110 protein-coding genes (2 of these 110 cut by a window edge) are annotated in these 111,909 nt (G+C 65.5%); 72 read left to right on the top strand and 38 right to left on the bottom strand.

Going from position 1 to position 111,909, the window contains the following annotated elements:
- The 3 genes from LG047_RS10355 to LG047_RS10345 form a co-directional block, all read right to left on the bottom strand.
- Window positions 1–890, bottom strand: partial view of a heme biosynthesis protein HemY gene (locus LG047_RS10355; protein ID WP_227966556.1) — the 5' portion only. 505 nt of this gene lie to the left of the window's left edge; 890 of the gene's 1,395 nt are visible here — the first part of the coding sequence; it begins with the start codon at window positions 888–890; its stop codon lies beyond the left edge, outside the window.
- Between the two features lie 15 nt (window positions 891–905).
- Window positions 906–2,261 carry a hypothetical protein gene (locus LG047_RS10350; protein ID WP_227966555.1) on the bottom strand — a complete coding sequence of 452 codons (1,356 nt, stop codon included), beginning with the start codon at window positions 2,259–2,261 and terminating at the stop codon, window positions 906–908.
- An 86-nt stretch (window positions 2,262–2,347) separates the two neighbouring features.
- Window positions 2,348–3,217: a CoA ester lyase gene (locus LG047_RS10345; RefSeq protein WP_227966554.1), complete on the bottom strand. Its 870-nt coding sequence runs from the start codon at window positions 3,215–3,217 to the stop codon at window positions 2,348–2,350.
- A gap of 139 nt (window positions 3,218–3,356) precedes the next feature.
- Here LG047_RS10345 and LG047_RS10340 point away from each other — a divergent pair, with 139 nt between their 5' ends.
- The 12 genes from LG047_RS10340 to LG047_RS10285 all read left to right on the top strand — a co-directional run bounded on the left by LG047_RS10340 (window position 3,357) and on the right by LG047_RS10285 (window position 16,942).
- A complete protein-coding gene (locus tag LG047_RS10340) occupies window positions 3,357–4,067 on the top strand; it encodes a carbonic anhydrase (protein WP_227966553.1) in 711 nt (236 codons plus the stop codon).
- On the top strand, window positions 4,064–4,969 hold the full coding sequence (locus LG047_RS10335) for a TIGR01459 family HAD-type hydrolase (protein WP_227966552.1): 906 nt from the start codon (window positions 4,064–4,066) through the stop codon (window positions 4,967–4,969). The genes LG047_RS10340 and LG047_RS10335 overlap by 4 nt, the downstream gene beginning before the upstream one ends.
- A 50-nt stretch (window positions 4,970–5,019) precedes the next feature.
- Window positions 5,020–5,505: a MaoC family dehydratase gene (locus LG047_RS10330; protein ID WP_227966551.1), complete on the top strand. Its 486-nt coding sequence runs from the start codon at window positions 5,020–5,022 to the stop codon at window positions 5,503–5,505.
- Window positions 5,506–5,523: 18 nt separating this feature from the next.
- The gene (locus LG047_RS10325) at window positions 5,524–6,477 is read left to right on the top strand and encodes a bifunctional riboflavin kinase/FAD synthetase (RefSeq protein ID WP_036284467.1); all 954 of its coding nucleotides are present in this window, start codon (window positions 5,524–5,526) and stop codon (window positions 6,475–6,477) included.
- 54 nt (window positions 6,478–6,531) lie between these two features.
- Window positions 6,532–6,819, top strand: coding sequence for a hypothetical protein (locus tag LG047_RS10320; RefSeq protein WP_036284465.1), 288 nt, complete (start codon window positions 6,532–6,534; stop codon window positions 6,817–6,819).
- Window positions 6,820–7,025: 206 nt separating this feature from the next.
- Window positions 7,026–10,049 carry an isoleucine--tRNA ligase gene (ileS, locus tag LG047_RS10315; protein WP_227966550.1) on the top strand — a complete coding sequence of 1,008 codons (3,024 nt, stop codon included), beginning with the start codon at window positions 7,026–7,028 and terminating at the stop codon, window positions 10,047–10,049.
- A 169-nt stretch (window positions 10,050–10,218) separates the two neighbouring features.
- Window positions 10,219–11,646 carry a lipopolysaccharide biosynthesis protein gene (locus LG047_RS10310; RefSeq protein WP_227966549.1) on the top strand — a complete coding sequence of 476 codons (1,428 nt, stop codon included), beginning with the start codon at window positions 10,219–10,221 and terminating at the stop codon, window positions 11,644–11,646.
- Between the two features lie 54 nt (window positions 11,647–11,700).
- Window positions 11,701–12,543 (top strand): rhomboid family intramembrane serine protease, encoded by an 843-nt coding sequence (locus tag LG047_RS10305; protein ID WP_227966548.1) that lies wholly within the window; start codon window positions 11,701–11,703, stop codon window positions 12,541–12,543.
- A 159-nt stretch (window positions 12,544–12,702) separates the two neighbouring features.
- Window positions 12,703–13,449 carry an electron transfer flavoprotein subunit beta/FixA family protein gene (locus LG047_RS10300; protein ID WP_036284457.1) on the top strand — a complete coding sequence of 249 codons (747 nt, stop codon included), beginning with the start codon at window positions 12,703–12,705 and terminating at the stop codon, window positions 13,447–13,449.
- Between the two features lies 1 nt (window position 13,450).
- Window positions 13,451–14,395 carry an electron transfer flavoprotein subunit alpha/FixB family protein gene (locus LG047_RS10295; RefSeq protein WP_227966547.1) on the top strand — a complete coding sequence of 315 codons (945 nt, stop codon included), beginning with the start codon at window positions 13,451–13,453 and terminating at the stop codon, window positions 14,393–14,395.
- Between the two features lie 189 nt (window positions 14,396–14,584).
- Entirely contained in the window at window positions 14,585–15,466 is an 882-nt protein-coding gene (locus tag LG047_RS10290) for a 3-hydroxybutyryl-CoA dehydrogenase (protein ID WP_227966546.1), read from the top strand.
- A gap of 90 nt (window positions 15,467–15,556) precedes the next feature.
- The gene (locus LG047_RS10285) at window positions 15,557–16,942 is read left to right on the top strand and encodes a M20/M25/M40 family metallo-hydrolase (protein WP_227966545.1); all 1,386 of its coding nucleotides are present in this window, start codon (window positions 15,557–15,559) and stop codon (window positions 16,940–16,942) included.
- A 1-nt stretch (window position 16,943) separates the two neighbouring features.
- On the opposite strand, the gene LG047_RS10280 is transcribed toward LG047_RS10285, so the two are convergent.
- Window positions 16,944–17,390 (bottom strand): pentapeptide repeat-containing protein, encoded by a 447-nt coding sequence (locus tag LG047_RS10280; protein ID WP_227966544.1) that lies wholly within the window; start codon window positions 17,388–17,390, stop codon window positions 16,944–16,946.
- Between the two features lie 212 nt (window positions 17,391–17,602).
- On the opposite strand from LG047_RS10280, the gene hemA reads away from it, so the two are divergent.
- From hemA to LG047_RS10265, 3 genes are all read left to right on the top strand, one after another.
- The gene (gene hemA, locus LG047_RS10275; RefSeq protein WP_036284446.1) at window positions 17,603–18,886 is read left to right on the top strand and encodes a 5-aminolevulinate synthase; all 1,284 of its coding nucleotides are present in this window, start codon (window positions 17,603–17,605) and stop codon (window positions 18,884–18,886) included.
- A 16-nt stretch (window positions 18,887–18,902) separates the two neighbouring features.
- On the top strand, window positions 18,903–19,145 hold the full coding sequence (locus tag LG047_RS10270) for a hypothetical protein (RefSeq protein WP_227966543.1): 243 nt from the start codon (window positions 18,903–18,905) through the stop codon (window positions 19,143–19,145).
- A gap of 91 nt (window positions 19,146–19,236) precedes the next feature.
- Window positions 19,237–19,479 carry a hypothetical protein gene (locus tag LG047_RS10265; RefSeq protein WP_036284443.1) on the top strand — a complete coding sequence of 81 codons (243 nt, stop codon included), beginning with the start codon at window positions 19,237–19,239 and terminating at the stop codon, window positions 19,477–19,479.
- Window positions 19,480–19,550: 71 nt separating this feature from the next.
- Here the strand turns inward: LG047_RS10265 and LG047_RS10260 are convergent, their stop codons facing one another.
- Together LG047_RS10260 and LG047_RS10255 are read right to left on the bottom strand one after the other, a co-directional pair.
- A complete protein-coding gene (locus LG047_RS10260) occupies window positions 19,551–20,855 on the bottom strand; it encodes a UDP-glucose/GDP-mannose dehydrogenase family protein (RefSeq protein ID WP_227966542.1) in 1,305 nt (434 codons plus the stop codon).
- Between the two features lie 197 nt (window positions 20,856–21,052).
- Entirely contained in the window at window positions 21,053–23,335 is a 2,283-nt protein-coding gene (locus LG047_RS10255) for an NADP-dependent malic enzyme (protein ID WP_227966541.1), read from the bottom strand.
- Window positions 23,336–23,528: 193 nt separating this feature from the next.
- Here LG047_RS10255 and mutS point away from each other — a divergent pair, with 193 nt between their 5' ends.
- A complete protein-coding gene (gene mutS, locus LG047_RS10250; RefSeq protein ID WP_227966540.1) occupies window positions 23,529–26,201 on the top strand; it encodes a DNA mismatch repair protein MutS in 2,673 nt (890 codons plus the stop codon).
- A 3-nt stretch (window positions 26,202–26,204) separates the two neighbouring features.
- Here mutS and rsmD read toward each other — a convergent pair whose 3' ends face one another.
- Both rsmD and LG047_RS10240 read right to left on the bottom strand, forming a co-directional pair.
- A complete protein-coding gene (rsmD, locus tag LG047_RS10245) occupies window positions 26,205–26,762 on the bottom strand; it encodes a 16S rRNA (guanine(966)-N(2))-methyltransferase RsmD (protein WP_227966539.1) in 558 nt (185 codons plus the stop codon).
- Between the two features lie 3 nt (window positions 26,763–26,765).
- Window positions 26,766–28,688: a pseudouridine synthase gene (locus LG047_RS10240; RefSeq protein ID WP_227966538.1), complete on the bottom strand. Its 1,923-nt coding sequence runs from the start codon at window positions 28,686–28,688 to the stop codon at window positions 26,766–26,768.
- 70 nt (window positions 28,689–28,758) lie between these two features.
- Here LG047_RS10240 and LG047_RS10235 point away from each other — a divergent pair, with 70 nt between their 5' ends.
- Window positions 28,759–29,205 carry a nucleoside deaminase gene (locus tag LG047_RS10235; protein ID WP_036284431.1) on the top strand — a complete coding sequence of 149 codons (447 nt, stop codon included), beginning with the start codon at window positions 28,759–28,761 and terminating at the stop codon, window positions 29,203–29,205.
- Window positions 29,206–29,208: 3 nt separating this feature from the next.
- Here LG047_RS10235 and LG047_RS10230 read toward each other — a convergent pair whose 3' ends face one another.
- Window positions 29,209–30,093, bottom strand: coding sequence for an alpha/beta fold hydrolase (locus LG047_RS10230; RefSeq protein ID WP_227966537.1), 885 nt, complete (start codon window positions 30,091–30,093; stop codon window positions 29,209–29,211).
- Window positions 30,094–30,315: 222 nt separating this feature from the next.
- Between LG047_RS10230 and LG047_RS10225 the strand changes: the two genes are divergently transcribed.
- Window positions 30,316–30,906, top strand: coding sequence for a carbonic anhydrase (locus LG047_RS10225; RefSeq protein ID WP_227966536.1), 591 nt, complete (start codon window positions 30,316–30,318; stop codon window positions 30,904–30,906).
- Between the two features lie 330 nt (window positions 30,907–31,236).
- Here the strand turns inward: LG047_RS10225 and LG047_RS10220 are convergent, their stop codons facing one another.
- From LG047_RS10220 to LG047_RS10205, 4 genes are read right to left on the bottom strand one after another with little or no spacing between them, the layout of a single operon-like run.
- Window positions 31,237–31,584: a rhodanese-like domain-containing protein gene (locus LG047_RS10220; protein ID WP_036284422.1), complete on the bottom strand. Its 348-nt coding sequence runs from the start codon at window positions 31,582–31,584 to the stop codon at window positions 31,237–31,239.
- A gap of 14 nt (window positions 31,585–31,598) precedes the next feature.
- The gene (locus tag LG047_RS10215; RefSeq protein ID WP_036284420.1) at window positions 31,599–31,958 is read right to left on the bottom strand and encodes a carboxymuconolactone decarboxylase family protein; all 360 of its coding nucleotides are present in this window, start codon (window positions 31,956–31,958) and stop codon (window positions 31,599–31,601) included.
- On the bottom strand, window positions 31,955–35,227 hold the full coding sequence (locus tag LG047_RS10210; RefSeq protein WP_227966535.1) for an efflux RND transporter permease subunit: 3,273 nt from the start codon (window positions 35,225–35,227) through the stop codon (window positions 31,955–31,957). The genes LG047_RS10215 and LG047_RS10210 overlap by 4 nt, the downstream gene beginning before the upstream one ends.
- Window positions 35,224–36,201 (bottom strand): efflux RND transporter periplasmic adaptor subunit, encoded by a 978-nt coding sequence (locus LG047_RS10205; protein WP_227966534.1) that lies wholly within the window; start codon window positions 36,199–36,201, stop codon window positions 35,224–35,226. Before LG047_RS10205 ends, LG047_RS10210 begins: the two co-directional genes overlap by 4 nt.
- A gap of 191 nt (window positions 36,202–36,392) precedes the next feature.
- On the opposite strand from LG047_RS10205, the gene LG047_RS10200 reads away from it, so the two are divergent.
- A complete protein-coding gene (locus LG047_RS10200; RefSeq protein WP_227966533.1) occupies window positions 36,393–36,683 on the top strand; it encodes a hypothetical protein in 291 nt (96 codons plus the stop codon).
- 241 nt (window positions 36,684–36,924) lie between these two features.
- Here LG047_RS10200 and LG047_RS10195 read toward each other — a convergent pair whose 3' ends face one another.
- Window positions 36,925–37,221: a twin-arginine translocation signal domain-containing protein gene (locus tag LG047_RS10195; RefSeq protein WP_227966532.1), complete on the bottom strand. Its 297-nt coding sequence runs from the start codon at window positions 37,219–37,221 to the stop codon at window positions 36,925–36,927.
- A 138-nt stretch (window positions 37,222–37,359) separates the two neighbouring features.
- Between LG047_RS10195 and LG047_RS10190 the strand changes: the two genes are divergently transcribed.
- From LG047_RS10190 to xth, 13 genes are all read left to right on the top strand, one after another.
- Entirely contained in the window at window positions 37,360–37,740 is a 381-nt protein-coding gene (locus tag LG047_RS10190; RefSeq protein WP_036284408.1) for a helix-turn-helix transcriptional regulator, read from the top strand.
- On the top strand, window positions 37,737–37,937 hold the full coding sequence (locus tag LG047_RS10185) for a DUF2892 domain-containing protein (RefSeq protein ID WP_036284405.1): 201 nt from the start codon (window positions 37,737–37,739) through the stop codon (window positions 37,935–37,937). Before LG047_RS10190 ends, LG047_RS10185 begins: the two co-directional genes overlap by 4 nt.
- 15 nt (window positions 37,938–37,952) lie before the next feature.
- Complete coding sequence (locus LG047_RS10180; RefSeq protein ID WP_227966531.1) at window positions 37,953–39,383, top strand: TolC family outer membrane protein; 1,431 nt, start codon at window positions 37,953–37,955, stop codon at window positions 39,381–39,383.
- A 66-nt stretch (window positions 39,384–39,449) separates the two neighbouring features.
- Window positions 39,450–40,118 carry a Crp/Fnr family transcriptional regulator gene (locus LG047_RS10175; RefSeq protein ID WP_036284399.1) on the top strand — a complete coding sequence of 223 codons (669 nt, stop codon included), beginning with the start codon at window positions 39,450–39,452 and terminating at the stop codon, window positions 40,116–40,118.
- A gap of 81 nt (window positions 40,119–40,199) precedes the next feature.
- A complete protein-coding gene (locus LG047_RS10170; RefSeq protein ID WP_036284395.1) occupies window positions 40,200–41,480 on the top strand; it encodes an NAD(P)/FAD-dependent oxidoreductase in 1,281 nt (426 codons plus the stop codon).
- Between the two features lie 43 nt (window positions 41,481–41,523).
- Window positions 41,524–41,688 (top strand): cytochrome oxidase putative small subunit CydP, encoded by a 165-nt coding sequence (gene cydP / locus LG047_RS10165; RefSeq protein WP_036284393.1) that lies wholly within the window; start codon window positions 41,524–41,526, stop codon window positions 41,686–41,688.
- 15 nt (window positions 41,689–41,703) lie between these two features.
- Window positions 41,704–43,281, top strand: a complete 1,578-nt coding sequence (locus LG047_RS10160) for a cytochrome ubiquinol oxidase subunit I (RefSeq protein WP_227966530.1) — start codon at window positions 41,704–41,706, stop codon at window positions 43,279–43,281.
- A gap of 15 nt (window positions 43,282–43,296) precedes the next feature.
- Window positions 43,297–44,436 (top strand): cytochrome d ubiquinol oxidase subunit II, encoded by a 1,140-nt coding sequence (gene cydB, locus LG047_RS10155; protein WP_227966529.1) that lies wholly within the window; start codon window positions 43,297–43,299, stop codon window positions 44,434–44,436.
- A gap of 18 nt (window positions 44,437–44,454) precedes the next feature.
- Window positions 44,455–44,568 carry a cytochrome bd-I oxidase subunit CydX gene (gene cydX, locus LG047_RS10150; RefSeq protein ID WP_036284386.1) on the top strand — a complete coding sequence of 38 codons (114 nt, stop codon included), beginning with the start codon at window positions 44,455–44,457 and terminating at the stop codon, window positions 44,566–44,568.
- A gap of 97 nt (window positions 44,569–44,665) precedes the next feature.
- Window positions 44,666–44,851: a DUF2892 domain-containing protein gene (locus LG047_RS10145; RefSeq protein WP_036284383.1), complete on the top strand. Its 186-nt coding sequence runs from the start codon at window positions 44,666–44,668 to the stop codon at window positions 44,849–44,851.
- Between the two features lie 41 nt (window positions 44,852–44,892).
- Window positions 44,893–46,518, top strand: coding sequence for a sulfite exporter TauE/SafE family protein (locus tag LG047_RS10140; protein WP_227966528.1), 1,626 nt, complete (start codon window positions 44,893–44,895; stop codon window positions 46,516–46,518).
- Between the two features lie 65 nt (window positions 46,519–46,583).
- Complete coding sequence (locus LG047_RS10135; protein ID WP_227966527.1) at window positions 46,584–47,108, top strand: hypothetical protein; 525 nt, start codon at window positions 46,584–46,586, stop codon at window positions 47,106–47,108.
- Window positions 47,109–47,140: 32 nt separating this feature from the next.
- Window positions 47,141–47,926, top strand: coding sequence for an exodeoxyribonuclease III (gene xth, locus LG047_RS10130; RefSeq protein ID WP_036288438.1), 786 nt, complete (start codon window positions 47,141–47,143; stop codon window positions 47,924–47,926).
- Here the strand turns inward: xth and LG047_RS10125 are convergent.
- Window positions 47,904–48,746: a sulfite exporter TauE/SafE family protein gene (locus LG047_RS10125; protein ID WP_051134265.1), complete on the bottom strand. Its 843-nt coding sequence runs from the start codon at window positions 48,744–48,746 to the stop codon at window positions 47,904–47,906. The two genes, xth and LG047_RS10125, sit on opposite strands and share 23 nt — an antisense overlap.
- Before the next feature lie 91 nt (window positions 48,747–48,837).
- Between LG047_RS10125 and LG047_RS10120 the strand changes: the two genes are divergently transcribed.
- The gene (locus LG047_RS10120) at window positions 48,838–49,722 is read left to right on the top strand and encodes an MBL fold metallo-hydrolase (RefSeq protein ID WP_227966526.1); all 885 of its coding nucleotides are present in this window, start codon (window positions 48,838–48,840) and stop codon (window positions 49,720–49,722) included.
- A 33-nt stretch (window positions 49,723–49,755) separates the two neighbouring features.
- Here LG047_RS10120 and LG047_RS10115 read toward each other — a convergent pair whose 3' ends face one another.
- On the bottom strand, window positions 49,756–50,646 hold the full coding sequence (locus LG047_RS10115) for a tetratricopeptide repeat protein (RefSeq protein ID WP_227966525.1): 891 nt from the start codon (window positions 50,644–50,646) through the stop codon (window positions 49,756–49,758).
- A 460-nt stretch (window positions 50,647–51,106) separates the two neighbouring features.
- On the opposite strand from LG047_RS10115, the gene LG047_RS10110 reads away from it, so the two are divergent.
- The 4 genes from LG047_RS10110 (at window position 51,107) to LG047_RS10095 (ending at window position 54,770) form a co-directional block, all read left to right on the top strand.
- Complete coding sequence (locus tag LG047_RS10110) at window positions 51,107–51,484, top strand: cytochrome c (protein ID WP_227966524.1); 378 nt, start codon at window positions 51,107–51,109, stop codon at window positions 51,482–51,484.
- A 56-nt stretch (window positions 51,485–51,540) separates the two neighbouring features.
- Entirely contained in the window at window positions 51,541–52,173 is a 633-nt protein-coding gene (gene queE, locus LG047_RS10105) for a 7-carboxy-7-deazaguanine synthase (RefSeq protein WP_227966523.1), read from the top strand.
- Window positions 52,174–52,287: 114 nt separating this feature from the next.
- Entirely contained in the window at window positions 52,288–52,662 is a 375-nt protein-coding gene (locus tag LG047_RS10100) for a 6-carboxytetrahydropterin synthase (RefSeq protein WP_036284375.1), read from the top strand.
- Between the two features lie 146 nt (window positions 52,663–52,808).
- Window positions 52,809–54,770: an acyl CoA:acetate/3-ketoacid CoA transferase gene (locus LG047_RS10095; RefSeq protein WP_227966522.1), complete on the top strand. Its 1,962-nt coding sequence runs from the start codon at window positions 52,809–52,811 to the stop codon at window positions 54,768–54,770.
- Window positions 54,771–55,136: 366 nt separating this feature from the next.
- Here the strand turns inward: LG047_RS10095 and LG047_RS10090 are convergent, their stop codons facing one another.
- On the bottom strand, window positions 55,137–57,203 hold the full coding sequence (locus tag LG047_RS10090) for an alkaline phosphatase family protein (protein ID WP_227966521.1): 2,067 nt from the start codon (window positions 57,201–57,203) through the stop codon (window positions 55,137–55,139).
- A 164-nt stretch (window positions 57,204–57,367) separates the two neighbouring features.
- On the opposite strand from LG047_RS10090, the gene LG047_RS10085 reads away from it, so the two are divergent.
- From LG047_RS10085 to LG047_RS10045, 9 genes are all read left to right on the top strand, one after another.
- Window positions 57,368–57,781, top strand: coding sequence for a hypothetical protein (locus LG047_RS10085; protein WP_227966520.1), 414 nt, complete (start codon window positions 57,368–57,370; stop codon window positions 57,779–57,781).
- 343 nt (window positions 57,782–58,124) lie between these two features.
- Window positions 58,125–59,138 (top strand): metalloregulator ArsR/SmtB family transcription factor, encoded by a 1,014-nt coding sequence (locus tag LG047_RS10080; RefSeq protein ID WP_227966519.1) that lies wholly within the window; start codon window positions 58,125–58,127, stop codon window positions 59,136–59,138.
- A complete protein-coding gene (gene metF, locus LG047_RS10075; RefSeq protein WP_227966518.1) occupies window positions 59,138–60,037 on the top strand; it encodes a methylenetetrahydrofolate reductase [NAD(P)H] in 900 nt (299 codons plus the stop codon). Before LG047_RS10080 ends, metF begins: the two co-directional genes overlap by 1 nt.
- Complete coding sequence (gene metH / locus LG047_RS10070; RefSeq protein WP_227966517.1) at window positions 60,034–63,756, top strand: methionine synthase; 3,723 nt, start codon at window positions 60,034–60,036, stop codon at window positions 63,754–63,756. Before metF ends, metH begins: the two co-directional genes overlap by 4 nt.
- 382 nt (window positions 63,757–64,138) lie before the next feature.
- Window positions 64,139–65,905: a pilus assembly protein gene (locus LG047_RS10065; RefSeq protein WP_227966516.1), complete on the top strand. Its 1,767-nt coding sequence runs from the start codon at window positions 64,139–64,141 to the stop codon at window positions 65,903–65,905.
- A gap of 23 nt (window positions 65,906–65,928) precedes the next feature.
- A complete protein-coding gene (locus LG047_RS10060) occupies window positions 65,929–66,093 on the top strand; it encodes a hypothetical protein (protein WP_227966515.1) in 165 nt (54 codons plus the stop codon).
- Between the two features lie 274 nt (window positions 66,094–66,367).
- A complete protein-coding gene (locus tag LG047_RS10055; RefSeq protein ID WP_036288423.1) occupies window positions 66,368–68,455 on the top strand; it encodes a carbon starvation CstA family protein in 2,088 nt (695 codons plus the stop codon).
- Entirely contained in the window at window positions 68,427–68,648 is a 222-nt protein-coding gene (locus LG047_RS10050) for a YbdD/YjiX family protein (protein WP_227966514.1), read from the top strand. The genes LG047_RS10055 and LG047_RS10050 overlap by 29 nt, the downstream gene beginning before the upstream one ends.
- Before the next feature lie 63 nt (window positions 68,649–68,711).
- The gene (locus LG047_RS10045) at window positions 68,712–69,557 is read left to right on the top strand and encodes a uracil-DNA glycosylase (protein WP_227966513.1); all 846 of its coding nucleotides are present in this window, start codon (window positions 68,712–68,714) and stop codon (window positions 69,555–69,557) included.
- Window positions 69,558–69,601: 44 nt separating this feature from the next.
- Here the strand turns inward: LG047_RS10045 and ispG are convergent, their stop codons facing one another.
- From ispG to LG047_RS10020, 5 genes are all read right to left on the bottom strand, one after another.
- Window positions 69,602–70,912 carry a flavodoxin-dependent (E)-4-hydroxy-3-methylbut-2-enyl-diphosphate synthase gene (gene ispG, locus LG047_RS10040; protein ID WP_227966512.1) on the bottom strand — a complete coding sequence of 437 codons (1,311 nt, stop codon included), beginning with the start codon at window positions 70,910–70,912 and terminating at the stop codon, window positions 69,602–69,604.
- Window positions 70,913–71,002: 90 nt separating this feature from the next.
- Complete coding sequence (locus tag LG047_RS10035; protein ID WP_227968474.1) at window positions 71,003–71,962, bottom strand: DnaJ C-terminal domain-containing protein; 960 nt, start codon at window positions 71,960–71,962, stop codon at window positions 71,003–71,005.
- Window positions 71,963–72,080: 118 nt separating this feature from the next.
- Window positions 72,081–72,377: a hypothetical protein gene (locus LG047_RS10030; protein WP_227966511.1), complete on the bottom strand. Its 297-nt coding sequence runs from the start codon at window positions 72,375–72,377 to the stop codon at window positions 72,081–72,083.
- 78 nt (window positions 72,378–72,455) lie between these two features.
- Complete coding sequence (locus tag LG047_RS10025) at window positions 72,456–72,734, bottom strand: hypothetical protein (RefSeq protein WP_227966510.1); 279 nt, start codon at window positions 72,732–72,734, stop codon at window positions 72,456–72,458.
- Window positions 72,735–72,736: 2 nt separating this feature from the next.
- Window positions 72,737–73,219 (bottom strand): RT0821/Lpp0805 family surface protein, encoded by a 483-nt coding sequence (locus tag LG047_RS10020; protein ID WP_227966509.1) that lies wholly within the window; start codon window positions 73,217–73,219, stop codon window positions 72,737–72,739.
- A gap of 65 nt (window positions 73,220–73,284) precedes the next feature.
- On the opposite strand from LG047_RS10020, the gene pdxH reads away from it, so the two are divergent.
- From pdxH to LG047_RS10000, 4 genes are all read left to right on the top strand, one after another.
- Window positions 73,285–73,899, top strand: coding sequence for a pyridoxamine 5'-phosphate oxidase (pdxH, locus tag LG047_RS10015; protein ID WP_227966508.1), 615 nt, complete (start codon window positions 73,285–73,287; stop codon window positions 73,897–73,899).
- Window positions 73,896–74,462, top strand: coding sequence for a TIGR02301 family protein (locus tag LG047_RS10010; protein ID WP_227966507.1), 567 nt, complete (start codon window positions 73,896–73,898; stop codon window positions 74,460–74,462). Before pdxH ends, LG047_RS10010 begins: the two co-directional genes overlap by 4 nt.
- 78 nt (window positions 74,463–74,540) lie before the next feature.
- Window positions 74,541–74,795, top strand: coding sequence for a hypothetical protein (locus LG047_RS10005; RefSeq protein WP_036284335.1), 255 nt, complete (start codon window positions 74,541–74,543; stop codon window positions 74,793–74,795).
- A 152-nt stretch (window positions 74,796–74,947) separates the two neighbouring features.
- Window positions 74,948–76,045: a histidine phosphatase family protein gene (locus LG047_RS10000; protein ID WP_227966506.1), complete on the top strand. Its 1,098-nt coding sequence runs from the start codon at window positions 74,948–74,950 to the stop codon at window positions 76,043–76,045.
- Here the strand turns inward: LG047_RS10000 and LG047_RS09995 are convergent, their stop codons facing one another.
- Complete coding sequence (locus LG047_RS09995) at window positions 76,046–76,405, bottom strand: DUF983 domain-containing protein (RefSeq protein ID WP_227966505.1); 360 nt, start codon at window positions 76,403–76,405, stop codon at window positions 76,046–76,048. It lies immediately after the preceding gene.
- Between the two features lie 536 nt (window positions 76,406–76,941).
- Here LG047_RS09995 and LG047_RS09990 point away from each other — a divergent pair.
- Both LG047_RS09990 and LG047_RS09985 read left to right on the top strand, forming a co-directional pair.
- On the top strand, window positions 76,942–78,513 hold the full coding sequence (locus LG047_RS09990; RefSeq protein ID WP_227966504.1) for a radical SAM protein: 1,572 nt from the start codon (window positions 76,942–76,944) through the stop codon (window positions 78,511–78,513).
- Window positions 78,514–78,690: 177 nt separating this feature from the next.
- On the top strand, window positions 78,691–79,731 hold the full coding sequence (locus LG047_RS09985; RefSeq protein ID WP_036284323.1) for a CoA ester lyase: 1,041 nt from the start codon (window positions 78,691–78,693) through the stop codon (window positions 79,729–79,731).
- Between the two features lie 53 nt (window positions 79,732–79,784).
- On the opposite strand, the gene LG047_RS09980 is transcribed toward LG047_RS09985, so the two are convergent.
- Complete coding sequence (locus tag LG047_RS09980) at window positions 79,785–80,270, bottom strand: peroxiredoxin (protein ID WP_227966503.1); 486 nt, start codon at window positions 80,268–80,270, stop codon at window positions 79,785–79,787.
- Between the two features lie 213 nt (window positions 80,271–80,483).
- Here LG047_RS09980 and LG047_RS09975 point away from each other — a divergent pair, with 213 nt between their 5' ends.
- On the top strand, window positions 80,484–80,951 hold the full coding sequence (locus tag LG047_RS09975; protein WP_227966502.1) for a hypothetical protein: 468 nt from the start codon (window positions 80,484–80,486) through the stop codon (window positions 80,949–80,951).
- Window positions 80,952–80,991: 40 nt separating this feature from the next.
- Here the strand turns inward: LG047_RS09975 and LG047_RS09970 are convergent, their stop codons facing one another.
- Together LG047_RS09970 and LG047_RS09965 are read right to left on the bottom strand one after the other, a co-directional pair.
- Window positions 80,992–81,426, bottom strand: a complete 435-nt coding sequence (locus tag LG047_RS09970; RefSeq protein ID WP_036284317.1) for a heme-binding protein — start codon at window positions 81,424–81,426, stop codon at window positions 80,992–80,994.
- A 71-nt stretch (window positions 81,427–81,497) separates the two neighbouring features.
- Window positions 81,498–82,142 (bottom strand): TlpA disulfide reductase family protein, encoded by a 645-nt coding sequence (locus LG047_RS09965; protein WP_227966501.1) that lies wholly within the window; start codon window positions 82,140–82,142, stop codon window positions 81,498–81,500.
- 23 nt (window positions 82,143–82,165) lie between these two features.
- On the opposite strand from LG047_RS09965, the gene argH reads away from it, so the two are divergent.
- The 4 genes from argH to LG047_RS09945 are packed head-to-tail and all read left to right on the top strand — an operon-like array spanning window position 82,166 to window position 85,954.
- A complete protein-coding gene (argH, locus tag LG047_RS09960) occupies window positions 82,166–83,554 on the top strand; it encodes an argininosuccinate lyase (protein ID WP_227966500.1) in 1,389 nt (462 codons plus the stop codon).
- Complete coding sequence (locus tag LG047_RS09955) at window positions 83,551–84,162, top strand: thiamine phosphate synthase (RefSeq protein ID WP_227966499.1); 612 nt, start codon at window positions 83,551–83,553, stop codon at window positions 84,160–84,162. The genes argH and LG047_RS09955 overlap by 4 nt, the downstream gene beginning before the upstream one ends.
- Window positions 84,159–85,073, top strand: a complete 915-nt coding sequence (locus LG047_RS09950) for a tetratricopeptide repeat protein (protein WP_227966498.1) — start codon at window positions 84,159–84,161, stop codon at window positions 85,071–85,073. Before LG047_RS09955 ends, LG047_RS09950 begins: the two co-directional genes overlap by 4 nt.
- On the top strand, window positions 85,070–85,954 hold the full coding sequence (locus LG047_RS09945) for an alpha/beta hydrolase (RefSeq protein WP_227966497.1): 885 nt from the start codon (window positions 85,070–85,072) through the stop codon (window positions 85,952–85,954). The genes LG047_RS09950 and LG047_RS09945 overlap by 4 nt, the downstream gene beginning before the upstream one ends.
- Here the strand turns inward: LG047_RS09945 and LG047_RS09940 are convergent.
- Window positions 85,951–87,060 (bottom strand): M48 family metallopeptidase, encoded by a 1,110-nt coding sequence (locus LG047_RS09940; protein ID WP_227966496.1) that lies wholly within the window; start codon window positions 87,058–87,060, stop codon window positions 85,951–85,953. The genes LG047_RS09945 and LG047_RS09940 overlap by 4 nt on opposite strands.
- Window positions 87,061–87,158: 98 nt before the next feature.
- The gene (locus LG047_RS09935; protein WP_227966495.1) at window positions 87,159–87,719 is read right to left on the bottom strand and encodes a LemA family protein; all 561 of its coding nucleotides are present in this window, start codon (window positions 87,717–87,719) and stop codon (window positions 87,159–87,161) included.
- A 183-nt stretch (window positions 87,720–87,902) separates the two neighbouring features.
- Between LG047_RS09935 and def the strand changes: the two genes are divergently transcribed.
- Genes def through truA form a run of 3 tightly spaced genes read left to right on the top strand, consistent with a single transcriptional unit; the run spans window position 87,903 to window position 90,136 of the window.
- The gene (gene def / locus LG047_RS09930; protein WP_227966494.1) at window positions 87,903–88,469 is read left to right on the top strand and encodes a peptide deformylase; all 567 of its coding nucleotides are present in this window, start codon (window positions 87,903–87,905) and stop codon (window positions 88,467–88,469) included.
- Between the two features lie 18 nt (window positions 88,470–88,487).
- Window positions 88,488–89,399 (top strand): methionyl-tRNA formyltransferase, encoded by a 912-nt coding sequence (gene fmt / locus LG047_RS09925; protein ID WP_227968473.1) that lies wholly within the window; start codon window positions 88,488–88,490, stop codon window positions 89,397–89,399.
- Entirely contained in the window at window positions 89,399–90,136 is a 738-nt protein-coding gene (gene truA, locus LG047_RS09920; RefSeq protein ID WP_227966493.1) for a tRNA pseudouridine(38-40) synthase TruA, read from the top strand. The genes fmt and truA overlap by 1 nt, the downstream gene beginning before the upstream one ends.
- Here truA and LG047_RS09915 read toward each other — a convergent pair.
- The 3 genes from LG047_RS09915 to LG047_RS09905 form a co-directional block, all read right to left on the bottom strand.
- On the bottom strand, window positions 90,130–90,348 hold the full coding sequence (locus tag LG047_RS09915; protein ID WP_227966492.1) for a hypothetical protein: 219 nt from the start codon (window positions 90,346–90,348) through the stop codon (window positions 90,130–90,132). The two genes, truA and LG047_RS09915, sit on opposite strands and share 7 nt — an antisense overlap.
- Before the next feature lie 144 nt (window positions 90,349–90,492).
- Complete coding sequence (locus LG047_RS09910; protein WP_227966491.1) at window positions 90,493–91,242, bottom strand: molybdopterin-dependent oxidoreductase; 750 nt, start codon at window positions 91,240–91,242, stop codon at window positions 90,493–90,495.
- Window positions 91,239–91,868 (bottom strand): cytochrome b/b6 domain-containing protein, encoded by a 630-nt coding sequence (locus LG047_RS09905; RefSeq protein WP_255679710.1) that lies wholly within the window; start codon window positions 91,866–91,868, stop codon window positions 91,239–91,241. The genes LG047_RS09910 and LG047_RS09905 overlap by 4 nt, the downstream gene beginning before the upstream one ends.
- Window positions 91,869–92,012: 144 nt before the next feature.
- Here LG047_RS09905 and LG047_RS09900 point away from each other — a divergent pair, with 144 nt between their 5' ends.
- On the top strand, window positions 92,013–93,023 hold the full coding sequence (locus LG047_RS09900) for an NAD-dependent epimerase (RefSeq protein ID WP_227966489.1): 1,011 nt from the start codon (window positions 92,013–92,015) through the stop codon (window positions 93,021–93,023).
- 38 nt (window positions 93,024–93,061) lie between these two features.
- Window positions 93,062–93,946, top strand: a complete 885-nt coding sequence (locus LG047_RS09895; protein ID WP_227966488.1) for an alpha/beta hydrolase — start codon at window positions 93,062–93,064, stop codon at window positions 93,944–93,946.
- Here LG047_RS09895 and lysA read toward each other — a convergent pair.
- The 3 genes from lysA to LG047_RS09880 form a co-directional block, all read right to left on the bottom strand.
- Window positions 93,912–95,177: a diaminopimelate decarboxylase gene (gene lysA, locus LG047_RS09890; protein WP_227966487.1), complete on the bottom strand. Its 1,266-nt coding sequence runs from the start codon at window positions 95,175–95,177 to the stop codon at window positions 93,912–93,914. The genes LG047_RS09895 and lysA overlap by 35 nt on opposite strands.
- Before the next feature lie 5 nt (window positions 95,178–95,182).
- A complete protein-coding gene (locus LG047_RS09885; RefSeq protein ID WP_036288403.1) occupies window positions 95,183–95,464 on the bottom strand; it encodes a lipoprotein in 282 nt (93 codons plus the stop codon).
- A 68-nt stretch (window positions 95,465–95,532) separates the two neighbouring features.
- Entirely contained in the window at window positions 95,533–96,813 is a 1,281-nt protein-coding gene (locus LG047_RS09880; protein ID WP_227966486.1) for a GNAT family N-acetyltransferase, read from the bottom strand.
- Between the two features lie 172 nt (window positions 96,814–96,985).
- Here LG047_RS09880 and LG047_RS09875 point away from each other — a divergent pair, with 172 nt between their 5' ends.
- The 3 genes from LG047_RS09875 to LG047_RS09865 all read left to right on the top strand — a co-directional run bounded on the left by LG047_RS09875 (window position 96,986) and on the right by LG047_RS09865 (window position 102,009).
- Window positions 96,986–97,516, top strand: coding sequence for a L,D-transpeptidase (locus LG047_RS09875; RefSeq protein ID WP_227966485.1), 531 nt, complete (start codon window positions 96,986–96,988; stop codon window positions 97,514–97,516).
- Window positions 97,517–97,689: 173 nt separating this feature from the next.
- Window positions 97,690–99,618: a 1-deoxy-D-xylulose-5-phosphate synthase gene (gene dxs / locus LG047_RS09870; RefSeq protein WP_036284294.1), complete on the top strand. Its 1,929-nt coding sequence runs from the start codon at window positions 97,690–97,692 to the stop codon at window positions 99,616–99,618.
- Between the two features lie 153 nt (window positions 99,619–99,771).
- On the top strand, window positions 99,772–102,009 hold the full coding sequence (locus tag LG047_RS09865; protein ID WP_227966484.1) for an alpha/beta fold hydrolase: 2,238 nt from the start codon (window positions 99,772–99,774) through the stop codon (window positions 102,007–102,009).
- Here the strand turns inward: LG047_RS09865 and LG047_RS09860 are convergent, their stop codons facing one another.
- Window positions 102,010–103,281, bottom strand: a complete 1,272-nt coding sequence (locus tag LG047_RS09860) for a TIGR03808 family TAT-translocated repetitive protein (RefSeq protein ID WP_227966483.1) — start codon at window positions 103,279–103,281, stop codon at window positions 102,010–102,012. It abuts the gene before it with no gap.
- A gap of 151 nt (window positions 103,282–103,432) precedes the next feature.
- Between LG047_RS09860 and LG047_RS09855 the strand changes: the two genes are divergently transcribed.
- The 3 genes from LG047_RS09855 (at window position 103,433) to LG047_RS09845 (ending at window position 106,351) form a co-directional block, all read left to right on the top strand.
- On the top strand, window positions 103,433–103,909 hold the full coding sequence (locus tag LG047_RS09855) for a DUF123 domain-containing protein (RefSeq protein WP_227966482.1): 477 nt from the start codon (window positions 103,433–103,435) through the stop codon (window positions 103,907–103,909).
- A gap of 41 nt (window positions 103,910–103,950) precedes the next feature.
- Window positions 103,951–105,453: a histidine--tRNA ligase gene (gene hisS / locus LG047_RS09850; protein WP_227966481.1), complete on the top strand. Its 1,503-nt coding sequence runs from the start codon at window positions 103,951–103,953 to the stop codon at window positions 105,451–105,453.
- Window positions 105,454–105,532: 79 nt separating this feature from the next.
- Window positions 105,533–106,351, top strand: coding sequence for a universal stress protein (locus tag LG047_RS09845; protein ID WP_227966480.1), 819 nt, complete (start codon window positions 105,533–105,535; stop codon window positions 106,349–106,351).
- A 43-nt stretch (window positions 106,352–106,394) separates the two neighbouring features.
- Here the strand turns inward: LG047_RS09845 and LG047_RS09840 are convergent, their stop codons facing one another.
- The gene (locus tag LG047_RS09840; protein WP_036288395.1) at window positions 106,395–106,880 is read right to left on the bottom strand and encodes an META domain-containing protein; all 486 of its coding nucleotides are present in this window, start codon (window positions 106,878–106,880) and stop codon (window positions 106,395–106,397) included.
- Between the two features lie 85 nt (window positions 106,881–106,965).
- Entirely contained in the window at window positions 106,966–107,961 is a 996-nt protein-coding gene (locus tag LG047_RS09835; RefSeq protein ID WP_227966479.1) for a D-glycerate dehydrogenase, read from the bottom strand.
- Window positions 107,962–108,210: 249 nt separating this feature from the next.
- Here LG047_RS09835 and LG047_RS09830 point away from each other — a divergent pair, with 249 nt between their 5' ends.
- A complete protein-coding gene (locus tag LG047_RS09830) occupies window positions 108,211–108,741 on the top strand; it encodes an SH3 domain-containing protein (protein WP_036284280.1) in 531 nt (176 codons plus the stop codon).
- A gap of 12 nt (window positions 108,742–108,753) precedes the next feature.
- On the opposite strand, the gene irrA is transcribed toward LG047_RS09830, so the two are convergent.
- Window positions 108,754–109,227, bottom strand: coding sequence for an iron response transcriptional regulator IrrA (irrA, locus tag LG047_RS09825; protein WP_084679151.1), 474 nt, complete (start codon window positions 109,225–109,227; stop codon window positions 108,754–108,756).
- Between the two features lie 290 nt (window positions 109,228–109,517).
- Between irrA and fabA the strand changes: the two genes are divergently transcribed.
- The 3 genes from fabA to LG047_RS09810 all read left to right on the top strand — a co-directional run.
- Complete coding sequence (gene fabA, locus LG047_RS09820) at window positions 109,518–110,039, top strand: 3-hydroxyacyl-[acyl-carrier-protein] dehydratase FabA (RefSeq protein ID WP_036284278.1); 522 nt, start codon at window positions 109,518–109,520, stop codon at window positions 110,037–110,039.
- 56 nt (window positions 110,040–110,095) lie between these two features.
- Window positions 110,096–111,319: a beta-ketoacyl-ACP synthase I gene (fabB, locus tag LG047_RS09815; protein ID WP_227966478.1), complete on the top strand. Its 1,224-nt coding sequence runs from the start codon at window positions 110,096–110,098 to the stop codon at window positions 111,317–111,319.
- Between the two features lie 212 nt (window positions 111,320–111,531).
- Window positions 111,532–111,909: the 5' portion of a hypothetical protein gene (locus LG047_RS09810; protein WP_227966477.1), read on the top strand. Its footprint extends 27 nt past the window's final position; the window shows 378 of its 405 coding nt (coding positions 1–378); the start codon lies at window positions 111,532–111,534; the stop codon falls past the right edge of the window.

Genomic DNA, 111,909 nt, shown 5'->3' with positions numbered 1-111,909 from the left:
TCCGCGAGATCGGGATGGGGCTTCGTCGCCCATACGGTCTCGATGAGCTTGAGCGCCTGTTTGCGGTCGCCATGGTGGATCAGCACGCGCGCGGCGGTTGCGGCCGCGGGCGGGAATCCGGGGCGGCGCTTCAGCGCCTGGCGGGCGAGGCGCAGCGCGTCGTGGGGATGCTCCCGCTCCTTCTCCATCGCCATTGCCGTCTCTATCACCGCCCGCAAATTCTGCGCGGTCGCGGCGTCGATCGCCTTGGCGGCGAGATTGGCCTCGACCGCCGCGCGGGCCTTCTCCCAGTCGCCCCCGGCGGCGTGATGTTCGAGCACGGCGGAGCCGGCCCAGGGGAGCGGGGCGATCTCATGGGCGGCCTTCGCGAAATGATGCGCCGCTTCCGCGTCCTGCCGCCGTTTAGCTTCGATGTGCAGGCCGCGCAGGCCCAGAAGTTTCGTCTCGGGTTTCAGCGTCATCTTGTGGAAGGCTTTCGCCGCCGCCTGATGGTCGCCGGAGAGCTGAGCCGCCTGCGCGTTGAGCATCTGCGTCAGCGGTTCGCCGGGCAGCAGGCGCTCGGCCAGCGCCGCGGCCTTTCGCGCGCGGGCGAGGTCGCCTGCTCCCACGGCGACAAGACCCTGCGAAATCACGTCGAGGCCCCGCTCCCGGCGCCGTTCGCGAGAGCCGCCGGCCATGCGGCGGGGCAGGCGAATCAGCGCCACGACGATCGCCCAGACCACGATGACGGTCGCGATCAGCAGCAGAAGGCCGGCGACCGCCACGGGGATCGACGCCTCCATGTGCCAGCCCGCGAATTCGAGCGTCAGAGAGCCAGGCTGCTCGATCAGCCATTCGAGGCCCAGGGCGACGACGGCCAGCGCGAGGATGAAGAAGAATAAAAACAGCATGGCTGGCGCTCTCGCTTATTTCTGGCCGCCCAGGGCGGCGATGGCGCTGTGCAGAAGATCGTCGGCGGCCTTAGCGGCGGCGATGCGCTGCTGAAGCATTTCGCCGAATTCCTTCCCCTCGGCCTGCGCCGCCTCCGGCAGGCTCTCGAAAGCCGCCTGCGCCGCCGCGAAGTCGCCGTGGACGAGCGCGGCGTCGATCTTGTCGAGCTTCCCGTCGACCGTTTCCGGATGCGGCTGGCCGGTGGGATGGACTTTCACGAGCTTGCTCGCGCCATGCAGGAGATGCTCGGCCAGATCCCCGCCCGCATGATTTTCGGCGGCGCGCAGGCGTTTGGCGATCGGCGCGAAAGTTTCGCGCAACTGCGCTCCCGTCGGGGCGCCCTTCTCCGCCATGGGCGAGAGACTTGCGATCACGCCCGCGTCCGCGCCGAGGCGGGTCAGCGCCGCGATTTCGTCGGCGTAGGGGCGCCCCGCCTCGAGCTCGCGCTGGAGCGTGAAGGCGACCACCACGGTCGTGGCGGCGCCGTCCGCCGCGGGCGCTTTCGGCGCCTCGGCCTCGGGCGCGGCGCGGGTCTCGTTCTTGGGCGAGTCCAGACGGTCGGCAAGCGCCTTGAGCTGATCGCCGAGCGCGTCGATGCGCCCCTCTAGCGCCGAACTCATCTCCTCGGCCGTGAAGCCGCCGGCGTCGGCGGGAGCCGTTGCTCCGGGCGCGGCGGCCCTGCCTGATTTCGCGGCCTCCGCCGCCGCCAGGGCCGATTCGGCGACTTGCAGCGCCTTGCGCGCCAGCTCGTTGGAGGCCTCGACGGTGGCCTCGACGCGCGCTTCGAGCGCGACGGCGTCGGCGGCGGAAAAAGCCGGTTGTGCGGGGGCGGCCGGCGCCTCGGGAGCCTTCTCGACGCGCTCCGGCGCTTTCACCGGCTCTGGAGCCTTGACCGGCTCCGGCGCCTTCACGGGTTCGGGGGCTTTGACCGGCTCCGGCGCTTTTTCGGGTTCGGGCGATTGCGCGAGCGGCGCCGCCCGATAGGTCGTGACCTTCGAGCCCTTGGCCGGCTTGGTCTCGCCCATCAGCTCCGCGAGGCTGGCCTGCGCCTTGTCGAGCGCCGATTGCGCTTCGCCGACGCCGCTTTCGACATAGTCCGCCACGAGGCGGATGCGCGGATCCTTATCCTTGAAAATCAGCGCGCCATAGCCGCCCGCGCCGATCGCGATCAGGAGCAGCAGCGCGGAACCGAAGAGTTTTACGAGCAGACCACCGCCGCGCCGCGCCGGGACGGGCGGCTTTCGGGGCGCTTCCGGCGTCTTTCCGGCGTCGCCGGCTCCGCCCTCCACCGCTGGAACATTATCCTTCTCGTCGGCGTCGGGTCCGGCCATGGTCGAAATCCTCGCAGTTTGGCGAAAACTATAATGGAGCCCGGGCGCCTGCGAAACAGGCTTGCGCCCGGCGGCTGCGGTCGCGTTCAGCCCGCGGCGGCCATCAGCTCGAGGGTGCGGCGGGCGATGTCGAGATGCAGGCGCTCGACCATCTTGCCGTCGATCTGCACGACGCCCTTCTCGGCGTTTTCCGGCTCGTCGAAGATCGCGATGATCCTGCGGGCGAAATCCACCTCCTCGGCGCTCGGGGCGAAAATCTCGTTCACCGGGCCGATCTGGTTCGGATGGATGAGCATCTTGCCGTCGAAGCCCATGTCGCGGCCCTGCTCCGCCTCGCGGCGAAGCCCCGCTTCGTCGTTGAAGTCGTTGTAGATGCCGTCGATGATTTCGATATTGTGAACGCGCGCGGCGAGAACCCCCGCCGAAAGCCAGGAAAGCAGCGCCGGCCGGCCGGGCGTGAGCCGCGCCCGGGTCGATTTGGCGATGTCATTGGGCCCGAGCACCAGCACTTCGAGCCGCGACGCCGGATCGTCGGCGGCGCTGGCGATCTTCTCGATGTCGAAGATGGCGCGCGGCGTCTCGATCATCGCCCAGAGCCTTGTCCTGAGCGGCGCGCCGGCGGCGACGATGTCGGCGGCGGCCTTCAGAATGTCGTCGCGCGAATTGACCTTGGGGATGACGATGGCGTCCGGCCCCGTGGGCGCGATGGCGGCGACGTCGGGCTTGTACCATTCCGAGCCGCGGGCGTTGACGCGCACGACGACCTGACGCGCGCCATAGCCGCCGCCCGAGACGGCGGCGGCGACCTGCTCGCGAGCCATGGCCTTGGCCGACTCCGCGACGCCGTCCTCGAGTTCGAACATCAAAACGTCGGCGGGAAGGCTCTTGCCCTTCTCCAGCGCGCGGGCGTTGGAGCCCGGCATCGCCAGGACGCTGCGTTTCAATTTCGAAATCATATCGGGCTCCGAACAGGTTATCTTGCAGGCTCGATCTTCTCTTGCCTTGCCGCCCCGTCTACACAATAAGAGGCTGTTCCGCCATCCGCATGAGAGAATTTCGCGGTCGCGGCGTTCTCCAGACGGACGGAGGTCGAGATTGGCGGTCCCGGAAGAAACACCCATCGGCGGGCCGCCGCAGCATCTTCTCGAAGGCTACGAGAGTTTTCTCGCCGGCCGTTTCGTCGCCGAATATGACAAGTTCCGGGAGCTCGCCAAGGGCCAGACCCCGAGAACCATGATCGTCAGCTGCAGCGATTCGCGCGTCGCGCCGGAGGCGATCTTCGGCGCGGGGCCGGGCGAATTGTTCGTGCTGCGCAACGTCGCCGCGCTCGTGCCCCCCTATGAGCCGGACGACCATCATCACGGGGCCTCGGCGGCGCTGGAATACGCCGTGATGGCGCTGAAGGTGGAGCATGTCGTCGTGCTGGGCCACGGCCTCTGCGGCGGCGTGCGCGCCTATGCCGAAAGCATCGCGCGGCCCGAGACGCCCCCCTTGAGCCACAGCGACTTCATCGGCGACTGGATCAAGATGCTGGCGCCGGCCGCGGAGCGGCTCGGCTTTGCGCCCAATCCCGACGATCCGCGATACATAGAGCGGCTGGAGTTCGAAGCCATCAAACAGACCCTGCGCAATCTGCGCACCTTCCCGATGGTGCAGGTGCTGGAGCACCACAAACACCTGACGTTGCATGGCGCGCTGTTCCGCATTTCCGACGGCCGGCTGTTCTGGCTCCAGGAGCAGACCGGCGCCTTTCTGCCCGTCGGCGAAAGAGCCTACGCCGCGGCCTTCACAGAGGCGCGGTTTTGACGCCCGTTCAGTCGCCCGTGGCGGATATTCCCGTGATCGAGGGCCTTCACGAAATCGCCGGTCGCTATGACGCGCTCCTTTGCGACGTCTGGGGCGTGCTGATCGACGGCAAGCGTCATTTTCCGCGCGCCGCCGAAGCGTTGCGGCGCTTTCGCGCGAAGGGCGGTTCGGTCGTCCTCATCACCAACGCCTCGCGCCCCGATGACGAAGTCCGACGCCAGCTTCTCGGCCTCGGCCTGCCTGAAGACTGTTTCGACGATCTCGTCTCGGCGGGCGAGCTGACGCTTCGGGGCATGCTCGCCCGCGAGGGGCAGGCCTGCTACCACCTCGGCCCGCCGCGCGACAACGGTCTCTTCGAGGAGGCGGGACGGCGCCTCGGCGCTCCCATCCGCAAGGTCGGGCCGCAAGAAGCGGACTACATCGTCTGCACCGGGCTTTTCGCCGAGCGCGAGGAGACGCCGCAGGATTACGATCCGGGCCTGAAGACGCTCGCGGCGCGCGGGCTCGAAATGCTCTGCGCCAATCCCGACATCGTCGTCGCCATCGGCGACGACATCGTCTACTGCGCCGGGGCGCTCGCCGAGCGATACGCCATATTCGGCGGTCGGGTCGCCATGTTCGGCAAGCCGCATCCGCCGATCTACGCCGCCGCGATGGAGCGCCTGGCCGGCCTGCGGGGCGCGCCGCTGGAGAAATCGAGGATCCTCGCGGTCGGCGACGGCGCCGTCACGGATCTGGCCGGCGCGGGGCGCGCCGGGCTCGACTGCCTCTTCATCACGGAAGGCGTGCATGCGCTGGAGCTGCGCCCGACGGGCGAGGATCTCGACCCGCTGGCGCTCGCGCGGCTGATCGAGGTCGCGGGCGCGCGTCCTGTCGCTTTGGCTCGCGAAGTTTTCTGGTAAAAGGGTGCGGGCGCTTCGCCCCAACTCCGCGCAACAATCCGGTGAAACCCATGTCGACGCCGTTCAAAATCTATTATTTCGAGGATCTGAGCGTCGGCATGCGCGAGACGCTGATGAAGGCGGTGATGGACGACGACGTGATCGCCTTCGCCGATCTGTCGGGCGACCGCAATCCGATCCATCTGTCGGATCACTTCGCCTCCAAGACGCGCTTCGGCGAACGCATCGTCCATGGCCTCTACACGGCCTCGCTGATCTCGACCGTCATCGGCATGTATCTGCCCGGCCCGGGCGCGGTCTATCTTTCGCAGACCCTGAACTTCCGGGCGCCCGTAAAAATCGGCGACGTCATCACTGTCGTGGTCGAGGTCGTGGAGCTCGTCGAGAAGGGCCGCCGCGCCAAGCTCAAATGCGAGTGTCTCGTCGACGGCAAGGTGGTGCTCGATGGCGAGGCGACGGTGATGGTGCCTTCGCGCGAACAGGCGGCGCGCGCCGCCGCGCCGGCGGCGCCAGCGGAGAAGCCGGCGTCGGCCTGACGCCGATCGGCCCCCGCCGTGACCGATCCTTCCTTCATCGTCGCGCGCGACCCTGCCTCTCCGCCCGCGGGGCTCGACGGCGCCGTCGCGGCGCTCGGCAATTTCGACGGGCTGCATCGCGGGCATCGCGGCGTGGTCGCCCGCGCGCAGGCGCTGGCGAAAAAGCTCGGCAAGCCCTGCGCGCTGCTGACCTTCGAGCCGCATCCCGCGGACGTCTTCGCCGGCCAATCGGTGATCTTCCGCCTCACGCCTCCCGACGCCAAGGCGGCCCAGGCCGCCCGCCTCGGGCTCGACGGCATGATCGTCCTTACTTTCGACAGGGCCTTCGCCGCCCGGCCGGCGCGGGAGTTCACGGAGGAAATTCTGGTGAAACGGCTCGGCCTTTCGGCGGTCGTCGCCGGCTATGACTTCCGCTTCGGCGCGGGCCGCGAGGGCGGGCCGGAATTTCTTGTCGCGGAGGGGAATCGGCTCGGCTTCGCCGTCGAGATCGTCGACCGAATCACCCAGGACGAGGACGGCAGTCTCGAAGCCGTCTCTTCCACGGCGACGCGGGAGCTTCTGGAGAAGGGCGACGTGGCCGCGGCGCGCCGCCTTCTCGGCCACCCCTATTTCGTGCTGGGCCGGGTGCGTCACGGCGACAAACGCGGCAGGCTTCTGGGCTTCCCCACCGCCAATATCGCGCTCGATCCCTCGAACCGGCTGCGTCACGGCATTTACGCCGTTACGCTTCAGGCGGACGGCGTCACTCGTGACGGCGTCGCCAATTTCGGCCGGCGCCCCACATTCGACAATGGCGCGCCGCTGCTCGAAGTCTTCGTCTTCGATTTCGACGGCGATCTCTACGGCAAGGAAGTCGAGGTGGCCTTTTACGGCTTCATCCGCGGCGAGGAAAAGTTCGACAGCGTCGAGGCGCTGATCGACCGGATGCATGACGACAGCGACAGGGCGCGGGAAATCCTCGCGAGACGATAGAAGTTTGCCACCATGCTCCGGCGGCTTATCTTATGAGCGAGACAGGAGCCCGCCATGAGCGAAGAAAAGCGCGATATCGAGATCATACCGCCCGGCGAGGAATTCCGCGACGAGACCTCCTCGCGCATCTGGATTTCCACCGGCGGCGGCGAGGTGAAATTCGTCAGGCTCGGGCCGTTCGGCAGCCTGATGGTCGGCCTCGGCCTCCTTCTCCTGCTGGCGCTCGGCTTCTTCTTCCTTTCCGGCCTGTTCCTCATCCTCGTTCCGGTCGCGGCCGTGCTGGGACTGGGCGCCTGGTTCTCCGGGCTCATCGGCGGCGGGTCGAACAGGCGGTTACGCTGATTTTTCCGCTTTGCGGCCGCGCCTGCGCTTGATAGACAACGGCATGGTCATTGTTCGCGCGTCACGAATCGCCGGCCCGGCCCGCGCTCGGGATTGATTTCGCGCGGGGTCCGGGGTCGGGCGCATTGGCGCTTTTTCTTCAAATCCTCTATGTGACCCGAACCTTGCCGGCGGCGTCGCCGCGGCTGATGACCGGTTTTTGAGCGATGAACGACACTCCCAAAGGGCCCGACTATTCGAAAAGCCTCTATCTTCCGGTCACGGAATTTCCGATGCGCGCGGGATTGCCCCAGCGCGAGCCCGAGTTCCTGAAGCGCTGGGAAGAAATCCGCCTCAACGAAAAGATGCGCGAGGCGGCGAAGGGCCGCCCGAAATTCACGCTACATGACGGCCCGCCCTACGCCAACGGCAACATCCATATCGGCCACGCGCTCAACAAGATCCTCAAGGACGTGGTGACGCGCAGCCAGCGCATGACCGGCAAGGACTGCGTCTATGTGCCGGGCTGGGACTGCCATGGCCTGCCGATCGAATGGAAGATCGAGGAAGAGAACTACCGCGCCAAGGGCAAGAAGAAGCCCGACTTCGCGCAGCCAGAGGAAATGGTCGCCTTCCGCCGCGAATGTCGCGCCTATGCGGAGCATTGGCTTTCCGTGCAGCGCGAGGAGTTCAAGCGCCTCGGCGTCGCCGGCGAGTGGGATCGTCCCTATGCGACAATGGCCTATCCCGCCGAGGCGATCATCGCCCGCGAGATCATGAAATTCGCGGAGAATGGCCTGCTCTATCGCGGCTCCAAGCCCGTGATGTGGTCGGTCGTCGAGAAGACCGCGCTCGCTGAAGCGGAAGTCGAATATGAGGATCACACCAGCGACATGGTGTGGGTGGCGTTCCCCATCCCGCGCGGCGCGGAAGGCGACCTCTCCGATGCGCGCGTGGTCATCTGGACGACGACGCCCTGGACGCTGCCGGGCAATCGCGCGATCTCCTTTTCCTCGAAGATCGACTATGGCCTCTACCACGTCACCCATGCGCCGGAGAACAATTGGGCGCTGCCGGGCTCGAAATTCATCCTCGCCGACAAGCTGGCGAATGAAGTGTTCAAGGCCGCCAAGGTCGACGCCTATGAGCGCCTGCATGACGTTCCCGCCGCGATGCTGAGCGGGCTCGTCTGCGCCCATCCCCTCGCGCATCTGGGTTACGATTTCGACGTGCCGCTCTTCGACGGCGACCATGTCACCGACGACACCGGCACCGGTTTCGTGCACACGGCGCCGGGACATGGCCGCGAGGACTTCGACATCTGGATGACGAACGGCCGCCGCCTCGCCGAGGCGGGAATCGATGCGCGCATTCCCTATACGGTCGACGAGGACGGCTTCTATACGAAGGAAGCGCCGGGCTTCGAAGGCAAACGCGTCATCACCGACAAGGGCGACAAGGGCGACGCCAATGAATCGGTGATTCAGGCCCTCGTGACCGCGGGCAATCTCATCGCGCGCGGCAGACTCAAGCATCAATATCCGCATTCCTGGCGCTCGAAGAAGCCGGTCATCTTCCGCAACACGCCGCAATGGTTCATCGCGATGGACAAGCCGTTCTCGCAATCGAACCCTCATCCTGACGAGGCGCGCGCTTCGCAAGCTCCTCAGGATACGGATCGCGGAAATCGGCCGACGCTGCGCGCCATCGCTCTGGAAGAGATCGCGCGCACGCAATGGACGCCAGCGGCCGGCGAGAATCGTATCCGCGGCATGATCGCCAATCGTCCCGACTGGGTCGTCTCGCGCCAGCGCGCCTGGGGCGTGCCGATCGCGGTCTTCGTGAAGAAGGGAACGCACGACATTCTCGTCGATCCGCGCGTCAACGCCCGCATCGTCGAGGCTTTCGAGAAGGAAGGCGCCGACGCCTGGTACGAGACCGGCGCCGCCGCGCGTTTCCTCGCGCCTGAATATGATCCCGCTGATTACGAGAAAGTCTCCGACGTTCTCGACGTGTGGTTCGACTCGGGCTCCACGCACGCCTTCGTGCTGGACGATCCGGCGAACTTTCCCGCGCTAGCCGGAATCAACCGCAAGCGCGATGGCGGCGCCGATGAGGTGATGTATCTCGAAGGCTCCGACCAGCATCGCGGCTGGTTCCATTCCTCGCTTCTCGAAAGCTGCGGCACGCGCGGGCGCGCGCCCTATGACGCCGTGCTGACGCATGGCTTCGTGCTCGACGAGAAGGGACGCAAGATGTCCAAGTCGCTCGGCAATGTCGTCGCGCCACAGAAGGTGATCGCGGACTCGGGCGCCGACATTCTGCGCCTGTGGGTCGCGGCGTCCGACTATGCCGACGATCTGCGCGTGGGTCCGGAAATTCTCAAGACCTTCGTCGAACTCTATCGCAAATTGCGCAACACGCTGCGCTGGATGCTGGGCACGCTCGCGCATTACGAATCGGGCGACGACGCCGCGCTCGAACATGCGGGCGAACTCGAACGTCTCATGCTGCATCGTCTCGTCGAGATGGACGCCGCTGTCCGCTCCGCCTATGCGGCATTCGATTACAAGAAGGTCGTGGCGCTTCTCACGCCCTTCATGACAAGCGATCTCTCCGCCTTCTATTTCGACATCCGCAAGGACACGCTCTATTGCGAGCCGCCGTCGAGCGTGAAGCGCAAGGCGGCCCTCGCCGTGATCGAGCGGATCTTCCGCTGCGTGACGACATGGCTCGCGCCGATTCTCGTCTTCACGGCGGAAGAGGCGTGGCTCGCGCGCTATCCCGATGCGACGTCGGTTCATGTCGAGAGCTTCCCCGACGTCCCGTCGCATTGGCGCGACGAGGCGCTGGCCAAGAAGTGGGAGGGCGTGCGCGCCGTCCGCTCGGTCGTCACCGGCGCGCTGGAAATCGAGCGCGCGCAGAAGCGCATTGGCTCCTCGCTCGAAGCGGCTCCGACAGTCTATATTTCCGACGCCAAGCTGCGCATCGATCTCGACGGCGTGGATTTCGCGGAAATCTGCATCGTTTCGGATATTCGCATCGAATCCGGCGATGGTCCCGCAGATGCGTTCCGTCTGCCCGAGGTCGCGAATGTGGCGGTGGTCCCCAATCGCGCATCGGGCGTGAAATGCGCGCGCTCATGGAAATATTTCGACCCGGCGACCGCCGATCCGGAATATCCGGGCGTCACCCGCCGCGACGCTCAGGCGCTGCGCGAGTTGCAGGCGCTCGGCCGCTGGAGCGCCTGACGGGTCGCATGAAAAGGCTGCGAGCGCGTCCCGTTCCCTCCCTGTCGCGCTCCTGCGCGGCGGGCAGGCGACGACTCGCAATCAGCGTGAACGGGAGTCCCCGCGAAGGCGGCGCGCCGGCGCCGTCCGCCGCGAAGCCGGGCAGGGTCGGGGAGGGGACAGCCGTCAAGTGAAAGTCCTCCTCGCCTTTCTCGTCAACACGATCACCAATTTCTTCATCGGCCTCGTGGTCGCGAAATTTCTCGGCCCCGAGGAATACGGCCGCTTCGCGCTCGCCTTCGCCATCGCCGTCGTCGTCCAGACGGCGCTCTACGACTGGCTGAGGCTTTCGGCGACGCGCTTCTATTCCGAGCGCACGCGCGACAGCGCGCCGGCGGTGCGCGCCACGATGGACGCGTCCTTTCTCGGCGTCACGCTTTTTCTCTTCCTCAGCACGGGGCTCTACGCGCTGATCGGTCCCGAGCTCGATTTCGAAAGCGACCTCATCCTTCTCGCGCTGCTCACCGCGACGGCGAACGGCCTGTTCGATTATTCGACCGCGCTGGCCCGCGCGCGCTTTCACGACCACGCCTACGGGCGGCTGCTGTTCGTCAAGAACGCCCTCGCGCTCGTTCTCATCGGCGGCGGCGCCTTTCTGTTTCATTCGGCGAGCGTCGCGCTCGCCGGCGGCGTCGCGAGCCTGTTCGGCACGGTGCTCTTCACCCGCGCCGCGCTGCGCGATCCTGGCGCCCCCTTCCGCGCGGCGGAGCTGCAGACGACGAAATGGCTCGTCGCCTACAGCGCGCCCATCGTCGCCGCGCATCTCCTCTATCAGGCGATGCCGCTCGCCTCGCGCTCGATCGTCGCCAGCGTCTACGACTTTGCGGAGACGGGGCAGTTTTCGCTCGCCTATGATCTCGGCATGCGCGCGGTCATGGCCTTCGGCTCGGCGTTGGACGTGCTGCTGTTCCAGATCGCCGTGGCGGCGCATGAGGAGCATGGCGAGGACCGGGCCAAGGAGCAGGTCGCGCGCAACATGAGCGTCGTCTTCGTCTTCCTTCTGCCGGCCTGCGTGGGGCTTTGGCTCGTCATGCCCTCGGTCGAGGCGCTGATCGTGCCGGGGCAGTTTCGCGGACCCTTCGGCCATTATCTCGGCCTGCTGCTGCCCGGCCTCTTCGCCATGGGCTTCATGAGCTTCGGGATCAATCCCGTGTTCCAGATCGAAAAGCGCACCGCGCCGCTGATCGTCGCGGCGGTCGCCGCCGTCGTCGTGTCGCTGGCGCTGCTTTTCGTGCTGCCCTGGGGACGGGACGCGTCCAATCTCGCGATTGCGCAGGCGGGCGGCTATCTCGCCGCGCTTGCCGTCACGATCTATTATGCGCTGCGCGCGCAGCCGGTCTGGCCGTCCTTCTGGGACGTCTTCGCGGCGCTGGTGGCGACCGGCGTGATGTATCTCGCGCTGGCGCCGATGCGGGCTTTCGAGCCCGGCTTCTTCACGATGCTCCTGCAGATCGGAACGGGCGCGGCGATTTACGGCGTCATGGTCGTCATTTTCGACATCGCCGGCCTGCGCAGCATCGCCCTCGCCCTGTTGCGCCCGCTCATCGCGCGGGCGTGACAGGCGAAAAAGCGCGCCTATGTTAGAGTTCGGCCGAATGAGGAGGAACGCGCGATGGTGATGCCGCTTTACGACGACGCGCCCATGCGGCGTCTGCGCCGGCCAATCGTCAACTGGACGCTGATCGCGCTCAATGTCATCGTCTTTCTCCTCGTCTACAGCGAGGCGTTCGGCGATCCCCTGACGCTCATCCGGGGTTTCGCGGTCATTCCGCGCGTGCTTTTCGGCGAGGCGACGCTCGCGGACTGGATCGTCGGCCCGCCGGCGCCGCTGACGCTGCTGACGTCGCTGTTCTTCCACTCCTCGGTGCTGCATATCGCGAGCAACATGCTCTTTCTCTACGTCTTCGGCGACAATGTCGAAGACGCGATGGGCTCGCTGCATTATCTGCTCTTCTACCTCTCCTGCGGCGTCGGCGCGGGTGTGTTTTATGTCTACACGACGCCGGATTCGATCGCGCCGCTGATCGGCGCCTCGAGCGCGATTTCGGGCGTTTGCGTCGCCTTTCTGCTGCTCTATCCGCACGCGACCGTAACGGGCTTCTTTCCGCCGCTGACCATGCTGCTGATGCCGGTCTGGTTCGTGGCGCTCTTCGACCGTTCGCGCGCGCCCAACAGCCGGATCCTCGGCCTCAGGCCGCCGCTCTTCTCCTTCCACGCCTCCGCCTTTCTTTTCATCGGCGCATGGATCCTGATCCAGCTGCTCAATGCGACCGGCGGGGGCGAGGGCCGCGTCGCCTGGATGGCCCATGTCGGCGGCATTGTGGTGGGGCTGATCCTGACGCCGTTTTTCAAGCGCCGCAGCCATCCGCTCTTCGACCGCGGGCCGCGACAGCCGCCGCCGCCCGCGCCCCCGCAGGATCTTCCGCCGCCGGCGGATGCGAAGACCGAAGGCTGACGGGAAAGCGCCCGCGTCGCCGGGTCTCGCCTTCGACTTGACATCCCCGTTTGACTTGGGAACGCGCCCCCGTTACCAGACCGCGCAAAGGTTCCAGCAAAGAAAGGGACGCGCGCGCGTTCCGACACGCAAGGGCGGATTTCGCCAGGGGGTCGCACGATGAAGATTCTCGTGCCCGTGAAGCGGGTGGTCGATTACAATGTCAAAATCCGGGTCAAGCCCGACGGCTCGGGCGTCGATCTCGCCAATGTGAAGATGTCGATGAACCCCTTCGACGAAATCGCCGTCGAAGAGGCGCTGCGCCTGAAGGAAGCCGGCAAGGCGACGGAAGTCGTCGTCGTCTCGATCGGACCGGCCAAGGCGGACGAGACCCTGCGCACCGGCCTCGCCATGGGCGCCGACCGCGGCATCCTCGTGAAGACCGACGAGACCGTCGAGCCGCTCGCCGTCGCCAAGATCCTCGCCAAGATCGTCGCCGAGGAGCAGCCCGGCCTCGTCATTCTCGGCAAGCAGGCGATCGACGACGATTCGAACCAGACCGGCCAGATGCTCGCCGCTCTGCTGGGCTGGGGCCAGGGCACTTTCGCCTCGAAGGTCGAACTCGCCGACGGCTCCGTGGACGTGACCCGCGAGATCGACGGCGGCCTCCAGACGGTGAGCCTGAAGCTCCCCGCGATCGTCACGACGGACCTGCGCCTCAACGAGCCGCGCTACGCCAGCCTGCCGAACATCATCAAGGCGAAGAAGAAGGAGGTCGCCGTCAAGGCGCCCGCCGATTACGGCGTCGACATCACGCCGCGCCTCGAAGTGCTGAAGACCGCCGAACCCGCGACCCGCTCGGCGGGCGTGAAGGTCGGCTCCGTCGCCGAACTCGTCTCGAAGCTCAAGGAAGCGGGAGTTCTGTAAGATGACGATTCTGCTTCTCGCCGAAACCGCCAATGGCGCCCTCGCGCCCGCGACCGCCAAGGCGCTCACCGCCGCCCAGCAGATCGGCGGCCCGATCCATATTCTCGTCGCCGGCCCCGGCCTGAAGGCCGCCGCCGACCAGGCCGCGAAGCTCGCGGGCGTGGAGAAGGTCCTCTACGCCGAGGACGCCGCGCTCGACCATGTGCTCGCCGAGCCGGTCGCGGCGCTCATCGTCGGCCTCGCCGGCTCCTATGACGTGATCATGGCCCCCTCGACCAGCGCGACGAAAAACGTGCTGCCGCGCGTCGCCGCGCTCCTCGACGTGGCGCAGGTCTCGGACATCATCAAGGTCGTGTCGGCCGACACTTTCGAGCGCCCGATCTACGCCGGCAACGCCGTGCAGACGGTCCGCGCCAAGGACGCTAAAAAGGTGATCACCGTCCGCACGACGGCTTTCGCCGCCGCCCCCGAGGGCGGCTCGGCGGCCGTCGAGTCGATCGGCGCCGCCGCCAATCCGGGCGTGTCGTCCTTCAAGAGCGAGGAGCTTGCGAAGTCCGAGCGTCCCGAGCTGACGTCCGCGCGGATCATCATCTCCGGCGGCCGCGCGCTCGGCTCGGCGGAGAATTTCCACAAGGTGCTCGATCCGGTCGCCAACAGGCTCAACGCCGCCATCGGCGCCTCGCGCGCGGCGGTCGACGCGGGCTATGCGCCCAACGATCTGCAGGTCGGCCAGACCGGCAAGGCCGTGGCCCCGGAGCTCTACATCGCCGTCGGCATTTCCGGCGCGATCCAGCATCTCGCCGGCATGAAGGACTCCAAGGTCATCGTCGCGATCAACAAGGACGAAGAGGCGCCGATCTTCCAGGTGGCCGACTACGGCCTCGTGGCGGATCTTTTCCAGGCCGTGCCGGAGCTCGACGCCGAACTCGCCAAGATGGGGCGCTGAGCGGCGATCATTTTCGCTCCCCGCTCCCGCCCCGGCGGGGCGGGGAGACGATCCAAAACGGGTTACCGGCCAAGTTTTCCGGTTTTCTTTCGAACCGAACGCGCGTTATATTGCAGTGCGGCGACGACTGTTTTGCAATGCAGTCGTCCCAGATCGCCGCAGCGGTCCTCTCGCAATGGTGTTCGAACAATGAGCTTCGAGATTCGCAAGGTTGGCGTCATCGGCGCGGGCCAGATGGGCAAGGGCATCGCGCATGTCTGCGCGCTCGCCGGATACGACGTCGCCATCAATGACGTCACGCCCGAACGGATCGCCGCCGGCATCGAGGACATCGGCGTTCAGATGCGCAAATCCGCCGAGCGCGGCCATCTCGACGCGAGCCTCATCGCTCCCGCCCTGCCGCATATTTCTGCCGCGCCGGCGATTCAGGACTTCCGCGACTGCGACATCGTGATCGAGGCGGCGACCGAGAATGAGGAGGTCAAGCGCAAGATCCTCACCGACGTCGCGCTGGTCGTGAAGCCCGACGGCATCATCGCCTCCAACACCTCGTCGATCTCGATCACGCGGCTCGCCTCCATCACCGGCCGGCCGGAGCGCTTCATCGGCATCCACTTCATGAATCCGGTCCCGCGGATGCAGCTCGTGGAGCTCATCCGCGGCATCGCGACGGACGACGCGACCTTCGAGGAGGCGAAGGCCTTCTGCGCTAGGCTCGGCAAGACGGTCACCGTTTCCGAGGATTTCCCGGCCTTCATCGTCAACCGCATCCTGCTGCCGATGATCAACGAGGCGATCTACACGCTCTACGAGGGCGTGGGCTCGGTCGAGGCGATCGACACGGCGATGAAGCTCGGCGCCAATCATCCGATGGGTCCGCTGCAGCTCGCCGATTTCATCGGCCTCGACACCTGCCTCTCCGTGATGCAGGTGCTTCATGAAGGGCTGGCCGACACGAAATACCGCCCCTGCCCGCTGCTGGTGAAATATGTCGAGGCCGGCTGGCTCGGAAAGAAGACGCAGCGCGGCTTCTACGACTACCGCAGCGGCACGCCGACGCCGACGCGGTGATCAATTCGGGGGGGGGGTCGCCGCACAGGCGCCTTCCCTCCGCCGCGTCGCCGCACTAGCTTTCGCGTCAATCTGCGAAGGACTGATTCCATGGCGACAATCGACGCGGTTCTGAATTCCATCGACGCGAATCTTCCCGCCTCGACCGAGCGGCTTTTCGACCTGCTGCGCATTCCCTCGGTCTCGACCGACCCGGCCTTCACCCAGCACTGCCAGCGCGCCGCCAACTGGCTCGCCGATCAGCTCAAAGGTCTGGGTTATACGGCGGATGTGCGCCAGACGCCGGGCCATCCCATCGTCGTCGGCCATGCGAAGGCGAAGCGCAAGGACGCGCCGCATGTGCTGTTCTACGGCCATTACGACGTGCAGCCGCCGGACCCGCTGGAGCTGTGGGAGGCCGACCCCTTCGCGCCGCGTCTCGCCGACGGCAAGGACGGGCAGGACATCGTCGCCCGCGGCGCCTCCGACGACAAGGGACAGCTGATGACCTTCCTCGAGGCCTGCCGCGCCTTCGAGGCGAACGGCGGCCTTCCCTGCAACGTCACCTTCCTTTTCGAGGGCGAGGAAGAGACGGGTTCGCCCTCGCTTCCGGGCTTCCTCGCCGAGCACAGGGACGAGCTCTCGCAGCCCGACCTCGCGCTCGTCTGCGACACGAGCATGTGGAACGCAAGGACGCCCGCCATCACCGTCATGCTGCGCGGCCTCGCGCAGGAGGAAGTGGTGATCCGCATCGCGAGTCACGACCTTCATTCGGGCATGTTCGGCGGGCCGGTGAACAATCCCGTCCATGTGCTCTCGAAGATCATCGCCGATCTGCACGACGCCGACGGCAAGGTGACGCTCCCGGGCTTTTACGCCGGCGTGCCCGAAATTCCCGAGGACATCGCAGAGCAATGGCGCGGGCTGGAGTTCGACGAGCGCAAATGGCTCGCCGATGTCGGCCTCACCCGCGTCGGCGGGGAGCCGGGCCGGGGGATCATGGAGCAGATCTGGGCGCGCCCGACCTGCGACGTGAACGGGATCGTCGGCGGCTACACCGGCAAGGGCTCCAAGACCGTGCTGCCGGCGCAGGCCTCGGCCAAATTTTCCTTCCGGCTCGTCGGGACACAGGATCCGAAAGCGATCATGGAGAGCTTCCGCGCCTTCGTGCGCGAACGCCTGCCGGCGGACGCGAAGGTCGAATTCATCTCCCACGGCGCCTCGGGCGCGCTACAGCTCCCCTTCGGCTCGGAGGCGCTGAACCGCGCGCGCCGCGCGCTCGGCGAGGAATGGGGGAAGGACGCCGTGCTCGCGGGCTGCGGCGGCTCGATCCCGATCGTCGGCGCCTTCAAGCGCGATCTCGACATGGACGCGCTGATGATCGGCTTCGCGCTCGACGACGACCGGATTCATTCGCCAAACGAGAAATACAGCTACACGTCCTTCCACAAGGGCGCGCGAAGCTGGGCGCGGGTGCTGGACGCGCTGGCGGCCTGAATCAGCATAGCCCCTCGAATCCCCGGCTGCGCGACTGCGCGCAGCCGTAAAAACGCGTGCGCGTGAAGAGCGGATCGCGGGCGGGCCCGGCCAGGATTTCGCAGCCCTCGAAAACGCATTCCACGAGCCGGCAATCGTCGAATATGCAGGAGCCGCCGAGATTGTCGGTTATGAACCGGCAGTCCTCGAAGCGGCATTGCACGAAATCGACGCCGCGAAAGGAACAGCCGCGGAAGACGCATTTCGTGAAATCCGTCCGGGCGACCAGCGCGGCGTTGAAGAGGCCCCAATACCAGTCGACATTCTCCAGCGCGCAATGGATCAGCGCCCCGTCGATCCCGGCGCCCTCGATCTCCAGCCCCCGGAAAGTCGAGCAGCTGAAGATGGCGTCGCTCCAGCTTTCCGGCGGACCCGTCGTGACGTCGTATGCGCATCCCTCGATCAACATGGCGTCGCCTCCTGTGGCGTGGCGCCATCATTAAGCAAGCCGGCGGATATGGCGGTGCGGCGGAACACTCTGCTATCACGCGGCAATCCGCCGCTCGCAATTGGGTCCGGGATGGGCTATGTAAGAAAACGTCCAAACTGGATGGCGCGGCAGGACGGGGCTTCGCCGGCAGTTCACAGGGCTGACGAACATCAAGTCTGAAGGGTAACGGAATGGTGTACCGGCGATATTTCGAAGCCGCCGTCTCCCGTCTGAAGGACGAGCGTCGCTATCGAGTCTTCGTGCATCTCGAGCGTGACGTCGAGACCTTCCCCCTCGCCCGCTGGCACCGCGACGACGGCCGCGTCGACGACGTTACCGTCTGGTGCTCCAACGACTACCTCGGCATGGGCCAGCACCCGGAGGTGATCTCCGCAATGGTCGACACGGCGTCGAGGGTCGGCGCCGGAGCGGGCGGCACGCGCAACATTTCCGGCACCAGCCACGCCATTGTCGAGCTCGAGCGCGAACTCGCCGACCTCCATGGCAAGGAGGCGGCGCTGGTCTTCACCTCGGGCTGGATTTCCAATCTCGCCGCGATTTCCACGATCGCCGATCTCCTGCCCGACTGTCTCATTCTCTCGGACGCCTCGAACCACAATTCGATGATCGAGGGCGTCAAGCGCTCGCGCGCCGAACGCAAGATTTTCCGCCACAATGATCTCGCGCATCTCGAGGAGCTGCTGATCGAGGCCGGAAACCGGCCCAAGCTCGTCGTCTTCGAGAGCCTCTATTCCATGAACGGCAATATCGCCCCTGTCGCCGACATTGCGGCGCTGGCCGAGAAATATGGCGCAATGACCTATGTCGACGAAGTGCACGCCGTCGGCATGTATGGCGCGCGCGGCGGCGGTATCTGCGAACGCGAAGGCGTCATGGACCGCATCGACGTGATCGAGGGCACGCTCGCCAAGGGTTTCGGCACAATGGGCGGCTATATCGCGGGCGACGCGCTGGTGATCGACGCGATCCGTTCATATGCCGCCGCCTTCATCTTCTCCACAGCCATACCGCCGTCCGTGGCCGCGGCCGCCTGCGCCGCCGTGCGCCTGCTGAAGCGCCGGCCGGATTTGCGCGCGGCGCATCAGCGCGCGGCGCATATCACCAAACATGCGTTGTCGGCCGCCGGCCTGCCCGTGCTCGACAATGGCTCTCATATCGTGCCGGTGATGGTGCGCGACGCGGAGCTGTGCAAGGCCGCAAGCGACCTGCTGCTCACCCGCCACGGCGTCTATATCCAGCCGATCAACTATCCGACGGTCGCGAAAGGCTCGGAGCGCCTGCGCATCACGCCGACGCCGCGCCACACCCAGGCGCACATCGCGCAGCTCGTCGAGGCGCTGGTGGATGTCTGGCATACGCTCGGCATCGCCTTTGTCGAGCCGACGCATTTGCACGTCGACGAGAAGAGCGACGAGCGCTGCACCTATCCCGAGATCAAGCTCGCGGCGCAGTAAACCCGGCGCCGCCATCTTGAAAGACACGCCCGCGCAGCGTCGCGGGCGTTTTCATTTTCGGGATCGGAAAACAAGTCATCGAAGGGGCGACGGATTCGTTTCAGAAACGGTTAACATCCGCGCGACCGCATCGGATGCATTTGAAAATCTCCGTTTCGCGGCAAAAACTTCGCCCTATCTCGGGCGTAAAGGCGGGACGCTCGAAACGCCGCGCGGTCCACCAAAAATGCACGACCGGATTTCAAATGACGACATTTGAAAACATCTTCTTCGCTCGCCGTTAAGAAGCGAAGCCTATTCAATTCGAATTACGAACCGGCAACCACATCAGCACATGGGAGGTCTTCACCATGAGCCGTATCAGCTATTCTTTCGACGAGAGCGCGGTCTGCGCCGCCAATCGAGCCGCCGGCCGGAAACCCCGCATTCCGCTTCGCAAGAAGCTGCGCAGCCGGCGCTATCTGCGAGGCGCGATGGAGGCCGCCGGCCTTTTCGCCTTCGGCTACGGCTCCACCTCGCTGGTCATGCATCTCGCCGCCGGATTTTTTCTCATCCACCGCGTCTCCGGCCTGTTTCCTCATCTGCATCTTTGAGGATCGGGGCCCCAGCTTTTTGACGCGCTTTCTGGCGCGCCGAACCGGTTTCCACTTTGGCGTAAAGCGCTCTACTTGCGCCCGACGCTGACATAGGCGAAGCCGCGCTTACGGATGTCTGCGGGTCGGTAGACATTGCGCAGATCGACGATGATCGGCTGTTTCAGCAGGCTCTTGACGCGGTCGAGATCCAGCGCGCGGAAAGCGTCCCATTCGGTGACGATGGCGAGCGCGTCGGCGCCCTCGAGCGCGGAATAGGCGTCGTCGTGGAAGGTCACTTCCGGCATCAGCGGACGCGCCTGCTCCATGCTCTCCGGGTCATAGGCGTGCACCTCGGCCCCGTCGCCAGCGAGCGAGGCGACGATGGCGAGAGAGGGCGCGTCGCGCATGTCGTCGGTGTTGGGCTTGAAGGCCAGACCCAGCAGCGCGATCTTCTTGCCGCGCACGGAGCCGCCGAGCGCCATGATGATCTTGCGCGCCATGGCGCGCTTGCGGGCGTCGTTCACCGCCACCACCGTCTCGACGATGCGCAGGCTCGAGCCTTCGTCCTGCCCGGTCTTGATCAGCGCCAGCGTGTCCTTCGGGAAGCAGGAGCCGCCATATCCCGGTCCGGCGTGCAGGAATTTGGCGCCGATGCGCTTGTCGAGACCGATGCCGCGCGCGACCTCCTGCACGTCGGCGCCGACCTTCTCGCACAGATCGGCGATCTCGTTGATGAAGGTGATCTTGGTGGCGAGAAAGGCGTTGGCGGCGTATTTGGTCAGCTCCGAGGTGCGGCGTCCCACGAAGACCAGCGGCGGCGCGTTGAGCGACAGCGGCCGGTAGATCTCCTCCATCACCTCACGGGCGCGCGGGTCTTCCACGCCGATCACGACGCGGTCGGGCCGCTTGAAATCCTCGATGGCGGCGCCCTCGCGCAGGAACTCCGGATTGGAGACGACGGCGAAATCGGCGGCCGGGTTGACCTCGCGGATGATGCGCTCGACCTCGTCGCCGGTGCCGACGGGCACGGTGGATTTGTTGACGACGACGGTGAAGCCGTCGAGCGCCGAGGCGATCGTCTTCGCGGCGGCGTAGACGAAGGAGAGATCGGCGTGTCCGTCGCCGCGGCGCGAGGGCGTGCCCACCGCGATGAAGACGGCGTCCGCGCCCTTGACGGCGGGTTCGAGATCGGTGGTGAAGGAGAGGCGGCCCTGCCTGACGTTATTGGCGACGAGTTCGTCGAGGCCGGGCTCGAAGATCGGAATTTCACCCCTCTTCAGCCGATCGATCTTGGAGGCGTCGGCGTCGACGCAAATCACCTTGTGCCCAAAATCCGCAAAGCAGGCGCCCGACACGAGACCCACATAACCCGAACCAATCATCGTGATGTTCACAGTCGCTTCTCCAAATGCGCCGCTTCATCGGCTGCCGGGAACGGATTTCCCCGCCGCGCCGGCGGCCTGCGCAACAGGCTGCAAAGGCTCGGGAATCCGGGCGTCGGGAAGTCGTACGCCGTCCCGTCCGCGAGGCGCGCCCGGCGGCCGCGTCGCGAAGGACGGGGGGCGACGCTTCCCGGAAAAGGCCGGCGGCGTCAGCCCCCGATGCCGAAGGCGGCGAGCGCCGCCATATTGACGATATCCATGTCCGTCGCGCCGAGTTGGACGATCTGAATCGGTTTGTCGAGTCCGACGATCAGCGGTCCGAGCACCGTCGCGTCGCCCAGCTCCTGCAACATTTTGGTCGAGATAGCGGCCGAATGAAACGCTGGCATGACAAGGACGTTCGCCGTGTCCTTCAGGCGGGAGAAGGGATAGGCGCTCATCAGATCCTTGTTGAGGGCGATGTCCGCGCCCATTTCGCCTTCATATTCGAAGTCGACGCGACGCTGATCGAGCACGCGGACGGCCTCATGCACGCGGGCGGTGCGCTCGCCCGGCGGATAGCCGAATGTGGAGAAGGCCAGCATGGCGACGCGCGGCGTCAGCCCGATGCGGCGGGCGACGCCGGCCGCCTCGATGGCGATCTCGGCCAGCTCCTCCGCCTCCGGCAGTTCGGTGATGGCGGTGTCGGCGACGACCACGACGCGGCCTTTCGCCAGGACGAGCGACACGCCGATCACGCGATGGCCGGGCTTGTGGTCGACGACGCGGCGCACTTCCTCGAGCGCGTTGGAGAAATTGCGCGTGACGCCGGTCACCATCGCGTCGGCGTCGCCGCGCGCGACCATGGCGGCGGCGAAATGATTGCGGTCCTGATTGATCAGGCGCTGACAGTCGCGGAACAGGAAGCCCTTGCGCTGCAGGCGCTCGAAGAGGAACTGCGCATAAATCGCGTTGCGGTGCGAGAGCTTGGCGTTGTGGATTTCGATCGTCGGCGGCAGCTCCAGTCCGGCGTTGGCCGCCGAGGCGCGGACGCGGTCCTCCCGCCCCACGAGCACCGCCGTGCCGAACTCCTGATTGACGAAGCTGAGCGCGGCGCGGATCACCTGCTCTTCCTCGCCTTCCGCGAAGACGACACGCTTGGGGTCGCGCCGCACCCGCTCGAAAACCGTCTGCATCAGGCCGGCGATCGGATCGCGCCGCGCCGAGAGTTCGGCGCGATAGGCTTTCATGTCGATGATCGGGCGGCGGGCGACGCCGGAATCCATCGCCGCGCGCGCGACAGCCGGCGGAATGACGGAGATGAGGCGCGGATCGAAGGGCGCGGGGATCAGATAGTCGCGTCCGAAGCGTGGCCGCGCGCCGCGATAGGCGTTGGCCACTTCGTCGGGCACGTCCTCGCGGGCGAGATCGGCGAGCGCCTTCGCGGCGGCGATCTTCATTTCCATGTTGATCGTCTTCGCGCGGACGTCGAGCGCGCCGCGGAAGATATAGGGAAAGCCCAGCACATTGTTGATCTGGTTGGGATAGTCCGAACGCCCTGTCGCCACGATGGCGTCCGGCCGCGCGGCGCGCGCCTCCTCTGGCGTGATTTCGGGATCGGGATTGGCCATGGCGAAGATGATCGGGTCTTTCGCCATCGACTGCAGCATGGCGGGCGTGAGCGCCCCTTTCACCGAGAGGCCGTAGAAAACGTCGGCGCCCTCCAGCGCCTCGGCGAGCGTGCGCGCCTTCGTCTCGACGGCGTGGGCGCTCTTCCACTGGTTCATGCCTTCTTCCCGGCCGCGATAGACGACGCCCTTGGTGTCGCAGAGCGTGACGTTGCGCGGATCGAAGCCGAGCGCCTTGGCGAGATCGAGACAGGCGATGCCGGCGGCGCCGGCGCCGTTGCAGACGAGTTTCGCGGTCCCGATGTCGCGGCCCGTGAGCTTCAGCGCATTGATGAGGCCGGCGGTCGAAATGATCGCCGTGCCATGCTGGTCGTCGTGGAAGACGGGAATGTCCATCATCTCGCGCAGGCGCTCCTCGATGACGAAGCACTCCGGCGCCTTGATGTCCTCGAGATTGATTCCGCCGAAGGACGGACCGAGGAAACGCACGGCGTTGATGAAATCCTCGACTTCCTTGGCGTCCACCTCGAGGTCGATGGAGTCGATGTCGGCGAAGCGCTTGAAGAGCGCCGCCTTGCCCTCCATCACGGGTTTCGCGGCGAGCGGGCCGAGATCCCCGAGCCCCAGTATCGCCGTGCCGTTGGTGATGACGGCGACCATGTTGCCGCGCGTCGTGTAGTCATAGGCGAGCGAGGGGTCTTTTGCGATCGCCAGCACCGGCGCGGCGACGCCGGGCGAATAGGCGAGCGAGAGATCACGCTGTGTCGCCATGGGCTTCGTCGAGACGACCGCGAGCTTGCCGGGGCGCCCGCGCGAATGGAAGAGCAGCGCCTCCTTGTCGGAGAATATCGGTCGGTCGGCCGTTGTGGTCTTGTCATCCGCCATGTCATAAGCCCTTTCGTCCGCCGCGCTGTTGCGCCGCAACATAGCCGGGCCGGGGGCGGGTTCACAAGCGGGGGGCCATGAGACCCCGACCCGGACGCGTCACCCGCCAAATTTCTGTGAACGCTCGCGCGGACGACGCTGAAGACGCGCTCCTGCATGGCGGCGGCGCGCCCGCATCGTTAAAATAGGCCCGATGACGACCGTGGCCGCCCCCCAACCCATCGTTGCCGACGACAAGGCGCAAGCCCGCGCGACGCCGATGATCGCGCAATACATAGAAATCAAGGCGGCGAACGCCGATTGCCTGCTTTTCTACCGCATGGGCGATTTCTACGAATTGTTCTTCGACGACGCCCAGACGGCGGCGCGGGCCCTCGGCATCATGCTCACGAAGCGCGGCAAGCATCTGGGCGAAGACATACCCATGTGCGGCGTGCCGGTGGAGCGCGCCAACGACTATCTGCAAAAGCTCATCGCGCTCGGTTTTCGCGTCGCCGTCTGCGAGCAGATCGAGGACCCGGCGGAGGCGAAGAAGCGTGGAGCAAAATCCGTCGTGCGGCGGGACGTGGTGCGCCTCGTCACGCCCGGCACGATCACCGAAGACGCGCTGCTCGACCCCGCCCGCGCAAACGCCTTCGCCGCCGTTTCAAGGATACGCGGCGCCGATGGCGGCTGGCGTTATGGTCTGGCGAGCGTGGATATTTCCACGGGCGCCTTCACCGTAAGCGACTGCGCGGAGAGCGAACTGGCTTCGACGCTCGCGCGGCTCGAACCGCGTGAAATCGTCGCCGCCGAGGCGCTGTGCCGGGACGACCATGTCGTCGCCGTTTTCTCGGGCGTCGGCGCGCCGGTCGCGCCGCTCGGCCGTGAGGCCGGCGACGCGCCGCGCCGGCTGCAGGATTTTTACGGCGTCGCGACGCTTGCCGGCTTCGGCGCGCTGAGCGAGGCGGAGATTTCGGCCGCCGCGACCGCGATCCTCTATGTCGAGCGCACGCAGAAGGGGAGTCGCCCCGCCCTGGCGCGGCCGATGAGTCTGCGCGAAAGCGCGACGCTCGACATCGACGCCGCGACACGCGCCAATCTGGAGCTTTCCCGCACGCTGTCCGGCGCGCGCGAAGGCTCGCTCCTCTCCGTCGTCGATCTCACCGTCACCTCCGCCGGCGCGCGTCTGATGGCCGAACGCCTCGCCGCGCCCTCCACCGATCCCGCGCTCATCGGCGCGCGACACGACGCGGTGGCGTTCTTTCTCGAAAATCCCGACATCCGTTCTGCGTTGCGCGCGAAACTCGCCCGCGCGCCCGATCTCGCGCGCGCCGTCTCGCGCCTGTCCCTGCAACGCGGCGGCCCGCGCGATCTTGCAAGCGTCGGCGCCGCGCTGACGGCGGCGCGCGACGTCGCGGAGCTTTTCGCGCGCGGAGGGGCGCCGGGTGAAATCGCACGCGACGTCGCGATGCTCGCGACAGCCGACGCAGCGCTTGCGCATGAAATTGCGCGAAGCCTCGGGGACAGCGTTCCGCTCGACAGGCGCGGCGGCGATTTCATCCGCGAAGGCCGCGACGCGGAGCTCGACGACGCGCGGTCCCTGCGCGACGAAAGCCGTCACGTGATCGCCTCGCTTCAGTCGCGCTATGCGGACCAGACCGGAACGAAGCTGAAGATCAAGCACAACAACTTTCTCGGCTATTTTCTGGAATTGCCGGCGGCGCAGGGCGAAAAGCTGCTGCGCCCGCCTTTCGACCAAACCTTCACCCATCGCCAGACCATGGCCGACGCGATGCGATTTTCGACGCGCGAACTCGTCGAGCTGCAAAGCAGGATCGCGTCGGCCGCCGACCGCGCGCTCGCGCGCGAACTCGCGATTTTCGACGCGCTCGCCGCCGACATTCTCGCGCGAACGGATGAATTGCAGAATCTCGCCCAGGGTTTCGCGCGGCTGGATGTTCTGAGCGCGCTGGCGGAAGTCGCCGAAAAACGCGGCTGGACGCGACCGCTCGTCGACCATTCGCTCGACTTCGCGATCATCGGCGGGCGCCATCCCGTCGTCGAGGCGTCGCTGGAGGCGCAGGGCAAGGCCTTCGCGGCGAATGACTGCGATCTCTCGGGCGACAAGGCTGGCCGCATCGCCGTCGTCACCGGCCCCAACATGGCCGGCAAATCGACCTTCCTGCGCCAGAACGCGCTGATCGCTCTGCTCGCGCAGGCGGGCTCCTTTGTGCCTGCGCGCGAGGCGCGCATCGGCGTCGTCGATCGTCTCTTTTCGCGCGTCGGCGCCTCCGACGATCTTGCGCGCGGGCGATCGACCTTCATGGTCGAGATGGTCGAAACGGCGGCGATCCTGAACTGCGCCACGCCGCGCTCGCTCGTCATCCTCGATGAGATCGGCCGCGGCACGGCGACCTTCGACGGCCTTTCCATCGCCTGGGCGACGATCGAGCATCTGCATGAAGTGAACCGCTCGCGCGCGATTTTCGCGACGCATTTTCACGAGCTCACGCAGCTGTCTAAACGCATGGCGCGGCTCGTCAATCTGACGATGAAGGTGACCGATCACGCGGGCGAGGTCGTTTTCCTTCACGAAGTCGTCACGGGCGCGGCGGACCGCTCCTATGGCGTGCATGTCGCGCAGCTCGCGGGCCTGCCGGCGAGCGTCGTTTCGCGCGCCCACGCCATTCTCGCGGAGCTGGAGGCGGCGGACCGCCGCGCGCCGGTCGAGGCGCTGATCGACGATCTGCCGCTGTTCAAGCGCTTCGCCGAAATCTCCCAACCCAAGGACGCTCTGCGCGAGGCGCTCGCGAAGATCGATCCGGATCAGATGAGCCCGCGCGCCGCGCTTGCGGCGCTCTATGAGCTGAAGTCGAAGGCGTGAAGTTCAGCCCGCGTGACGCGCGAAGACGAATTGCGTGTCGCCATAGCGGCGCGCGTCTTCCTGCGCGAGGCCTTCCGGCAATTCGATCTGCGCGTCGGCCGATTCCTCGATGACGACGAGTGCGCCCTTCGCAAGCCAGCCGCCGTCGATCAGCGCGTTGAGCGCCGGCGCCGCGAGCCCCTTGCCATAGGGCGGATCGAGAAAGGCGAGCGAGAAGACTTCTCCCGGCGGCGCCTGTCCGAGCTTCGTCGCGTCGCGCCGGAAGACGCGTGTGACGCCGCCGAGGCCGAGCGCTTCTATGTTCGCGCGCAACAGGGCGCGCGCTTCGGCTCCATCGTCGACGAAAAGCGCGCGCGCCGCGCCGCGCGACAGCGCCTCGAGGCCGAGCGCCCCCGTGCCGGCGTAGAGGTCAATGACCGCCGCGCCGGCGACGGGATCGCCGAAGGCGTGGGCGAGAATGTCGAAGACCGATTCGCGCAGGCGGTCGGATGTCGGGCGAATCGCCTGCGAGCGCGGGGCGGAAAGCGCGCGCCCGCGCAGCGCGCCGCCGACGATGCGCATGGCTTATTCCCCGCGCGGCCTGCGCGGACCCGAGGGCCGGCCCTTGCCGGGTCCGCCGCGACCGCCTCCCGGAGGACCTTTGCGAGGACCTCTGCCCGGCCCGGCCCCCGGTCCGCTGCGCGTACCTCTGGACGGCCCGCCGGCGCGCGGCGGTCTCGCGTCCGCGGCCTCGCGCGGGCGATCGAATTTGCGCGCGCCCGGTTTGCGATCGGCCGCTGAAAATTCGCGGTCGCCGCGGGGCCTGTCGAACTTCCGCGGTCTCTCATCGCGCGCCGCGCCCGCGCCGCGCGGAGCGCGCGAAGCCGGCCGGGCCTCGTCGCCGTCGCGACGGGGGGGACGCTTCTCGTAGCGGGTCTCGTCCCGATTGCCGGCGCGATAATTTGCGCGCTCGCCAGACGACCGGCCGCCCGCGCGATCATCCGGCCGTCGCTCGAATCTCTGCGCATCCCTTGGACGTTCGTCGCGCCGTTCCCCCATGCGCTCCCGTGGCGCGCGCGCGGGTCTTTCGCCGCGCTGTTCCTCGAAACGCGGCGGGCGGCGAGCGTCGCCCGCGCGTCGCTCGTCCCGGCGACCCTCTCCGCGCGCAAAGCTTTCGCGCTGGCCCCGCTCCTCGCGCGCCGGCCTTTCGGCGCGCCCGCCTTCCGGTCCTGGCCGCCGCCCTTCGCCGCGCATCGCCTCGAAGCGCCGCGCATTGCGCGTCGTCGTTTCGCTTTCCGCCTTTCGAGCGGTCGGCGTGACGCGCTCGACGACGACGGCGCGGCCCTTGCGATCGGCGGTGGCGCCGCGTTCGATGCGCGCGCGCGGGCCCTTCCCGGATTTCTCGTCGCGCTGCTTGCGCAACACCGAGACATGCTTGCGCGGGCGTTTTTCCGCGCGTTCACGCATTTCCTGTTCTTCGGTCGCGGTGCGTTCGCGCACCGGCGAGGAGAAGTCGACGCCGGCGAGCTCCGCGAGGCTCTTGCCCAGTTGCTCGCGCAGAATCTTGAGTTTCACTTCCTCGACCGCGCCTTCGGCCAGTTCGCCGAGCTGGAACGGCCCGTAGGAGACGCGGATCAGCCGGGTCACGTCGAGCCCGAGATGCGCCATCACGCGTTTGATCTCGCGATTCTTGCCTTCAGTCAGGCTCATCGCGATCCAGGCGTTGGCGCCCTGCACGCGCTCGAGCCGCGCCTCGATCGGCGCATAGACGACCCCGTCGATGGTGACGCCCTTTCGCAGTTCGTCGAGTTGCGCCTGATCGGTGTCGCCATGGACGCGCACGCGATAGCGCCGCGTCCAGCCGGTCGCCGGCAATTCCAGCGTGCGCGCGAGGCCGCCGTCATTTGTGAGAAGCAGCAGTCCTTCGGTGTTGATGTCGAGCCGTCCGACGCTGACGACGCGGGGAAGCTCGCCGTGGCGCTCCTCCAGAAAGGCGAAGACAGTCGGGCGTCCCTCGGGATCATGCGCCGTCGTGACGTAGCCGGCGGGCTTGTGGAAAAGGAAAAGGCGGGTGCGCTCGCGCTCCTGCATGGGGGCGCCGTCGATGGTGATCCTGTCCCCTTCCTTCACATTGAAGGCGGCGTTCGGCAGCACGACGCCGTTGACGGCGACGCGGCCTTCCGCGATCCATTGCTCCGCCTCGCGGCGCGAGCAGACGCCCGCGCGCGCCATCGCCTTGGCGATGCGCTCGCCCTCGAAGCTGCTGGTTTTCTCGACCGGCGCGGGCGCTGGCCTCGCGGCGCGTTTCGGGCGCTCGACGGCGCCGCGCGGCTTGCCGGATTTTTCGCCGCGCGGTTTTTCAGCGGCCGTCTTGGCGAATCCCGGCTTGCGGGGGCCGGTTGTCTTGCGCGCCTCGTCGCGCGTCATGTCGGAACTGGGGGCGCGGCGCCGCATCGGGCGATCGCCGCCGGGCGCGCCGGGGCGCTTCGTCGGTTTCTTGTCAGCCATGAGTTCTGATAGCAGGCGTTGCGCGGGCTTTGAAGCGCGATGCTCGGACAATTGCGGCGGAGAATTGAGAATGAGCGTGACAGACCCCTTCGCCGCCGCCTTCGCCGCCGCGCGTGAGGCGGCGCGCGCCGAGGAAGTGCCGGTCGGCGCGGCGATCGCGCGCGCGGGCGCGGTGATTGCGGCGGCGGGAAATCGCACGCTGCGCGACCGCGACCCGACCGCTCACGCCGAAATGCTGGTCATACGGCAGGCGGCCGCCGCGATCGGCTCCGAGCGGCTCGTTGACTGCGATCTCTATGTCACGCTCGAGCCCTGCGCCATGTGCGCGGGCGCCATCTCCTTCGCGCGCATCCGCCGGCTTTATTTCGCGGCGGAAGATCCGAAGGGCGGCGCCGTGGATCACGGGCCGCGCTTCTTCTCCCAGCCGACCTGCCATCACGCGCCGGATGTTTATGGCGGCATACGCGAAAGCGAGGCGGCGCAGCTGCTGCGCGACTTCTTTCGGGCGCGGCGCTGATCTTTAAAGAAAACCCTCCAGCGCGGCGAGCGTCGCCTCAGGCGCCTCCTCCATCGCATAAAGGCCGCTGTCGACGCTCGCGCCCGTGATAGTGTCGCCGAACTCCTTCCATGCGTCGAGGAGCGAGGGGCCGTCGGCGGGGAAGGTCGTCTCGCCATAGAGAATGAGAGTCGGGACCTGAAGCTTCCGGCCGGCCTCCCTGTCGGCGAGGGTCTGATCGCGGTCGATGGTCGCGCCGGCGCGGAAGTCCTCGCAGAAGGCGTGGATTCGCGTCGGTTCGTTGAATGCGGCGTGATAATGGGCGAGCGCCTGCGGCCCGAAGACGTCGAGCGTCTTCTCTTTGGTTGAGCTTTTCAGCGCGTCGTCGAGAAAGCCGGCCGGATCGAGGCCGATCAGCTCCTCGGGCCTGGGCGCTTCGGCGGAGAGAAAGCGCGCGCGCCCCATGCGCTGCAGATCGCCCGCGCCGAAGGCGTCGTCGATCGGCGCGATGTTGATCAGCGCAAGCCTGGTCAGGCGCCCCGGATGGTCGAGCCCGAGACGCATGCCGACCCGCGCGCCGCGATCATGACCGACGAGCGCGAATTGCACATGCCCCAGCGCCTCCATCACCTTGACGACGTCGTCGGCCATCTCCCGCTTCGTATAGGCCTCGCCCTTCTCGCTCTCGGGAACGGCGGACCAGCCATAGCCGCGCAGATCCATCGCGACCACGGTGAAGCGCTTCGCCAGCGCCGGCGCGATCCTGCGCCAGGCGACGAGCGTCTGGCCGAAGCCATGCAGCAGCACGAGCGGCGGTCCCGCGCCATGCGACCGCGCGAAGATTTTTCCAGCCTGCGTATCGATCCAGTGCGAGTCGAAACCGGGCAAAAGGTCAGCAAGTTCGGACATTCGAACACCAAGTCTTGTGTTGCGGCGCGGCGGCCATGGGGCGGATGTTATAAAGTAACAAGGCGCGATTCTGTCAACTTCTTCATGCCGACACGCAATCAAGCGACTTTGTCACGAAGATCGCAGAGTCATTTTTCTTGAAAATACGGAGGGAGCGTCACACAGTCGCACGCCGTCAAAAAATAGAGTCGTTCAAAACAACGAGAGCAATGGGAGAGAAACATGGCGAGCAAGATCGTCGATGAAGTCATGTCGGCAAACGCCGCTTATGTTGCGGGCTTCAGCAATAAGGGCGAACTCGCGCTGCCGCCGGCGCGGGGCTTCGCGATCCTGACCTGTATGGACGCGCGTCTCGACCCGGCCAAATACGCCGGCCTTTCGGAAGGCGACGCCCATGTGATTCGCAACGCCGGCGCCCGCGCTTCGGACGACGCGATCCGTTCGCTCGTGATCTCGCACAAGCTGCTGGGCACGAAGGAATGGTTCGTGATCCATCACACCAATTGCGGGATGGAGCTTTTCTGCGACGAGGTCATGGGCGACCTGCTCGAGGACAGCCTCGCCACCGCCGCGCTCGACATGTCGACGCTGAAGTGGTCGAACCCGCAGCATGGCGGCGGCTGCGCGGCCGGCCATTTCATCAAATGGCACACAATCAAGAATCAGGAAGAGAGCGTCGCGCAGGACGTGGCGCGCATCCGCTCGCATCCGCTGGTGCCGAAGAACGTACCGATCTACGGCTACATTTATGACGTCAAGACCGGCAAGCTGATCGAGGTTCCGAAGGCGACCGAGATCGGCAAGGCCGCGTAATTAAGAGTGACCGCTGCGCGATGTGACAGCGGACGGAACGCTCATGACGCCCCTCGTGCTTCGAGACGCCTGCTCCGCAGGCTCCCCAGCATGAGGTGTTTCTTTCTGCCCCGCCGCAATTGGGCCTCATGCTGGGCAGCGAGCGAGGCTCGCGTCTCGAAGCAGGAGGCCGCCTCGGCAGTTTTCAAAGCGCGTTCAGGAAAAGTGTATGCGGTTTTCCGTTTGGACGCGCGACAAGATGTGAACCCAGAGCAAATTCGGCGAATTCAAAATTTGCCGAATATGCTCCAGAAGCCGCGAGCGAGAACGCCCGCGGCTTTTTTGTTTGCGTTACGCCTGCACCGCGCCGCCGCGGGCGCGCCAGCCGCCGGTGCCGGGCGCATAATGGCTGACATCCTTGCAGCCGGCGCGCATGGCGGCGGTCAACGCCTTGGCGGAGCGTCCGCCCGCCTGGCAGATGATGACCACCGGCTTGCCGCCCGGCAGTTTCGCCGGATCGAACTGCGACAGCGGCAGATTGGTGGCGCCGGGCACGTGGCCCGCCGCATATTCATGCGGCTCGCGCACGTCGACGATGCAGCAGGAGCCGTCCTTCACGGCGCGGGCGAAGTCGTCGTGTTCGATCGTCGGAAGTTCTCCGCCGCCGCCGGCGAGTTTCGACATGAGACCTGAGAGCATTCTGCTTTCCTTTCCTAACCTTCGGCCGGTTTTCCGGCCTCGAACTGGGTGAAGGCGGCGAGCGCATGGCTCGCGTACATCACCGAAGGGCCCGCGCCCATGTAGATGCTCATCCCGAGCGTCTCCAGCACCTCCTCGCGCGTCGCGCCGCGCTGCGCGGCCGCCTTGGCGTGGAAGGCGATGCAGTCGTCGCACCGCACCGCGACGCTGACCGCGAGAGCGATCAATTCCTTCGTCTTGGCGTCGAGCGCGCCCGGCGCTCCCGCCGACGTCGCCATCGACGAGAAGGCCTTCATCACATCCGGCGCGCCGACGCGCAGGTTGCGAATATCCGCCGTGAGGAGCTTCGCGAGCTCCGGCCAGTCGTTGATCATGCAGGCCTCCTTTCATCTGCCGGCGCCGGCGCCGGGGGGCGTTCGTCGTCGCGCAGGACGACATAGATCGCGGGAATGACGAGCAGGGTAAGGGCGGTCGACGACGCGAGGCCGAAGACGAGCGAGATGGCGAGACCCTGGAAGATCGGATCGGTGAGGATGAAGGCCGCGCCGATGATCGCCGCCGCGGCGGTGAGGAAGATCGGCTTGAAGCGCACCGCGCCTGCCTCGATCAACGCGGCGCGCAGGGGCATGCCCTTCTCGCGCAGGTGGCGGATGAAGTCGACGAGCAGGATCGAATTGCGCACGACGATGCCGGCGAGCGCAATGAAGCCGATCATCGACGTCGCGGTGAAGGCGGCGTTGAACAGCAGATGGCCGATGACGATGCCGACCAGCGTCAGCGGCACCGGCGCCAGAATCACGAGCGGCAATTTGAACGAGCCGAATTGCGCGACGACCAGCAGATAGATGCCGAGCAGGGCCACCATGAAGGCCGCGCCCATGTCGCGAAAGGTGACATAGGTGACTTCCCATTCGCCGTCCCAGAGGAAAGTGGGCTGCGAGTCGTCGAGCGGCTGGCCGTGATATTTGATCGTCGGCGCGCCTTTCGGACCCCAGTCGATCTTCTTGATCTCGTCCTCGACGGCGAACATGCCGTAGATCGGCGCCTCGAATCGTCCGGCGACTTCGGCGCTCACCATTTCCGCGAAGCGGCCGTTGTGGCGGAAGATCGGATAGGAGCCGAGTTCCCGCGTCGCCTTCACCACGTCGCCGAGCTCGACATTGGCGCCCTGGCGCGGCGTGCCGCCGGCGGGGAGCGGCGTCGAGAGAATGCGCTCGCCGGTCGTCATCGCCGAACGCGGAAGCGCGACGGAAATATCGATCGGCTTGGCGCCGCCGCCGCGCTGCGAGAAGCCGATCTTCACGCCGCCAACGAGCGCGCCGATCGTGTCATAGACGGCGCGCTCCTCGACGCCGTGAAATTCGAGCGCCTCCTGATCGATCTCGAAGCGCAGCCGCTCCGCGCGCTGACCGAAAGAGTCGTCGGTGTCGACGACGAAGTCGACCGAGTCGAAAGCCTTGCGCAGCTTCGTCGCCAGCTCGCGCCGCGTCTCGGCGTCCGGGCCATAGACTTCCGCAAGCAGCGTCGAGAGCACGGGCGGGCCCGGCGGCACTTCCACGACCTTGATCGCGGTGTGCTCCGGCATGGGCAGGCCCTTCAGCTTCTCGCGAATCTCCAGAGCAATGGCGTGGCTCGCGCGCTTGCGTTCGTCCTTGGGCAGAAGATTGATCGCGAGATCGCCCATCTCCGGCGCGGCGCGCATATAGTAATGGCGCACGAGGCCGTTGAAGTTGAAGGGCGCCGCCGTGCCTGAATAGGACTGGATGGAGGTAAGTTCCGGAATGTCCTTCAGCCGCTCGGCCGCGGCGGTCAGCACGCGGTCGGTTTCCTCCAGAGAGGCGCCGCGCGGCAGGTCGACGACGACGGCGATCTCCGACTTGTTGTCGAAGGGCAGAAGTTTTACGCGCACGCTCTTTGTGACGAACAGCCCCATGGAAAGCAGCGTCGCCACGCCAACGGCGATGAGGAATCGCTGCGAACGCTTGCGCCCCTGCAACAGCGGCGTCGCGATGCGCGCGTAGAAATCGCCCATCGCGCCGCGCTCATGCGAGTGATCGTGACCCGCGCCGCCTTCCTGCTCGAAGCGCTTGCCGGCGATCTTCAGCAGCAGCCAGGGCGTGATCGTCATGGCGACGAAGAAGGAGAAAACCATGGCGAGCGAGGCGTTCGCCGGGATCGGACTCATGTAGGGCCCCATGAGCCCGGAGACGAACATCATCGGCAACAGCGCCGCGATGATGGTGAGCGTCGCGACGATGGTCGGATTTCCGACCTCCGCCACGGCCTCCACCGCCGTGTCGATCAGGCTGCGCTCGCCACGCATGTGCCAGTGGCGCACGATGTTCTCGACGACGACGATGGCGTCGTCGACGAGAATGCCGATGGAGAAGATGAGCGCGAAAAGGCTGACGCGGTTGATCGTGTAGCCCATCAGCCATGAGGCGAAGAGCGTCAGCAGGATCGTCGTCGGAATGATGACGAAAACGACGACGCCCTCACGCCAGCCCACCATGACGACGATGAGCGCGACGATGGACACGGTCGCGAGCGCGAGATGGAAGAGAAGCTCGTTCGCCTTTTCAGTGGCCGTCTCGCCATAGTCGCGGGTGACGGTGATCTCGAGATCCTCGGGAACGATGCGGCCTTTGACCGAATCGAGGCGACGCATCACCTCCTCGGCCACGATCACCGCATTGGCGCCCTTGCGCTTGGCGATGGCGATGCTGACGGCCGGACGCTTCAGAAGCTCGCCGCCCTTCTCGCGCGTCATGGTCCAGCTGCGCTTGTCGGGCTCCGCGGCGCCGACAATCACATCCGCCACGTCCTTCACATATACGGGCCGCCCGTCGCGCGTCGTCAGCAACAGGAGACCGATATCCGGCACGCCCTGCAGCGTCTGTCCCGCGACGACCGGAACCGAACGATTGCCCTCGCGGAATGAGCCGACCATGAAGGAGCGGTTGGCGTTGGTCAGCTTGTCGATGAGCTGGTTGAGCGTCACGCCAAATTGCGACAGGCGCTCGGGATCGGGCTCGACGCGGATCTGGTTGGGGCTGCCGCCGACGATGTAACTGAGCCCGACATTGTCGACCTTGGTGAGATCGTGCTGCAATTCCGCCGCGACCTGATAAAGGCCGTTGTCGGTCCATTTGTCCGCATGTTCCGGTTTCGCGGAAAGCGTCAGCACCACGATCGCGACATCGTCAATGCCGCGCCCGATGATGAGCGGCTCGGGGATTCCCTTCGGCAGATCGGAAATATTGGCGCGTATCTTGTCATGCACGCGCAGAACGGCGTTGTCCTGCGGCGTGCCGACGAAGAATCGCGCCGTCACCATCACACTGTCGTCGCGCGTCTGCGAATAGACATGCTCGACGCCATTGATGCCCTTGACGATGTCTTCGAGCGGGCGCGTGACGAGTTCGATCGCGTCTTCCGCCTTGTAGCCGTTGGCCTGGACGAGAATGTCGACCATGGGCACGGAAATCTGCGGCTCCTCCTCGCGCGGCAACGCCTGCAATGCGATGAGGCCGACGAGAATCGAGGTGAGCAGCAGCAGCGGCGTCAGCGGCGAATTGATGAAGACGCGCGTCAGCGTTCCGGAAATGCCGGGGTGGAATGATTCCTTCGTCTCTTGCTTCATGGCGTCTGCACCACGTCGCCGTCATGCAGGCCGGAGAGGATTTCTATTGCGTCGCCATGGGTCTCGCCCGTCTGCACGACGATTTCCGAACCATCGCCGAGCCGAACGAAATCGACGCCGGCGCGGCGATAGATCGCTGATTTCGGCGCAAGGATCGCGTCGCGCTTTCCGGTGGTGACATAGACGCGCGCACGCTCGCCGACGAAATAATCGCCCAGCCCCTCGACCTCGACGTCGGCGATCACGCGACCGCCCTGGATCTCGGGATAGACGATCCGCACGCGCCCTTCCTTGCGGGCGCCATGGGCGTCGGCGTGCAATCCGCGCTCGCCGATCTCGACGCGGTCGCCGGCGCGCATGAATCGCGCATGGCGCTCCGGCAATTGCAGACGGAGAATATACTTATCCTCGGCGAGCGTCGCGATCGTTTCTCCCGGCATCACGACGCGGCCGACCGACACGGGGACCGTGAGAATACGCCCCGGCCCCGGCGCCTTCACCGAACCTTCCGCCGCCTGCTGTTCGATGACGCTGCGATCGGATTGCAGCGCGGCGAGATTGCGTTCCGCGACGTCGAGCCCGGTCTTGGCCTGATCGTACATGACCTTGGTCGAAACGCCGCGGCGCAGAAGCTCCTGCGCGCGTTCGAAATCCGTCCTTGCCTTGTCGCGCTGCGCCTGTTGCGAACGGATGCGCTGGTCGAGCGCCTGCATCTGCAGAAAGAGTTTCTGATCGGCGACGGAAGCAAGCTCCGCGCCGGCGGCGACGACGTCTCCTTCCTTAATCTTGAGCGCCGTCACCGTGCCGCCGATGCGCGCGCGGGCGATGAGCTGATGCGCGGGCTCCACGGATGCGACGACGGCCTTCAGATCGTCGACGGGCGCAAGGTGAAGCGTGACCTCGCCCGCGGTGGCGGGGCAAGCGAGCGCCGCAATCGCAGCGGCGCGGAAAAGGGGCAGGCGGAAGCGGCGCATCAAGTCTCCCCGTGGCGGCGATTGTCGAAGGTTATATTCGCAATATATAAATTAGCAAGAACGAATTTAATAGCCCGGCCCGCAAGGCCGGTCGCTCACAACTATGGCGTGTTTAGCTCCGATCATCTATGATTTTCGCTCTCGGATAACATCTGGAAAAGCATGGCTCGAAGCCCGATGCGGGGAAGAAAATGAACAGGCGCGCCATTCTCGCAGGATTAGCGATCGGGATGGTCTTCGGTCTCGCAGCGCTCCCCGGCGCCTCCCTTGTCGCCGACAGGCATGCGCCGAAGAACCGCCAGAAAGAGCGTGGCGAGCCGAGCGACGCGGCGCTCGGGCCTCGCATCGACTATCCCCGCCATCCGCGTCACCATTCATCATCGAGCGAACGCTATTTTACGGGCGGCGAGGTCAACTCCATCCCCTTCCGCTCTCCCGCCGAAGCGCTCGAAATCGTGCCGGGGCTTGCGGTCGGACGCTGAGAGCGTCCCGCGCCGACGCCATTGGCGAAACTCCCGAACGCGCCCGAAAGATCAGTTGAACGGACGCAGTCAGCCTTTCCGCGCGATTCGCCCAAAAGCTTCGACGAAAAGGCGATCATTTGCGCCGATGCGGCTGCGAATCTTCGAACTGGCCGGACGACGCGAGTCCGATTTTCGTCCATCGGGCGTCAGTGGATATGAATCCATCCATAGACAGGACCCGCGCCGCGACTTCTGCGCCTCAACCCCAGAGATTACACCAGCCGCGCGCGCTCACGGGGCCGCGAACCACCCCGCATCCCGACGGCGGCTCGAACCAGGAGCAGTTGGCGCAACGCTGGCGCCCGTTGGGCGATCCACGATAGGCTGCGGCCGCCTGGCTCGATTTCGCCCGCGCCGGTCCCGCGCCGAACAATGCGCCGACCGCGCCGACTCCCGCGGCGGCGGCCAGAAGCTTCAGCAGGTTGCGCCGGCCGCGCGCGGGTTCACGATCACATCCACACATGGCGTCCTCCCCGAATTTCACCCCAGAATTCATTAGGGTTTCGCTTAAATTCGATTTTCGTAATATAACATCACGGCCAAGCCTCGAAATGCGACAAATCGATCCATCGATTTTCGCTGTGTCGACAAAGCCCGCTTGACTTTTATATTCGCAAAACGTAATTTAGCAGTCATGAATGTAAATCCGGTCGAACTCGCGCCGAGAGCCGCGGAAGCCGAAAGTTTCCTGAAGGCGCTCGCCAATCGCCACCGGCTGATGGTCCTGTGCGAATTGCACAAGGGCGAACAGTCGGTGACGAAGCTGCAGGAAGCGATTGGCCTGAGCCAATCGTCTCTTTCGCAGCATCTCGCGCGGCTGAGAGCGGATGATCTCGTTAAAACGCGCCGGTCGTCACAGACGATCTATTATTCTCTGGCCAACGCAAACGTCTCGCGGGTCATTGGCCTGCTTTACGAATTGTTCTGCGCGGAGCAATGTGGGGTCGCCCCTCCTGCGCCGAAAGCCGGAGCCCGGAAAACGGCTGGCGCCAAGATCAAGGATCGTGTCCGATGAGCATAGATCGCGTGGTCATGGCCTTTGCCGGAACAATGGTGCTGACGAGCCTTGCGCTCGCACATTTCTTCTCCGATTGGTGGCTGCTGCTCGCCGCCTTCGTCGGCGTGAATCTCCTGCAGGCGGCTTTCACGGGCTTTTGTCCGCTGGCGATGATGCTCAGGCGTTTCGGCGTCAAGCCCGGCGCGGCCTTCTGATCTCGTCTCGCGGAAATGCCTGCGTCCCCGCCAGCGTCGCTTCGCTCGATCGTTCTCGCGCTCGCCTTTTCGGGCGCGAGCATTTGTCCTGCGTTTGCGGAGAGCCTTCTCTCCGCTCTGGCGCGGGCCTATGACGGCAATCCGGATCTGAACCAGAGCCGCGCCAGCGTCCGGGTGCGGGACGAGGACGCGCCCAAGGCGCTCGCGGGGCTTCGGCCGAAGGCCAGCATCACCGCCTCGGCAGGGCCGCAGCATGCGCGGATCAAGATCCCCTTCGGCGCCGACAATCAGCAGGCGGGGGCCTCCGGCGGCGGCAATTTCAGCGACGTCTACACCGGCTATCCGCGCGGCGCGACGCTGAATGTCTCGCAGACCGTCTTCGACGGCGGCCGCACGGAAAATTCGGTGCGGCAGGCGGAGTCCGGCGTCTTCGCTGCGCGCGCGACCATGCGGCTCACCGAGCAGGCGATCCTTCAGAACGGCGCCACGGCATACATGAACGTGCTGCGCGACACGGCGGTTCTGGCGCTGCGCAAGAGCAATATCGCGGTGCTCGAGGAGCAGCTGAAGCAGACCCGCGACCGCTTCCAGGTGGGGGAGGTCACGCGCACCGACGTGGCGCAGGCGGAGGCTTCGCTCGCGCAGGCGCGTTCGGAGTTTTACGGGGCGCAGGCGCTGCTGAAGACGAGCGTCGCCAATTATCGCCAGATAATCGGCAATGAGCCGAAGAATCTGGAGCCCGGCCGCTCGCTGGAGCCGCTGTTGCCGAAGTCGCTCAACGACGCCATCACCATCGCGCTCGCCGAACATCCGGGCGTGGCGGCGGCGCTGCATCAGGTGGATGTGGCGGAGCTCGCGGTGAAGGTGGCGGAGGGGGCGCTGGCGCCGTCGCTGTCGGTGAACGCGCAGCTGTCGAACCAGTATGATTCGTTTCTTGGCCTGCCGGGATCGCGGCAGTTCTCGGCCGCGGCGAGCGGGCAATTGAACATCCCGCTCTATCAGGGCGGGGCCGAATACGCCTCGATCCGTCAGGCGAAGGAGCAGCTGGGCCAGGCGCGGCTCAACGCCGATCTGCAGCGCGACAGCGTGCGGGCGAGCGTGGTGTCGAGCTATGGCCTGCTGGAGACGGCGAAGGCGTCGATCATCTCGGGACAGGCGGCGGTGAAGGCGGCGGAGACGGCGCTCGCCGGCGTGCGCGAGGAGGCGAAGGTCGGGCAGCGGACGACGCTAGACGTGCTGAACGCGCAGCAGGCGTTGCTGAACGCGCGGGTGCAGCTGGTGACGTCGCAGCGCGACCGGGTGGTGGCGTCCTATGCGGCGCTGGGCGCGATCGGCAGATTGTCGGCGCGCGAGCTCAATCTCAACGTCGCGCTCTACGACCCCGGCGTCCATTTCGAGCAGGTCAAGACAAAATGGTTCGGAACCCAGACCCCGGACGGGCGGTAGAAAATCAGGCAACGAAGAGTCTCCATCCGGCGAAGGCTGCGTGAGGCTCGCGACGAAAGGCTGAACATGCCATCGGACTGGATCGACGAAGTTCCTTCCCTGCGCGCGCTCGACGACGCGACGAAGGCGATGCTGCGCGACGCCGCCATCCGCAAACAGATTCCGCGCGGCGCCGTTCTTTTCCGACCCGGCGATCAATGTGTGCAGTTTCCGCTCGTCGTGTCGGGAACTGTCCGCATTCAGCGCGTGACCGAGTCTGGCCGCGAAATCGTGCTCTATCGCGTCGGCGCGAACGAAACCTGCATTCTCACGACGGCGTCGCTCATTTCGGACGACGCTTATGCCGCAGAGGGCGTCGCCGAAACGGACGTCGTCGCCTATATCGTTCCCGCGGATCGTTTTACCGGTCTGATGAACGCGTCCTCCGCCTTTCGCGCGCTGGTCTTCGACGGTTATGGCAAGCGCATCGCGACGCTGATGTCCCGCATCGAGGAGATCGTTTGCACGCGCATCAATGTGCGCCTTGCCGAGCGCCTCCTCGCGTTACGCGACAATGACAATCGCATAAATGTCACGCAGCAGTCGCTCGCCGCCGATCTCGGCACGGCGCGCGAAGTCGTCGGACGCACGCTGAAAATTTTCGAACGATCGGGATGGGTCAAACTGTCGCGCGGCGGCGCGGAAATCATGGACGTCAATGCTTTGCGCGCGCTTTGTGACGACGAGCGTGACTAAGTCGCTGAAGAATTCAATTCAACTAGGCATGTCAAATACACGTCTCGGCTCGCGCCGGCGGGCGTGGGGAGGAAAGAGAAAATGGCTCACGTAGTTATTCTTGGCGCCGGCATCGGCGGCGTCGCTGCGGCGATCGAAGTGCGCGATGAATTGAAGAAGGCGCATCAGGTCACCGTCATCTCCGATATTCCGAATTTCCAGTTCACGCCGTCGAACCCGTGGCTCGCGGTGAACTGGCGGAAGCCCGACGAGTTGAAGGTGCCGCTCGAACCGGTCTTTCGAAAGAAGAACATCGGCTTCACGTCCATCGGCGCGAAGCGCCTGCATCCCGACGAGAATCGCGTCGAACTGAATAATGGCGAGAGCGTCTCCTACGATTATCTCGTCATCGCGACCGGTCCGAAACTCGCGTTCGAGGAAATTCCCGGCCTCGGCCCGCACGGCGGCCACACGCATTCGATCTGCACGCTGCAGCACGCCGAGATCGCCTCGAAGGCCTGGGACGACTTCTGCAAGGATCCCGGCCCCATCGTCATCGGCGCCGCGCCCGCCGTGTCCTGCTTCGGTCCGGCATATGAATATGCGATGATCGTCTCGACCGATTTGCGTCGCCGCGGCATCCGCCACAAGGTGCCGATGACCTTCGTGACGTCCGAACCCTATATTGGCCATCTCGGTCTGGGCGGCGTCGGCGACACCAAGGGCATGCTGGAATCGGCGTTCCGCGACCGCGACATCAAATGGATCACCAACGCGAAGACGACGTCGATCGAGCCGGGCCTGCTCAAATGTCAGGAACTCAACGACGATGGCTCGGTGAAGAAGGAGCACGAGGTTCCGTTCAAGTTCGCGATGATGATGCCGGCTTTTACGGGCATCGAGGCGCTGAAGGGAATCGAGGGCCTCGTCAATCCGCGCGGCTTCGTCATCATCGACAAGCACCAGCGTAATCCAAGATACCCGAATATCTTCAGCGTCGGCGTCTGCGTCGCCATTCCGCCGGCGGAAGCGACGCCGGTCGCGACCGGCATGCCGAAGACCGGCTATATGATCGAATCGATGGTGACGGCCACCGCGCACAACATCGCCGCGGTCATCGACGGCAAGGAGCCGAAAGAGGAAGGCACCTGGAACGCGGTTTGCCTTGCAGATTTCGGCGACAGGGGCGTGGCTTTCGTCGCGCAGCCGCAAATTCCGCCGCGCAATGTCAACTGGTCGAGCGAGGGCCGGTGGGTGCATCTGGCGAAGATCGCCTATGAAAAATATTTCCTGCGCAAGGTGCGCAAGGGACAGAGCGAACCAGTCTATGAGCGCTACATCATGAAGCTGCTCGGCATCGAACGGTTGCGCCGCATACTGTAATCTGGCGACCCCGCGGGGCCGCCGCCCAGAGAGGACCGCGGATATGACGCTTACTCCGCTGGGGCGCGAGCTTACGCTCGCGCTCCTCTTCAAGATCGTCGCGATATTTGCGCTTTATGCGCTGTTCTTCAGCCCCTCACATCGCGTGAAGGTGACGCCGGCGGACATGACGGCGGCGCTGGCCGATCGCGCGCCCGCATCCAGGTAAAGCAGGACAGAAGAAATGTTCGATCTCGACGTCGTCACGCTCTCGCGCCTGCAATTCGCGCTGACAGCGCTTTATCATTTCCTCTTCGTGCCGCTGACGCTGGGCCTCGCGCTCCTGCTCGCGATCATGGAGAGCGTCTATGTGATGACGGGACGCGAAGTCTGGCGCGACGCGGTGAAATTCTGGGGAACGCTTTTCGGCATCAATTTCGTGATGGGCGTCGCGACGGGCGTGACGATGGAATTCCAGTTTGGAACGAACTGGGCCTATTACTCGCATTACGTTGGCGACATCTTCGGCGCGCCGCTCGCCATCGAAGGGCTGATGGCCTTCTTTCTGGAGGCGACGTTCGTCGGCCTGTTCTTCTTCGGCTGGAATCGTCTGACCAAGGTGCAGCATCTCGTCGTCACCTGGCTCGTGGCGCTCGGCTCCAATTTCTCGGCGCTGTGGATTCTCGTAGCCAACGCCTGGATGTCCAATCCCGTCGGCGCGAAATTCAATCCGCAGACCATGCGCATGGAGCTTTCGTCTTTCTCGGAAGTGCTCTTCAATCCCGTCGCGCAGTCGAAATTCGTGCACACGGTCAGCGCCGGCTATGTCACGGGCGCGATGTTCGTCATGTCGATCGGCGCCTATTACATCCTGCGCGGACGCCATCGCGACATAGCGCGCCGTTCGCTGACGGTCGCCGCGAGCTTCGGCCTCGCTTCGGCGTTGTCGGTCGTCGTGCTCGGCGATGAAAGCGGCTACACTGCCGGCGAAAACCAGAAGATGAAGATCGCCGCGATCGAGGCGATGTGGGAGACCGAGCCGGCGCCGGCGTCCTTCACGCTCTTCGGCTTCCCCGACCTCAAGAGCGAGACGACGAAATATGAGGTGACGATCCCCTATGTCCTCGGCCTCATCGCGACGCGCTCGCTCGATACGCCGGTCGAGGGCATCAAGCCGCTCGTCGCCAACGCCGAGAAGCGCATTCGCAATGGCCTGCCGGGCTATACGTGGATGGTCGCGCTGGGCGGAACCGCCAATGCCGAGGTTCCCGCCGACCTCGAAGATTCGATGCGGGACGTGGGCTATTCGCTGCTGCTGAAACGCATCAGGCCGGACATCGAAAACGCCACCGACGAAGAGATCAGGCAGGCGGCGATGTCCACTATTCCCGACGTGCCGGTGCTCTTCTGGTCGTTCCGCATCATGGTCGCGCTGGGCTTCTATTTCATCGCCCTCTTCGGGACCGCCTTTTACCTGTCGAGCCGTCGCCGTTGCGGAAGGCCGTGGTTCCTGCGCCTGACGATGCTCAGCCTGCCGCTGCCGTGGATCGCGGCCGAGCTCGGCTGGATCGTCGCCGAATATGGCCGCCAGCCCTGGATCATCGACGGAATCATGCCGACCTTCCTCGGCGTGTCCAATGTTCCCGCTTCGAATGTCGCGGCGAGTCTCGCGGCCTTCGTGATCTTCTACACCGCGCTGGCCGTGGTCGATGTGACGCTGATCGTCAAATATGTGCGCATCGGACCGCGTCCGCAGCCGGATGAGGGGGCGAAAGCCGGCCCGCTGCCGGTCCCCCAGCCCGCCTATGACGCCTCGCGCTGAAGGGAGCTCGGAGAGATGCTCGATTATATGACTCTGCGCCTCATCTGGTGGGCGATCCTCGGCGTGCTGCTCGTCGGCTTCGCCGTCATGGACGGATTCGATCTCGGCGTCGCGATCCTGCATCCTTTCGTCGCGAGGAACGACACGCAGCGACGTGTGATTCTCAATACGATCGGCCCGGTCTGGGAAGGCAATCAGGTGTGGTTCATCCTGGGCGGGGGCGCGATCTTCGCCGCCTGGCCGCCGCTCTACGCCACCTCCTTCTCCGGCTTTTATCTGGCGATGCTGCTGGTGCTGCTCGGCCTGATCCTGCGGCCGGTCGCGATCACCTTTCGCAGCAAGGGAGAGTCGGCCCGCTGGCGCAACGCCTGGGACTGGCTGTTCTTCATCTCCGGCTTTCTCCCGTCGCTCCTCTTCGGCGTCGCCTTCGGCAATGTGCTGCTCGGCGTGCCCTTCCACTTCGACCAGTCGCTGCGCGTCGCCTATGAGGGCGGCCTCATCGGGCTGCTTCGGCCCTTCGCGCTGCTTTGCGGCCTCGTCAGCCTGACGATGATCGTGATGCAGGGGGCGGCCTATCTCGCCCGCAAGACCGAGGGCGAGGTCGCGGCCCGCGCGCGCCGCATCGGCGCGGTGGCGGCGCTGGCGCTGGCTCTGCTTTTCACGGCCGCGGGTCTGTGGGTGGCGCTCGGCGTCGACGGCTACCGCATCACGTCGGAGATCGATCCGTCCGGGCCGTCGAATCCGCTGCTCAAGACGGTGACGACCGGCGCGGGCGGCTGGCTATACAATTACGCCGCCTTCAAATGGCCGGCGGCCGCGCCCGCGCTCGCCTATCTCGGCGCGCTCGTCGCGGCGGTGGCGCTGGCGGTCGGCGCGCGGACAGTCGCCCTGTTCGCCTCCAGCCTGTCGGTCGCGGGCGTCGTGACGACGGCCGGCTTCAGCATGTTTCCCTTCCTGCTGCCGTCGTCCTCCCATCCCGATCACAGCCTGACGGTGTGGGACGCCTCGTCCAGCCAGACGACGCTGGGACTCATGCTCGCCGCGGTCGTGTTCTTTCTGCCGATCATCCTCGTCTACACGTCGTGGGTCTATTACGTGCTGCGCGGGCCGGTCACGGAGAGCGCGATAGAGGCCGGCGACGACTTTCATTACTGAGCGCGGAGAAAAGGTCGCATGTGGTATTTTTCCTGGATCCTGGGCCTTGGCCTCGCCTGCGCCTTCGCCATCCTCAACGCCATGTGGCTCGAACTCGACGAAGAAGACGGCAAGGACGGCCGCGAACAATAAGGCGCGGCGCTTCGCCGCGCCTCCTGGGCGACAAAGTCGCTGAGCGGGAACCTGCGCGGCCCTATCTTAAGGGCGTCGAATTTGAAGGAGTGACGCCATGGAAGCGAATATCGGCAAGACCGACAAGATGATCCGCATCGCCGCGGGTCTCCTCCTGCTCAGTCTCGTTTTCGTCGGACCGAAGACGATGTGGGGTCTCATCGGCATTGTGCCGCTGGCGACGGCCTTCATCAATTTCTGCCCGGCCTATCGTCTGCTCGGCGTCAATACGCTCGGCAAATAGGTACGCGCCGACATGAGAACGGCGCCGGCGGCGAGGCGTTGGTGAGCGAAATAACCGTCACATTCCGCGCGCACGGCATGCATTGCCACGGCTGCGAGCGCGTCATCGAGATCGGGCTGCGCAAGCTTGCCGGCGTGAGGACCGTCAAGGCGAGCTATCCGACCGAGACCGTCGTCGTCGACTATGATCCACAGGCGACGACGTTCAAGGCGATCCGGGCCTGCGTCGAACAGAACGGCTATCGCGTCGAACTCGGCGAGGCGCGGACGCCGCCCGTTTGGCGGCGGCTCGCCGTCGTCGTCGGGGCGCTGGCGGCGCTCGCGGCGCTCATCTATATCGACACGCAATGGATCAGCGCGGGCGGGACCCCCGACATTACGCAGCACATGAGCCTGTGGCTCATTTTCCTGCTGGGCCTCGTCACCGGATTCCACTGCATCGGCATGTGCGGCGCCTTCGTCGTGAGCTATACGGCGGCGGACGCCGCCGCCGGCCGTTCCTCGCTCATGTCCCATGTCGCCTTCGGGACGGGCAAGACGCTCTCCTATACGGCGATCGGCGCGCTTTTCGGCGGGCTCGGCGCCGTCATCGCCTTCACGCCCATGCTGCGCGGCGTCGCGGGAATTGCGGCGGGCGCCTTTCTCATCATTTTCGGCCTCAACATGCTGGGCCTTTTCGCGCCGCTGCGCCGGTTCCGTCTCGGGCTGCCGGCGCCGCTGGAGAACTGGGTCTATCGGGAGGCGAGCGGGCGACATCAGCCTTTCGTCATCGGCCTGCTCAATGGATTGATGATCGCCTGCGGGCCGTTGCAGGCGATGTATGTGATGGCGGCCGGCACGGGCAGTCCGGTCGAGGGCGCGAAAATGCTCTTCGCCTTCGGCCTCGGCACGCTGCCCGTGATGCTCGCCTTCGGCGTCATCGCCTCGATGCTGTCGAGCGCGCTGACGCACCGGCTGCTGAAGGCCTCGGGCATGATCGTCGTTGCGCTCGGCGCGGTGATGATCAATCGCGGGATCATCCTTACCGGGACGGGTTACGACCTCGGCTCCCTGCTGGCGCGGATGCGTCAGAGCGCGCCCGTTTCCGTCCCGGAGCAGAAGGTTCCGGCGGTCCAGACGATCGAGATGGAGGCGAACCGTTTCGGCTACGAGCCTAAGCGTTTCACGCTCATTCGCGGCGTCCCGGTGAAATGGGTGATCAACGCCGCCGAGCTCACGAGCTGCAACAATCGCATCATCGTCCCTTCGCTGAAGCTCGAGTTCGATCTCAAGCCCGGCCTGCAGACCATCGAATTCACCCCGAAGGAAACGGGCGTGATTCCATGGAGCTGCTGGATGGGAATGATCCGCGGCGAGTTCGAGGTGGTGGAGGCCGGCGAGGCGCCGAAGGCGACGCCCCCCGAGCCGCAGGCGGCCCCCCCGGCCGCCGGCCCGCCGGTCCAGGTCGCGCCGGTCCAAGTCGCGCCAGTCGAAGTCGCGCCGCCGGCGCCCCCTCTCGCGCCGGAAAAAACCTACGCGGTCCAGCGCGGCGACACGCTCGAACGGATCGCGAAGAAGCTTTACGGCGACGCGAAACGCTGGCGCGACATCGCCGCCGTCAATCCGGGCCTTCGCAAGGGCAGGCTGCGCCCGGGACAGATCTTGAAACTGCCGGAGACAAAGCCGTGACGATTCGCCGTCGCGAAAAATCCGGCGCACGGCGTTAGGCTCGATCGTTTTTCGAGGAGGAACTGATGATGCGCAGCAAAACCATCTTGGCCGCCGCCTGCGGTCTCTCGCTTTTCGCCGCCGCCGCCATCGCGCAGGACAGCGACCATCACGAACACATGCAGATGTCGCCGAAGATGAAGGATGCGCGCATCGAGGTCGACGTTCCCGGCCCCATGAAGGCGAAGATGCTTGCCAACATGCGCGGGCATCAGGAGGCGGTGGCGGAAATTCTCGCCGCGCTCTCGAAGGGCGACGGCGCGGCGGCCGCGAAGATCGCGCAGACGCGGCTCGGCGCCGGCTCGCCGGGCTCCGCCGCCTGCAAGCCCAATGCGAAATCGGGCGAACTGGGCGACATGCCGGCGATGATGGCCAAGCACATGCCCGACGAAATGCGCGCGCTCGGCATGACGATGCATCAGCAGGCCGACAAATTCGCGGAGGAGGCGGCCAAGGTCAAACAGGGCGGCGACCTGCGTCCGGCGCTTGCCGAGCTGTCGCAAGTCGTGCAAGCCTGCAACGCCTGTCACGCCGCCTATCGGCTGGATTAACGGAGCCGATGGCTCCGCGCGGGAGCCAAGAATTGCGCGTCGCCACCTGGAATGTGAACTCGGTCCGGCAGCGGCTTTCGCCGCTGCTCGCTTTCCTGAAGGAAACCGCGCCGGATATTCTCTGCCTGCAGGAGCTGAAATGCGAGGACCACGCCTTTCCGCGGTCCGAGATCGAGGACGCGGGATATAATGTCGTCGTCCACGGCCAGAAGACGTTCAACGGCGTCGCGATTCTCTCTAACCGCCCGATCGAGGAAACGACCATCGGCCTGCCGGGCTTCGACGGCGAGGCGCAGTCCCGCTATGTAGAGGCGGTGATTTCAGACGGCGCCGGCGGCGTCCTGCGCGTCGCGTCGATCTATGCGCCGAACGGCAATCCGCCCGACACGCCGAAATACACCTACAAGCTCGCCTTCATGGAGGCGCTGACCCGCCACGCCGCGGATCTGTTGCGGCTCGAGGAAGTCACGATTCTCGCCGGCGACTACAATGTCATCCCCGAAGCCCGCGACGTTCACGATCCGGCGGCCTGGATCGGGGATGCGCTGTTCATGCCGCAGAGCCGGGCGGCGCTGCAGCGGGTAATCAATCTGGGCTATACGGACGCGCTGCGCGCCGTCACGGACGAGCCGGGCCTTTACACTTTCTGGGACTATCAGGCGGGCGCCTGGCAGAAGAACCGCGGGCTGCGCATCGACCATCTGCTGCTCTCGCCCCGCGCCGCCGACCGGCTCGCGGGCGTCGAGATCCACAAGTCCATGCGCGCGGGCGAGAAGCCCTCGGACCATGTCGCGATCAGCGCGGAGCTGACGGCGTAGAGAGCCAGTCCTTCGCGAGTTCGAGAAGGCCGAGCGCCGCGGCGCTGCGCCAGAGCACATAGATCGCCACCGCGACGATGATCATCGCGAAGACCGCCGCCAGGGCGCCGCGCTGCGTCGAGAGGCGCCGCCCGGTCGCCGCGCCGATCATGCCGCCGATCACCCCGCCGCCGAGAATGCCGCCCGCGAGCGGCCAGTCGACGAGGCCCGAGAGCGCGTAATTGCCCGCGGTGGTGACGCCGAAGGCCGTGACCGAGACGAGCGACGATCCGATGGCGTAGAGAATCGGCATGTCGGAGGCGAGCATCAGGCCGGGCACGACGAGAAACCCGCCGCCGATGCCGAAAAAGCCGGAAAGCCCGCCGATGACGAGGCCAAGCGCCGCGAGGCGGGGGAAGTTGTCGCGGTTCAGCCGCACGGCGTGAAAACCCTCCCCGCCGCGACGCCGGAACATCACCGCGCCCACCACGAGCATCAGCAGGCCGAAGAGCGCAAGAAGCTTCTGGCCATCCAGCATCTTGCCGAGCGTCGAGCCGCCGAAGGCGCCGGCGACGCCGAAGAGCGCGAAGACGGAGGCGCAGCGCCATTTGATCGTGCCGGCGCGGGCGTGATTGCCGAGGCTCGCCAGCGCGTTCGCGGCGACGGCCACGGCGCTCGTGCCGATGGCGACATGCGGATCGCCGACGCCGACGAAATAGACGAGCAATGGCACGGCGAGGACCGAGCCGCCGCCCCCGACAAGGCCGAGGGAAAAACCGACGAAGACGCCAGAGAGCACGGCCGCGCCCAGTTGAAGAAGTTCGGGCGAAGCCAATGTCATGTCGATCTCCGGCGTTAATACATTAGATATTGCTTATTTAGATAAGTCTTATATATAGGGCAAGAGCAATCTGCAGACGGGAGGCCAGAACATGGCTCAGGCGGCGAATATCCAGGCCTTTTTCGACGAGCCCACCTTCACCATCACCTATCTCGTCTCCGACCCCGCAACGAAAAAGGCGGCGATCATCGACCCTGTGCTCGATTATGAGGCGGGCGGCGGCGTCGCCGATTCGCGCTCCATCGACGCCATCCTCGCCGCCGCGCGCGATCAGGGCCTGACGGTCGAATGGGTTCTGGAGACGCACGCCCACGCCGACCATCTCTCGGCCGCTCCGGTCGTGAAGGCGGCGACGGGCGCGAAAATCGGCATTGGCGAGAACATCACCGAGGTGCAGAAGATTTTCCGGCCCATCTTCGAGGCGGATGATCTGAAGCCGGATGGCGCCGATTTCGACCGGCTATTCGCCGATGGCGAGAAATTCCCGCTTGGCGAACTGGAGGTCGAGGTCCTGTTCACCCCCGGCCATACGCCCGCCGACATATCCTACAAGATCGGCGACGCGGTCTTCGTCGGCGACACGCTGTTCATGCCCGATTACGGGACCGCGCGGGCCGATTTCCCCGGCGGCGACGCCCGCGCGCTCTATCATTCGATCCGCCGCCTGCTGGCGTTGCCGCCGCAGACGAGGCTCTTCATGTGTCACGACTACAAGGCGCCCGGTCGCGACGTCTATCTCTGGGAGACGACCGTCGCCGAGGAGCGCGCGAAAAATGTGCAGATCAGGGACGGCGTGAGCGAAGAGGAATTCGTCGCCTCGCGCAAGGCGCGCGACCGCGAACTCGCGGCGCCCCGGCTGTTGCTGCCGTCAGTACAGGTCAATATTCGCGCCGGAAACTTCCCGCCCGCCAGCGCCGACGGCGTGCGGCGCCTGAAAATCCCGGTGAAATTCAGGGGATCGGCTGGCCGGCAATAACGCCGGCCAGTTCGAAGAAGGCGCAGGCGCGGCTCAGTTGCGCTCGCGCAGATAATCTTCGAGCATTGCGACCGCCGTCTTGCGGTCGGCCTCGCTCGCCGTGTCCAGCGCCTTGGCGTGGAGGTCCACGATCCACTGCTCGCTGGCCGAGCCGGAAACGGCGTCGCGCGCCAGCGTCAGATACATCAGGCCGCGCGGCCGCTGGGCCGCGCCGCCGGCTTCCCCGTTGAAGATCATTCGTCCGAGGATCGCCTGGGCCTGCGGATGTCCCTTGCGGGCGGCGAGCTCCATCCAGTTCACGCTCTGGCGCAGGTCCTTCTTTACCCCGACGCCGTCGAGATACATGCGGGCCAGCTGATATTGCGCGTCCGCGTTGCGGAAATAGGTCGCCGCATAGCGGAAGAGCTCGAAGGCGCGGTCGAGATCGGGCTCGATCTTCGCGGCCGAGACGCCGTCGCGCAGATACAGCCCGACGGCCACGAAAGCGTTCGCCGCCATGGAGCGTTCGCGCGGATCCGGCTCGTCATCGGCGAAATGCTCGATGATCTTCGAGAAATAGTCGTAGGCCTTGGCGTCGTCGCGCGTCACGCCGTCGCCTTCGGCGTACATGCGGCCGAGCTTCCATTGCGCGAGCGGCTCGCCGCCGTCGGCGGCGTAGCTCAGGGCCGTGACCGAGGTCGCCGGGTCGCCGGCGTGATAGCTCTCTATGCCGGCGCGCAGGGCCGCGCGCGGGTCCTTGAACATGGGCAGCGGCGTCCTCTCGGGCGCCGAGCGCGCAGCCGGGGCGTCGAGGGCCGGAGCCGGATCGACGAAGGCGGTCACAAGCATGCCGAGACTTGCGGCGAAGAGGCCGGCCGGGAGCGCGGCGCGCTTCAGTTTTTGCGATGCGGCGGAAAAAACGTTTCTTTTCGCAGACCCGACCATAACCGATCCGACTTTCTCAACCCAAAACCGCCGTGAACCGGCGCCCACGCCCGAACCGAATGCCGAAACTCGACCACCATCCTCGCGCGCAGCGGAGAAACGGTTTCTCTTCCCCGGAGCGGGAACGCTGCCGGCGATTGTCTCCGCGTCTTGGATGAGCAAGTGACCAGATGACCTTAGCGCAGCTTTTATGGCTGAAAAGGGGCTTTCAGGGCGGATTCGATCAGCCTGCTCTCAATGTTTTCTGGTGTTGCAAGGAAGGCACAATGAGTGTTGCGAAAATGCATCGATCCGAAAATTGAAACTATCGTGTTTACCAATTCATTTCATGCTGCGTCCGCGTAACGCGCCCACACGGGCTTCGCCGAGATTCTCTTGAAGCCCGACTTATGCTTTCATCGGCCGGCGCGCGGGAGGTCGAATCGACGTCGCATCCGCGGCCCCGGACAAGGAATGAGGAATGGCTTTCTTTAACCACGCGCTGACCGTCGTCTTTTTCACCAGCGCGATTCTCGGCGCGGCCGCGTCGCCGGCCCTGGCGGGCGACGCAAATCGCGGCGCTGTCATATCGAAGCGCTGGTGCTCCAGCTGTCATGTCGTCGTGAAGGACCAGACCGCCGCCAACGCCGACGCGCCTTCCTTCTTCGACATCGCCCGGCGGCGCGTCGACCGGAAGCAGCTCGCGAACTTCCTCATCGACCCGCATCCGCCGATGCCCGACATGCATCTCTCGCGCAAGGAGATCGACGACATCGTCACCTATATCCGCAGCCTCGACCCGCGGCCCCAGCCGGCCGAGCCGGACGGGAAGGACGAGGAGCTTCCGAAAAAGGGCTGAGATTCCGCTCGTCGCGCTGGACTCGGGGCCCGCCGAAGCGCTAGAGCGGCGGGCAAATGGCTTATTTCGTCAAGGAAGCTTTCAGGACGGTGCAGGGCGAGGGCGTCAACGCCGGCCGCGTCGCCGTCTTCTGCCGCTTCGCCGGCTGCAACCTCTGGAGCGGGCGCGAGGAGGATCGCGCCGAGGCCGCCTGCAATTTCTGCGACACTGAGTTTACCGGGGTCGACGGGGAAGGCGGGGGCAAATTCGCCGGCGCGCGAGAACTCGCCGACCACCTCGTGGCGATTTGGGGAGCGGACGACGAGGACCGCTTCATCGTGCTGACCGGCGGCGAGCCGATGCTGCAGGTCGACCCCGCGCTGGTCGACGCTCTCCACAACGAGGGCTTCGAGATCGCGATCGAAAGCAATGGCACGATTGCGGCCGCGCCGGGGATCGACTGGATCTGCGTCTCGCCCAAGGCGGGCGCGCCGATCGTCCAGACCAGCGGGAGCGAGCTGAAGCTCGTCTATCCGCAGCCCGGCGTCGATCCTGCGACATTCGAGCGGCTCGACTTTCGGCATTTTCTGCTGCAGCCCATGGACGGGCCGGAAATTGTGCGCAATACGAAGGCGGCGGTCGACTATTGCCTGGCGCATCCGCGCTGGCGCCTGTCGCTGCAGACGCACAAGATGATCGGGGTGAGGTAGAAGCCCCGGTTGACCGAAATCCATGGCGTTGGTTTAGGAGCGAAGCGACGCCGAGCTTATGCGAGGGGTCCGACGGCCGCGGCGTCCGCGGGCGGCGGGAAAGGATTAATCGACGTGGCGAGTTTCGAGGTTTATCGCGAGCTTTATTTCGAGGCGGCGCACGCGCTTTACGATCCGGAGGCCCCGGAGGGCGGCAAGTACCGCAATCTGCACGGTCACTCCTTCCGGCTGCGCGTGACGTTGCGCGGCGAGCGGAACGCTGGCGAGGAATGGGTGATGGACCTCGGCAAGCTCGGCCGACGCCTCGCGGAGCTGCGCGAAAGGCTCGATCACTCCTTCCTCAATGATCTTGAAGGGCTCGGCAAACCGACGCTCGAGAACCTTTGCGTCTATATCTGGCGCGATCTCGCGCCGTCGCTCCCGGGCCTTTACGAAGTGGGGCTGTTCCGCGACAGCTGCTTCGAGGGATGCGTCTATCGCGGCGACTAGATTTCGCATGCGGCGGATCGCCGCTATTGCGAAAGCGGAACGCGGTCTCTACGCTTGCGCCCGTCATTTGAGCACAGCATCCACCGGGGCGGCGACGCGACGGGCGCCCGCAAAAGAGAGTGGAGCGACGAGGGAATCCTAAGGACATGGCGAACAACAAGGTCATCAGCGCCGACGAGGCGATTGCGCTCATTCGCGACAACGACGTCGTGACCACCACGGGCTTCGTCCAGAGCTGTATCCCGGAGGCCCTGCACGCCGCGCTGGAGAAGCGCTACGTCGAGACCCAGCATCCCCGCGACCTGACCCTCATCATGACCGCCGGCGCCGGCGACTCCAAGGGCCTCGGCACCGGCCGCTTCCATCACGAGGGCCTTCTGCGCCGGGTCATCGCCGCCAATTTCGGACGCATGCCCAAGGTCGCCCAGGCGGCCCAGGAAGAAAAGATCTGCGGCTACAACCTGCCGCAGGGCGTCATCTCGCAGCTCTACCGCGCCTGCGCCTCGGGCCAGCCGGGCCTGTTCTCTAAGGTCGGCCTCTATACCTATGTCGACCCGCGCTTCGGCGGCGGCAAGGTGAACGAGCGCACCAAGGAGGATATGGTCAAATACCATAACATCCAGGGCGAGGAGTGGCTGTTCTACATCGCCACCAAGATCGACGTCGCCTTCATCCGCGGCACCTCGGCCGATCCTTCCGGCAATATCAGCATGGAGAAGGAGGCGCTCGTCCTCGACAATCTCGCCCAGGCCATGGCCGCCCACAACAATGGCGGCATCGTCATCGCCCAGGTCGAGCGCATCGTCGAACAGGGCTCGATCAAGCCCAAGGACGTGCATGTTCCGGGCGTTCTGGTGTCGGCCGTCGTCGTCGCCGATCCGCCGGAAATGCACCGCATGAACTATGGCGTGATCTACAATCCGGCGCTCGCGGGCGAAATCCGCGTCCCCGTCGAGAAGCTCGCCAAGATGCCGCTCGACGAGCGCAAGGTCATCGCGCGCCGCGCCGCCTTCGAGCTGCCGCCGAACGGCGTGGTGAACCTCGGCGTCGGCGCGCCGGAGGGCATCTCGGCCGTCGCCAATGAGGAAAAGGTCACGCCCTACATCACGCTGACGACGGAAGCCGGCGCCATCGGCGGCGTTCTCGCCTCGGGCTCCAGCTTCGGCGCCGCGACCAACGCCGACTGCATCATCCAGCAGAACCAGCAGTTCGACTTCTACGACGGCGGCGGCCTCGACATGACCTGCCTCGGCATGGCCGAGGCCGACGTGCAGGGCAACGTCAACACCTCGAAATTCGGCGGCCGCCTCAATGGCTGCGGCGGCTTCATCAACATCAGCCAGAACGCGCGCCTCGTCGTCTTCGCCGGCACTTTCACCAATGGCGGCCTGCGCGTCGAGATCGCAGACGGCAAGGTCAACATTGCGCAGGAAGGCCGCAACAAGAAGTTCCTGAACTTCGTCGAGCAGATCACCTTCTCCGGCAAGTTCGCCCAGAAGCGCAAGCAGCCGGTCTATTACGTGACCGAGCGTTGCGTGTTCCAGCTCAAGGACAAGGGTCTCGAACTGATCGAGGTCGCGCCGGGCATCGACATCGACAAGCACATCCTGCCGTTCATGGACTTCAAGCCGATCATCAACGACCCGCAGCCGATGGACAGGCGCATCTTCATCGACGAGCCGATGGGCCTCCTGAACGACCTGATCAATCTCAATCTCGATCAGCGCATCACCTACGACGCCGCGCGCAATATTCTCTTCCTCAATCTCGAGGGCTGGAACGCGCGCACGAAGAAGGACATCGACGAAATGCGCAACGCGCTCATCGCCGCCTGTCAGAAGGTGGGCAAGCGCGTCAATTCGGTCGTCAACCACGACGGCGCGCGGATCAACGAGGCGCTTTACGACGATTACGCCGAGATGATCGAATATCTGAGCCAGCACTATTATCTGACGACCACCCGTTATGCGACGAGCGCCTTCGCCCGAATGAAGATGAAAGAGGCGATGGCCAAGCGCGGCCTGCAGCCGCATGTCTTCGAGCGTCGCGAGGCGGCCGAGACCTTCCTGCAGGTCGTGGCCAATGAGGAAGAAAAGGCGTCGGTCTAAGCCGCGCCCTCGGGCCGGGCGTTTCGCGCGCCCGGCCTTTTTCGCGCCGCCGGCGTTTCACCGCTCATCCAAGCGGCCTGGCTTTGGGCGCGCTGATCTTCGACAGCCGCGCGACTGCCGCCAATATCCACGAATGCGTAAGCAGGGTCTTGGATCCCTGGCGCCCTGCGAAAGCAGGCCGCCTCGGAGCGACGCGGAAATTCCATGGCGCCGCCCGCCGGGAACTTCACAACCACAGTTTAGGGATTCAAAAGCATCCCCATGCGACGCGAGGCGGAGCATGGCTCTCGCGCCATGATCCGTCTTGCGGCAACCCTCTTCAATTCGGAACAAAACCGGCCAGCCCCTGCGGGTCCATTAGAAAGTTTAATGCTCGGACGCGTGGGGGAAGTCGAACATGTTCATCAAATCGCCGATCGCCGGCTTGTTGGTGGGAAAATAGGGCGCCGAAGGGAGCGCTATCGGATTCGGCAGATTGTCGCGGCTGCGTGACGACAGCGGTTTCAGATTCCAGTTGCGCTCGATGAACTTAACGATCGATGCGTGATCGGAATAAGTATGGTCGACCTTGCCGGTTTTCGCATAGGGGGAAATCGCGATCATCACCGTGCGCGGCCCGTCGCCAAAAAAGTCGATCGGCTGGATATAACCCGAGTCATAGTAGCCTCCCGCTTCGTCGAAGGTGATCAGTATCGCGGTGTTCCGCCAGATCGACTGATTTTTTTGGACAGCGTCGACGACGCGTTTCACGAACGCCTCGAAAAGCGGCGGCGTGGAAGTGCCCGGATGACTGTCGAGGAGCAAGTCGGGTTTGACGAATGAGACCGCAGGCAGGGCGCCGCCGCGCACGTCGCTGAGGAACGAGTTGAAGTCCTTGAGGTTGTTCTTCAGCGGACCGGTCATGATCGAGCGCGAATACTGGAAGCCGTTGCAGATTGCGCAATAGAGCGAGTTCGCGAGCGGCGGATCGGCAGCCCGATTGAAGCCGCCGCCGTAATATTTCCATGAGACCCCTTTTGCGGCGAGGGCGTCGCCGATCGTTGGAATCGTCTGTGGACCGATCGCAAAGGCGGGGCCGGCGGGAAATTCATTGCCGAGGGTGTTCGGGCCGCCGAGGCGGTTGTAGCTCGGATATTCATTATCCACCTGGTAATAGCGGCCGGGCGCGCAGTTGCCGTCATTGAACGCCCGGTATGGCAGCGACCTCAGATATTGCCGGATCGCCTTCACGCCCGGTTGCGTCATATCGGAGCAATTGACGAGCCCGCCGGTGCTGGTGTTGCCCGGGTCGACGGCGCCGGGAGCGGCGTGCGTATAGAAATTATTGCTGCCGGGCCGGGGGTTCGGATTCTCGATCAGCTCCGCTGGAGGCTTCCCCGGATTCCCTTTGCTGTCCGTGAAATAGTAGACGTCGGCGGTCAGGATGGACTGCGAATTCGCTCCCGTCCCGCCCATGATGAACTGATGGTAGTTGTCGTTGATCGCGTATTTGTCGGCGAGCGACCGGAAATAGGGGTAGTCGCCGGCCGCCATGTTGTAAAAGCCCATTGGAACGGAGCCCTGGAATGTGGCCTGGGCGTTGGTCGGCGGTTTTCCGTCCCGAGTGATTTGCCATCCAACGCTCGTCGCGACCCAGACATAGAGATCACCCAAGCATCCGCTGGGATTTTTTCTCGAGATCGCGGAACTGCGACAATCGTTTTGCTGCCACATCTGGAAGAAGCGGTGCACGGGATCGCCGGTGTTGTCGCTGAACTGGGTAGGCGTGATCACCGGTTTGATGAAGGGAGGCGACGGGCAATGATTCAACGTCGAAGCCCCCACGAGTGAATAGGGGGCGTTCGGCAGATGGGTCGGATAACGGCAATCCGGAACCGGATAGGCGTTCAACGTCGGATCATAGAACAGCTGACCGGTTCCTCCTTTCGAAAGCAGGATCTGGTCGAGCGGCAACAGGCCGGTGTCAGTGCAAAACAGCACACCCGAGGGATTTTTGCCGAGCTTCGTGTAGAGCTGCGACAGTAAACAAGGCGAGGCCGGCAACGCGTTGAGCGTGGTGCTGGGTTGCGGCAAGGACGACGGCGCGCCCGTCCGCGGCGGAGCCAGCTGAAAAAAGCTCGTGTCTGTCGCTTGCTGCTGTCGCGCGAGCGCCGCATTGGGCCCCGGCAAACCGGCTCTGTCAACGATCCCCAGGGACAACAGGTTCCAGACTGTCTGCGTCGGATCGGGTGGGACATAGGCGCCGAACACATTGTCGAAGCCCCGATTCTCGCCGACAACGACGATAAGATGTTCGATTGGCGTGCGGGTCGCGCCGTGGCGAGCGGATTCTGCTCCCGATTCCAATGCGCTGCTGCTGTCGAAAGCGGCGATGCACGCCGCCGCAATCGCCCCAAAAATTTTCACAGAACGGCTATTCAGCTGGACCGACATTTCCGTATTCCCATTATTGCTGTAAAAGTTTCTGGAATTTTTGAGATTTTGCCGCATGCGCCGCGAATATTAAGTGTCGGCGACACGTATCATGGAATGCGACTCTCTGCCGAGTCAACTAGCCATGCCGCTATCCGCTATGCCCGGCGTTGATCGATCAGACCATGATCGAGTCCAGCATGACGCCGCCCGCCATATTCGACCGACTTCGGCCCGATCAAGCCATCTGTGATCAGGATGAGGCGCCGGATGCCAAACAGCCGGAAAATGCAGCGTGGAAGGCATCCCGCGTAATAACGTTCGATTTGCAAAAACTATCGAACCGGACGAACGCCAAAAAGATTCACCCGGCCCGGTGCTGCGTCCAGCAAAACGTAGAACGCTCCGGCCAAAGTGGCGTGAAAAAAGTGAAGGCCCCGTCGCCTGAGGCGCACGGGGCCGATTTGCTTCCTCTAGGGAAACGTATCTGGGATTTTTCCAGCTTCACATGGGTCGCCCGCTACTTGGCCTTCGTGGCGGGCTGTCCTCAGTCATGGAGAGAATATTTGAGCGGTTCGGAATTTGTCAGGCAGCGCTGAGCCTGGCTTTCCGACTTGACCGGAACCAAACGCCGGTCAAACGATCTGACCCGGTGGCGTCATGCTCCTCTCGCAACATCGTTGCTTCGGCCTCGCCGGTGACAGGGGAGTCCAACGGCGGTTCCTGATATCGCGTCCGCATCGAGGTCCCGCCCGAGCGGCCCTGCCTTCGGTCTCCAACCGGGGGAGGCAGGTGCGATATAACAAAAGGATGAACCCGCTTTCGATTCTGGTCAAGTGACAAGTTGAAGCAGGCGCGCCCAATTCGTGAGCACGAATTTTGTCGCTTGCGCGAGTATTGATCAACGCATATAGATATCTTTATGTCTCATGTGAGGATTGAATGATCGGCCCCAACACCACCTTAAGGCTGGAGCCGGCGATTGCGGCGCTCAACGCCGCCGGCGAAGAGACGCGACTGCGCCTGCTCGCGCTTCTTGCGCAGTCGGAGCTCACTGTCAGCGAAGTCGTCACGATCCTCGGCCAGTCGCAGCCGCGCGTGTCGCGCCATCTCAAGCTCCTTGTCGAGGCCGGCCTCGTCGAGCGCCGTCGCGAGGGGGCCTGGGCGTTTTTCCGGCTCTCCCCGGCCGGCGGAGCCGGCGCGCTCGCCCGCGACATCGTCGCCTGGCTCGACCAGCATGATTCGATCCTTTCCGAGGATCAGGCGCGTCTCGCCGAGGTGCGCCACGCCCGCGCTGAAAACGCGGCCCGATATTTCGCCGCCCACGCCGCCGAATGGGACGACATCCGCTCCCTGCATGTGCCGGAGGCGCTGGTCGAGGAGGCGATGCGGGACGCCGTCGGCGACAGGCCCGTCCGCTGCGTCGTCGATCTCGGCGCCGGGGCGGGCCGCATGCTCGAGCTTTTTGCCCCGCTCGCCGAGCGCGCCATCGGCGTCGATCTCTCCTCGGCCATGCTCGCCGTCGCGCGCGGGCGGCTCGAGGAAACCGGCCTGCGCAATGTTCAGCTGCGCCAGGGCGACATCTATGCGCTGCCCATCGAGCGCAATTCGGTCGATCTCGCGATCATGCATCAGGTGCTGCATTATCTCGACGATCCCGCGCGCGCGCTGCGCGAGGCGGCGCGCGTGCTCGCGCCCGGCGGCCGACTGCTCGTCGTCGACTTCGCGCCTCACAACGAGGAAGCGCTGCGCGACAAGCACGCCCATCGCCGCCTCGGCTTTTCGGAGAGCGAGATCGTCGGGCTTCTTCGCCAGGCGGGGCTGGAGACGATTCTCCACCGCGAGCTCGCGCCGGACGCGAAGGAGGGCGCCAAGCTCACCGTGTCTCTCTGGCTCGCGCGCGACCCGCGCGTCATTACCGATCCCGTTCCTGCTTCTTCCTACGAGACCGCCTGATGTTCAACGCGCTCCATCCCACCGCGACCCGGGGTCGCTTCAACATCTCCTATGAATTCTTCCCGCCGAAGACGCCGGAGATGGAGGCGCAGCTCTGGGAGACCGTGAAGCGGCTCGCCGCGCTCAATCCGCATTTCGTCTCCGTCACCTATGGCGCCGGCGGCTCGACGCGCGAGCGCACCCATCACATCGTCACGCGCATCGCCCGCGAGACGCAGATGAAGCCCGCCGCGCATCTGACCTGCGTCTCCTCCTCGAAGGAAGAGACGGATGAAATCCTGCGCGGCTATTGGGACGCGGGCGTCCGTCACATCGTCGCCCTGCGCGGCGATCCGCCGACGGGCGTCGGCACGAAATTCGAGGCGAACCCCAATGGCTACGCCTCGTCTTCCGATCTCGTGCGCGGTATTCGCCGCCTGCATGATTTCGAGATTTCAGTTTCGACCTATCCCGAAGGTCATCCAGAAAGCGCCTCTATCGAGCAGGATCTCGACGCGCTGGAGTCGAAGATCGACGCGGGGGCGACGCGCGCCATCACGCAATTCTTCTTCGACAACGACATCTACTTCAGGTTTCTCGACAGGGCGCGCGCGCGGGGAATCACGATTCCCATCGTCCCCGGCATCATGCCGATCCGCAATTTCCGGCAGGTTGCCGGCTTTGCGCAAAAGGCCGGCGCGAGCGTGCCGCGTTGGGTCGCCGAGCGTTTCGAGGGTCTCGACGAGGATCCAGAAACACGCGCGCTCGTCGCGGCGACCACCGCGGTCGAGCAGGTGATGGGCCTCGCCCGCGCCGGCGTCAATGAATTCCACTTTTACACCAACAACCGCGCAGATCTCGTTTTCGCCATTTGCCATCTGCTCGGCGTTCGTCCCGTTCGCGAGAAAGTAGACGCATGACCTTCGACAAAGCTTACGGACCCAGGATTCTCAAGGCGCTCGAAGAAGCGGCGTCGAGCCGCATCCTCATCCTCGACGGCGCCATGGGCACGATGATCCAGCGCCACAAATTCGAGGAAAGCGATTTCCGCGGCGAGCGCTTCAGGGATCACCCGAAGGATCTGCGCGGCAACAATGATCTCCTGATCCTCACGCAGCCCGAGGCGATCAAGGCGATCCATATCCAGTATCTCGAGGCCGGCGCCGACATCATCGAGACCAACACCTTCTCCTCGACGACGATCGCGCAGGCCGACTATGGCCTCGAGCATCTCGCCTTCGAGCTCAATCGCGAAGGCGCAAGGCTCGCGCGCGCGGCGGCCGATGAAGTCGCGGCGAAGACCGGCGTGCGCCGCTTCGTCGCCGGATCGATGGGTCCGACGAACCGCACCGCCTCCATTTCGCCGGACGTGTCGAATCCCGGCTTCCGCGCCGTCACTTTCGACGAGCTGCGCGCCGCCTATAAGGAAGCCGCGCTCGGTCTCATCGACGGCGGCGCCGACATCATGCTCGTCGAGACGATCTTCGACACGCTGAACGCCAAGGCGGCGATCTATGCGCTCGAAGACGCCTTCGACGAAGTCGGCACGCGCTTTCCCATCATGATCTCCGGCACGATCACCGATCTCTCGGGCCGCACGCTGTCGGGCCAGACCTCGATCGCCTTCTGGAATTCGCTCGCCCACGCCAAGCCGTTTTCGATTGGCTTCAACTGCGCGCTCGGCGCCCGCGAGATGCGTCAGCATATTGCGGAGATCGGCCGAATCGCCGATACGCGCGTCTGCGCCTTCCCGAACGCCGGCCTGCCGAATGAATTCGGGCTCTATGACGAGAGCCCCGAATATATGGCGGAGCTCGTCGGCGAATTCGCCTCGGCCGGGCTCGTCAATATTCTCGGCGGCTGCTGCGGCACGACGCCCGATCACATCGGCGCCATCGCGCAGAAGGTAAAGGGCATGAAGCCGCGCGTCGTGCCGAAGATCGAGCCGATGCTGCGCCTCTCCGGCCTCGAGCCCTTCGCGCTGACGAAGGACATTCCCTTCGTCAATGTCGGCGAACGCACGAACGTTACGGGCTCGGCCAAGTTCCGCAAGCTCATCACCAATGGCGATTACACGGCGGCGCTCGACGTCGCGCGCGATCAGGTCGCCAATGGCGCGCAGGTCATCGACGTCAACATGGACGAGGGCCTGCTCGATTCGCAGCAGGCGATGATCGATTTCCTCAATCTGCTCGCCGCCGAGCCCGACATCGCCCGCGTGCCGGTGATGGTCGACTCGTCCAAGTTCGAGGTGATCGAGGCGGGCCTGAAATGCCTGCAGGGCAAGGGCGTCGTCAACTCTATCTCGCTGAAGGAAGGCGAGGAGAAGTTCATTCAAGAGGCCCAGAAGGTCCGCCGCTACGGCGCCGCTGTCGTCGTCATGGCCTTCGATGAAACAGGCCAGGCCGATACGCTCGCCCGCAAGACGGAGATCTGCGCGCGCGCCTACAAGATACTCACTGAACAGGTCGGCTTCCCGCCGCAGGACATCATCTTCGACCCGAACATTTTCGCGGTGGCGACGGGCATCGAGGAGCATGAGAATTACGGCGTCGATTTCATCGAGGCCGCGCGCGTCATCAAGCGCGAACTGCCCTACGCCCATGTCTCGGGCGGCGTATCGAACCTCTCCTTCTCCTTCCGCGGCAACGAGCCCGTGCGCGAGGCGATGCACTCCGTGTTTCTCTACCACGCCATTCAGGCGGGCATGGACATGGGCATCGTCAACGCCGGCCAGCTCGCGGTTTATGCGGAGATCGATCCCGAGCTGCGCGAACTTTGCGAAGACGTGGTGCTGAACCGCCGCAAGGACGCGACCGAGCGACTCGTCGAGGCTGCGGAGAAATTCAAGGGCGGCGGCGCGAAAACCCAGGAGAAGGACGCCGCGTGGCGCGAGCACAGCGTCGAGAAGCGTCTCGAATACGCGCTGGTGAATGGCGTCACGGATTATATCGAGGCGGATGTGGAAGAGGCGCGTCAGCGCTCGTCGCGTCCGCTCGACGTGATCGAAGGTCCGCTGATGGACGGCATGAATGTCGTCGGCGACCTCTTCGGACAGGGCAAGATGTTCCTGCCGCAGGTCGTGAAGTCCGCTCGCGTGATGAAGCAGGCCGTGGCCTATCTCATGCCGTTCATGGAGGCCGACAAGAGCGAGCGCTCCACCGCCGGCAAGATCCTGCTCGCCACGGTGAAGGGCGACGTTCACGACATCGGCAAGAACATCGTCGGGGTCGTTCTCGGCTGCAACAATTTCGAGGTGATCGACCTCGGCGTCATGACGCCGGCGGCGAAGATTCTCGAAACCGCGAAGAAGGAGAAGGTCGACCTCATCGGCCTCTCGGGCCTCATCACGCCCTCGCTCGACGAGATGTGCTTCGTCGCCGCCGAGCTCGAGCGCGAGGGGCTCGATATGCCGCTGCTCATCGGCGGGGCGACGACGAGCCGCGTGCACACCGCGGTGAAGATCAACCCGAATTATCGTCGCGGGCAGGCTGTTTATGTCACCGACGCGAGCCGCGCGGTCGGCGTGGCGCAGGCGCTCGTCTCCGAAAAGACGCGCGGCGACTATATCGCCGAGACGCGCGCGGAATATGAGCGCGTCGCGGAAGCGCATGCGCGCGCGCAGGCCGAGAAGCAACGCGTCACGCTCGCGCAGGCGCGGGCCAATCACTACAGGATCGATTGGTCCGCTTTCGAGCCGGCGAAGCCGAGCTTCTTCGGCGCGCGCGCATTCGCGAGCTATGACGTTGGGGAGCTCGTTCCCTATATCGACTGGACGCCCTTCTTCCAGACATGGGAGTTCAAGGGCCGCTATCCTGCGCTGCTCGACGATCCCGAGCGCGGCGAAGCGGCGCGCCAGCTTTATGACGACGCGCAGGCGATGCTGAAGCGCATCGTCGACGAGCGCTGGTTCACGCCGAAAGCGGTCATCGGCTTCTGGCCGGCGAACGCCGTCGGCGACGACATTGCGCTTTACAACGGCGAGTCCCGCAACGAGGAAATCGCGACTTTCTTCACGCTGCGCCAGCAGCTCGGCAAGCGCGACGGCAAGGCGAATATCGCGCTTGCCGATTTCGTCGCGCCGAAGGAGAGCGGCAAGGGCGATTATGTCGGCGCCTTCGTCGTCACCGCCGGCGCGGAGGAGGAGAAGATTTCCGCACGCTACGCCCGCGCCAATGACGACTATGGTTCGATCATGGTGAAGGCGCTCGCGGACCGCATCGCGGAGGCTTTCGCCGAGCGCATGCACGAGCGCGTGCGGCGCGAGTTCTGGGGCTATGCGAAAGAGGAAGCCTTGGCGCCGAATGAACTCATCAACGAGCCTTACGCCGGCATTCGTCCCGCGCCGGGCTATCCGGCGCAACCCGATCATACGGAAAAGGAGACGCTGTTCCGGCTGCTCGACGTCGAGAAGCGCACGGGCGTGAAGCTCACCGAGAGTTTCGCCATGACCCCGGCGGCGTCGGTCAGCGGGCTCTATCTCGCGAATCCTAAGGCGCATTATTTCGGCGTCGCCAAGGTCGAGCGCGATCAGGTCGAGGATTACGCGCGGCGCAAGGGCATGGCCGTTTCGGAAGTGGAGCGCTGGTTGGCGCCGATCCTTAATTACGAGCCGGCGACTGCAGAAGCCGCCGAGTGACGAAAAACGGCGCCGCGACACGCTCGCGGCGCCGTTCGACCTGCCGAGGACGCGACCGCGCAACTCATACGGTTTATGAATAGTTAGCTGGAAATTGGCGCTCGACAGTGTTCGCGCACGATTATGTGGATTTGTCAGAAGCGCAGCGATTCAAGGCGCTTATCGATCCATTCAATGAATTGTTAACGAAGCGCCGCCGGCCACGCTTCTAAAAGAACTCTTAAAATATTCGTCGAATCGCGCGCAATTCGTACACAGGCCGCATACGCTGTCGACAGTCGTCGATTCCAATTGCTCCGCTTTCGCCTTTAACTCCCTCCATGAACTTTGAGCGCGTTCATGAGGAACACGCCATTTCAGGAATGGACTGTTGGGGGTTAGGATGATTACCGACGCGCATTCGCAAAAGCCGCAGCAGAAGAAATCATTTGGCGCCGACGAGTCCGGCAATGTCGGCATGGTTTTCGGCCTCGGCCTCGTCCCCGTCATGTTCATGCTCGGCGCCACGGCGGATTACACGCGTTACGCCACGACGCGGTCGGCCTTGCGGCAAGCCACCGACGTGGCGGTGCTGACAGTCGCCTCGAAGCTGACCGCGACCACGACCGACGCGCAGGCGAAGGCCCAGGCGCAGGTCATTCTAAACGCGCAACCCCGCATGTCGACGGCGAGTATCACGACCGCCTCCATCGCGACCACGAAGCAGACGTTCTGCGCGACCTCGGAGGTCACGATCCAGAATTCCTTCATGCAGATGGCGCGCGTAACGTCGCTGACGCCGAGCGTGACGTCCTGCGCCGATCTCGCCTGGGGTGCCAATCCGAACGCGACATATGAAGTCGCGCTCGTCGTCGACAATTCGGGCTCGATGTTGTCGAGCGACGGCAGCGTGACGAAAATTTCCGCATTGAAGACCGCCGCCAAGAGCTTCGTCGATACGATGTTCGCCAAGGCGCCCGACCGCGTGCAATTCTCGGTCACGCCTTTCGCCGGCGCGGTCGTCGCGGTCGATCCGACGGTCGCGGCCAATCGCACGCTGCCCTGGATCGACACAGAGGGCGACAATTCGCAGCACTGGCTCGTCTTCGGCAATGGCAGCCTGACGCCGTCGACGGCCAAGGCCGCCGCGGCCGCGCAGGGCTTCAACAACCGTTTCGACATTTTCAACAAGCTCAAGCAACGCAACAGCGCCATGGATTGGCGCGGCTGCTTCGAGGCGCCCGCCTATCCGAAAAATGTGCAGGACATCGTCGTGTCGTCGAGCGATCCGGAGACGCAATTCGTGCCCTATCTCGCGCCGGACGAGCCGAGCGGCTACGACAACAATAATTATATCGACGACAATGGCGGCGTCACGACCAAAACCTATTACGGTTCGACGACGACCTACACCTGCTCCGACACCGCCAGCGGCGACTGGAGCAAGCTGACGCATGTCTGCAAATACAAGCCGACTGCGACGAAGAGCGGCAATTATGGTCCGACGAGCTTCTTTGGGCCGAACGCCTTCTGCCCCGACCACACGACCCAGAAACTGCTGCAACTGACCACGTCGCAGACGACGATCAAGAACAAGATCGACCAGCTGGTGGCGAACGGCAACACCAATCTGCATGAGGGCTTCATGTGGGGATGGCGCACCATCTCGCCGAATGGACCTTTCGCCGCGGGCCGTCCCTACGCCACGTCCAACAACCGCAAGGTCATGGTGTTCATGACCGACGGCTTCAACAACTGGAGCGCCTATCCCAACACCGTCGTCGGCTCTGACTACGAGGCGCTCGGCTATTACACATACAACGGCCAAAGAAATCCGAGACTGCCCGATGGTTCCGCCGGCGATCGCGTCGATTACCAGAACGCGCTGAAGGCGGCGAGGAACTCGAGTTCGAGCTATCTCGCGACGGCTCGCGACGCCCAGGATGAACTTACGCTGCAAGCCTGCACGAACGCCAAGAACGCCGGCGTCGAAGTCTTCACCATCGGCTTCTCGACCTCGACGGACCCGATCGACGCGCAGGGCCTCGAATTGCTGAAAAGCTGTGCGACGAATGTCGATCACTATTTCGCGGTCGAAAACGCCAATCAGCTCAACGCGGCCTTCTCCTCGATCGGAATCGGCCTCGGCAAGCTGCGCCTCTCTCAGTAATCAATGCAACCGGAGTAACGCCCATGAAAAAATTTCTGCTGCTGTCCCTGTTTCTCGCCGCCTTCGCCGCCCCCGGCGCCCCGGCTTTCGCCGACGATCACTACTGGGATAATGGCGACGGAAACAACGAATACAACGCCCCCGTCGATGAAGGCAGCGACGGCCATTCGGGCAGCGAAGCCCAGTAGTATGGCGGTCGGCGCCTGATGGCTCTCGTCTCCGGTTGATTCTTGAATACACGGGACGGCGAGAGAGCAATGGCGGCCTGATTGAAAAGCAACCTTGCATTTCGGAAACGGCGCGCCTCCTTCGCGGGGCGCGCCGCATCTTTTTTGGCTCTCGTCGCAGTTGAAGCAAAAGCAGCGCTCTCTTAATGTGACAGCTCGCCAAGCCGTCGCCGCCCGCGAAGATCGCGTCTTTGCTGGATTTTCGGCGATTTTGCACGATCGCCGGGGCCTATGCATGACGCGCCTTGATTCCGTCCGCCGCCACTCACCCGTTTCGCTCGCCGCCTGGGCGGCTGTCTTTGCGCTGGCGCTTTACGCGCTCTACACGCTCGCCACCGTGCGCGGCGAACCCGTCAACGCCATGTGGCTCGTCACGGCGGCGATCGGCGTCTACGCCATCGGCTATCGTTTCTATTCGCGTTTCATCGCCGACACGGTGCTCGGGCTCGACCCCGCGCGGCGCACGCCCGCGCATCGGCGCAACGACGGTCTCGATTATGTGCCGACCGACAAATGGGTTCTGTTCGGCCATCATTTCGCGGCCATCGCCGGCGCCGGCCCGCTCGTCGGCCCCGTGCTCGCGGCGCAGATGGGCTATCTTCCGGGAACGCTGTGGCTGCTGACCGGCGTCATCTTCGCGGGAGCGGTGCAGGACTTTCTCGTTCTCTTCATTTCGACGCGCCGAGACGGGCGCTCGCTCGGCGATTTGATCAAGACCGAGATGGGGCCGATTCCCGGCGTCGTCGCCATGATCGGCATTCTGTCGATAATGATCATTCTGCTCGCGGTGCTCGCGCTCGTCGTCGTCAAGGCGCTCGCCGACAGCCCCTGGGGCGCCTTCACCGTTTTCGCGACGCTTCCCATCGCCGTCTTCATGGGCGTCTATGGCCGCTACATCCGTCCGCATCGCATCGGCGAAATGTCGATCATCGGCTTCGCGCTGCTGCTCCTGAGCATCGCCTTTGGCCGCACGGTCGCGGAGAGCGCGACGCTCGCGCCCCTGTTTACGTATCGGGGCGAGACGCTCGCCTTCATGCTCATCGGCTATGGATTCGTCGCTTCCGTTCTTCCGGTATGGCTGCTGCTTGCGCCGCGCGACTATCTGTCGACATTCCTCAAGATCGGCACGATCATGTCGCTCGCGCTCGGCATTTTCATCGTCTGGCCCGATTTGCGGATGCCGCCTGTGAGCCGCTTCATCGATGGCACGGGTCCCGTATTCGCCGGCAGCGTCTTCCCCTTCCTTTTCATCACCATCGCCTGCGGCGCAGTGTCGGGTTTTCACGCGCTCGTTTCTTCCGGCACGACGCCGAAGATGATCGCCGACGAGACGCAGACGCGCTTCATCGGCTATGGCGCGATGCTGATGGAGAGCTTCGTCGCCGTTATGGCGCTGATCGCCGCGAGCGTGCTGGAGCCCGGCGTCTATTTCGCCATGAACAGCGCGCCCGCCGTCATCGGCGCGACGCCAGAGGCCGCGGCTGCGGCGATCTCCTCATGGGGCTTTGCGGTTTCGCCGGAAACATTGTCGGGCGTTGCGGCGGAAGTCGGCGAGAAAACGATTCTCTCGCGCACCGGCGGCGCGCCGACGCTCGCCGTCGGCATGGCGCATATTCTCTCCAAGGTCGTCGGCGGCTCGACGGCCATGTCCTTCTGGTATCATTTCGCGATCCTGTTCGAGGCGCTGTTCATCCTCACCACGATCGACGCCGGCACGCGCGTCGCGCGCTTCATGATTCAGGATCTCGTCGGAACTTTCATTCCGTCCTTCCGTCACACCCAGGCGTGGACGCCCAATCTCGTCGCGACAGGCGTCGCCGTCACCGGCTGGGGCTATTTCCTTTATCAGGGCGTCATCGATCCATTGGGCGGCATCAACACGCTCTGGCCGCTCTTCGGCATCGCCAATCAGATGCTCGCAGCCATCGCTCTGACGCTCTGCGTCGTCGTGCTGTTCCGCATGAAGCGCGAACGCTACGCCTTCGTCGCCATCGTCCCGGCGACATGGCTCTACATCTGCACCATGACGGCGGGGCTGGAGAAAATCTTCCACGACGATCCGCGCATCGGCTTCCTCGCTCACGCAAGGAAATTCGCCGCGGCGGCGGACAAGGAGCAGCTGCTCGCGCCGGCGAAGACGCTTTCCGAAATGCAGCGCGTGATCTTCAACGACTACATCGACGCCAGTCTCTGCGCGATCTACATCGCGCTCGTGCTCGCCATGCTCGGCTTCGCGCTCGCCGCCATTCGCCACGCCCGCGCCTGCGACGTCGTCACCACCCGGGAGACGGAAGATGAAATGTTGCAGCCTGCCCGGGCTTGATCTCGCGCGGCTCGCCGGAAAGCTGCGCGACGGCGCGCGGCTGATGGTGGGGCAGGGCGACTATGACGCCTATGTCGCCCATGTCCGCGCGCGCCACGACGGCCAGCCGGCCATGACGCGCGAGGAGTTTTTCCGCGCGCGGGAAAATGCGCGTTTCGGCGTGGGCGGAGAACGCGCGTTCCGGTGCTGCTGACGGATCGTCGTCGCGCACGCGTTCGACCCTCCCCCTCGAGGGAAGGGTGGGGTAAGCTGGCGCATGTCCCTCGCTCATCCGCCCGAAACGCGTGAAGCGCTCCTCGCGCTGCTCGACTGGTATGTCGAGAGCGGCGCCGATTTCGCGCTCGACGACGCGCCGCACGACCGCTACGCCGACAGCGCGCGGGCGCCGACAGCGGTTTCCGAGCCGCCGCCGCCCTCCCGGGCCGTCGAACGCGGCGAGCCACGGGCGCCGTTGACGCCCGCGCCGCGGCGCGCCCGTCCCGAGACGCTGATCGCCCCTCCCGATGAAGCCGCCCGCGCCGCCGAGACGACGGCGGCGGCCGCGCGCGATCTCGACGATCTCGCCGCCCGCCTCGCGGATTTTCCCCATGCGCCGTTTCGCGACATGGCGCGGCATTTCCTGTTCGGCGCGGGGGCGCCGGGCGCGCGGCTGATGGTCTTCGACGCCGCGCCGGGCGCGACGGAGGAATCGGGCGGAGCGGCGTTCAGCGGCGAGCGCGCGAAGCTTCTGGACAATATGCTCGCGGCGATCGGCCTTGATCGCGGGAGCGCGCGTCTCGCCTATGTCTCGCCCTGGCGGCCGCCGGGCGACAAGGCGCTGACGCCGCAGGAGATGGGGGTCTTCGCGCCTTTCGCGCGCCGTCATGTGGAGCTCGCGCGGCCCGAGGTTCTGCTGCTCTTCGGCGAGACGCCGGCGCGGATCATGCTGGAGACGGGCGAGCCGCTCGCGAAGCTGCGCGGCAAATGTTTCGATGTCCACTGCGCCGATCACGCCGCGCGCGCATTTGTTTTTTCGAGCCTCGACGCGATGCTGAAAAGCGCGGGCCTCAAGCCCGCCGCGTGGCGTGATTTGCGCGCGGCGGCGGCTCTCTTGCGAAGCTGATCAGCCGCTCGCCCACCGCCTCCTTCACGGAGGAGGGACGAAAACTACTCCGCCGCCTCGCCTTCCTTCACGCCGCCGAAGCGGCGCACGACATAATCGTCGACGATGCGGGTGAATTCCTCGGCGATGCCCTCGCCGCGCAGCGTCATCGCCTTCTTGCCGTCGATGAACACCGGCGCCGCCGGCGTTTCGCCGGTGCCGGGAAGCGAAATGCCGATGTCGGCGTGTTTCGACTCGCCGGGGCCGTTCACGATGCAGCCCATCACCGCGACATTGAGCGACTCGACGCCCGGATATTGCGCGCGCCAGATGGGCATGCGCTCGCGGATATGCTCCTGAATGTCGCGGGCGAGCTCCTGGAAGACGGTCGATGTGGTGCGGCCGCAGCCCGGGCAGGCGGCGACGAGCGGCACGAAGGTGCGGAAGCCCATCGTCTGCAGGATTTCCTGCGCCACGCGCACCTCGAGCGAACGATCGCCGCCGGGCTCGGGCGTCAGCGAGACGCGGATCGTGTCGCCGATTCCGTCCTGCAACAGCACGCCGAGCGCGGAGGCCGAGGCGACGACGCCCTTTGTGCCCATGCCGGCTTCGGTCAGGCCCAGATGCAGCGCATAATCGCTGCGCGCCGCCAGCATGCGATAGACGGCGATGAGGTCCTGCACGGCCGAGACCTTGGCGGAGATCACGATGCGGTTCTTTGGCAGGCCGATCTCCTCGGCGCGGGCGGCGGAGATCAGCGCCGAACGGGCCAGCGCCTCGCGCGTCACCGCACGCGCGTCGATCGGCCGGTCGGAGGCGGCGTTGATGTCCATGAGATGCGTCAGCAGCTCCTGGTCGAGCGAGCCCCAGTTGGCGCCGATGCGCACGGCCTTGTCGTGCTTCGCCGCAAGCTCAACGATCGCGCCGAACTGCCTGTCCTTCTTGTCCTTGAAGCCGACATTGCCGGGATTGATGCGATATTTGGCCAGCGCCTCGGCGCAGGCCGGATGATCGGCGAGAAGCTTGTGGCCAATGTAGTGAAAGTCGCCGACGAGCGGGACGTTGATTCCCTTCCGGTCCAGCTTCTCGCGAATGTGCGGCACGGCCGCCGCCGCCTCGTCGCGGTCGACGGTGATGCGGACGAGCTCCGAGCCCGCCTGCGCCAGCGCCGTCACCTGCGCCACGGTCGACTCGACGTCGGCCGTGTCGGTGTTGGTCATGGACTGCACGACGATGGGCGCGCCCCCGCCGACGGTGACAGCTCCGGCGCCAGTCCCGATGGTCACGGCGCAGGTGCGCTTGCGCGCGGCGGGCTCGGCGGAAACGGGGTCGGGCAGGCGGGTCTCGGGGGCGTCGGTCGTAACGCTGTCGTTCATGGCTCTCGTCACGGCTCCATTGCGAATTTCGCACTAGGTCGCGCGGAATGGGCCGCGGGTCAAGCTCGGACAGCCGACAGCGTCGCCGGCTCAGCCCATCTTCCGGCGCGGATCGTAGGGATGGACGTCCCGCAGCTCCCGCATCTTCGCCTCGAAATCGGCGCCCGTTGTTTCGGGCAGCATGATCTTCAGCGACACATAGAGGTCGCCCGCAATCTTGCCCTCCGAGGCCGGCAGCCCCTTGCCCCGCAGACGGAGCACGCGCCCGCCGTTGGAGCCCGGGGGCACGGCGAGCTCCACCTTGCCGTCGAGCGTGGGCGTCTGCACCCGCGCGCCGAGCGCCGCCTCGTAGACAGTGACGGGCAGCTCCAGCCGCAGGTCGCGGCCATCGACCTTGAAGAAGGGGTGCGCGGCGACCTTCACCGTCACAAGCGCGTCGCCCGGCTCTCCGCCGCGCGCGCCGGGCTGGCCCTGGCCGCGCAGGCGGATCTGCTGGCCGTCGTCGACGCCGGCGGGAATTTTCACCTCCAGCGTGCGGCCGCTCGGCAGGATGACCCGCGCCGCGCCGCCATGGGCGACGGTCTCCAGCGGCACGGTGGCGGTCGCCACGACGTCCTCGCCGCGTGTCGGCGCCGCGCGCCGGCCGCGCCCGCCGAAGAGATCGGCGAAGAGGTCGGCGGGATCGAAACCGCCGCCGCCGGCGCCCGGTCCGCCGCCGCCGAAATTGAATTCGAAATGCTGCTCCCCGCCGGGGCCTGCGCCGCCGCGCCAGCCGCGCGAGAATCCGCCCGGCCCGGCGCCCGCGCCGAAGCCCTCGAAGCCGCGCGGCTTCCCGTCCGCGCCGATTTCGCCGCGGTCGAACTGGGCCTTTTTCTTCTCGTCGCCGACGATCTCATAGGCCGAGTTGATCTCCGCGAAGCGCTCCTTCGCCTTGACGTCGTCCTTGTTGCGGTCGGGGTGATACTTTTTAGCGAGCTGGCGATAGGCCTTTTTTATGTCGGCGGGACTCGCCGATTTGGATACGCCTAGAACGTCATAAGGATCGCGCATGTCTGTCCAGTAGCCCATGATGGCGCCCGCCCGAAGCGGCGCAGGCGCAAATGTCTCATCTAATATTTGGGAGAAGCGCGGGGCTGACGCAAGCGTTCAGATCGAAGAGCAGGCCCCGTCAAAGTTTCGTGGGGGCTTTATCGAATTCTTCCAGTGACTTGCCTTCCGGATCGACGACCGCGAGCGCGGCGTTGACCTCGTCAAGCAGCGGCGGCTCGCCCCCGGGCATGTTCTCCTCCGTCGCGCGGCTCAGGGCGCGGGCGTCGAGCTCCCAGCGCTTCAGTATTTCGATTTTCTGGACTTGGGTGAGGGTAGTCGCCTCCACCACTTCGGACGGGAGGTCGAAGACGGAGGTCGGCGAAATCAGGGCCTGCTCGATCTCGGCCTTGCCGAGGTTTGACGCCTGGATCTTCATCTGAACCCTCGCGTTTGCGCTCCTGCAAATTCAACGCGCGGGGAGTTGATCCTGTTCCGAAACCCGACGCCGAAGCGTTTACGGCGGGCAGACGGTCTTCACCACCAGCCGGTCGCGATGGAGGTAATATTCGAAGCATTGCTGGCCATTGACCAGAATCGGCCGCTTGCCGATCTCGGCCGCCTTCAGGAAGTCGACGATGGTTGTGCGCCCCTTGCCGTCCCAGTCCATCTCGGCCCAGGAATAACCCGCCCGCCAGGCGGAAAAGGCGCGGACGGAGAGGAAAAAGACCGGCATCGCCACAATGGCCAGGATCAGGGCGGCGATCATCTTCCGGCGGCCGAAGGGCTGGTCCATGGTCAACTCTTCCTGAAGGGCTTCACCTCGGTCAGCGCCCAATCGGCGGTTTTCTCGCGGCAGGCCGCGCCTTGCAGTTTCTCATGGCTTTCGTCGGCCGTCACGTCGGCGAGGAAGGCGCGGCAAATCTTGCCGTCGAGCGGATAGGCTTGGCCGACGGGGGTGAAGGAGCCTTTGGCGCCCGTTTGCGGATTGTCCCAGTTGACGCTCGCGCCGCTGCCCTGCGGGTCGAGCGCCGTGCTCATCGCCGCCGCGGCGCGGCGAAGGTCCTCCGGGTCGAGCGCGCGCGAGAGTTTCAGCCCGCCGGGCTTCGGGATCGAACCGGTGACGTCCTCCGCGCCGCCGCCCCACATGGCGGAGGAGGAGGACATGGGGATGGCGATGGAGCAGCCGGAAAGGGCGCCGGCGGCCATGAGCGCCGCAGCAATCCGCGCGGCCGGCGGGAATTGAGGAAACACGCCGCCGGCGTTATGTCTGATACGCAAGAACTGCAAAGCGCCACCTTCAAAACGCGCCGCGCCCGGGGCTGCGGTCGAGAGAGGATTTTCGCGTGAATGCGTTAACGACGGGTGACTTTGTCGAGGCCGCAGAGCCTTTCGCCTTGTTCGGACAGTGGTTCGAGGAGGCGAAACAGAAAGAACTCAACGATCCCGAGGCCATGGCGATCGCCACCGTCGACGCCGACGGCCTGCCTGACCTGCGCATGGTGCTGCTGAAGGACTGGGGGCCGGAAGGTTTCGTCTTCTACACCAACGCCGAGAGCGCCAAGGGCCGCCAGCTCGCCGGAAACATGAAGGCGGCGCTGCTCTTCCACTGGAAATCGCTGCGCCGGCAGGTGCGCGTGCGCGGCCCCGTCGAACAGGTCAGCGACGCGGAGGCGGACGCCTATTACAACAGCCGCCCGCGCGACTCCCGCATCGGCGCCTGGGCGAGCCAGCAGTCGCGCCCGCTCGAGAGTCGTTTCGCGCTGGAGAAGTCGGTCGCGACCTACGCCGCCAAATACGCCATCGGCGACATTCCGCGCCCGCCCTACTGGCGCGGCTTCCGCATCCGGCCCGTCGCCATGGAGTTCTGGTCGGACCGGCCTTTCCGCCTGCACGACCGCGTCCGTTTCTTCCGCGACGCGCCGGGCGAGGACTGGCGCAAGCAGCGGCTGTATCCATGATCGGGCGCAAAGGGGCCGCCGCCCTCGCCGTCGCGACGGCGCTTCTCCTCGCCTCGGAGGCTTCCGCGCAGGGGATCCTCGATCTCTTCGGCGCGGACGGCCCCTCCCGCCGCGCCGCGCCGCGGCCCTCGCGCGACATTCCCCGCGCGGCGGAGAAGGAGAAGAAGCGCGCCGAGCCCCGGACGAAGAAGCGCGAGGCCCGCAAAAGCGACAAGGCCGCCGAGCCCGCCAAACCCGCGACGGGCGCCGAGGCGCCGCCCCCGCCCTATGAGGCGCAGATGACCCGGCTCACCGAAGTGCTCGGGGCGCTGTCCTTTCTGCGCGACCTTTGCGGCGCGGGCGACGGCGACGACTGGCGCGGCAAAATGTCCGCCCTCCTCGACGCCGAGGCGCCGAACGGCCCGCGCCGGGACAAATTCATCGCCTCCTTCAACCGCGGTTTTCGCGGCTACGAACTCGCCTATCGGGTCTGCACGCCCAATGCGAAAACCGCGATTTCCCGCTATCTCGACGAGGCGTCGCGGCTGTCGCTCGACATCACCTATCGCTACGGAAGTCCGTAACAGTTTTTACAAGCCCGAATTAACCGTTTGGAAAGAGGCGTGTCGCGCGGGGCGGGCGGCTTGTCTAGAGTGCGCTTCATGACGCAACTGACATTCGCCTCTCTCGACGAGGCGGGCGGGGAGCAACACCGCGCCGCGCTCGCCTATGTGACCGAAGCTTTCGCCGAAGCGATCCTCGCCGGCATAGAGAGCGATTCCTTCGCTCAGGCCGCGCTGTCGGCCGCCCTGCGCGAGCTCGTTGCGACCTATGGCGAAGAGGCGGTGGCGACATTCGCGGAGGCGCTGCCTGGCCGCCTGCGCGCGGGCGAATTCACGCTGACCGCCCGCCACTAGCGATTTGGCGGCCGCAACAGCCAAAAGGCGACTGACTTTTGGCGCTGAATGAGGCAATACAACCAAGCGTAACGGCGCGGCGGGCGATTTTCGCGCAAGCCCGCGCGCATATTGGCCAGGCCGTTTTCGGCGCCGGCGCAGCTTGAAACGACATGCCCCGCACGCTGCTATGCCTCGCCCGCCACGGCGAGACCAACTGGAATATCGAACGGCGCTTTCAGGGCCAGTTCGACATCGCGCTCAACGCCCGAGGCCGCGCCCAGGCGCAGGCGCTGGCCCGCGAGCTCGATGAAAAACATTTCGACCGCGTCTATTCGAGCGATCTGCGCCGGGCGCTGACGACCGCGGAAGCCGTCGCCGAGGGACGGGGGCTGAAAATCCGGACGGTTCCCGAGCTGCGAGAGAAGAATGACGGCGTCTGGCAGGGTCACACCCACGCCGAGGTGCAGGTCATCTACGAAGACATCTATCCGCATTATCTGAGCCGGAAGGCCAGCTTCGCCGCGCCCGACGGCGAGACGCTCGAGCAGTTTCGCGAGCGAGTCGCGGCGGCCCTGACCGCCATCGCGCGCGAAAACGAGGGGCGCACCGTGCTGGTGGTCGCCCATGCGGGCGTGCTCGACATCGCCTGGCGCCTCGCCACGGGCAAGCGGCTCGACGAGAAGCGCGAATATCCGGTGCTGAACGCCACGCCGAACTGGATCGCTTACGAGGACGGCAAATGGTCGCTCGTCGACTGGGCCCGGCCGGAGGGGCGCCCCGAGATCGCCGCGCCCTGGGACGGGTCCAAGCTGCCGCGGCGCGAGGCGGCCCGCGCGCTCATCGTCGAGACGGGCGGCCGCGCGCTGCTGATGCAATACGCCGGCGGGCTGTCGCCGCATTTCCTGGAGCTTGGCCATCATCACTTCTGGGCGACGCCGGGCGGCGCGCTGAAGGAGGGCGAGAGCTTCACGGCCGCCCTGCGCCGCGAGGTCTATGAGGAGACCGGCCTCGTCGTCTCCGGCGATCCCGGCCCCGTCGTCGCCACGCGCGAATTCCCGATGGAGCTGGGCGAGGACTGGCATCAGGCGGTCGAGCGCTATTATCTCATCCGCACCGAGGAATTCGCGCCCGCGCCGCAAGGGCAGACGGAAGAGGAAAAGACCCACACGCTGGGCTGGCGCTGGTGGAGCCCTGAGGAGATCGCCGCCTCGCGCGAGCTGATCTTTCCCGAGGGGCTGGAGGCGTTGTTGCGCAAGGTTATGTCGTAATCAGGCGCTCTTGCGGGCGGTGAGCCACATCGCCGCGATGAAGAAGCCCTTCGAGAGCGGCAGCAGCAGGAGTGCGCAGGCGATCGTCACGACGGCGAGGATCGAGAACTCCTGCCAGAGCGGCAGCAAGTCGCCGCGCTCCAGAAAGATCAGCAGCGGAATGACGATATGCGCCGTTAGGCCGATCGTCAGCCACGCCGGGCCGTCGTCCGCGTCGAGACCGTCGAAGCTCTCATGGCAATGGGGGCAGGCCGCTTCCCGTTTCAGATAGCCGCTGAAAAGCTTTCCCTCCCCGCAGCGGGGGCATTTCATCATGATCCCGCGCCACAGGGATTTCTTCGGCGACGTCGCGCTACCCATACATCCTCCCCGATCCGCCGGGCGCGATTACGCTTTCTTCACACTCGCGCCGGGCGAATCCGCCGCTCCTGATTCGGACCGGTTCCGTGCCGGTCCCGTACCTGAATTCCCGATTAGAAACAGCGCGTCGCGTCGTCGCATTTACGCTTTCTTCGCGTTGTCTTGCGCCCCTCGCTCACCCACGAAGGTCGCCGCGCGGACAAAATTTCGGGCGCTGTTCAAAATCCCGGCCCTGGGTTCCACGAATGATCGAAAGGCGCAACATGCGAAAAATACTTAATCCCGGCTGCGGTGGTCTCCCTTCTTCGCGGGCGATGGCCGGGTCGCCAGCGTCGTCGCCGCCGTGGAAGTCAGCAATCATCGGATAGGGGTGACGGGAGCTGACGGCGCATGCGTCGCGCCGGCGCCGCATCGCCCCGACGCCGGCCCCGACCGGGCAAGCTTAGGCGCGACAGCAGACATGTGACGCGATTACTGCACTTGTGGCAACATTCAGAAAAGGAAATAATAAATCATGTTAAAGCTGAGGCTTCACAATGACATCATCTCTGTACGTGATCAATCCGGCGGCCGATTTTCCGACCTATTTCGGCGCCGAGGTTCTTGCCGCTTCGGGACAGCCCGCCGGGGTGATGATGGCCGACCTCGCCGCCGCGACGGTCGCGGCTCTGGCGCCGGGCGACTTCCGGATTTCCATTTGCGATGAAACGGTGTCGCCGGTCGATTACGATCATCCGGCGGACTGGATCCTGATCACCGGCAAGGTCAGCCAGCGCGGCCGCATGACCGCGATCGCCGACGCCTTCCGGCGTCGCGGCAAGAAGGTCGTCATCGGCGGCCCCTATGCCAGCCTCAGCCCCGCCCGCCTGCGCGACCATTGCGACGTGATGGTGTGCGGCGAGGCGGAGGAAATCGCCGGCAAGCTCTTCGCGGATCTTCGCGCTGGCCGGCCGAGCGACGCCTATTTCGGCGACAAGCCCTCGCTTGCCCTCACGCCGGCGCCGCGCTGGGACCTCTATCCCAACGATCGCGCGCTGCTCGGGGCTGTGCAAACCTCGCGCGGCTGTCCCTTCGAATGCGAGTTCTGCGACGTCATCCAGTATCTGGGGCGCAAGCAGCGCCACAAGCCCATCGCGCATGTCATCGCCGAGCTCGACGCACTCTGGGCGCAGGGCTATCGCGCGGCCTTTCTGGCCGACGACAATTTCACGGCCTATCGGGCGCATTGCAAGGAGCTGCTCTCGGCGATCGCCGATTGGCGGCGCGATCACCCCATGGATTTCGTCACGCAAATCTCCATCGACGCGACCCGCGACGAGGAACTGCTCGACATGTGCGTCGCGGCCGGCCTCAACCAGGTCTTCGTCGGCATCGAGACGCCGAATGTCGAGAGCCTGCGCGAGACGGGCAAGCGGCAGAATTTGAAGATCAATCTTGTCGACGAAGTGCAGAAGCTCGTCGACCACGGGATTTCCGTCATGGGCGGCATGATCGTCGGCTTCGACCACGACGGTCCGAACGTCTTCGCCCAGCAATATGATTTCGCCATGGCGACCGCGATTCCGATGTTCAGCCTCGGCGCCCTTATGGCCTCCGAGGCGACGCCGCTTTACGACCGCATCACGAGCGAAGGGCGCCTTCTTTCCGGCGGCGTCGAGACGCAGGCGGTGCCGTGGAGCTCCAACATCCAGTCGAAGACGATGAGCATGGAGGAGCTTCATCACGGCATGAAGAATCTCTGCAACGCGCTCTATGCGCCGGCGGCCTTCGGCGAGCGGATGCTGCGCTTCATCGAGACCTTCGGCCGGGAGCGCAAGGGGCCGGAGCCAGCTCTGCTCGACGTGTCGAAGCTGCGCGATATCGAGCGCCAGGCGATGCAGGTGGGGATGGACGTGCGCAAGATGGGCGAGCCGGAAGGCCGCATGTGGAACAGGGTCTGGGGCGCGGCCGTGCGTAAGCCCTCCACGATGACCATCGTCGCGCGCATCATGTTCCAATACGCCCAGGCCCGGCACATGTTCGCGAAGGGCAATTACTGGGAGCCGCAACTCGCCATGCCGCCCGCTCCCCAGCCGGCGCGTCACGCGGAGCCCGCGCCGGCGGAATAAGGGCGCAGGAGCGCCCTTTCATTGTCCGGGCCGATCTTCAAAAAGGCGCGGCCTTCGGGCGGCGCCATTGCCATTCCCCGCGGTCTGCGCTAGCTCGACCCGTCTTTTCCGCGTCTCCCCCGAAGCCCTCGGGCCTCCATTCCCGGCGGGAGACGCGCGCGAGCGGAGCTGATCTCGATGAAACTTCCCAATCAATTCTACCGTCCGCTGGCCATCGGCGCGCCCGCCCCCTACCGCGAGCCGCCGGTGAAGGTGGAGCGCATGATCCATTTCGTGCCGCCGCATATCGAGAAAATGCGCGCGAAAGTTCCGGATATCGCGAAACAGGTCGACGTGGTGCTCGGCAATCTCGAGGACGCCATTCCCGCCGACGCCAAGGAGGCCGCCCGCGCCGGCTTCATAGAAATGGCGAAGTCCACCGACTTCGGCTCCACCGGCCTGTGGACGCGCATGAATTCGCTGAACAGCCCCTGGGCGCTCGACGACATGATCGAGGTCGTGGGCGCGGTGGGGAACAAGCTCGACGTCGTCATGCTGCCCAAGGTCGAAGGCCCTTGGGACATCGCCTATCTCGACCAGCTGCTCGCGCAGCTCGAGGGGAAAAACGGCGTCACCAAGCCGATCATGATCCACGCGATTCTGGAAACCGCCGAGGGCGTGAAGAATGTCGACGCCATCGCGGCCGCCTCGCCGCGCATGCACGGCATTTCGCTCGGACCGGCGGACCTCGCGGCCTCGCGCGCCATGAAGACGACGCGCGTCGGCGGCGGCCATCCGGAATACAAGGTCATCGCGGACGCTCAAGGAGACGCGCCGCGCGCGACCTTCCAGCAGGATCTCTGGCATTACACCATCGCCAAGATGGTCGACGCCTGCGCCTCCGCCGGCATCAAGGCCTTCTATGGCCCCTTCGGCGACTTCTCGGACCCGGCCGCCTGCGAATCGCAGTTCCGCAACGCCTTCCTTCTGGGCTGCGCCGGCGCCTGGTCGCTTCATCCGACCCAGATCGACATCGCCAAGCGCGTCTTCTCGCCCGATCCGGCGGAAGTCGCCTTCGCGAGGCGCGTGCTGGAGGCCATGCCCGACGGCACCGGCGCGGTGATGATCGACGGCCGCATGCAGGACGACGCGACCTGGAAGCAGTGCAAGGTCGTCGTCGACCTCGCAAGGCAGGTCGCGGCGAAGGATGCGGATTTCGCGAAGATTTACGGATTCTAAAATAAAGAAGGCCGGCCTCGCGGGGCCGGCCTTTTCGTTTCAGCGCGTCGCGCTCAGAGCTTCGCCAGCGTCGATTCGGCGCTCGATACGGTCGCGAGGCTCGAATTTTCCTCGACATTGATCCATTCGACGACGCCGTCCCTGACGATCGCCGAATAGCGCTTGCCGCGCACGCCGAGTCCATGCTCGGTCAGATCGAGTTCGAGCCCCATGGCCCTCGCGAGCACGGCGGAGCCGTCGGCGAGACCGTCGATCTTGCCGCTCGCGCCCTTCTCCTTCAGCCAGGCGTCGAGGGTGAAGATGTCATTGACCGCGGTCACCGCCACGGCGTCGACGCCCTTGGACTTGATCTCGCCGGCCTTCTCGACGAAGCCCGGCAGGTGCTTCGTGTGGCAGGTCGGCGTATAGGCGCCCGGCACCGAAAAAAGCGCGATCTTGCGACCGGCGAAATAATCCTTGGATTTGATCGTCTGCGGGCCGTCCTTGCCCATGACGGTCAGTGTGACGTCGGGAATTCTGTCGCCGGCCTTGATGGTCATGCTGCCTCTCGCTCATTGCTTCGGGTTGGGTGAAACTGCCTTCTACTTAGCGCGATTTGCAGCCCTGTCTCCAGTTGGGGAGACGGATTTTGCGCGGTTTCGCCCACGCGTTTTCCGCGAAATGGTCTTGTGACCCGCGCGAAGGGAAGGCAACATGAGGCCAGTGGCGGATCGGAGATAAACTTCTCCAGGCGCGAGCTTTTTCAGGGAGGAATGACGATGTCGGACGAGCAGTCGAAGGCGTGGGTGTGGAGCCAGTATCGGGGCGAACTTCCGGCCGGGGAGCCCGCGCCGGCCGCCGCCGATCCAGCGCCAGCCGCCGCTCCTGCCGCCGAACCGCCCGCCGAGGCGGTTGCGGTCAAGACGCCCGTCGCAGCGGCGAAGAAGGCGAGCATGTCGGGTCTCGCGATCGCCGCAGCGGTTCTCGTCATCGCCGGTCTGACCTGGCTGTTCACGACGCGTCCCGCCTCCAATCCCGCGCCCGACGCGCCGACTGAAGCCGCCGCCCCCGCTCCCGCCGCCGAGAGCGCCCCGGCGCCCGCCGCGGCGCCGCCCGCCGAACAGCCTCCCGCCGCCGCCCCCGCGGCGCCAGAGGCGCCCAAGGCCGCCGCTCCCGCCGAGCCGGGAAAGTCCGCCGGCAAGAAAAAGAAGAAATCGAAAAGGTCGCATGACGAAGATTGAGGCCTTGGCGCGGCCCGGGCGCCGCCGCCCGGCGCCGCCTTCAGGTCCGCCAGGGATGCTCCGGCAGGTCGCAGACGCCGAGCGTGTCGACGCCCGCCTTCGCCACGGCGTGGTCATTCTCGACCGATGAGCCGCTGACCCCGATGGCGCCGATCATGACGCCCTGCCCGTCGACGATAGGCAGGCCGCCGGGGAAGGTGATGAGCCCGTCGTTCGAGTGTTCGATGCCGTAGAGCGGGCCACCCGGCTGCGACAGCTTGCCGATCTGGCCGGTCGGCATGCCGAAGAAGACGGCGGTCTTCGCCTTCTTCATCGCAATATCGACGCTGCCGACCCAGGCGTCGTCCATGCGATGAAACGCTTTCAGCACGCCGCCCGAGTCGACGACGGCGATGCACATCTGGGTCTTGAGTTCGAGCGCCTTGCTGCGGGCGGCGGCGATGGCTTTCTCCGCCTGTTCGATCGATACGTGCACGGCCGTCTTCCTTGTTGCGTCCGGGAAACATCCCGACATCAACTAGGGCGCGGCCGGCCGATGTTAAGCGTTCAGCGCGACGCCGCTTCAACCGCCTTCGAGACGAGCGCCTTGGCGTCCGCGGAATGCCAGGCGGCCGGGCCGTTCATCAGTCCGATCTGGCAGCCGTCGGGGCCGATCAGAATGGTGACGGGAAGCCCAAGCGCCTTGCCCGCCTGTTTCAGCTCGAAGAAGATATTGGCCTTGGGGTCGGCGTTGAGGTCGAGCGACTTGACGCCGGTCTCCTCGAAGAACTTTTTCGGCCGTTCGAGCCTCGACGTGTCGATATTGACTGTAACGACCTGAAACCTGTCGGAGCCCAAGTCGGCCTGAAGCTTGTCGAGCTCCGGCATTTCCGCGCGGCAGGGCACGCACCATGTCGCCCAGACATTGAAGAGGAGGGTCTTGCCCCTGAAGGCGGAAAGCGAGGTCGCCTTGCCGTCGGGACCGTTGAAGGCGAAGTCGGGCAAGGCCTCGGGCTTTTTCGAGATATTCATCGCCCCGACGTCGCCCCTGGCGAGATCCTTCACGCTGTCGGCGATCCTGGCCGACGCCCCGCAGGCTTCCTCCGCCAGCGCTTCCTTGCCGCTCGGCCCGCCCAAGTATAGAAAACCCGCGCTGGCCGCGACAAAAGCGAGCGACGTCAGGCGTCGCGGGAAGGCGGACGGTGTTTTCATCAGGCGCGGGCTCCGGGGAAAAAATGACGAGCAAGATATGGGGCGGTCGCTTTCAGAGCGCAACCGACGCGGTTCTGGAGGCCATTAACGTCTCCATCGATTTTGACAAGCGTCTCGGGCCCCAGGACATACGCGGCTCGCTCGCCCATGTCGCCATGCTCGCGAAACAGGGCATTGTCTCGCAGGAGGACGCGGACAGGATAACGAAGGGCCTCGAGCAGATCGGCGGCGAGATCGAGCGCGGCGAATTCGTCTTCTCCCGCGCGCTGGAAGACATCCACATGAACGCCGAATCGCGTCTCGCCGAGCTCATCGGCCCGGCGGCGGGCCGGCTGCACACGGCGCGCTCGCGAAACGATCAGGTGGCGACGGATTTCCGCCTCTACATCCGCGACGAGATCGACGCGCTGGACGCCCAGCTCGCCGATTTGCAGCTCGCGCTCGTCGAGCGCGCGATGGAGGAAGCGGCGAGCGTCATGCCGGGCTTCACACATTTGCAGTCGGCGCAACCGGTCACGCTCGGCCATCATCTTCTCGCCTATGTCGAGATGATCGGCCGCGATCGCGGGCGCCTGCGCGACGCGCGTTCGCGCGCGAACGAGTGCCCGCTCGGCGCCGCCGCGCTTGCGGGAACGTCCTTCCCCATCGATCGCCACATGACGGCGAAGGCGCTTCAGTTCGACCGCCCGACCGCCAATTCGCTCGACAGCGTTTCCGACCGCGACTTCGTGCTGGAGACGCTGTCGGCCGCCGCGATCTGCGCCACGCATCTCTCGCGCTTCGCGGAAGAGATCGTGTTGTGGACGACGCCGCAGTTCAATTTCATCGCGCTGTCCGACAAATTCACCACCGGCTCGTCGATCATGCCGCAGAAGCGCAACCCCGACGCCGCGGAGCTGGTGCGCGGCAAGTCGGGCCGCGTCATCGGCGCGCTGACGGCGCTGCTGATCGTGATGAAGGGCCTGCCGCTCGCCTATTCCAAGGACATGCAGGAGGACAAGGAAGGCGCTTTCGATTCGCTCGATTCGCTGTCGCTCTGCATCGCCGCCATCGCGGGAATGGTTCGCGACATGAAGGTGAACCGCGCACGCATGAAGGCCGCCGCCGGAGCGGGCTTCGCGACCGCGACCGACCTCGCCGACTGGCTGGTGAGAAAGCTCAACCTCCCCTTCCGCGAGGCGCATCACGTCACGGGCCGCGTCGTGGCGCTGGCCGAGGGCCGCGGAATTGGCCTCGAGGATCTGACGCTCGCGGACATGCAGAGCGTCGAGCCGCGCATCACGCAGGACGTGTTCGCCGTGCTCGGCGTGGAAAAATCCGTCGAGAGCCGCACGAGCTACGGCGGCACGGCGCCCGACAATGTGCGCCGCTCCGCGCAAAGCTGGCTCGACTGCCTGAAGGCGCAAAAATGAGCGAGGACGCCCCGCGTCTCTATCTCGCGACCCCGCCGCTCGCGGAGGCGCGGGATTTCCTGCCCGCCTTGACGAGCGCGCTTTCGGCCGGCGAGGTCGCCTCGCTCCTCATCCGTCTCGCGGGCGATGACCCGCGCAGGAACGAGGACATCGTTCGCGCGCTTGCGCCCCTCGCGCAGGAAAAGGGCGTTGCGGTTCTGGTCGACGGGTCCGTGACGGTCGCGCTGCGCGCCAGGGCCGACGGCGCGCATGTTTCGGGCTCCGGCGACGAGCTTGCCGACGCCGTCAAGAAACTCTCGCCGCGTTACATCGTCGGCGCCGGCGGACTGGCGCTGCGCGACGACGCCATGCGCGCCGGAGAGCTCGGCGCCGATTATGTGCTCTTCGAGGGCGACGACCGGGAAGCCCTGGCCGACCGCGTCTCCTGGTGGGCGGAGCTTTTCAACACGCCCTGCGTGGCGCGCGCCGCTTCTCTCGCGGACGTCGCGCCGCTTGCGCAGGCCGGCGCCGATTTCGTCATGCTCGACGACGCGGTATGGACCGACAGCCGCAGTCCCGCCGCCGCCGTCGCCGACGCGCTGAACCATTTGCAGGAAGCGCAGCCATGATTCGCCGTCTACTCGCGCAGCTCGTCCTTCTCTCCCTGCTCGCGCCCGCGCTGGCCAAGGAGGCGGAGAACGGCGCGCCACCGCGCGATCTCGCCTATGGCGCCTATCAGCGCGGCGACTACAAGGCGGCGATGAGCGAGGCGAAGAAGCGCGTCGAGGCGAACCCGAAGGATTCTGCGGCGCTCACCCTCATCGGCCAGCTCTATCTCGAAGGCGCCGGCGTCAGGCGCGACGGCAAGCAGGCGATGGACTGGTTCCGGCGCGGCGCCGACGCGGGGGGGAAGGAGGCGGCCTATCTTTACGGCGTGGCGGCGCTCGAAGGCATCGACATTCCCAAGAACCGCGCGGCCGCCCGAAACTATCTCGAGAAGGCCGCCGCCCAGGATCATGCGGCGGCGCTGCATCTTCTCGGCGAGATGGCGCTGGAGAACGAAGGCAAGCCGTCGGATTTCGATACGGCCGCGAACTATTTCCGCCGGGCCGCCGAGGGCGGCAACGCCGACGCCGATTATGCGCTGGGCGTCCTCTACAAGACCGGAAAGGGCGTCGCGAAGGACGACAAGGCGGCGGCCGAATGGTTCAGGCGCGCCGCCGATCTCGGCCTGACGGCGGCGATGGTCGAATACGCCATCATGCAGTTCAACGGCGTTGGCGTGGAGCGCGACCGGCTTTCGGCCGTCGATCTCCTGCGCAAGGCCGCGGTGAAGGGCAATGCGGTGGCGCAGAACCGCCTCGCGCATCTCCTCGCCGAGGGGCTCGGCGTCGAGACCAACCTGCGCGAAGCCCGCGAGTGGCGCGACAAGGCGCGCGAGGCCGGACTGAAAGATCCCTCGCTCGATTTTCTGGACAATGCGGAGACCCCTCCCAAACCGGCGGAGAGCAAGACGCCTCCGCCCCCGCCTGCGAAATGAGCGACAAGACTGCAAGCCCCGCCGTTCAGCGGACGGTCGGCTTCCTGCGCCGCTTCGTGAAGCCGCGGGTGGAGCGCCTCGCGCCGACGCTGCGGCTGCTGCAATCCCTCATCGAAAGGCTGTCGCCCGCCCGCCGCGCGCCTTTCGCGCCCGACATCCCCGGCGACTGGACGCCATCGGAGGGCGCGCCCGCGGCGACGCTCTACTATCTTCACGGCGGCGCCTTTCTGGTCGGTTCGCCCCGCGTTTTCCGCTATGCGTCGCGCCGTTTCGCGCAGGCCGGCTTCGACGTCTTCACGCCCGCCTATCGCCTCGCGCCCGAACATGTCTTCCCCGCGGCGCTGGAGGATGCGGTGGCGGCCTACAAGGCGCTCGCCGCCGCAAGGCCGGGGCCGATCGTCGTCGCTGGCGATTCGGCCGGCGGCGGCCTGGCCGTTTCGTTGATGGCGCGGCTGCGGGACGACGGTTTTCGCCTGCCCGCGGCCGCCGCGCTGTTTTCGCCCTGGACCGATCTCGCCGCCACCGGCGCCTCGGCGCGCGAGAATGAGGAGAAGGACGCTTTCTTCACGCGGCGCGCGATTCTCTCCGGCGCCCGCGCCGCTCTGGGAAAGGCGAGCGCGCGTAATCCTCTCGCCTCGCCGCTTTTCGCGGACCTCTCCGGCCTTCCGCCCCTCGTCGTCCATGTGGGCGCCGACGAAGTCCTGCGCGACGATTCGACGAGACTCGTCGAGCGGGCGCGCGCCGCCGGCGTGGAGGCGCAGATCGAAATCTGGCCCGGCGTTCCCCACGCATGGCAGCTGATGAGCTTCCTGCCCGAGGCGGAAGAATCGCGCGGGAAGGCGATCGCGTTCCTGAAGGAAAAGGCGCGACGGAGCGTTTAACCCCAGGGTCCTTCCGGCGGCGGCTCGAGCGGGCTGCGGCCGTCCTGCGGCAGAAAGGAGGCTTCGCCCTCCCGGGGCAGCCCGTTCGCCTCCCGCGGCGGCTCCTCCAGCGCGATCGAAACATCCTGGCCGCCCGCATATTCGACCAGCGCCCGGATACGCTCGTCGACGGTCGGATGCGTCGAGAACCAGCCTGACTCCTGAATGCGCGCCGGGCTTTCGATGAAAAAGGCGTGCATGCGCGAGGGCATGGCCGGCATCGCCGAATGCGCCTCGATCTTGCGCAGCGCGGAGATCATGGCGTCCGGGTTCTTGGTCAATTCCACCGAGCCCGCGTCGGCGAGATATTCACGCGAGCGGGAGATGGCGAAGCGGATCAGCACCGACGCGCCCCAGCTCAGCGCGATGATGAGCAGCGCGACGAGAACGGCCAGCCCCGCGCCGCCCTCGCGGCGGTTGTCCTCGCGCGTCGAGGGGCGATGCGGCGAGAAGCCGAAGGGAAAGTCCCACCGGCGGATGGTCAGATCGGCGACGAAGGCGAAAATCCCCGCGAAGATGACCGCGATCACCATCATCTGCACGTCGCGATTGCGGATATGGGTCAGCTCATGGGCGAGCACCGCCTCGATCTCGGCGTCGGTGAGTTCGGTGATCAGCCCGCGCGTCACCGCGATCCTGTATTGCCCTTCCTTCAGGCCGGAGGCGTAGGCGTTGAGCGCCTCGCTCTCCATGATCTGGAGCGCCGGGATCGGGACGCCGCGCGAGATGCAGAGATTCTCCAGCAGATTGTAGAGCCGCGGCGCCTCGGCCCGCGAAATCGCCGAAGCGCCCGTCGCGAAGTCGATCATCTTCTGGTGGAAGAGATAGGCGATGGCGAACCAGACGCCGGCGGCCGCGAAGCCGATCGGCCAGCTCCGCCTGAAGTCGTCGTAAGCGCGGGCGAGAATGTAGTCGAAGGGCTCGCCGTGCCGCGCGCCGAAGGCCTCGAACAGCAGCGCGAAGGAGAACATCAGCGCAAACAGCAGCGCGACGAAGCCCGCGAGCAGAAAGCCCGAGCGCAGCCGGTTGGCGCGGATATGGGAATAAAGGCCGTAGGCTTTGAACATCTGGCGCAATTGTCCTGGCTGCGGCCGTCAGGCCCGGTTTTTGCGCCGGGCGTTTGCAGGGCCGGCCGGGTCGAGCCCGGCCGTGCGGCGAAGGCGCGTCAGAACTGCACCTTCGGCGGGGCCTCGACGGCCTTCTGTTCGGCCTCGTCGAGATTGAAATAGTCGAGCGGATCGAAGCCGAATCGCTGGGCGATCAGGAAGCCCGGGAAGCCCTCGCGCGTGGCGTTGTATTCGGCGACGGTGTTGTTGAGGAAGCGCCGCGCCGCCGAAATCTTGTTCTCGACGTCCGAAAGCTCGTTCTGAAGCTGCTGGAAGTTCTGATTGGCCTTGAGGTCGGGATAGGCCTCCGACAGCGCGATGAGGCGGGAAAGGGCGCCGGTCAGCGCGCCCTCGGCGGCGCCCTGTGCGGCCGGGCCGCTGGCGACGACGGCGGCGTTGCGCGCCTTGATCACGTCCTCGAGCGTGGTCTTTTCGTGGGTGGCGTAGCCTTTCACCGTCTCGACGAGGTTGGGAATTAGGTCGTGGCGCTGCTTCAGTTGCACATTGATGTCGGAAAAGGCCTGTTTGCTGCGCTGCCGCAGATTCACGAGGCCGTTGTAGACGCCGACCAGCCAGAAGCCGACGAGCGCGACCAATCCCAAGAATACGAGGAACGCCATGACGTAATCCTTTCCCGTCGACCCCCCGAGGCGGCTGCGCCGACTTGCAACGCCTGCATGTTAGCCGCCTTCCGCGCCATGGCAAAGACGCGCGCGGCATTTGACGGAACGGCAAACCGCGCCTATCTCTTCCGAAACCCTTGCAGCGCGCGAAAACGCGACCAAACCATAGAAGAAACAGCGATGGCTCTTCTGCCGATCATCACCCTTCCCGACCCGCGCCTGCGCAAGGTCTCCGAACCCGTGGAGCGCATCGACGCCGAAATCCACCGGCTCCTCGACGACATGCTGGAGACCATGTATGCGGCTCCGGGCATTGGGCTCGCCGCCATTCAGGTCGCCGTCGCGAAGCGGATCGTCGTCGTCGACATCGGCAAGACGGAGGAGGAGCGCTCGCCGCTCTTTCTCATCAATCCCGAGATCGTCTGGGCGTCCGAGGAACTCAGCTCCTATCAGGAGGGCTGTCTCTCGGTGCCGGATTATTTCGACGACGTGAAACGTCCGGCGATGGTGAAGGTGCGCCACCTCGACCGGCATGGCCAGACGCAGGAGTTCGACGCGGTGGGGCTGCTAGCGACCGTCGTGCAGCACGAGCTCGAACATCTCGAAGGCGGCCTTTTCATCGATAATCTCTCGCGCCTGAAGCGCGAGCGGGTGGTGAAGAAATTCAGCAAGGCGGCGCGCTTCGACGAGATCGTCGCCCAACGCCGCGCGGAAGCCGAGCGCCAGTCGGAAGAAGCCGGGGCCTGACGCTTGCGCCTCGTTTTCATGGGCACGCCGGACTTCGCGACGGCCCTGCTCAGAGAGATTTGCGCCCGCGGCCATGACGTGGCCGCGGTTTATACGCAGCCGCCGCGACCGGCCGGGCGCGGCATGTCGGAAAAGAAATCCAGCGTCCACCAGTTCGCCGAAAGCCGCGGCCTCGCCGTGCGCACGCCGAGGAGCCTGCGCAGCGCGGAGGAGGCGGAGGCTTTTGCCGCGCTGGGCGCCGACGTCGCGGTGGTCGCCGCCTATGGGCTTCTCCTGCCGCAGCCGATCCTCGACGCGCCGAAACATGGCTGTCTCAATCTCCACGGCTCGCTGCTGCCGCGCTGGCGCGGGGCGGCGCCGATCCAGCGCGCCATCATGGCGGGCGACGCCGAAAGCGGCGTGATGGTGATGAAGATGGACGCCGGCCTCGACACCGGCCCCGTCGCCCTGACCGCCAGGACGCCGATCGGCCCGGACATGACCGCGGGCGAATTGTACGACAAGCTCGCCGAACTCGGTGCGCCGCTGATGGCCGACGCGCTCGACCTTCTCGCGAAGGGCGAATTGCGTTTCACGCCGCAGACGCAGGAGGGCGCCTGCTACGCGCAGAAGATCGACAAGGCGGAGGGGCGCATCGACTGGCGCCGTCCGGCGCGCGACCTCCATAATCACGTTCGCGGCCTCGCGCCCTTCCCCGGCGCCTTTTTCGAAAGCGATCTCGGCCATGGCGTCGAGCGCGTGAAAGTCCTGCGCACGCGGGTCGAGGACGGCAGGGGCGCGCCCGGCGCGGCTCTCGACGACGCGGGACTCATCGCCTGCGGCGAAGGGGCGCTGCGCCTCCTGCGCGTTCAGCGCGCAGGCAAGGGCGAAATGGGGATCGAGGAATTCCTGCGCGGCCGCAAGCTCACGCGCGGCGTCACGCTCGCCTGATGCCCCGCTACGCGCTCACCATCGAATATGACGGCGGCCCCTTCGTCGGCTGGCAGCGGCAGGCGAATGGCGTCTCCGTGCAGCAGCGGCTGGAGGAAGCGGTCGCGGCCATCAATGGCGCGCGCGCGGTCATCCACGGCGCCGGGCGCACCGACGCCGGCGTTCACGCGCTGGGGCAGGTCGCTCATGTCGATCTCGCGCGCGAATGGCGCGCGGACCGGCTGCGCGACGCCTTGAACGCGCATCTCAAGCCCGATCCTGTCGCCGTTGTTTCAGCGCGCGCGGTCGATGAAAACTTCGAGGCGCGCTTCTCCGCGATCCGCCGCCACTATCGCTATGTCATCGACAACCGCCGCGCGCCGCTCACCGTCGGCCTCGGCCGCGCCTGGCATGTGAAGCGCCCCCTCGACGCGCAGGCCATGCATGACGCGGCGCAGCGCCTCGTCGGCCGCTACGACTTCACCACCTTCCGCGCGTCCGAATGTCAGGCCAATTCGCCCGTCCGCACGCTCGAAAGACTCGACGTGCGGCGCGAGGGCGACCGCATCGAGATCGTCACCTGCGCCCGCTCCTTCCTGCATAATCAGGTGCGCTCCATGGCGGGTTCGCTGGAGCATGTCGGCTCGGGAAAATGGACCGCCGATGATCTGGCGGCGGCCCTCGAGGCGAAAGACCGTGCGCGCTGCGGACAGGTCGCGCCGCCGCACGGTCTCTATCTCGTCGCTGTCGATTACTGAACCATCGGCGCGCCGGCTCCGCCCCCGCCGGTGTCGGGGGCCGGCTCGGCCTTGGGCGCCTCGGCCGGCGCGGGCTTCTTCACCGCGTGTTTTTTCGCCGCCTTGTGCGCGGCGGGCGCCTTCTCTCTGGCAAGCGCGCCATGGATCGGAAGTATGCTGGCCGACAGCACGGCGGCGAGAATGCCGTTCACGCAGGGTCTGGGATGGATCATGAAATCCCCTCGGATGTGAAAAGCCCCCGCGCCGACTCAGCCGGCCCGCCCGAGGCAATGAGGCCGCCCAACCGTGGAAAATTCGAGTCGCGCATTTGGCCCTAATGAGTTCATTTCAAGGCGAGCTTGACCACGATTGAGGCGTCACGAGCCGCTGAACCAATTGTAGCCTTTGTCTTCCCAATAGCCGCCCGGATAATCATTGGTGACGAAAATCTCGGTGACGAATTTCGGATTCTTGAAACCGAGTTTCGTCGGAATGCGGATCTTTACCGGAAAGCCATATTTCGTTTCGCCCTGGCTCCCCGGAAAATCCAGCGCCAGCAGGGTCTGCGCATGCAACGCGCTCGGCATGTCGATGCTCGTCGAATAATTGTCTGCGCAACGGAAGCCGACATAGCGCGCGGTCAGATCGGCGCCGACGCGCTCGAGAAATGTGCGCAGCGGAACCCCGCCCCATTTGCCGATCGCGCTCCAGCCCTCCACGCAAACCTGTCGCGTGATCTGGCTGACCTGCGGCAGTTCGCGCAATTCGCGCAGCGACCAGGGGCTCTTATTTTCGATGAGGCCCGAGAGCTGCAGGCGGTAATGGTCGCCGTCGATGACCGGCGCGAGCGGCTCCTCGTAGAATGCGTTGAAGGGGAAAGGTTGCGTGATTTCCGCTTCCGAATAGGTCGGCGCGAGCTTTTCCGGGTCGAACAGCGCCGCCTGCACGCGGTCGTTGAAGCGCGACATCGCGAAGAGAAGACGATCGACCGCGTCCTCGTCCTTCAGCGTGCAGCCGGAGAGCATGGTCAGGGCGCCCAGCGACAGGCTCTGCTTCAGAAAGAGCCGGCGCTCGACGCGGGCGAGTTGCGGTCGGAAATCCTGCAAAGAGATTTTGCGCGTCTTCATTGCGGCGCCTCCAGCCGCCCGGTGATCATGGGTTTCAGCACGCCCTTCACGCCGCAGGCGAAGGAGACATGGACGACGATAAAGAGAAAGAGCGCGGACATCGCGAAGAAGTGAATGCGCCGCGCGGTCTCGAAGCCGCCCATCGCCGCGGTCAGCTCCTGAAGCTGCACGGGTTTCCAGATCGCGAGGCCGGAGAGGATGGCGACGGCGATGGCGAGGAAGGCGAGGACATAGGCGGCGCGTTGCGCCGCATTGTAACTGCCGGGAACGTGGCCGCGGCCGGCGAGCACTTTCTGGAAATCACGCCATATGGCCCCGGGCGAAAACGGCCACAGGCGCCTGCGGAAATGGCCGGTGAATATCCCGTAGGCGAGATAGGCGAGAAGGCTCCCGGCCAGCAGCCACATGGCGGCGAAGTGCCAGGCCAGCGCGCCGGCGAGCCAGCCGCCGAGCGTGAATCCCACCGGAAACACGAACGGAAAGAGGGGCGAGGCGTTGTAGATGCGCCAGCCGCTCAGGATCATGACGATGACGGCGAAGGCGGTCGTCCAATGCAGCATTCTCAGGGCGAGCGGGTGAACAGTCGCCCCTGCAACAGACTCAAATTCCCGCGCCTCAGCCTTCATCGCGTCTCCCGTTGTCAGCGAACCACTTTCAAGTATGGCGCGGCCGCCGGAAAGCGAGAGTTTCGCCAAAGTGCGACGCGTTGACACGCGCGCGGCTTTTGCCCATGAGGGCGCGGCACTTCCCCTCCAGCGACACGGCGGTCCATGCGCGTTTTCGTCACCGGCTCGGCCGGATTCATCGGCTTCCATCTCGCGAGGAGACTGCTCGAACTCGGCCATTTTGTCGACGGCTTCGACGGGATGACGCCCTATTACGATCCCCGCCTCAAGGAGGCGCGCCGTGCGATCCTGCTGCGCGGCGACGGCTATCGCGACACGATCGCCATGCTCGAGGACATGGAGGCGCTGAGCCGCGCGGCGGAGGCGGGCGCGCCCGACGTCGTCATTCATCTGGCGGCGCAGGCGGGGGTTCGCTACAGCCTGCAGAACCCGCGCGCCTATGTCGAATCGAACCTCGTCGGAACCTTCAACGTCATGGAGGTCGCGCGCATCCTCAAGCCGCGGCATCTGCTCATCGCCTCGACGAGTTCGGTCTATGGCGCGAGCCCGAGCGTGCCCTTCCATGAACATGATCGCACCGACCATCCGCTGACGCTCTACGCCGCGAGCAAGAAAGCGGGCGAGGCGATGGCGCATTCATACGCGCATCTGTGGTCGATCCCGACGACCATGTTCCGCTTCTTCACCGTCTATGGCCCCTGGGGGCGCCCCGACATGGCGCCGCTGAAATTCCTCGACGCGATAGAAAACGGCCGGCCGATCGACATCTACAATCACGGGAACATGTCGCGGGACTTCACCTATGTCGACGATCTCGTCGAGGCCGTCGTGCGGCTGATCGACTGCGTTCCTGCGCGGGATTCGGGCGACGGCAGCGTCTCGCCGGTCGCGCCCTTCCGCATCGTCAACATCGGCCGCGGCGCCCCTGTCCAGCTCCTCGATTTCATCGACACGCTGGAGAAAACGCTCGGCAGGAAAGCGAAGCGCAACTATCTCGACATGCAGCCCGGCGACGTGCCCCGCACCTTCGCCTCCGCCGATCTGCTGGAAAGGCTCACGGGCTACCGGCCGCAGACGTCGCTCGACGAGGGGGTGAAGGCGCTGGTGGAATGGTATCGGGAGTATCGGGCGACGCATGGTGAGTTGAAACTTTAGTCTCTCCTTCCGCTTTTCGTCAGGCGCGACATATCTTCATGGTCGATCGGCGCGCCGCCGCGGCGGAGGAACATGGGTTGCGGATCAGGAACATCATTGCTGTCGCGGCTTGCGGCCCCCCGCTGCTTTACGCCACGGCTTTTATCGGCCTCGCGCTCCAGCAGCGCTCGATCCTGTATCATCCCGGCGCCGCCTTCATGACGCCCGCGCAGGCGGGGCTTGCCGGGGCCGAGACGCTGAAGCTCGCTACCGAGGACGGAGAACGCCTGGCGGCCTGGTACGCCGCGCCCCGCACGGCGCGCTTTCCGTTGATCATCTATTTCCATGGCAATGGCGGCGGGCTCGTCGACCGCGGGAACCGGTTTCGCATGCTGACCATGCACGGCTTCGGACTCCTCGCGATCTCTTATCGCGGCTATGGCGGTTCAACGGGAACGCCAACCGAGGAGGGGCTGTTGCAGGACGCCAACGCCGCCTACGCCGAGGCGCGCAGACGCGGTTTTCCGCCCTCGCGAATCGTCCTGATGGGAGAATCTCTCGGCACGGGCGTCGCAACGATTCTCGCTTCGCGCCATGAGGCGGCGGCCTTGGTGCTGGACTCACCCTATGATTCGATCGTCGACGCGGCCGCGGTGCGATTTCCGCTCTTTCCCGTCAGCCTCGCCGTCATCGATACTTTCAACGCCGGCGAGGCCATCGGAAAAGTGCGCGCGCCGTGTTTCATGGCCGTGGGTGAAGCGGACCCGATCACCCCGGTCGAATCCGCGCGCCGCCTTTTTGCAAGGGCGAACGAACCCAAGGAGATTGTCGAAATCCCCGGCGGCGGCCACGTGCCCATGTCGCGCCCCGACGTGCTGGCCCGCGCGATTGACTGGATCGACGCGACCGTCACAGCCACTCCGGCACGCGATCCATCGCAATAAGCTCCGCGACGCTCGGGCGCGGGCGGATCACCGCGAAGCGCTCCCCGTCGACCAGAACTTCCGGGATCAGCGGGCGGGTGTTGTAGGTGCCCGCCTGCACGGCGCCATAGGCGCCGGCGGTGAGAACCGCGAGCAATTCGCCCGGCCGCGCTTCCGGCATCTTGCGGTCGAGCGCGAGATAATCGCCTGTCTCGCAGACCGGGCCCACCACGTCGGCCGTGATCTCTTCGCGGTCGGCCGCCGCGCGCACGGGGATGATGTCGTGATGCGCGTCGTAGAGCGTCGGCCGCACGAGGTCGTTCATGCCGGCGTCCACGATGACGAAGGTCTTGGCCTCGCCATGCTTCACGTAAATCACGCGCGTAACGAGAACTCCGGCGTTGCCGACGATGAGGCGCCCCGGCTCCAGCACCAGCTTGCAGTTCAATCCGGCAAAGTGCTTGCGAACGATCGCGGCGTAGCGCTCCGGATGATAGGACTGCGGGTCGTCGCCCTCGTGATAGGGAATGCCGAGGCCGCCGCCGAGATCGACATGCGAGATATGATGGCCGTCGGCGCGCAGATCGACCACCAGTTCGGCGAGCAGTGAAAAGGCCTCGTCGAAGGGTTCGAGATCCGTGAGCTGCGAGCCGATGTGCATGTCGGCGCCGGTGATGTCGACGCCGCGGAATTTCGCGGCCCGCGCATAGACCTCGCGGGCGTGCGACAGCGGCACGCCGAATTTGTTCTCGGCCTTGCCGGTCGAAATCTTCTTGTGCGTGCGCGCGTCGACGTCCGGATTGACGCGCAGCGAGACGCGGGCGACCTTGCCCATGCGGGTCGCGACGCGCGAGATCGCCTCGAGCTCCGGCTCCGACTCGACATTGAAGCAGAAGATGTCCGCGTCGAGCGCCGCGGCGATCTCCTCCTCGGTCTTGCCGACGCCGGAATAGGTGATCCTGCCTCCCGGCGCGCCGGCCGCGAGCGCGCGGGCGAGTTCGCCGCCCGAGACCACGTCCATGCCGGCGCCCTCTTTCGCCAGAAGGCGCAGCACCGCCTGGTTGGAGTTCGCCTTCATCGCATAGCAGACCATCGCGTCGAGGCCGTCGAAAGCCTGCGCGAAGACGCGAAAGTGTCGCCGGATCGTCGCCGCCGAATAGCAATAGAAGGGCGTGCCGACGCAATCCGCAATGGCGGACACGGCGACGTCTTCGGCGTGGAGCGCGCCGTCGCGATAGTCGAAATGATGCATCGCTTCTAGAGCAGCGGGTCGAGCGGGAAGGGATACTGGTCCGGCGGGCGATGGCCGATCGTGCCGGGGATCGCGGGGTCCTGTTTTGGCGCTTCCGCGGCGCCGGGGGCCGGCCGCGCCTTGGGGGCGCGAGCGGCGCGCGCCTCCTCCTCCGCCTTCAGCGCGGCGCCGCGCGCCTGCGTTTCGGGCGGCAGCTCCAGCGGTCCGCGCCGTCCGCAGCCGGAGAGGCCCAGCGCGCAGATCGCGGCGGCGAAAAGGGTGTAACGAAGGGTTCGGCGAAGCGTCACGGGTCGGTCGGTCCGGCGGTATGGAACAGCGCGCACTATACTGATCCGCGGAGAAAAGGCGAGCCGTCTCAGCTCACCTTGCGCCTCAGAAGCCGGTTCGCGGCCCGCTTGGCGAGATCGCGCAACCGGCGGCGGCCAAGGTCCCTGCGGCAGCCCGCCAGAAAATCGCCTTCCCGCCCGGATTGCAGCTGCACGGCGAGATCGCAGACGCCGATGCGATCCGGCCAGAGGCGGTCGATCATCGGATGATTGGCGATGGCGCAGGAATCCGTGAGTTCGACCTCCGGCCGAGACAGCAGCAATCTGGTCTGCTCATGGACGAGCTGGACGCCCGGCCCCAGCGAGCGGAAATTCTCGTCGAAGGCGATCTTCCAGTAATAGTTCCGCCCCTGGCTTTCGATCAGCACGCCCATGGCTATGGGGCGGCCCTCGAGGCGCAGCGCGTGGATTTTGCAGCGACCCTCTCGGGCCAGCAGCCGCGTCGCGCTGCGCAGGAAGGTCGTCAGCGAGGCCTGCGAGAGCAAGGCGCCGCGGCCGGCCTTCCAGCCGGAGGCTTCGAGCGCGAGAAACTCCTCGGTCGCGCCCCGCACCTCCTCGGGCGTGGCGGCGACGTCGAAATCCACGCGCCCCATTTCCGCGAGGCGGCGGCGCAGCCGACCTATTTCGTTGAGCCTCTTGCGCGAGCCGCGCGCCAGCACCGCGTCCGCGTCGCCGCCGGCGAACAGGGCCGCGCGTTCGTAGGAATCGAGAATTTCCATGCGCCGCCCCTTTCGGCGGGCGGCGTCGGCGAGCGCCGCGTGGAAACGGCCGTCGGCGGTCGTTCTGGAAAAGACGATCCCCCGCGCGAAACTGCGCGCCTCCAGCCAGTCGAGAAAGGCTTCGAGAACCTCGACGGCTTTCTCCCGGTCGACGAGCGGCGTCGCCAGCGCGGCCTGCTTGTGCAGCCACAGCCGGATGAAGCCGTCGCCCGTGAGCGGATTGGCCGGCGTGATCGGAAAGAGGCCCATCATTCGGCGGCCGCCGCCCGGCTGGCGGCTCCAGACGACGATGAAGACCGGCCGCGCCTTCGGCGGAAAATGCAGCGCCGCCGCAAGGGCGAAGCCGGGTTCGAAGAAGGCGTTGGGCTCCAGCGCCCGCGCCGCGAGGCTCGCCCATTCGCCCTGCGCCGCGTCGATCTGATCGAGCGAGAGCTCGGCGACGTCGAAGGCGGCGAAGCCGCCCGACAGGCGGTTGTCCGCCACGAGGCGCGGCGGGCCCGGTCGCGCGGGCCGGCCGCCGCGCGCCTCGGAAAGGCCGAAATCGACCATGGCGCCTGCGACGCTTTTGGTGTTCCGGAACGGCGCGAACATCCTCGACGATCCTCCCGACTGCGTCATCCTGAAACGAAGGCCCGATTTTTCGGGACGTTTGCGAAAGCGCCGCCCCCGCCGCCGTCGCGCGCTTCAAGCGGCGCGCCAGCCGCGTGAACCCTGTCTTGATCCGGCGCTTTACGCCGGCCGCCCGTCGTGGTTAGGTCCGCACATGAAGACTTTCCGGATTTTGCTGGTTTTCGCGGCCTTGCTTTCGACGGCGCCAGCCCTCGCCAGGGTCCAGATCAGGATCGACCTCGGCGCGCAGCGGCTCACCGCCATGCGCGGCGACGGCGAGACGGTGGTGTGGAAAATCTCCAGCGGCCGGCCGGGTTACGAGACGCCGACCGGGAGCTACTCGGTCATGCGGATGGAGGCCGACCACCATTCCGACGAATATGACCAGGCGCCGATGCCCTATGCGATCTTCTTCTCGCCGCGCGGGCTCGCCATTCACGGCAGTTTCGAGCGCGGACTGGGCCGGCCGGCCTCGCACGGCTGCGTTCGGCTTTCGGTGGCAAATGCGCAGAAGCTCTATCAATGGGTCGAGGAGCAGGGCGGCGCCTCCATCGAGATCGTCGGCGAAACCCGTTCCGCCGCGCGCCGCGGGCCGCGCGTGGAGCGGCCGCGGTTCTCCGGCCGTCCGCCGGTTCGCGACGCGGATTCTGCCGACGTTGTGCTCGAGAGCGTCTCCCGTTATTGAAATGTTCCGTCTTGCGCCCCCCGGCGGCCGCAAATGCGGCTGCGGCGTTGCCCGGCGGCAACACTCGTCAAGAGAATCATCTCAATGCGTTGCGTGGCGTTTGCGGCGGCGCTGCTAAGCGGGTAAGGCTTGCCCTTCCGGCATCGTAAGCGACCGAGATCAGAGAAAAGACTTTGACCACATCGAAGACCCCCCTTCTCGACCGGATCAACACGCCTGACGAGTTGCGCAGGCTGCACCCCAGCCAGCTGAAGCAATTCGCTGACGAGCTTCGGCGCGAGACCATCGACGCCGTATCGGTCACGGGCGGCCATCTCGGCGCGGGCCTCGGCGTCGTCGAGCTGACGGTCGCGCTGCACTATGTCTTTGACACGCCCAACGACAAGATCATCTGGGACGTCGGCCACCAGACCTATCCGCACAAGATCATCACCGGGCGGCGCGACCGCATCCGCACGTTGCGCATGGGCGGCGGCCTTTCGGGTTTCACCAAGCGCGCGGAGAGCGAATATGACGCTTTCGGCGCGGGTCATTCCTCGACCTCGATCTCCGCCGGCCTCGGCATGGCCGTGGCTCGCGACCTCGCGGGCGGCAATAATCATGTCGTAGCAGTGATCGGCGACAGTTCCATGTCGGCCGGCATGGCCTATGAGGCCCTGAACAACGCGGGCGCGCTCGATTCCCGCCTCATCGTCATTCTCAACGACAACGACATGTCCATCGCGCCGCCCACCGGCGCCATGTCGGCCTATCTGGCGCGTCTGGTTTCCGGCGGCGCCTATCGCTCGATCCGCGACGCCGCCAAGCAGCTCGCCTCCCATCTGCCGCGCTTCATCTACGACAAGGCGCGCAAGGCCGAGGAGTTCTCGAGGAGCTTCATCACCGGCGGCACGATGTTCGAGGAGCTTGGCTTCTATTACGTCGGGCCGATCGACGGGCACAATCTCGACCATCTCCTGCCCGTGCTGATGAATGTGCGCGACAAGGACGACGGCCCGGTGCTGGTCCATGTCGTGACGCAGAAGGGCAAGGGTTACGCGCCGGCCGAGGCCGCCGACGACAAATATCACGGCGTCGTGAAATTCGACGTCGAGACCGGCAAGCAGTTCAAGCCGAAGGCCAACGCCCCTTCCTACACGGGCGTCTTCGCCAAGGCGCTCGTCGCCGAGGCCGAGCATGACGACAGGATCGTCGCCATCACGGCCGCCATGCCGTCGGGCACGGGCCTCGACATATTCGGCAAGCATTTCCCGCAGCGCACGTTCGACGTCGCCATCGCCGAGCAGCATGCGGTGACATTCGCGGCCGGCCTCGCCTGCGAGGGCTACAAGCCCTTCTGCGCGCTCTATTCGACCTTCCTGCAGCGCGGCTACGATCAGGTCGTACATGACGTGGCGATCCAGCATCTGCCGGTGCGTTTCGCCATCGACCGCGCCGGTCTCGTCGGCGCCGACGGCCCGACTCATGCGGGCGCGTTCGACATCGCCTATCTCGGCTGCCTGCCGGGCATGGTGGTGATGGCGCCCTCCGACGAGGCGGAGCTCATGCACATGGTGGCGACGGCCGCCGCCTATGACGAAGGCCCGATCGCCTTCCGCTATCCACGCGGCGAAGGCGTGGGCGTGGAGCTGCCCGAGCGCGGCGACGTCCTCGAGATCGGCAAGGGCCGCGTCCTGCGCGAAGGGACAAAGGTCGCGCTGGTCGCGCTCGGCACCCGTCTCGCCGAGGCGATGAAGGCCGCCGAGGAGCTGGAGAATTACGGCGTCTCGACCACGGTCGCCGACGCGCGCTTCGCCAAGCCGATCGACCGCGACCTGCTGCGCCGCCTCGCCGCCAATCATGAAGTCGTGATCACGCTGGAGGAGGGCTCGATCGGCGGCTTTGGTTCACAGGTCTTCCAGGCGCTCTCCGACGACGGCCTGCTCGATGGCGCGCGCGGCGCCTTCAAGTTCCGCAGCATGACCCTGCCAGACGCCTATATCGACCACGACAAGCACGAGATCATGATCGCCAGGGCCATGCTCGACAGCAAGGCGATCGTGGCGAAGGCGCTGGAGCTTCTTGGGGACGAGAAGGGCGCGGCCCGGGTGATGATCGCGTAAAGGCTTGGCGGCGCCTTCCGCGCCGCCTCCGCCGTAAATCGTCATTGCGCTAACACCATTTAATTATAAACTTTCGTCCGCTCGCGATCGTGGCGGAGTCGCATTTCATTCATTCGGCCGAATTCCGGCCGGGAAATTTTTTCGAGGTCGAAAATGAATTCGACGAGCCCGGCGCTGACGTACAACATTCCCGTCTTCACTTCCGCTCCCGGAGCGAAAACGCTCGTCGTGATGCTGCACGCATTCGCGTCGACGCATAAGCAACTCGCCGATCTGATCAGGGTCGTGGAGGCGGTTTACGGAAAGGACGAGGTCGACGTCTACGCCCCCGACTTGCCCTATCAGCATCGGCTCGACGGCGGCGGCGCCGATGAACTCGTCCTCAATCTCGTGGCCGACCTCGACCGGATATGGGACGCCAAGGCGGGCGAAAAATACCAAAACGTCATTTTCATCGGGCACAGCATCGGCGGCACGATCCTGCGGCGCGTCTTTCTCGCGGGTTCGCTGAATCCGTCCGATTACTCGGGCGCATATTCGGTGCGTGACGAATTGTGGAAGGCTGTCGCGCAAAAGCGCGACAAGGGACTCCCTTGCGAATGGGCCAGGAGCGTCAGGCGCCTCGTGCTGCTCGCTTCGTGGGACAAGGGCTGGAGCATTTCCGACAGCACCAGCTGGTTCTATTCGATCGGTCTGAATATTCTGGGCGCCTGGGGCCGTGTGCTGGATCTCCTGGAATTATCCGGAATAAGCGAACGCAAGCCGGGCCGGACGATGCTCGACGCGCGAAAGGGCGCGCCCTTCATCGTCCAGACCCGGCTGCTGTGGATGGCTTACCGTCGCTGGCACAACGAGAAACTTCGCGAGCTTTACAATGCGGGGCGCCCGGCGGCGCTTCTTGCGGCGCCGGACGAGAAGCAAGCAGCCAATCCGATCGTCGTGCAGGTGATCGGGTCGCAAGATGATTTCGTGTCGCCGCGAGACCAGGTGGACCGGGACGTCGAGGCGACGGCCTGGCTGGAGGACGACGCCGACGAGAAGCGTTACTTCCTGCTGCAAATGGAGGGGAGCGACCACGGCGGGGTTGTCGATTTCAGCAATTCACTGGGGAGAAAGCGCGGGCTCCTGCAAAGACCGGTCGTGGAAAGCGGCGAGATCCTCGAAAAGCGCAAGGAGATCTTTGCGAGCGCATTGAGTCTTCCGCCGCAGGAACTGGCGCGACTCTCGCTCAATCCCGCCTATTTCTTCGACCGCCAGTCGCCCGTCGACCCGGGCGTGACCGACGTCGTCTTCGTCATGCACGGCATACGCGACGACGGCTATTGGACGCAGCGCATCGCGCAATGCATCAAGGAAACGGACGAGGCGACGCGCGCCGCCGACCCCGACGGAGCGGACGGCGCGCCGTTTGTCGCCTGCACGCAGACCTATGGCTATTTTCCGATGGGCGCGTTCATCATGCCCTGGATCAGGCGGCAAAAAGTCGAATGGTTCATGGATCTCTACGTCGAAACCCGCGCGCAGTTTCCGCGCGCGACCATGCATTACGTCGGCCACTCCAACGGCACATATCTCGCCGCAAGCTCCCTGGAGCATTATCCGGCGGCGCGTTTCGGCAACATCTATTTCGCCGGCAGCGTGGTTCATCCGGCCTATGACTGGAAGGAAAAGATCGCGCAGGAGCGCGTGCGGAGGTTTCACAATGCGCGCGGCGGCACGGACTGGGTCGTGGCCCTCCTGCCCAAGAGCCTCGAATATTTCACGGACCTCGGCGGCGGCGGCTTCGATGGATTCGATCAGATCGAGATGGATGGCGCCGAGCTGACGCAATCGAAGCGTTACGCGAAAGGCGGCCACAGCGGCGCGATCGGGGAGGGACACTGGCCCGAGATCGCGAAGTTCATCGTCACGCGAGAAAAGCCCTTCGGCCATATCGGGGAAAACGACGCGCTGTTCAGAGACAAGTCCTGGCTTTTCGCTCTGCTGGGACGCGCGCGCATCGGCGTTCCCTTTTTCTTTTCGCTCGCCGCCGTCGCCATTGTTTTCGTCTGCTCGCGCTGGATGCCCGAACAATATCGGCGCTGGACCCCCGATGCGCTTTTCGGCGAGTGGGCGGGCATGGTTTTCCTCGCGCTGCTGGCCAGCTTTGTCGCGATTCAGTTCTACTACTGGAAACATACGCCTCCGGCGCAAGTCGCGAAGGGACTCACCCGCCTTTTCATCGTTCTCGCCGCCAGCGTCGCGATCTGGTTCGGCGCCGCGCTCGGTGTGGAGGCGATCGATTTCATAACGCTCGACAGCGCCGGTCACATGGCGTTTCCGGCGATGGGCGCGACGCTGACTCTTGCCGTCTGCGCTGCGCTCGTCCGCTTCGTGCTGACGAAATTCTAGCTAGGTCGTCTCATTGTCCCGCACCGTCAACCGGGGATATTTTCGCGCGCCGGGCGCCGCCAGATCGCCGGGCAGGAATTCCGTTCCCGCCGTGGCGACGATCGCGCCTTTTCGCGCTCTGATCCGGTTGCGCGCGATGAGGGCGTCGCCAGCGCCCTCGCCCGTCGCGAAGACCACTCCATAGTCGACGCCGGCGATGTCATTCGCCTCGGCGCGCAGATTCTCGCGCCAGCCGCCGAGCGCGACGCCGATCCAGCCCGGTCCGACGATGCGGTTGCCGACGATGTCGGCGTTCTTCTCGGCGAGGATTCCTGTCAGCCAGAGCATGTCCGGCCCGAAGTCGGAATCGGGATGGCTCTCCCTCATGCCGATGATGACATTGCCCGAAATGACCGCGCCATCCGTGCCCTTGTCGGAATTTGCGACCGCTATTCCCGCGCCGGCGTCCTCGATGCGATTGTCGCGGAAGACGGCGTCCTTCGCGCCGAATTCGGCGTACATCGCCTTTTCGCCGAAGGTCCTGCAGTCGTTGCCGATCACCTCGACGCCATGCCCCGCATTGTTGCGCACGGCGGTGTAGGCGCAGCGCGAGATGCGGTTATGCGCCACGCGCACCGCGCCCGCGCCCCAGATCAGCACGCCATTGCCGAAGGGCCCGTTGCCCCCCGAGCGGTTGAGAATGTCCTCGATCCTGTTGTTGCGAATGCGCGAGCCCTCATAGCGGCCGGCGGTCGTGGTGAAGACGACGACGCCATTGTCGCCGCATTTGCGCACAAGATTGTCGTCGACGTCGATCCCCAGCCCGTCGAGCGAATGGAAGCCGGAATCGGCGACTGTCTCGATCGTATTCCCGGCGAAGACGCCGCCGCAGCGCAGGAGATTGACGCCGCGCGCCGTCGAGCGGCGGATCATGCAATCGCGGATCGTGAGGTCGATCACGTCGGCGAAATCGAGAAGGCCCTTTTCGCGGGGGATAAAGGCTTCGGCCCCTTCGAGAATGAGCGATTCCAGCGTAATTCTTTTCGCCATGCTGGCGGAAAGCAGCGGGCCGAGGCCGGCGAGCTTCAACACCGTGCGGCCGGGAACGCCTTTGAGGATCGTCCCGTCCGGGAGGTCGAGGCCCATGAGGGATATTTCACCGGCGGGAAGGTTCACGGCGGCGCCTCGCGCCGCGGCTTCCCGAAGCCGAAGGGCGAGATCGGCGGTCCTCGCATGGGCTGCGGGAATTTGTGAGACTTGATAAATACTTACCGCGCAGCAAAGGCGCAGCATTTCTCGGCGGGAAATCGGTTTTGTGCAAGGATTGCTGCGCAGCATTTTTCGATTGTCGGCAATCCCGGTCTCCCCGTCGAGGCCGAGCTTGCGGCAGGGTAAACGCGCGCTCGACCCCGCCCCGAAAGGGCGCGCGCCGCCTGGGTGAGCGATGATCCGTTTCGTCATCGACGCCGCCGACGCCCCCGCAGCGCCCGGCGCCTATGCGCTGTGGCTGCGGCTCGACGCGCCATTGGCCGTCACGGCCGGCAAGCGCGCTGCGGTTCTCGCGCCGGGGGACTATCTCTATTGCGGCTCGGCGCGCGGATCGGGCGGGTTACGTGCGCGCCTCGCCCGCCACATGCGCCGCGACAAACGCCCCCATTGGCACATCGACCAGCTCACCGTCGCGGGTGAGGCGCGCGGGGCTTTCATCGTCGAGGGTGGCGACGAATGCGCGCTCAACGCCGCGCTCGCCGCGCTGCCAATCCCCCTCGAAGGCTTCGGCAGCTCCGATTGCCCGCGCTGCGGGTCGCATTTGCGCTTTTTTCCTCCCGATGCGCGGCTTCCCTCCGCATGGGAAAATGCTAGGAAGGCGGCTGAATTCACCCCACCCCCGGACCGCCTTGCGGTCCAACCTTCCCCCTAAAGGGGAGGGCGATTCAGCGCCCTCACGGCGAACAAGGCCAAATGTCCAAGGAAGAAGCAAAGACCAAAGTCGAAGCACGCGCGCCGCGCGGATTCGCCGACCGAGAAGCGGGCGAACTCGCCGCGACCTCGCGCATGCTGGACGTCATCCGCTCGGTCTATGAGCTTTACGGCTTCGAGGCGCTGGAGACCCCGGCGTTCGAATATACGGACGCGCTCGGCAAGTTCCTGCCCGATCAGGACCGGCCGAACGAGGGCGTTTTCTCGCTTCAGGACGACGACGAGCAATGGCTGTCGTTGCGCTATGACCTGACCGCGCCGCTCGCCCGTTTCGTCGCGCAGAATTTCGACCGGCTGCCGAAGCCCTATCGCTCCTACCGGCTCGGCCATGTCTACCGCAACGAGAAGCCGGGGCCGGGGCGCTTCCGCCAGTTCATGCAGTTCGACGCGGACACCGTCGGCTCCGCCTCGCCCGCCGCCGACGCGGAAATCTGCATGATGGCGGCCGACGCGCTGGAGAAGCTCGGCATTGCGCGCGGCGACTATGTCATCAAGATCAACAGCCGCAAGGTGCTCGACGGCGTCATGCAGGCGATCGGCGTCGGCGGCGAGGAAAACGCAGGGCGCCGCCTCGTGGTGCTGCGCGCCATCGACAAGCTCGACCGGCTCGGCCCCGACGGGGTGCGGCAATTGCTCGGCGAGGGCCGCAAGGACGAGAGCGGCGATTTCACCAAAGGCGCGGGCCTGCCGCTCGAGGCGATCGACACGATCCTCTCCTTCAGCCTCGGCGGCCAATATCGGGACGGCAAGCCGCAGTTCGATCTCTTCGGCCTGCTCGGCAAGAGCGACATCGGAGCGCAGGGCGCCGAGGAGCTACTGGAGATCGAGGATCTTGCGCGCGACGCCGGCTTCGGGCCGGACCGCATCCGCATCGATCCTTCCGTCGTGCGCGGCCTCGAATATTATACCGGCCCCGTCTTCGAGGCGGACCTCACTTTCGAGACGCGGGACGAGAAGGGCCATCCGGTGCGCTTCGGCTCGGTCGGCGGCGGCGGGCGCTATGACGGGCTCGTCGGGCGCTTCCGGCCCGAGAACACGCCGGCGACCGGCTTCTCCATCGGCGTGTCGCGCCTCTTCGCGGCGCTGAAGCTCGTGGGAAGTCCGATCGTCACGGCGCGGCCGCATGTCGGGCCGGTGGTGGTGCTGGTGCTCGATCGCGACCGGCTCGCCGATTATCAGCGCATTGTCGGGCAATTGCGGCAGGGCGGAATCGCCGCCGAGCTTTATCTCGGCGCCGCCGGCATGAAGGCGCAGATGAAATACGCCGACCGGCGCAACAGCCCGCTCGTCGTCATCCAGGGTTCGGACGAAAAGGCGAAGGGCGAAGTGCAGATCAAGGATCTCGTGGCCGGCGCCAGGGCCGCGGCGGCGATCGCCACGAATGAGGAATGGAAGGCCGCGCGCCCCGCGCAGATTTCCATCCCCGAAAGCGAGCTCGTCGAGAGGGTCGCGCAGGCGCTCGCGGCGCAGAAGGGGCAGGAGTGAGGGCCTGCGACAAAGCTCGTCCTTGCGTCACCTTCGGCGCGCTATAGTTTTCTGGGTAACGCGGCCAGGGGAAATGCAAATGCTCGGCAATCCGCCCAAATCCATCGTCCATCCGACCGACCTTTCCTTCGGGAGCCTCGACGCCTTCGCGCATGCGCTGCGCATCGCCGTCGCGTCGAGGGCGCTGCTGCATATCCTGCACATCGAGGGGGAGGATCAGGACGAAGACGACTGGGAGCGCTTTCCCCATGTTCGCGAAATGCTCGCGCGCTGGCGGATGATCGAGCCGAGCGCCTCGCGCGCCGAAGTGACCGAGAAGCTCGGCGTCAAGCTGATCAAGGCCGCCGTCGAGTCGGATACGCCCGTGCATGGCGTCGCCGCCTATGTCGAGCGGCACATGTGCGACCTCATGGTGCTGATGACCCATAATCGCAGCGGGCTGGAGCGCTGGCTGGAGGGGTCGGTCGCGGAAGAGGCGGCGCGCGAGGCGAAGACGCCCGCGCTGTTCCTGCGCGAAGATCAGGCCGGCTTCGTGGATCGCGAGACGGGCGCGGTGTCGCTCAACACCGTGCTGATGCCGGTCGAGGCGAGCGTGGCCCCGCTCGACGCCTTCCGCCATGTCGCCGACTTCGCCCATGCGCTGAACCCGGCCGCCGACGTCATGCTGCTGCATGTCGGCGATGATCTGCCCATCTTTGACGGGCTGCTGCCGCATATCGAATTGCGGCAGGGGCCGGTTGTGGAGACGATCCTGAATTACGCGAAGGAGATTGGCGCAGACATGATCGCCATGCCGACGCGCGGCCGTCACGGGCTGCTCGACGCCTTGCGCGGTTCGACGACCGAGCGCGTCCTGCGCCAGTCGCCCTGCCCGCTCTATGCTGCGCCGGTGAAATAGGAACGCGAGGCCTCGCGCCTCGCATCCCTTTTGCTACTTCGTATCAAAGCGAGCGCTGGAACTTCAGCACGCCGCCCTTGAAGCCCTTCAGCGTCAGTTCGTCGCCCTTGGTGTCCCAATAGGGGCCGGAAAGCAGCACGCCCCAATAGTCCTTCTCGATGGAGGCGAGGGCGCCGTCGCATTTCTGCTCGTTGATCGCCGGCATGGCCTTGGGGCCGAGGCGGTTGGGGCCGATCACGAAGACGCCCGACCAGTTCTTGCAGCCCGAAAAGCCGTTTGCGCGACCCGTCGCGTCGATGGTGATCCACATCTCGACGGGCGGGGCCTTGCCGTTGATTTCCTTGAGGACGAAGTTGCGATTGTGCGGGAAGGGCTGGTAGCGCGGAATGCCGGCGGCGTCCTCGCCTTCGCCCTGCTGCTGTTGCTGCTGCTCGCCGCCGGCCGCCGGCTTCGCCTTCTTGGCCTCGGCCGGCGCCGCCAGCGCCACGGCGCAGAGGGTGGCGGCGACAGCGAGGAAAAATCTGTTCATCTGGGCGTTCTCCCTGAATTCAAAGCGACGCGGGACGATCATCGCCGCAAAATCTGGCGGCGGTCGGGCGCCGGCGCGTCTACTTTTACAGCATGCTGGGCAGAACGCGATCCGGCGGGCGGTGGCCGTCCATGAAGGTCTTGATATTGATGATGACCTTCTCGCCCATGTCGATGCGGCCCTCGATCGTCGCCGAGCCCATATGCGGCAGCAGCGTGACCTTGCCGGACTGGGCGAGCTTCAGGAGCTTGGGCGAAACGGCGGGCTCGTGCTCGAACACGTCGAGGCCCGCGCCGGCCATTTCATCGGCTTCCAGCATGCGCACCAGCGCGTTCTCGTCGACGATCTCGCCGCGCGCGGTGTTCACCAGAATGGCCTGCGGGCGCAGATGCTTCAGCCGTCGCGCGGACAGCAGGTGGTAGGTCGCCGGCGTATGCGGGCAGTGGATCGACACGATGTCGACGCGCGCCAGCATCTGGTCGAGCGATTCCCAATAGGTCGCCTCCAGCTGCTCCTCGATCTCGACGGGAACGCGGCGGCGGTTGTGATAGTGGATCGACAGGCCGAAGGCCTTGGCGCGGCGGGCGAGCGCCTGGCCGATGCGGCCCATGCCGACGATGCCGAGCCGCTTGCCGGTGATGCGATGGCCGAGCATCCAGGTCGGCGACCAGCCGGACCATGTGCCCTCGGGAATGGCGCTGGCGCCTTCCACCAGACGGCGCGCGACCGAGAGAATCAGCGCCATGGTCATGTCGGCGGTGTCTTCCGTCAGCACGCCGGGGGTGTTGGTGACCGTGATCGAGCGGCCGAGCGCCGAGGCGACGTCGATATTGTCGACGCCATTGCCGAAATTGGCGATGAGTTTCATCTGCTCGCCCGCCTGGGCGATGAGATGCGAATCGATGCGGTCGGTGATGGTGGGCACCAGGACTTCCGCGGTGCGCATGGCCTCGACCAGTTCGTCGTGGGTGAGCGGCCTGTCGGTCTCGTTGAGGCGCGTGTCGAAGAGTTCGCACATGCGAGTCTCGATCACCTCGGGGAGTCGACGCGTCACGACAACGAGCGGCTTCTTTTTCGGCATCTTGCGCTTTATCCCCTCGGCTCGCCTATGCGTTGCTGCGTAGCAGAAATCCGCAATTTCCGATACAATTTCGCCCAGTCGCCCGAGCCGATTCACAATCTTCGCGGGTAAAGACCGCGGTCGAATCCTGCGCCCTTTTCAACCCGGTCTTAACGGCGATAAGCGACAAAACCAATACGCCGTCCGTGCGCTGGGCTTAGACTTCCTAGCAGATGACGGGCCAAAGACAAGACGAGCGACCAGTTCATCATGCCGCATCGGAAAAGAGACTTTGCAACAGGCGGGGCCGCCCTGCTGATCGGCGCGTTCTGCCTGATTTTTGCAACATTGGCGCCTGCGCAGGAGCAGCAGAAGGGGCCGGTGAGCAATCTGCCGATCCCGCGCTACGTCAGCCTGAAGTCCGATCGCGTCAATGTGCGCGAGGGGCCGAGCAAGGAGCACCCCACCCTCTGGATCTACACGCGGGCCGGCCTGCCCGTGGAGATCACCGCCGAATTCGAGACCTGGCGCAAGATCCGCGATTCGGAAGGCTCGGAGGGCTGGGTCCTGCACTCGCTGCTGTCAGGCCGGCGCACCGCGCTGATCGCGCCCTGGAAGAAAGAGCCGCAGCTCCTCACGGCCTCGGATCACACGACGCCGGTCGCCAAGCTCGGCCCCGGCGTGATCGGGACGCTGCGCGGCTGCGACGGCAAATGGTGCCGTCTCGCGGGCAAGGAGTTCGACGGCTACATTCAGCAGGAAAATCTTTGGGGCGTCTATCCCGGCGAGAAGGTGGAGTAGCGCCGGAACCCGTCAGGAGGCGGGCTTGTCCCGCCGCAGCCGGACCACGACGTCGACGCGCTCGACGCGCAGTCCCTCGGGCGGCGCGGGCAGATTTGCGATCGTGATGTTCGAGCCGTGAATGTCGCACAGCTCGCCATCGTCCTCGATCAGGAAATGATGATGGTCGCTGACATTGGTGTCGAAATAGACCCGAGTCCCGTCCACGGCGATTTCGCGCAGGAGGCCTGCGTCGGTGAACTGATGCAGCGTGTTGTATACGGTCGCGAGCGAGACCGAGAGATTGGCGGCGGCCGCCTCTTCATAGAGACGCTCCGCCGTCACATGGCGGTCGCGGCCGGAAAAGAGCAGTTCGCCGAGCGCGAGGCGCTGGCGCGTCGGCCGAAGCCCCGCCTTGTCCAGAATTTCATGAACCGGCCTGCGGCTCGCGTCCTGTTCCCGCGAGGCGGCGGCTGGCGCAACGGCTCCGTTTTCAAAGGCGTCCATCGGCGGCGGCTCTTTGTTCTCCCAAGCTTTGACTTATACCAAAAAACGGCTGGAACTCAACGTCCGCCGGCGCCTGCGCGCCTGCGCAGCGAGCGGTCCACGCGATCGCAGCAGACGCTTCCGGCGCGCCGCGGCCTATGTTACGGAACAAATCGCCCATAAGCGCAAAGGCGCGTCCTTGCTGGCCGCGGACCTTTCGATAACAAAGGGGCGGCTCGCCCTCCTTTCGGAGGTCGAGCGTAAAGGCTGGGGAATCAGGGCTTTAGGCTCCAACGGGAGGCGGTATCACCATGAGCGAACGGCGCTCGTCATTCGGCTATGAGGACTTGTTGGCCTGCGGGCGCGAGGAGCTTTTCGGCCCCGGCAACGCGCAATTGCCGCTGCCGCCGATGCTGATGTTCGATCGCATCACCGAGATTTTCGAGACAGGCGGCGAGCATGGCAAGGGCTATATGCGCGCCGAACTCGACATCAAGCCGAGCCTCTGGTTCTTCGACTGCCACTTCAAGGGCAATCCGGTCATGCCCGGCTGCCTCGGCCTCGACGCCCTCTGGCAGATGGTCGGCTTCTACCTCGCCTGGCTGGACAATCCGGGACGCGGCATGGCGCTGGGCGTCGGCGAGGTGAAGTTCACCGGCCAGGTGCGCCCGACCGTCAAGACGGTCACCTATGGAGTCGATTTCAAGCGCGTCTTCAAGGGCAAGCTCGTGCTCGGCATCGCCGACGGCTGGGTGGCGGCCGACGGGGAGCGAATCTATGAGGCGAAGGATCTGAGGGTCGGACTCGCCAAGGCCGAAGCGCCCGCCGCCTGAACGGAAAATCGATGGGAAGTTCGGGAGCCGTGATCCCGACGCCAGGGGAGAGAACAATGAGACGAGTCGTCGTCACCGGCATGGGCATCGTGTCGTCAATCGGCAATACGACGCAGGAAGTGGTCGCCTCCCTTCGCGAGGCGAAGTCGGGCATCGTGCGCGCGGAGAAATACGCCGAACTCGGCTTCCGCTCGCAGGTCCACGGCATGCCGACGCTCGATCCCTCGACCGTCGTCGACCGCCGCGCCATGCGCTTTCATGCGACGGGCACCGTCTGGAACCATGTCGCCATGGATCAGGCGATCCGCGACGCAGGGCTGACCGAGGCGGAAATCTCCAACGAGCGCACCGGCATCATCATGGGCTCGGGCGGCCCGTCGACCAGGACCATCGTCGAGGCGGCCGACATCACCCGCACCAAGGGCCCCAAGCGCGTCGGCCCCTTCGCGGTGCCGAAATGCATGTCCTCGACGGCGTCCGCGACGCTCGCGGTCTGGTTCAAGATCAAGGGCGTGAACTATTCCATCTCCTCGGCTTGCGCGACCTCCAACCACTGCATCGGCAACGCCTATGAGATGATCCAGCACGGCAAGCAGGACATGATCTTCGCCGGCGGCTGCGAGGAGCTGGAGTGGGAGCTCTCCGTCCTCTTCGACGCCATGGGCGCGATGTCCTCCGCCTACAACGACCGTCCGGCGACGGCGTCCCGCGCCTATGACAAGAACCGCGACGGCTTCGTGATCGCGGGCGGCGCGGGCGTGCTGGTGCTCGAGGAATATGAGCACGCCAAGGCCCGCGGCGCGAAGATCTACGCCGAAGTGGCGGGCTATGGCGCGACGTCGGACGGCTACGACATGGTCGCGCCCTCGGGCGAAGGCGCCGTGCGCTGCATGCGCCAGGCGCTCTCCACCGTGAAGTGTCCGATCGACTACATCAATCCGCACGCCACCGCGACGCCGGTCGGCGACGCCAAGGAGATCGAGGCGCTGCGCGAAGTCTTCGGCGTTGGCGACAAATGTCCGCCGATCGCCGCGACAAAGTCGCTTACGGGCCATTCGCTCGGCGCAACCGGCGTGCAGGAGGCGATCTATTCGCTGCTGATGATGCAGAACGGCTTCATCTGCAAGAGCGCCCATATCGACGAGCTCGACCCCGACTTCGCGGACATGCCGATCCTGCTGGAGCGTCGCGACAATGTGAAGCTCGGCGCCGTGCTGTCGAACTCCTTCGGTTTCGGCGGCACCAACGCCACGCTGGTCTTCAAGCATCCCGACGCGTAAGGGCGTTCCGGCGCGCGCCAGATTTCGGCGGGCGCCGAGCAACTGCCGGAGGCGGCCCTGACACGGCCATCCGGCGCGCCGCGTTTTTTGCAGCTTTGCAGCATGTCCCTGCGCCGCTCGCTCGGCGCAGGCCGCGGGTTTTCAGGATTTTTGGCGGAACGGGGCCGGCCAGACGGTGGCGCTTGCGGCTGGGCCGCGTTAAGGAACGCTTCATGACAAACGCCACGACGAGAAGGCGAGCAGGAGTTTCAGGCGTTATCGCGCTCGCGTGGTCGCTCGCCTCCGCCTCCGGCGCGGCCGCTTTTGAGGGCCGGTATGTCGGGGGCGTGAAGTCCAAAGCGACGAAGGAGTATTCGCAGAGCCTCGACATCAAGCGCCGTGCGAACGGAGATTTTCGAGTCGAGGCGGTCGTCGGGACGCCGGACTGCACGGGCGTCTTCGATGGCGTGGGCGCGGTGGTCGGGGACGCGCTGGCGGCCACGCAGAAAGAGGACAACGAGACCTGCACGCTGACCATCCGCCGCACGAAAAAGGGCGTCAGCGTCGAGGAAGACAGCCGCTGCCTCTACTTCCATGGGGCGTCCTGCGAA

It is taken from the genome of Methylocystis sp. WRRC1, assembly GCF_020733155.1.
In the GTDB taxonomy this organism is placed as follows: Bacteria; Pseudomonadota; Alphaproteobacteria; order Rhizobiales; family Beijerinckiaceae; genus Methylocystis.
The sequence above is the reverse complement of the archived record's forward strand: the minus strand, read 5'-3'. Positions and strand labels throughout refer to the sequence as shown.

Excerpts from the sequence above, each read along its gene's own strand:
- LG047_RS10350 (WP_227966555.1), bottom strand. The coding sequence starts at position 2,261 with ATGGCCGGACCCGACGCCGACGAGAAGGATAATGTTCCAGCGGTGGAG.
- LG047_RS10345 (WP_227966554.1), bottom strand. The coding sequence starts at position 3,217 with ATGATTTCGAAATTGAAACGCAGCGTCCTGGCGATGCCGGGCTCCAAC.
- LG047_RS10330 (WP_227966551.1), top strand. The coding sequence starts at position 5,020 with ATGTCGACGCCGTTCAAAATCTATTATTTCGAGGATCTGAGCGTCGGC.
- LG047_RS10320 (WP_036284465.1), top strand. The coding sequence starts at position 6,532 with ATGAGCGAAGAAAAGCGCGATATCGAGATCATACCGCCCGGCGAGGAA.
- ileS (WP_227966550.1), top strand. The coding sequence starts at position 7,026 with ATGAACGACACTCCCAAAGGGCCCGACTATTCGAAAAGCCTCTATCTT.
- LG047_RS10305 (WP_227966548.1), top strand. The coding sequence starts at position 11,701 with ATGGTGATGCCGCTTTACGACGACGCGCCCATGCGGCGTCTGCGCCGG.
- LG047_RS10300 (WP_036284457.1), top strand. The coding sequence starts at position 12,703 with ATGAAGATTCTCGTGCCCGTGAAGCGGGTGGTCGATTACAATGTCAAA.
- LG047_RS10295 (WP_227966547.1), top strand. The coding sequence starts at position 13,451 with ATGACGATTCTGCTTCTCGCCGAAACCGCCAATGGCGCCCTCGCGCCC.
- LG047_RS10290 (WP_227966546.1), top strand. The coding sequence starts at position 14,585 with ATGAGCTTCGAGATTCGCAAGGTTGGCGTCATCGGCGCGGGCCAGATG.
- LG047_RS10285 (WP_227966545.1), top strand. The coding sequence starts at position 15,557 with ATGGCGACAATCGACGCGGTTCTGAATTCCATCGACGCGAATCTTCCC.
- LG047_RS10280 (WP_227966544.1), bottom strand. The coding sequence starts at position 17,390 with ATGTTGATCGAGGGATGCGCATACGACGTCACGACGGGTCCGCCGGAA.
- hemA (WP_036284446.1), top strand. The coding sequence starts at position 17,603 with ATGGTGTACCGGCGATATTTCGAAGCCGCCGTCTCCCGTCTGAAGGAC.
- LG047_RS10265 (WP_036284443.1), top strand. The coding sequence starts at position 19,237 with ATGAGCCGTATCAGCTATTCTTTCGACGAGAGCGCGGTCTGCGCCGCC.
- LG047_RS10255 (WP_227966541.1), bottom strand. The coding sequence starts at position 23,335 with ATGGCGGATGACAAGACCACAACGGCCGACCGACCGATATTCTCCGAC.
- mutS (WP_227966540.1), top strand. The coding sequence starts at position 23,529 with ATGACGACCGTGGCCGCCCCCCAACCCATCGTTGCCGACGACAAGGCG.
- rsmD (WP_227966539.1), bottom strand. The coding sequence starts at position 26,762 with ATGCGCATCGTCGGCGGCGCGCTGCGCGGGCGCGCGCTTTCCGCCCCG.
- LG047_RS10240 (WP_227966538.1), bottom strand. The coding sequence starts at position 28,688 with ATGGCTGACAAGAAACCGACGAAGCGCCCCGGCGCGCCCGGCGGCGAT.
- LG047_RS10235 (WP_036284431.1), top strand. The coding sequence starts at position 28,759 with ATGAGCGTGACAGACCCCTTCGCCGCCGCCTTCGCCGCCGCGCGTGAG.
- LG047_RS10230 (WP_227966537.1), bottom strand. The coding sequence starts at position 30,093 with ATGTCCGAACTTGCTGACCTTTTGCCCGGTTTCGACTCGCACTGGATC.
- LG047_RS10225 (WP_227966536.1), top strand. The coding sequence starts at position 30,316 with ATGGCGAGCAAGATCGTCGATGAAGTCATGTCGGCAAACGCCGCTTAT.
- LG047_RS10220 (WP_036284422.1), bottom strand. The coding sequence starts at position 31,584 with ATGCTCTCAGGTCTCATGTCGAAACTCGCCGGCGGCGGCGGAGAACTT.
- LG047_RS10215 (WP_036284420.1), bottom strand. The coding sequence starts at position 31,958 with ATGATCAACGACTGGCCGGAGCTCGCGAAGCTCCTCACGGCGGATATT.
- LG047_RS10210 (WP_227966535.1), bottom strand. The coding sequence starts at position 35,227 with ATGAAGCAAGAGACGAAGGAATCATTCCACCCCGGCATTTCCGGAACG.
- LG047_RS10205 (WP_227966534.1), bottom strand. The coding sequence starts at position 36,201 with ATGCGCCGCTTCCGCCTGCCCCTTTTCCGCGCCGCTGCGATTGCGGCG.
- LG047_RS10200 (WP_227966533.1), top strand. The coding sequence starts at position 36,393 with ATGAACAGGCGCGCCATTCTCGCAGGATTAGCGATCGGGATGGTCTTC.
- LG047_RS10195 (WP_227966532.1), bottom strand. The coding sequence starts at position 37,221 with ATGAATTCTGGGGTGAAATTCGGGGAGGACGCCATGTGTGGATGTGAT.
- LG047_RS10190 (WP_036284408.1), top strand. The coding sequence starts at position 37,360 with ATGAATGTAAATCCGGTCGAACTCGCGCCGAGAGCCGCGGAAGCCGAA.
- LG047_RS10185 (WP_036284405.1), top strand. The coding sequence starts at position 37,737 with ATGAGCATAGATCGCGTGGTCATGGCCTTTGCCGGAACAATGGTGCTG.
- LG047_RS10180 (WP_227966531.1), top strand. The coding sequence starts at position 37,953 with ATGCCTGCGTCCCCGCCAGCGTCGCTTCGCTCGATCGTTCTCGCGCTC.
- LG047_RS10175 (WP_036284399.1), top strand. The coding sequence starts at position 39,450 with ATGCCATCGGACTGGATCGACGAAGTTCCTTCCCTGCGCGCGCTCGAC.
- LG047_RS10170 (WP_036284395.1), top strand. The coding sequence starts at position 40,200 with ATGGCTCACGTAGTTATTCTTGGCGCCGGCATCGGCGGCGTCGCTGCG.
- cydP (WP_036284393.1), top strand. The coding sequence starts at position 41,524 with ATGACGCTTACTCCGCTGGGGCGCGAGCTTACGCTCGCGCTCCTCTTC.
- LG047_RS10160 (WP_227966530.1), top strand. The coding sequence starts at position 41,704 with ATGTTCGATCTCGACGTCGTCACGCTCTCGCGCCTGCAATTCGCGCTG.
- cydB (WP_227966529.1), top strand. The coding sequence starts at position 43,297 with ATGCTCGATTATATGACTCTGCGCCTCATCTGGTGGGCGATCCTCGGC.
- cydX (WP_036284386.1), top strand. The coding sequence starts at position 44,455 with ATGTGGTATTTTTCCTGGATCCTGGGCCTTGGCCTCGCCTGCGCCTTC.
- LG047_RS10145 (WP_036284383.1), top strand. The coding sequence starts at position 44,666 with ATGGAAGCGAATATCGGCAAGACCGACAAGATGATCCGCATCGCCGCG.
- LG047_RS10135 (WP_227966527.1), top strand. The coding sequence starts at position 46,584 with ATGATGCGCAGCAAAACCATCTTGGCCGCCGCCTGCGGTCTCTCGCTT.
- LG047_RS10125 (WP_051134265.1), bottom strand. The coding sequence starts at position 48,746 with ATGACATTGGCTTCGCCCGAACTTCTTCAACTGGGCGCGGCCGTGCTC.
- LG047_RS10120 (WP_227966526.1), top strand. The coding sequence starts at position 48,838 with ATGGCTCAGGCGGCGAATATCCAGGCCTTTTTCGACGAGCCCACCTTC.
- LG047_RS10115 (WP_227966525.1), bottom strand. The coding sequence starts at position 50,646 with ATGGTCGGGTCTGCGAAAAGAAACGTTTTTTCCGCCGCATCGCAAAAA.
- LG047_RS10110 (WP_227966524.1), top strand. The coding sequence starts at position 51,107 with ATGGCTTTCTTTAACCACGCGCTGACCGTCGTCTTTTTCACCAGCGCG.
- queE (WP_227966523.1), top strand. The coding sequence starts at position 51,541 with ATGGCTTATTTCGTCAAGGAAGCTTTCAGGACGGTGCAGGGCGAGGGC.
- LG047_RS10095 (WP_227966522.1), top strand. The coding sequence starts at position 52,809 with ATGGCGAACAACAAGGTCATCAGCGCCGACGAGGCGATTGCGCTCATT.
- LG047_RS10090 (WP_227966521.1), bottom strand. The coding sequence starts at position 57,203 with ATGTCGGTCCAGCTGAATAGCCGTTCTGTGAAAATTTTTGGGGCGATT.
- LG047_RS10085 (WP_227966520.1), top strand. The coding sequence starts at position 57,368 with ATGATCGAGTCCAGCATGACGCCGCCCGCCATATTCGACCGACTTCGG.
- LG047_RS10080 (WP_227966519.1), top strand. The coding sequence starts at position 58,125 with ATGATCGGCCCCAACACCACCTTAAGGCTGGAGCCGGCGATTGCGGCG.
- metF (WP_227966518.1), top strand. The coding sequence starts at position 59,138 with ATGTTCAACGCGCTCCATCCCACCGCGACCCGGGGTCGCTTCAACATC.
- metH (WP_227966517.1), top strand. The coding sequence starts at position 60,034 with ATGACCTTCGACAAAGCTTACGGACCCAGGATTCTCAAGGCGCTCGAA.
- LG047_RS10065 (WP_227966516.1), top strand. The coding sequence starts at position 64,139 with ATGATTACCGACGCGCATTCGCAAAAGCCGCAGCAGAAGAAATCATTT.
- LG047_RS10060 (WP_227966515.1), top strand. The coding sequence starts at position 65,929 with ATGAAAAAATTTCTGCTGCTGTCCCTGTTTCTCGCCGCCTTCGCCGCC.
- LG047_RS10055 (WP_036288423.1), top strand. The coding sequence starts at position 66,368 with ATGACGCGCCTTGATTCCGTCCGCCGCCACTCACCCGTTTCGCTCGCC.
- LG047_RS10050 (WP_227966514.1), top strand. The coding sequence starts at position 68,427 with ATGAAATGTTGCAGCCTGCCCGGGCTTGATCTCGCGCGGCTCGCCGGA.
- LG047_RS10045 (WP_227966513.1), top strand. The coding sequence starts at position 68,712 with ATGTCCCTCGCTCATCCGCCCGAAACGCGTGAAGCGCTCCTCGCGCTG.
- ispG (WP_227966512.1), bottom strand. The coding sequence starts at position 70,912 with ATGAACGACAGCGTTACGACCGACGCCCCCGAGACCCGCCTGCCCGAC.
- LG047_RS10035 (WP_227968474.1), bottom strand. The coding sequence starts at position 71,962 with ATGCGCGATCCTTATGACGTTCTAGGCGTATCCAAATCGGCGAGTCCC.
- LG047_RS10030 (WP_227966511.1), bottom strand. The coding sequence starts at position 72,377 with ATGAAGATCCAGGCGTCAAACCTCGGCAAGGCCGAGATCGAGCAGGCC.
- LG047_RS10025 (WP_227966510.1), bottom strand. The coding sequence starts at position 72,734 with ATGGACCAGCCCTTCGGCCGCCGGAAGATGATCGCCGCCCTGATCCTG.
- LG047_RS10010 (WP_227966507.1), top strand. The coding sequence starts at position 73,896 with ATGATCGGGCGCAAAGGGGCCGCCGCCCTCGCCGTCGCGACGGCGCTT.
- LG047_RS10005 (WP_036284335.1), top strand. The coding sequence starts at position 74,541 with ATGACGCAACTGACATTCGCCTCTCTCGACGAGGCGGGCGGGGAGCAA.
- LG047_RS10000 (WP_227966506.1), top strand. The coding sequence starts at position 74,948 with ATGCCCCGCACGCTGCTATGCCTCGCCCGCCACGGCGAGACCAACTGG.
- LG047_RS09995 (WP_227966505.1), bottom strand. The coding sequence starts at position 76,405 with ATGGGTAGCGCGACGTCGCCGAAGAAATCCCTGTGGCGCGGGATCATG.
- LG047_RS09990 (WP_227966504.1), top strand. The coding sequence starts at position 76,942 with ATGACATCATCTCTGTACGTGATCAATCCGGCGGCCGATTTTCCGACC.
- LG047_RS09985 (WP_036284323.1), top strand. The coding sequence starts at position 78,691 with ATGAAACTTCCCAATCAATTCTACCGTCCGCTGGCCATCGGCGCGCCC.
- LG047_RS09980 (WP_227966503.1), bottom strand. The coding sequence starts at position 80,270 with ATGACCATCAAGGCCGGCGACAGAATTCCCGACGTCACACTGACCGTC.
- LG047_RS09975 (WP_227966502.1), top strand. The coding sequence starts at position 80,484 with ATGACGATGTCGGACGAGCAGTCGAAGGCGTGGGTGTGGAGCCAGTAT.
- LG047_RS09965 (WP_227966501.1), bottom strand. The coding sequence starts at position 82,142 with ATGAAAACACCGTCCGCCTTCCCGCGACGCCTGACGTCGCTCGCTTTT.
- argH (WP_227966500.1), top strand. The coding sequence starts at position 82,166 with ATGACGAGCAAGATATGGGGCGGTCGCTTTCAGAGCGCAACCGACGCG.
- LG047_RS09955 (WP_227966499.1), top strand. The coding sequence starts at position 83,551 with ATGAGCGAGGACGCCCCGCGTCTCTATCTCGCGACCCCGCCGCTCGCG.
- LG047_RS09950 (WP_227966498.1), top strand. The coding sequence starts at position 84,159 with ATGATTCGCCGTCTACTCGCGCAGCTCGTCCTTCTCTCCCTGCTCGCG.
- LG047_RS09945 (WP_227966497.1), top strand. The coding sequence starts at position 85,070 with ATGAGCGACAAGACTGCAAGCCCCGCCGTTCAGCGGACGGTCGGCTTC.
- LG047_RS09940 (WP_227966496.1), bottom strand. The coding sequence starts at position 87,060 with ATGTTCAAAGCCTACGGCCTTTATTCCCATATCCGCGCCAACCGGCTG.
- LG047_RS09935 (WP_227966495.1), bottom strand. The coding sequence starts at position 87,719 with ATGGCGTTCCTCGTATTCTTGGGATTGGTCGCGCTCGTCGGCTTCTGG.
- def (WP_227966494.1), top strand. The coding sequence starts at position 87,903 with ATGGCTCTTCTGCCGATCATCACCCTTCCCGACCCGCGCCTGCGCAAG.
- fmt (WP_227968473.1), top strand. The coding sequence starts at position 88,488 with ATGGGCACGCCGGACTTCGCGACGGCCCTGCTCAGAGAGATTTGCGCC.
- truA (WP_227966493.1), top strand. The coding sequence starts at position 89,399 with ATGCCCCGCTACGCGCTCACCATCGAATATGACGGCGGCCCCTTCGTC.
- LG047_RS09915 (WP_227966492.1), bottom strand. The coding sequence starts at position 90,348 with ATGATCCATCCCAGACCCTGCGTGAACGGCATTCTCGCCGCCGTGCTG.
- LG047_RS09910 (WP_227966491.1), bottom strand. The coding sequence starts at position 91,242 with ATGAAGACGCGCAAAATCTCTTTGCAGGATTTCCGACCGCAACTCGCC.
- LG047_RS09905 (WP_255679710.1), bottom strand. The coding sequence starts at position 91,868 with ATGAAGGCTGAGGCGCGGGAATTTGAGTCTGTTGCAGGGGCGACTGTT.
- LG047_RS09900 (WP_227966489.1), top strand. The coding sequence starts at position 92,013 with ATGCGCGTTTTCGTCACCGGCTCGGCCGGATTCATCGGCTTCCATCTC.
- LG047_RS09895 (WP_227966488.1), top strand. The coding sequence starts at position 93,062 with ATGGTCGATCGGCGCGCCGCCGCGGCGGAGGAACATGGGTTGCGGATC.
- lysA (WP_227966487.1), bottom strand. The coding sequence starts at position 95,177 with ATGCATCATTTCGACTATCGCGACGGCGCGCTCCACGCCGAAGACGTC.
- LG047_RS09880 (WP_227966486.1), bottom strand. The coding sequence starts at position 96,813 with ATGTTCGCGCCGTTCCGGAACACCAAAAGCGTCGCAGGCGCCATGGTC.
- LG047_RS09875 (WP_227966485.1), top strand. The coding sequence starts at position 96,986 with ATGAAGACTTTCCGGATTTTGCTGGTTTTCGCGGCCTTGCTTTCGACG.
- LG047_RS09865 (WP_227966484.1), top strand. The coding sequence starts at position 99,772 with ATGAATTCGACGAGCCCGGCGCTGACGTACAACATTCCCGTCTTCACT.
- LG047_RS09860 (WP_227966483.1), bottom strand. The coding sequence starts at position 103,281 with ATGCTGCGCCTTTGCTGCGCGGTAAGTATTTATCAAGTCTCACAAATT.
- LG047_RS09855 (WP_227966482.1), top strand. The coding sequence starts at position 103,433 with ATGATCCGTTTCGTCATCGACGCCGCCGACGCCCCCGCAGCGCCCGGC.
- hisS (WP_227966481.1), top strand. The coding sequence starts at position 103,951 with ATGTCCAAGGAAGAAGCAAAGACCAAAGTCGAAGCACGCGCGCCGCGC.
- LG047_RS09845 (WP_227966480.1), top strand. The coding sequence starts at position 105,533 with ATGCTCGGCAATCCGCCCAAATCCATCGTCCATCCGACCGACCTTTCC.
- LG047_RS09840 (WP_036288395.1), bottom strand. The coding sequence starts at position 106,880 with ATGAACAGATTTTTCCTCGCTGTCGCCGCCACCCTCTGCGCCGTGGCG.
- LG047_RS09835 (WP_227966479.1), bottom strand. The coding sequence starts at position 107,961 with ATGCCGAAAAAGAAGCCGCTCGTTGTCGTGACGCGTCGACTCCCCGAG.
- LG047_RS09830 (WP_036284280.1), top strand. The coding sequence starts at position 108,211 with ATGCCGCATCGGAAAAGAGACTTTGCAACAGGCGGGGCCGCCCTGCTG.
- irrA (WP_084679151.1), bottom strand. The coding sequence starts at position 109,227 with ATGGACGCCTTTGAAAACGGAGCCGTTGCGCCAGCCGCCGCCTCGCGG.
- fabA (WP_036284278.1), top strand. The coding sequence starts at position 109,518 with ATGAGCGAACGGCGCTCGTCATTCGGCTATGAGGACTTGTTGGCCTGC.
- fabB (WP_227966478.1), top strand. The coding sequence starts at position 110,096 with ATGAGACGAGTCGTCGTCACCGGCATGGGCATCGTGTCGTCAATCGGC.